Raw genomic sequence first — 115343 nt, forward strand, 5'->3', positions numbered from 1 at the left:
GGCAGCCCCGCGCGGGTGCTCGCCCTCGTCGAGAGGTCCGCGGCGTGACCGGCACGGTCGCCCACCTCGTGGGCCGCACGCTCGCGGAGCTGGGAGTGGGCCACGTCTTCGGCGTGGTGGGCAGCGGGAACTTCCACCTGACCAACGCGCTGATCGCGGCGGGCGTGCCCTACACGGCCGCCCGGCACGAGAACGGCGCCGCGACCATGGCCGATGCCTGGGCCCGCACCAGCGGGCGGGTGGCCGTGGTCACCACGCACCAGGGCTGCGGGCTCACCAACGCGGCCACCGGCATCGGGGAGGCCGCCAAGTCCCGCACCCCGCTGATCGTGCTCACCGCCGACACCCCGGCCGCGGCCGTGCACTCCAACTTCCGGATCGACCAGGACGCCCTGGCCCGTTCGGTGGGTGCCGTGGCCGAGCGGGTGCACTCCCCCGCGAGCGCCGCGGCGGACGTGGCCCGGACCGTGCGCCGCGCCCGCAACGACCGCCGCACCGTGGTGCTCAGCGTCCCGCTCGACGTCCAGGCCGCGCCGGCGCCCGAGGGCGTCGTGGTGCCGGCGCTCCCGCCGGCGCCCCGGGTGCGCCCCGAGGCCGCCGCCGCGGCACGACTGGCCGAGATGCTGGCCGCCGCCCGCCGGCCGGTGTTCGTGGCAGGACGCGGCGCGCGGGGCGCCCGCGCCGACCTGGTGGCCCTGGCGGAGCGCTCCGGCGCGCTGCTGGCGACGTCGGCCGTGGCCACGGGGCTGTTCGCCGGGGAGGAGTTCGACCTCGGCGTCTCCGGGGGCTTCTCCTCCCCGGTGACCGCGGAGCTGATCGGGGCGGCGGACCTCGTCGTGGGCTGGGGGTGCGCCCTGACCGGGTGGACCACCCGCCACGGACGTCTCCTGGACCCGGCGGCCGCGGTCGTGCAGGTGGACCTCGAGGAGTCCGCGCTGGGGGCGCACCGGCCGGCGGACCGGCCGCTGGCCCTCGGGGTCGTGGGCGACTGCGCGCTCACCGCGCGGGACGTCCTCGCCGCGCTGGAGGGCGGCGGGACGGGCCCCGGTGCGGGGGCCGCCGCCCCGTCGTCGTCCTGGCGCACGCCGGGCCTGGCCGCACGGATCGCCCGGGAGGCCCGGTGGCGGGACGTCCCCTTCGAGGACCTGTCCACGGCGGAGCGGATCGACCCGCGGGTTCTCTCCCGCGAGCTGGACGCGATGCTGCCCGCGGAGCGCGTCGTGGCCGTGGACAGCGGCAATTTCATGGGCTACCCCAGCCAGTACCTCTCCGTGCCGGACGAGCGCGGATTCTGCTTCACGCAGGCCTTCCAGTCGATCGGCCTGGGCCTGGCAACCGCCATCGGTGCCGCGCTCGCGCAGCCGCACCGGCTGCCGGTGCTCGGCACCGGGGACGGCGGCTTCCTCATGGGGGTCGCCGAGCTCGAGACCGCGGTGCGGCTGGGGCTGCCGCTGGTGTGCGTCGTCTACGACGATGCCGCCTACGGCGCGGAGGTGCACCACTTCGCCGGTCCCGGCCGGGAGGACGTCCCGCTGGGGACCGTGGTCTTCCCGGACGTCGACATCGCCGCGATCGGCCGGGGCTTCGGCGCCGACGGCGTGGTGGTGCGCTCGGTGGAGGACCTGGCCGCCGTGCGGGAGCACCTGGCCGGCCCGATGGACCGGCCGCTCGTGATCGACGCCAAGGTCGCCTCCGACGGCGGGGCGTGGTGGCTCGCGGAGGCGTTCCGCGGGCACTGACGCAGCCCGGTCCTGCGCGCCGCACCGGTCCCGCGCGGGCGCCGCGCCGGTCCTGCGCCGCGGGGGATGCGCCGGTGGTGGCGGTCCGGGCCCCCGGGGATCCCGGTCAGGACCCCGACGGCTCCTCGCCGGCGCTCTCCCGGCGCGCCCGGGTGATCCGGACCCGCTCGATCCGGCTGCGGTCCACGGACAGGACCTCGAACCGGTGCTCGTCCAGTTCCACGACGTCGCCCGGGCGCGCCACCCGCCCCAGCCGGTCCATCACGAATCCGCCCACGGTCTCGTAGTGGCCCTCGGGGATGACGAGCCCGGCCTCGTCGGGGACCTCCTGGATGATCAGCCCGCCGTCCACGAGCACGGACCCGCCCCGCCGCAGCACCGTGTCCTCGTGCTCCCGGATCCCGGCGTCGAACTCGTCGTAGATCTCCCCCACCAGCTCCTCCACCAGGTCCTCGAGGGTCACGATGCCCGCGGTCCCGCCGTACTCGTCGACCACCAGCCCGATGTGGTGACCGCCCTTGCGCATGGCCTGCAGGGTGCGCAGCACGTGGTTGGTCTCCGGCAGGAAGGGGATGGGCCGCACCACGTCCCGCAGGGTCCGGGGCGGGGCGTCGATGACCCCGTCCCCGTCCGCGTCAGCGACCACGAGGTCGCGGATGTGCACGAAGCCCAGGACATCGTCCACGCTCGCCCCCAGCACGGGATAGCGGGAGTGCGGCAGGGTCAGCGCCGTGCGGTACGCCTCCGTGACGGGCAGGGTCCCGTCCAGGAAGTGGACGTCGGGGCGGGGCCGCATGACCTCGGCCAGGCGGCGCTCGCCCGCCTCGAAGACGTCCGTGAGGATCGAGCGGGACACGGGGCCGATGCCCCGGTTGTCCACGACCATCTCCCGCACCTCCTCCGCCGAGACCTCCTCGGCCGTGGCGTGCGGGTCCCCGCCCAGGAGCCGCACCACGAAGTTCGTGGACACCGACAGCAGCCAGATGACCGGACGCATGAGCCTGGCGAAGAGGTTCAGCGGCGGGGCCAGCACCTTCGTGAAGCCCACCGAGCGCTGCATGGCCAGCCGCTTGGGCACGAGCTCCCCGAGGACGAGGGAGAGGTAGGCGATGGCCAGGGTCATGCCGATCAGGGCCGTGGTCCCCGCCGCGGCGGCGGACAGCCCGGCCCGCTCGAGCAGGGGGGCCACGTCCGGGGCGAGCGTGGAGGCGCCGTAGGCCGAGGAGAAGAACCCGGCGACGGTCACGCCGATCTGCACGGCCGAGAGGAAGAGGTTGGGGTCCCGGACGAGGGCGGCGGTCCGGGCGCCCTTCCGGCCCGAGCGCTCGATCCTGCGGACCTGGCTCTCCCGCAGGCTCACGATCGCCATCTCGGTGCCGGCGAAGACACCCCCGATCGCCACGAACAGCAGGACCAGGAGGACGTTCACGAGGGTGCTGGAGTCCATGGGAGCCACGCTACCGGCCCGCTGCCGGACGCGGGGAGATCGTGCGTCCCGGCGGCGCCGCGGAGGACGCCCACGGCGGCGGCGGGGACGCCGCCGTGCTCGGCGGCGGGCCCGCGGCCCCCGTCAGCGACGTCGGCCGGGTGCCGGTGGTCGTCGCCGGCCGCCGGGGTCCTGCCCGCGCCGGGCCGTCCGCTGCCGGACCCGGCGCGGACCCTCCGGGCTCACCAGAGGTGGCGGCACTGCTCGTTCTGGCAGGCGAACTCGGGGGCCCGGCCGTCGGGCAGCATCATCGACGGGGACGCCAGCTCGACGTCGCGGGCCTGGTCCCAGTCGTCGGGCATGATCTGCACGTAGACCAGCTCGAAGCCGGTGGCGCCGCAGCGCGGGCACGGGGCGGTGGTGCCGCGCAGACCGCCGGAGGGGGTGGTGCTCATCGCGTGCCTCCTGGGGACAGGACGGTTCCGGGGCGTTCCCGAGCCGGTGCGCCCAGTGTAGTGGGCGCGGCCGGGGACGCACCGGTGCCGCCCGGTGGTCCCGGCCGGCGCACCGGCACCACCGGGTCAGGCGCGCGTGCCCGCCTCCCGCTTGGCCCGCTGGATCTCCTCGTAGACGTGGCCCCGCAGCTCGGTGAACCGCGGCAGCCCGCGGGTGGTGAGCTGGTCGCGCTCGTCGGGCAGGTCGATCGGCAGGTCCTCCTGCACCACGGTGGGCGAGCTCGAGAGGATGATGACGCGCTCGCCGAGGTAGACGGACTCGTCGATGTCGTGGGTCACGAACAGCACGGTCACGCCCATCCGGTGCCACACGTCCCGGATGAGGTCCTCGAGGTCGGCGCGGGTCTGGGCGTCCACCGCGGCGAAGGGCTCGTCCATGAGCAGGATCTTCGGCTGGTAGGCCACCGCCCGGGCGATCGCGACCCGCTGCTGCATGCCGCCCGAGAGCTGCCACGGGTACTTCTTGTCCGCCCCGCGCAGGTCGACGGCGGCGATCGCCTCCCCCACGAGCCGGTTCCGCTCGTCCCGGGCCAGCTTGGCGTTCTTCAGGGGCAGCTCCACGTTCTCCCGGACCGTCATCCAGGGGAAGAGGCTGCGGCCGTACTCCTGGAAGACCACCGCCATGTCCTTGGGCGGGCCGGTCACCTGCTCGCCGCCCAGCAGGACCTCGCCGGAGGTCGGTGCCATGAGCCCCGAGATGCACTTGAGCAACGTGGTCTTGCCGGACCCGGAGGGCCCCACGAGGCACGCCAGCTCGCCGCGGCCCAGGTCGAACGTGAGGTTGCGCACCGCCTCCACGTCGCCGTGGTCGCTCTGGTAGATCTTCTGCAGCCCGCGCACGGACAGCAGCACGTCCTTGCCGCCGGTGCGCCCGGCGCCGGCGTCCGAGACCCCGGCGGCGGTCCCGTCCGGGCCGCGGGCGTCCGTGCCGGTCCCGTCCGTGGCGGTCCCGTCCGTGCCGGGCCGGGGAGCGGCCGTGCCGCCGCCCGCTGCCGAGCTTCCAGTGTCAGCCTGCATTCTCCACCTCTTTCAGCCCCCGGTACCAGGCGAGGACCTTGCGTTCAACACGTTGGAAGACGAACGCCAGCACCACGCCGATGAGACCCAGGACGGCGATGCCGCTCCACATCTCGGGGATGGCGAACGAGCGCTGGAACTGCACGATGGTGAAACCGAGCCCCGACGAGGAGGCGAACATCTCCGAGATCACCATCAGGATCAGCCCGATGGACAGGGCCTGGCGGATGCCGGCCATCATCTGCGGGCTGGCGGCGGGGACCACCAGGTGCACGATCCTCGACCACCCGTGGATCCCGTACGAGCGCGCCGTCTCGTTCATCACGGAGTCGACCGAGCGCACGCCCTCGATGGTGTTCAGCAGCACGGGCCACACGGACCCGAGCACGATCACCACGACCTTCATCTGGTCGTTGACGCCGATGAGCAGCATCAGCACGGGCACCAGCACCGGCGGCGGGACGGCCCGGAAGAACTCGAGCACGGGCTCGAGCAGGTTCCGCAGCCGGCGCACCGAGCCGATGACGAGACCGGCCACGACGCCGAGCAGGATCGACAGCGCCAGGCCCACCAGCAGCCGGCCGATGCTCGGCAGCACGTCCTCGAAGAACCGCTCCCCGAACCAGACGTCCACGAACGTCGTGGCGAACTCGCCCGGTTCCGGGACGTAGAAGCTGGTCTCCACCAGCGTGTAGACCCACCAGACGAGGACCAGCAGGAACGGCAGCGCCAGGGCGTAGCCCAGGGTCGTGAGGACTCTCACACCGACACCTCCCCGCGGACGGACGAGTGCCAGGACAGCGCCCGGCGCTCCAGCGCCCGCATCGCCAGGTTGATCAGCACGCCCAGCAGCCCGGCCGTGACGATGAACGCGTACATGGCCGTGACGGCGCCGCCGGACTGGGCCAGGGAGATCTCCCGGCCCAGCCCGGGCGTGCCGATCACGAGCTGGGCCGTCACCGCCAGGATCAGGGCCACGGCGGCCCCGAGCCGCAGCCCGGTGATCACGTAGGGCAGGGACGTGGGCCACGTGACGTACCGGACGCGCGCCAGCGGGCCCAGCCCGTAGCTCTTGGCCGTGTCCTGCGCCACGGTGTCCACGTCCCCGACCCCGTAGAGGACCTGGATGAGGATCTGCCAGAAGGAGGCGTAGACCACCAGCAGCAGCGTGGACTCGATCTGCACCCCGAACAGCAGCACGGCCAGCGGGATGAGCGCCACCGACGGGATGGGCCGGAGGAACTCGATGGTGCTGTGGGTGGCCCGGCGCAGGAACGTGCTGCTGCCGATGACCAGCCCCAGGACGATCGCGGCGGCCGCGGCGATGAGCAGCCCGAGGAACCAGGCCCGGACGGTCTGCCACACCGCCAGCCAGAAGCCCGCCGAGCCGAGCTGCTCCCCGAGCTCCAGCAGGACCTCGCTGGCCGGGGGCAGGTACCGCGGGTTGACGACCCCCGTCAGGGGCAGCAGCTCCCAGGTGAGCAGGAATCCGAGGATCCCCAGCACCCCGAGGGCCGCCGGCTCCCAGGGCCGCCCCGTTCGTGTTCGTGCCATGTCGCGCTCCGTCCTCCGGTCGGCCCGTGCTTCCGTGCTACGGCAGCAGCGTGTCGAGGTCGGGCTCGTTGTCCAGCGAGCCGTACTTCACGGCCGCGCTGCCCAGCTCCTGGAGGGACTCCCGGTCGAACTCGGTGCGGAAGCGCGGCAGCGCCATCTTCTCGCGCAGCTCGTCGCTGATCTCCGTGTAGGTCCCCACGATCTCGCGCACCTCCTCCGGGTTCTCGTCCGCGTACTCGAGGGACTTGTTCATGGCGTTCTGGAAGCTCTCGACGAGCTCCGGGTCCTCCTCGATCTTCTGCGCGGTCGTGAAGTAGCCGGCGATGTCGAGCTCCGGGTCGAACTCCACGAAGTTGTAGGACACCGCACGGGCGCCGTCGTCGAGGACCTGGGTCAGGAACGGGTCGAGGATCCAGGCCGCGTCCACCTGACCGCGGTCGAGGGCGGCCGGGGCGTCCGGGAAGCCCACCTCCACGAACTCGATGGAGTCGGGATCGCCGCCGGCCTGCTCCACGACGTGGCGGATGGTGGTGTCGCCGATGTTGTTGAGGTTGTTCACCGACACCGTCTTGCCCTCCAGGTCCGCCGGGCCCTGGATGTCCGAGTCGGCGGGAACGACCACGGCGCTGAAGTCGCGCTCGGCGTTGCCGGAGGTCGTCGTGCCGTTGGTGACGAACCGGATGTCCAGCCCCTCGTCCTGGGCGACCATCACGGAGAGAGTGTTCCCGAAGGCGAAGTCGAAGTCCCCGCTGACCACGCCGGGCACGGCGGCGGCCCCGCCGGTGGTGGTCTGGATGTCGAGGTCGATGCCCTCCTCCTCGAAGAAGCCCTGCTCCTCGCCCAGCCAGATGGCGGCCGTGTCCACGATGGGGATGACGCCCACGGTGACGGCCTGCATGTCACCCTCGGCGCCGCCGCCGCTGTCACCGCCGCACGCGGCCAGTGCCAGTACGGATCCTGCTGCTCCCAAGCCGATGAGCTGACGACGCATCGTGCCTCCCCTGTCGTGGTCGGTGGTTCCTGCCGGGTGGTGCGTGTCCGGTGGTGCGTGTCCGGTGGTGCGTGTCCGGTGGTGCGTGTCCGGCAGTGACGCCCGGCGCCCCCGGCCGCACTGCCCCGTGCGACCCGGTGCCCGCGGTCTGTGATGGGGATCACTCTAGTGGCGTAGCATTCACAAACCAGTACACGTTGTCGATGGACCGATACATGACGTCTATGCGTCGCTGACCGAGGAGCGCCCCTGTGGACCTGGACCTGAACCTGATGCGCGTGTTCTGCACGGTCTACGAGCAGGGCAGCGTCACCGGGGCGGCCGCCGAGCTGCACCTCACCCAGCCCACCGTGAGCCACGCCCTGAAGAACCTGCGCCGCCAGTGCAGCGACCAGCTGTTCGTCCGGGAGGGGCGGGGGCTGGTCCCCACCCCCTTCGCGGAGAGCATCTTCCCGCAGGTCAAGGCCGGGATCGCCCAGGTGACCGCGGCCGTCTCCTCGGGCGGCCGGTTCGACCCGGCGAGCGCGCACGAGCGCTTCACCCTGGCGCTGACGGACCTGGGCGAGCTGGCGTTCCTGCCGTCCGTGATGACGGCGCTGCGGCGGCGGGCGCCGGGCGCGGAGCTGACCGTGCTGCCCCTGGACGTGGAGCACGTCCCCGAGGACCTGCTGCGCAGCCGGGTGGACGCCGCGATCTGCGCGCCCTACATCGGCGGGCCCGGCATCGTCAGGACGGTCATCGGCACGGACGTGTACGTGGTGATCGCCGCCCGCGACCATCCGCGGGTCCGGGAGGAGCTCACGCTCGAGCAGTTCGCGCAGGAGCCGCGGATCCGGCTCGCCCCCGCGATGGGCCACGAGGTCGCCGAGGTCGCCGCGGAGCGGGCGGGCGCCCCCGGCCGCACGGCCCTGCGGCTGTCCCACTTCACGGGGCTGGTCTCCGTCGTGGAGCGCACCGACTGCCTCGCGGTGCTCCCGCGCTACCTCGCGGAGACGCTCGAGGAGGCGTCGGGGATCCGGGTCTTCCCGCACCCCGTCGAGATGCCGCTGCTGCAGCTGGCCGTCTACACCCGGGAGTCCGACCACCAGCGCCCCGCGCAGCGGTGGTTCGCGCAGCTGCTCGTCGACACGATGCGGGAGTCGGTCTCCCCGGACCCGTCCGCGCCCCTGCTGCCCGGACCCTCCCGCCGCGGCCGGCGCCCGCACCGTCCGTGAGGCTCAGGGGCGGCTCAGGGGCAGGAGACCGCGAACAGCCGGGCGTCGCCGGTGAGCTCCACGGCGGCGGCACCGCCGCGGTGCAGCAGCGACTCCCCGCCGCCGAGCTCCCACTCCCGGTCCGCGCCGCGCACCACCGCCCGCTCCCCGGCGCACAGCAGGACCGTGGTGCCCCGCAGCTCGACCGGGACGGCACGTCCGGGCACGAGCTCGTAGGCGGTCAGCGACAGCCGCTCGTCCCAGAGGGGGTAGACGCGGCGGCCGAGCTCGTCCGCGGCGGGCTCGACGACCTCCGGCTCCGCCTGCTCCTCGGCCAGCACGCCGAGCAGCTCGGCCACGTCCACGTGCTTGCCCGTCAGCCCGGCGCGCAGCACGTTGTCCGAGGAGCTCATCACCTCGATCGCGGTCCCCGACAGGTAGGCGTGCAGCTGCCCGGCCGGGGTGTGCAGGGACTGTCCCGGGGTCAGGCGGACGTGCTGCATGCACACCGCGACCAGCAACCCGCGGTCCTCCGGGTGCCGCTCGTGCACGTAGCGCACCAGCCCGGCCACCGGGTCCTCCGGGTCCGCGCCGCGGGCCGCGGCGACGGTCGCCGCCACGGCGGCCCGGGCGTCGTCGTCGTCCATCCCGAGCACGGCGGGCAGGACGGGACCCTGCCCGCCGGCGACCTCGCGCAGCCAGTCCAGCCGCAGCCGCCCGGCCGTGGCGCGCAGCCGCTCGGCCGGCTGCACCCCCGTGAGCAGGTCCACGCCGGTGAGCGCCACCACGGTCTCGGGCTTGGCGGAGCGGTCCTTGTAGTTGCGCCGCGGGTCGTCGAGCGGGATCCCGGCCCGCTGCTCGCGCTCGAAGCCCGCCTCCGCCTGCTCCGGCGAGGGGTGGACCTGGATGGACAACGGGGCGTCGATGGCCAGGATCTTGAGCAGGAACGGGAGGCCCTCCAGCGGCTCCTCCCGGCCGTCCCGCTCCAGCACGGACGGGGCGGAGGGGTGCCCGCCGACCCACAGCTCGGCCTCGGGCTCGGGGCTCGGCACCGGCCTGCCCTGGAGGCGGGCCAGCACCTCGCGGGAGCCCCACGCATAGTGCTGGACGGGGTTGCGCATGCGGAGGATCTCGACCATGCTCGTCATCCAATCACAGGACCGCCCGCGCCCGGCGGCGCCACGGAGCGGCCGTGGCCTAAGATCACCCCTTGTGACTATCGATCTCTCAGCTTCCTTCAAGGCCTACGACGTGCGCGGCATCGTGGGCGAGACCATCACCGCGGAGACGGTCCGGGCCACCGGCGCCGCGTTCGTGGACGTCCTGGGTCTCGCCGGCTCCACGGTCCTGGTCGGCGGGGACATGCGCCCCTCCTCGCCGGAGTTCGTGGACGCCTTCGCGGAGGGCGCCGTCCGCCGCGGCGCGGACGTGGTGAAGATCGGGCTGATCTCCACGGACGAGCTGTACTTCGCGTGCGGGACGTTCGACGCCGCCGGGGTGACCTTCACCGCGAGTCACAACCCCGCCGAGTACAACGGCATGAAGATGTCGAAGGCCGGGGCCGTCCCCGTCTCCTCCGAGACGGGGCTCTACGACATCCGCGACCTCGCCCAGCGCTACCTCGACGAGGGCGCCGTCCCGCAGGCGCCGGCCCCCGGTGCCGTCACCGAGCGGGACGTCCTGGCCGGCTACGCGCAGTACCTGCGCTCCCTCGTGGACCTGTCCGGCACCCGGCCGCTGCGGGTGGTGGTCGACGCCGGCAACGGGATGGCCGGGCTGACCACGCCCGCCGTGCTCGGCGACGCCGTGCTGGAACCGCTGCCGCTGGAGATCGTGCCCCTGTACTTCGAGCTGGACGGCACGTTCCCGAACCACCCCGCGAACCCGCTCGAGCCCGAGAACCTGGTGGACCTCCAGCGCGCCGTCCTCGAGCACGGCGCGGACCTGGGCATCGCGTTCGACGGCGACGCCGACCGCTGCTTCGTGGTCGACGAGCAGGGCGCGGCCGTCTCGCCGTCCGCCGTCACCGCGCTGGTCGCCGAGCGCGAGATCGACCGTGCCCGCGCGGAGGGCGTCGAGCAGCCGGTGATCATCCACAACCTCATCACGTCCCGGGCGGTCCCCGAGCTGGTCACCGCCCGCGGCGGGCGCCCCGTCCGGACCCGGGTGGGGCACTCGTTCATCAAGGCCGTGATGGCCGAGGAGGGCGCCGTGTTCGGCGGCGAGCACTCCGCCCACTACTACTTCAAGGACTTCTTCAACGCGGACACCGGGATGCTGGCCGCGATGCACCTGCTGGCCGCCCTGGGCGAGCAGGACCGGCCGCTCAGCGAGCTGATGCACCAGTACGACCCGTACGCGGCGTCCGGGGAGATCAACTCCACGGTCGAGGACAAGGCCGGCGCGGTCCGCCGGGTGGTCGAGGCCCTGGCCGGCCGGGACGTGACCGTGGAGGAGCTCGACGGCACCACGCTCAGCCGCCCTGACGAGGGCTGGTGGTTCAACCTGCGCCCCTCCAACACCGAGCCGTTCCTGCGGCTCAACGTCGAGGCGAAGGACCGGGAGACCATGGAGCGGGTCCGGGACCGGGTGCTGGAGCTCGTGCGCTCCTGACGCCCCGCAGCACAGGGCCCCGCCGGACGTGACCGGCGGGGCCCTGTGCGGTCCGGGCGCCTCAGACCGCGGCGGTCTCGCGCGCCTCGTCGTGGAGCATCCACTGGTCCGGGCCCAGGATCTCGTAGGACACGTGCCGGCCCGGGACGCCCTGGGCGATCACGGCGGAGCGGACGGCCTTCATGAAGGGCAGCGGACCGCACAGCACCACCTGGGCGTCGGCGGGGACCCGCACGGCGTCGAGGTCCATGAACCCGTCGTGGTCGCCCTCCCCCGGGGTCTCCATCCAGGTCTCGAGGCGGGCGTGGGGCAGCTCGGCCACGAGCATCTCGTGCAGCTCGCGCAGCGGCCAGGTCGCGGCCGAGCGGTCGGCGTGCAGGACGAGGACCTCGCGCCGCGACTCCTCGCGGACGAGCCGGTCCAGGAACGCGAGCATGGGCGTGACGCCGATCCCGGCGGAGGCCAGCACGAGAGGGCCCTCGCCCTCGGGGAGCACCACGTCCCCGTAGGGGTGGGAGACCCGCAGCACGTCGCCCGCCTGCACGTCGTGGGAGAGCACCGGGGTGACCTCGCCGCGCTCGTCGAGGCGGACGGCGATGCGGCGGGTGCCCTCGGGGCCGGGCACCAGCGTGAACTGCCGCGGCTGCTCCACGCCGTCGGGCATCCGGACCTGGACGGTCACGTACTGGCCGGGCACCGCGGGGGTCAACGGGGTGTCGTCGGCGGGCTCGAGGGTGATCGCCGTGGTGGTGGTCCCGGTCGTCTCCTTGACCGCGACCCGGAACGGGACGAACACCCCGGTGCCGGCCCGGCCGGCGTAGAGGCCCTCCTCGATCTTGATCAGGGCGTCGGCCATCAGCCAGTACACCTCGTCCCAGGCGGCCACGACCTCGGGCGTCGCGGCGTCGCCGAGGTCCCGGGCGATCGCGCCGAAGAGGTGCTCGTGGACGATCGGGTAGTGCTCGGGGAGCACGCCCAGGGACGCGTGCTTGTGCGCCACGCGGGAGAGCAGCTCGTCCGGGTAGCCCTCGGGGTGGGAGAGCAGCCAGGAGGCGAACATCGCGATGGAGCCGGCGAGGGCCTGCGCCTGGGTCCCGTTCTTCTGGTTGGAGCGGCTGAACATGCCGTCCAGCAGATCGGGGCGCGCCGCGAACATGGACCGGTAGAACTCGGGCGTGATGAACGGGATGCGCTCGGCGACGACGCCGATGGTCTGCTCGATGACGGGACGGGACTGGTCGGACAGCACGGTTGCCTCCTGGGGAGCCGGTGGATGACTCCCTCAAACTAGCATCTCAAATGCTTTATTGCGTCATCGGGGTCCGTCCGGCGCGCCGGGCCCCGGAGCACCGGGCGGGCGCAGCCCGATGGAGACCAGCACGGGGCCGACCTGGCGCTCGCTCAGCAGGTCCCGCACGCGCACGTCGTCGAGCGCGCCGTAGAAGGCCTCGCGCGCGTCCGCGAGGGCGCGGCGCAGCCGGCAGCCGTGGTCCAGGGGGCAGCTCCCGCCGTCCGACTCGCACTCGACCATCGCGGAGCCGGCCTCGAGCTCGCGCAGGAGCGAGCCGACGGTGGCGTCCAGGCCCGCGGCGGTGATCGACACCCCGCCGGTGCGGCCGCGGCTGGAGGCGAGCAGGCCGAGCCCGCTGAGCCGGCCCACGGTCTTGGTCACGTGGTGGTACGGGGCCCCCACGCCCTCGGCGATGGCGCGGGTGGTGAGCCGCTCCCCCGCGGGGACGGCTCCGGTCAGCAGCAGCACGCGCAGGGCGATGTCCGAGAAGGCGGTCAGGCGCACGGCCGGCTCCTGTCCTCGCTCATGGCGGCTCCTTCCGAGACCTGGCGCGTCCCGGCCGTCCGCGGGAGCACCCCCATTGTCCCACGCCGCGCCCGGGCACGGACGAGGGGCCTCCCCGGCGGGAAGGCCCCTCGTCCGGCACCGGCTCCGGTGCTCACGCCTGGTTCAGGCGGTCCTCCAGGCCGGCGCGCTGCTCCATGATGGGCTCGGGCACGTGGCCGAGCCGGTGGAACCACTCGTCGATGCTCGGCAGCTCGGCCTTCCACTCCTCGACGTCGACCGCGAGGGCGGCCTCGAGCTCGTCGTCGGAGATGTCCAGGCCCGTCAGGTCGAGGTCCTCCTTCGTGGGCACGATGCCGATCGGGGTCTCCCGGCCGCCCGCCGTGCCCTCGAGGCGGTCGAAGATCCACTTGACCACGCGGGAGTTCTCGCCGAAGCCCGGCCAGGCGAAGCCGCCGCTCGGGGTGCGGCGGAACCAGTTGACGTAGAAGACCTTCGGCATCTCGTCCTCGCCGATGCGCTCACCGACCTCCACCCAGTGCTCGAGGTAGTCGTTGGCGTTGTAGCCGATGAACGGGAGCATGGCCATGGGGTCGCGCCGGACGACGCCGACGGCGCCCTTCGCGGCGGCCGTGGTCTCCGAGGACAGCGTGGCGCCCTGGAAGACCCCGTGCTCCCAGCCGAAGGACTGGGACACGAGGGGGACGGTGGTCTTGCGGCGGCCGCCGAAGATGATCGCCGACAGCGGCACGCCCTCGGGGTCGTCGTACTCGGGGGCGAGGATGTCCGCCTGCTTGATGGGGGTGCAGAAGCGGGAGTTCGGGTGCGCGGCCGGACGGCCGCTGTCCGGGGTCCAGTCGCGGCCCTTCCAGTCGGTCAGGTGCGCCGGCGTCTCGTCCGTCATGCCCTCCCACCAGACGCCGCCGTCGTCGGTCAGCGCCACGTTGGTGAAGATGGTGTTGCCCCGGGCGATGGCGCGCATCGCGTTGGGGTTCGTGGGCCACCCCGTGCCGGGGGCCACGCCGAAGAGGCCGGCCTCCGGGTTGGTGACCCGGGCCTGCCCGTCCTTGCCGAAGCGGATCCAGGAGATGTCGTCGCCGACCATCTCGGCCTTCCAGCCGTCGAGGGTGGGCTCGAGCATCGCGAAGTTGGTCTTGCCGCAGGCCGAGGGGAAGGCCGCGGAGAAGAACCGGCTCCTGCCCTCGGGGTTGGTGACCTTGAGGATGAGCATGTGCTCGGCCAGCCAGCCCTCGTCGTGGGCGATGGCGGAGGCGATGCGCAGGGCGTAGCACTTCTTGCCGAGCAGGGCGTTGCCCCCGTAGCCGGAGCCGAAGGACCAGATGGCCCGGTCCTCGGGGAAGTGGACGATGTACTTCGCCGGGTTGCAGGGCCAGGGCACGTCCTGCTCCCCCGGGGCCAGCGGGGCGCCGAGCGAGTGCAGGCACTCCACGAAGAAGGCGTCCTGCTGGGTCATCTTCTCCAGGACGGCGGTGCCGATGGTCGCCATGATCCGCATGGAGCACACCACGTACGCGGAGTCGGTGATCTCCACGCCGTAGCTGGGCCGGGAGGCCTCGAGGTGGCCCATCACGAACGGGATGACGTACATCGTGCGCCCGCGCATGGCGCCGCGGAACTTCTTGCGCAGCCCGTCCCGCATCACCTGCGGGTCCTCCCAGTTGTTGGTGGGACCCGCGCCCTTCTCGGTCTTGGTGCAGATGAACGTCCGCTCCTCGACCCGGGCGACATCGTCCGGGTCGGAGAACGCGGCGAAGGAGTTGGGGAACTTGTCCTCGTCCAGCCGGACGAAGGTGCCGGCGTCCACGAGCTCGTCGGTGAGCCGGGTCCACTCGGCCTCCGAGCCGTCGACCCAGTGGATGCGGTCCGGCTGGGTCAGCTCCGCCATCTCCCGCACCCACGACAGGAGGTGTGCGTGGGTCGTGGGCGCGTTGTCCAGTGCGCCCTTCACAGCCTCGTTCAGCCCGGTGGTCTCCGTCGTTGCAGTGGGGTTGTCAGCCATTGACATGTCTCCTCGTTGAGGCCGTCCGCCGGCCGCCCGGGGCTCTCGTGGTGGTGCTCGTCGTCGAACACTCGACCCGTGTCGCCGGGCCCACAGTGAGCGGCGTGGAGGTGGGCGGCCGGTCTCTACTGTGATGTGGCTCCATCCTATCGTCCCGGCGCCGCCCCGCCGCAGAAGGGTTACGCGCGCCGCGGCCCGCCGCGCCGTGTGCCGGACGGGGCGCCGGCGGATTTTGCGCAGCCGGGGCCCGGATGTACAGTTGTGTCCGGCTCGAACGGCGGTGACGCCGGGACGCCGATGCGCCTGTAGCTCAACGGATAGAGCATCTGACTACGGATCAGAAGGTTGGGGGTTCGAATCCCTTCGGGCGCACCCACCGAGGAAGCCCCTCACCTGCGGAGACGCCGGTGAGGGGCTTTTTCGTGCCCGTCCTGGGCCACGCCCGCGCCGACGCCGGGGCGCGGTTCAGGCCTCGGCGAGGGCGTGGATGTCGCCCCCGGCCCGGCCCACGATCCCGCGCGTCACCACGGCGTCGAGACCCGGCAGCGCGGCCAGCCGCAGCGCCAGGCGCCGCGTCAGCCGGCGGGTCCGGGTCGAGGGCAGGAACCACGGCGCGCCGTCACGGGCGACGCGCTGCTTCTCCTCGACGACCGGCCGCCAGACCCGCTCCCAGCCGGCCAGGGCCTCCTCGACCGTCGCCGCGCGGGCGAGCCGCTCGGCGAGCAGCCAGGCACCGGCCACCGCCAGCGAGGCGCCCTGCCCGCCGAGCAGGGACACCGCCTGGCCCGAGTCGCCGAGCAGCGCCACCCGGCCGGTGCTCCACCGCGGCACCTCGATCTGCACCACCTGGTCGTAGTAGAGCCGGTCCGCCGCGGGGCAGGCGGCCAGGGCCCGGGGCACGATCCAGCCGAGGGAGCCGTGGACGGAGCGCAGGGCGGCGCGGGGGTCGGCGGGCAGGGACGGGCCGGCCGCCCGGTGCACGGCGAAGGCGGCCACGCGCCCGTCCCGCAGCCCGTAGAAGCCCATGGCCCGGTCGAGGCTGTCCGTGAGGCAGAAGCGGCTGCCGATCTCCCGGAGGGCCTCCGGGTCCTCGAACACCCAGGCCGCGGTGTGCAGGCCCAGCCAGCGGCGGTAGCGCTCCTCGGGACCGAACGCCGAGCGGCGCACGGCCGAGTGCACCCCGTCGGCGCCGACGACCAGGTCCGCGTCGAGCACCGTGCCGTCGTCGAGCACGGCGCCCGCGCCGCCGGGCCGCGGGCGGACGGCCACGACGTGCCGTCCGAAGCGCAGCTGCGCGAGGCCCTCGGCGTGCTCGCGCAGCACCCGCTCGAGGTCCGGGCGCATGACGCTGACCAGACGGCCGTCGACCGCGTGCGCGAAGCGGGCGAACGGCAGGCCGGCCCGGTCGCGGCCGCGGTCGTCCACGTAGCTGAGCCGATCCACCGTGTAGCCGGCCGCGAGGAGCGCGGGCAGCACGCCCATCGCCTCCGCGGCGTCCCAGCCGGGGCCGAAGTAGTCCATCATGTAGCCCTGCTCCCGCGGGCGCGGCGCCCGTTCCAGGACGACGACGTCCCAGCCGTGGCGGCCCAGGCACCCCGCCAGGGCCAGCCCCGCGATGCCCGCCCCGCAGACGACCGCGCGCACGGCCCGGGCCCTCAGTAGCGGTCGCCGACGGCGGCGACGCCGTCCAGCAGCTCGAGGTCGCCGGGGGTGAGGCGCAGCTCCGCGGCCGCCGCGTCCTCCCTCAGGTGGGCGGGGTCGGTGGTGCCGGGGATGGGCAGCACGTGCTCGCCGGGCACCGTGGTCCAGGCGATCGCGACCGCCGCGGGCGAGGTCCCGTGCCGGCGGGCGACCTCGCGCAGGGGGGCGAGCACGGCGTCCTCGTTGGCGGCCATGGCCTCCGGCGTGAACCGGGGGTTGCGGGAGCGGAAGTCGGAGTCGGAGAAGACCCGGCCGGCGAGGGTCCCGGCGAGGTAGCCGCGGCCCAGCGGCGAGAAGGGGACGAACACGGCCCCGTGCTCGGCGCACCACCCGATGACGTCCCCGGACGGGTCCCCGTCGGCGGTAGGCCCGGACCCGTCGGGGTTGCGGGTCCACAGCGAGTACTCCGACTGGACCGCCGCGACCGGGTGGACCGCGTGCGCCCGCTCCGCCTGCTCCGTGCTGACCTCGGAGAGCCCCAGGTGGCGCACCTTGCCCTCGGCCACGAGCTCGCCCATCGCGCCCCACGTCTCCTCGAGGGGCACGTCCGGGTCCACCCGGTGCAGGTAGTAGAGGTCCACGACGTCGGTGCGCAGCCGGCGGAGGCTGTCCTCGATCGAGCGGCGCACCTCGTCCGGGTGCCCGCAGCGCTCCGTCCGGGGCGGGTCGAGGGAGGCCGCGCGCAGCCCGGTCTTGGAGCAGAGGAACACCTCGTCGCGGCGCCCGCCCAGGGCGGCGCCGATGAGCTCCTCGTTCGCTCCCCCGCCGTAGAGCACAGCCGTGTCCACGACGTTCATGCCGAGGTCCACCGCCAGCCCGAGCACCTCGTGCTTGCGCCGCTCGGTCAGCCCGTGCCGGTCGTAGACCCAGCTCAGGCCCATGGCCCCGAACCCGATCACGCCCACGCGGTCCCCGGACGGGGTGAATTCGATCTGTCGCATCCCAGCTCCTTCGTCGCTCCGGCCGCCCGCGCCCCCGGTCAGCGGTTCCCGGCGGAGGCCCGCGGCACCGTGAAGTCCACCAGGCGGGCGTCGGCCCCGTCCAGTGCTGCCCAGGAACCCGCGACCTCCAGGACGGCCAGCCCGGAGGTCGGGCAGCCGTCGGCGAGGGCCATGACGGCGTCGTAGTCCGAGTCCGGGGTGGCCAGGCGCAGGGCGGCGTCGCGCAAGCCGGGCAGGTGCCCGATGACCAGCAGCGACCCCACGGTCTCCGGCACGTGGTTGACCACGGCGATGATCCGGCTGTCCGGGGCGGCGTAGAGGGACTCGTCGAGCCGGGCGGTCGGCGCGAGGTCGCCGAGCTCGCTGCACACCCAGGTGCAGGTCTGGCGTGCGCGCAGGGCGCTCGAGCACAGGATCATGTCCGGGACGTGCCCCTGGCCCAGCAACCAGCGGCCCGCGGCGACGGCGTCCGAGGCCCCGCCCCGGTCCAGGGGGCGGTCGTGGTCGGCCACGCCCCAGGGGTGCTCGGCCTCCGCGTGGCGCATGAGGACGAGCTTCTTCCGGTCGTGACGGGTCATCGGTTCATGATGCCACGCGCCCGCCGGGCACGGGACGGCCCCGGCTCCTCCGCGTCGCGGGAGGCCGCCGGGGCCGGCACGGGCCGGGCGCGGCCCGGTGCGCGGATCAGATGGAGTACTCGGGGGCCGCCCACACGACGACTTCGGGGTGCTCGTAGAAGCGGTAGCCCTGGCCGCGGACGGTGCGCACGGTGTTGGCGAGCCGGCCGAGCTTGGAGCGCAGGCGCCGGATGTGCACGTCGATGGTGCGCTCGTTGGGCACCTCCTCGGAGTCCCGCCAGAGGCTGTGCAGCAGCTCGTGGCGCCCGACGGTCCGGCTGCCGTTCTCCACGAGGTAGTTGAGCAGCTCGAACTCCTTGAACGTGAGGTTCAGGAGACCGCCGTCGAGGAAGACCTCCCGGCGGGAGAGGTCGATGAGCACCCCGGTGGACTGGCTGGTCTTCGTCTCGGGCGCGGGCGCCGGTGCGGCGGGCACGCTCGGCCGGGCCGCCCCCGAGGTGGGGTCCCCCAGGGCGTTGCGGACGACCTCGAGGTCGGTGCCGGCGGTGTCGGCGGGAGCCAGGGCCACGGCGGCGTAGGAGTCGGCCTGCGGGACGAGCTGCTGGGCGTAGGCCCGGATGCTCTGGACCATCTTGACCAGCGAGGTGCCGTTGGCCGCGGCCGTCTCCTCGTTGAGGCCCACGTAGATGACGAACCCGCGGGCCTCGTTCTCCTGGGCCGGCGGCCGGGGAGCCGTGTCCCGCTGCAGACGAGTGGGGAGCGGGGCCTCCCCCGGGGCGGCCGGCATGGGGCCGAGCGTGTTCCGGAGGCTGCGGTAGTCGGCGGGGCCCGCCTGCCCCCGCTCGGGAGCCGCTGCCGGCCCGCGTGCGGCACGAGCCTCGTTCGTGCGGTTGCGCTGGGAGATGTGCACGTATCCCGGTGTGCCTGGCATCTGGTGCCCCTCGTCTTTCCGTCGTGCGGCGGACGAGTTTCCGTCCGCCTGAGTCGATCCGCCCCTCGGAACGGCCTCACCACGGTCAGCCTGCGGACCACCGGCTCCGTGGTGGTTCGGGGAGGGTCCCCGCGAAGCTGGCAAATCCCTGACAGTGGCGTTGCTCTCATCGTCCACCAGCCCCCACGATCCCGCAAGTAACATTCAGGACGCTATCTCACGATGTGAGATTAGAACGACTGCTGTCCGGATCCTCCGACAAAATGAACCCCCTTCATCAGCCGCCCACTGCCCCTGGTGGGGCAGTTTCCGCGGAATATCAGATGTCTGGGCGGCTCCAGCCCCTGATCCGGACCCAGAACAAACTTTCATTGACTTGTCAAGACACCTCCGGCCAGCCGGGCGCCGTCTCACGATGTGGACATTTCACGTGTCCGGGACGCATCAGGCCCGCCGGGCGTGTCGGCGGGCCTGATGCGCGCATGGTCTGGGGATTCTCCGGAGCGGCCGTCAGTCGACCACCCCGTAGAGCCGGTCCCCGGCGTCCCCGAGGCCCGGGACGATGTAGGCGTTCTCGTCGAGCCGCTCGTCCCTCGCGGCCAGGACGATGTTGACCTCCGAGTCCCCCAGCTCCTCCTCGAGGGCGGCCAGGCCCTCGGGCGCGGCCAGGAGGCACACGCACGTGATCTGCTCCGCCCCGCGGCGGTAGAGGAACTTGATCGCCTCGCGCAGGGTCCCCCCGGTGGCCAGCATCGGGTCGAGGACGAAGACCTGGCGCCCGGTGAGGTCGTCGGGCAGGCGCTCGGCGTAGGTGATGATGTCGAGGGTGTCCTCGTTGCGGGCCATGCCCAGGAAGCCCACCTCCGCCGTGGGGACCAGCCGGGTCATGCCCTCGAGCATGCCCAGGCCGGCGCGGAGGATCGGCACCACCAGCGGCCGGGGCTTCGACAGGCCCACCCCGGTGGTGCGCGTGACCGGGGTGTCGATCTCCACCGGTTCCACGCGGACCCCCCGGGTGGCCTCGTAGGCGAGCAGCGTCACGAGCTCCTCGACGAGCAGGCGGAACACCGGGGACGTGGTGTTCTTGTCCCGGAGCACGGTCAGTTTGTGGGCCACCAGTGGGTGGTCGAGAACGGTCACTCGCATGGACCAAAATTACCACCGGGCCACCGGGGCGCCCTGCCCCCTCGCCGGGCCCCGCCCCGCGAGGGGACGCGCCCAGGAGGAGACCCGCATGGCACTGCCCCCGCGCACCCGTTCCGAGGCCCGGGCCGAGGAGTGGATGCGGCTGGCCCTCGCCGAGGCCCGGGCCGCGCTCGGGACGGGTGACGTGCCGATCGGCGCCGTCGTCGTCGGCCCGGACGGGACGGTGCTCGGCCGGGGCCGCAACCGCCGGGAGGCCGACGGCGACCCCACGGCCCACGCCGAGATCCTCGCGCTGCGCGAGGCCTCCCGCGCCCTGGGCTCCTGGCGGCTCGACGGCTGCACGCTGGTCGTGACCCTCGAGCCCTGCGCCATGTGCGCGGGCGGGATCGTCCTGGCCCGCGTGCCGCGGGTGGTGCTCGGCGCGTGGGACGACAAGGCCGGCGCGGCCGGCTCCGTCCTGGACGTGCTGCGGGAGCGGCGGCTCAACCACTGGGTGGAGGTGACCGGCGGCGTGCTGCAGGAGGAGTGCTCCCGGGTGCTCCTCGACTTCTTCGCGGCGCACCGGCGCGGCGGGGACGGCGGTGCGGGCCCCGGGCCCGCCGGAGCCGCGGGTTTTGGCGGTTGAGCACGCCAGCCGGTACAGTACTGCGAGCTGGTGACGTGTCCGAGCGGCCGAAGGTGCATCACTCGAAATGATGTTTGGTGTGAAAGCCAACGAGGGTTCAAATCCCTCCGTCACCGCCGAACCGGAAGGCCCCGGGTCCTGAGGGACCCGGGGCCTTCCGCATGCCCGACCGCACCGCCCCCCGCGCCGTCCCCCGCGCCGTCCCCCGCGCCGCCGGGCGTCCGCGGCGACCGTCCCGGCCGGGACGCCGGAGCGGATCGCGGGCCGCCGTTGGATACCGTGGTGGCGACCACCACGCCCGCCGAGCGGCGGGCCCGGACGGAGGAGGCGGCGCATGACCACGTCGGCGCGGACAGCAGGACACCTGGGGACGGACGGGGAGGAGTACCCGGACGCGTACTTCGTGCGGCTGGACGGGACCCGGTTCCGCTCGACGCTGCACGCGCAGGGCGCCTGGAACGAGGCGGAGCAGCACATGGGCGCGGCGTCGGGGCTGCTCGCCCACGCCGTGGAGGTCGACCACCCCCGCGAGGACCTCCTGCCCGCGCGCTTCTCCTACGACATCCTCGGGTTCATCCCCGGTGGCGAGGTGGAGGTGAGCACGCGCGTGGTGCGCCCGGGGCGCACCATCGAGCTGGTCGAGGCGACGATGAGCCACGCGGGGCGCTCGTGCATCCGGCTCAGCGTGTGGCGGCTGCTCCGGGGCGAGACCGCGGGCTCGGCCGGGACGCACCGGGAGGCGCTGCCGCCCGTGACCGACGCGCTGCCCACCACGATGACCGGGCGCTGGCCGGGCGGGTACATCGCGTCCCTCGAGGGCCGGACGGTGCGCGAGCACCGGCCGGGCCGGGCGGCCATGTGGCTGCGGGCGCCGCACGCCGTCGTCGCCGGGGAGGAGTCCTCGACCACGGCCCGGTTCCTGGCCGCGGTGGACGCCGCCAACGGCATCGCCGTGCGGGTCGGGCCGGACGAGATGGCCTTCCCCAACGTGGACCTGGGCGTGCACCTCGTCCGGGAGCCGGTCTCCCCGTGGGTGGGCCTCGACACGCACGTGAGCTTCGGCGACACCGGCGTGGGCCTGACCGAGTCCGCGCTGTACGACGAGGCCGGCTACCTGGGCCAGGTGGCGCAGTCCCTGACGATCCGGCCGCTGCCGGTCGCCGGCTGAGCCGGCCCGGGCACGGTGGGCCCGGGCCGTCCGGGACGCCCGCCGCGCGACCGTACAATGGGGCGGGATTCCCGACGTCGAGACCAGGGGCGGCCGCGCCCCGAGGAGGCCATCGAAGTGAGCAGCATCAACATCACCGTGATCGACCGCGAGGGCAACCGCACCGAGGGCGTGGAGTGGAAGGACTACGAGAGCCTCATGGAGGCCCTCACCCGCCACAAGTACCCGATCCTGGCGACCTGCGGCGGCAACGCGTCCTGCTCCACCTGCCACTCCTACCTGGACCAGGGATCGTTCTCGAAGGCCAACGAGATCAACGACGAGGAGGAGGACCTCCTCGACATGCTCGACGACACCCGGCACGAGACCTCCCGGCTCAGCTGCCAGGTCGAGTGGTCCGAGGAGCTCGACGGCGCCGAGGTCACCATCGCCCCCGAGTGGTGATCCGCTCGTCCCCGCGGGGACGACCCCACCAGCCCTGACCGGACCGCCCCGGCCGGCCGGCTGTGAACCCGACCCCGGACGGACCGGCGCTGCCGGCGGCGCGCAGGAAGTGGACCATGACCGACATCCGTGACGATCTCACGACCCGTGCCGCCTACGTCTCGGACGCGTCGATCTACCGCCGGCTGCCCGAGGCGGTGGCGGAGCCGCGCAGCGTGGAGGAGGTCCGCGAGCTGCTGGCGCTGGCGCGGGAGCGGGGCTGGCCGGTGGTCTCCCGCGGCGGCGGGACGTCGGTGGCGGGCAACGCGATCGGCGACGGCCTGGTCATCGACACGTCCCGGCACTTCAACCGGATCCTCGCGATCGATCCGGAGGCGAGGACCGCCACGATCGAGCCCGGGGTGATCTGCGACCAGCTGCGCTCCGCGGCCGCCGAGTTCGGCCTCACCTACGGCCCGGACCCCTCGACGCACTCGCGGTGCACGATCGGGGGGATGGTCGCCAACAACGCGTGCGGCTCCCACTCGGTGGCGTGGGGCACGTCGGCGGACAACCTGGTCTCCCTGAAGGTGATGCTCGCCGACGGCCGGATCGTGGAGCTGGGCGAGGGGGGGACCTCCGAGCCGGGGATCGACCGTGCGCTGACGGGTATCCGGGACCGGCACCTGGCGATGCTGCGCACGGAGCTCGGCCAGTTCCCGCGCCAGGTCTCCGGCTACGGGCTGCACTACCTGCTGGGCGAGAAGGGCTTCGACACCGCCAAGGCCTTCGCCGGCACGGAGGGCACCTGCGGGATCATCACCGAGCTCACGGTGCGCCTGGTGGCCAGGCCGGCCCACACGGCCCTGGCCGTGCTGGGCTTCGCCGACGCCTTCGAGGCCGCCACGGCGGCGCCGAGGCTGCGGGTGCCCGGGGTGTACACGATCGAGGGCATGGGCTCGGACCTGCTCGAGGCCCTGCGCACCCGCCCCGGCCAGGAGCACGCCGGTGCGGAGCTGCCCGCCGGTGGGGGCTGGCTGTACTGCGAGGTCGGCGCGGACTCCCTCGAGGAGGCCGAGGCGGCCGCCCGCACGCTGCCGGGGCTGGTGCCCGAGAACGTCGTGGACTCCGTGATCGTCTCCGACGCGGGGCAGGCGCGGGCCCTGTGGCGGATCCGCGAGGCCGGGGCGGGCATCGTGACCCGCCTGCCCGAGGGCGGGGAGGCCTGGCCCGGCTGGGAGGACTCCGCGGTCCCGCCGGCACGGCTGGGCGAGTACCTGCGCGACCTCTACGACCTGCTGCACGAGCTGGGCCTGACCGGCATCCCCTTCGGGCACTTCGGGGAGGGCTGCGTGCACATCCGCATCTCCTTCGACTTCTCCGACGACGCCGGGGTCGCGGCCTACCGCACGTTCATCGAGCGCGCCGCCGAGCTCGTGCACCGCTACGGCGGCTCGGTCTCCGGCGAGCACGGCGACGGCCGCGCCCGTTCCGAGCTGCTGGCCACCATCTACTCCCCCGAGGCCCTGTCCTCCTTCGCCGAGTTCAAGGCCGTCTTCGACCCGGACGGGTTCTTCAACCCGGGCGTGCTCGTGGACCCCGAGCCCATCGACCGGGGCATCCGCCCCGGGCCCGGTGCGCGGACCTTCGACCTCACGCCGGTGCACGCGTTCTCCCGCGACGGCGGCTCGTTCGCCGGTGCGGTCAACCGGTGCGTGGGCGTGGGCGCGTGCCGCTCCGACGCCGGCGCCATGTGCCCGTCCTTCCAGGCCACCCACGACGAGGTGCACTCCACCCGCGGCCGCGCCCGGTCCCTGGCCGAGATGCTGCGCGGGGAGTCCATCACGACGGGGTGGAAGTCGAAGGAGACCCTCGAGGCCCTGGACCTGTGCCTGTCCTGCAAGGCCTGCGCCACGGAGTGCCCGGTGAACGTGGACATGGCCACCTACAAGGCCGAGTTCCTGCACCACCACTACCGGTACGGCCTCACCTCCTTCCTGGGCCGGAACCGGCGGCCGATGGCGCACTTCACGATGGGCTGGATGCCGCTGCTGATGCGGGTCGTCGAGAAGGTGCCCTTCGCCTTCCGGCTGATCAACCTGCTGGAGTCCCACCGCGCCGTCGAGGAGCTGACCAAGCGGCTCGGCGGGATCGAGCCGAGGCGGCGGATGATCTCCTTCGCCGCCACCCCGCTCACCCGGTGGTTCCGGGACCGCCCCGCCCGCCGCCCCGGGGACGACGCCGAGGGCCGGCCCACCGTGGTGCTGTGGCCGGACACGTTCACGAACTTCTCCGCCGACGCCCCCGGCAAGGCCGCCGTGGAGGTGCTCGAGGCCATGGGGTACCGGGTGCTGCTGCCCATGGGCAACGTCTGCTGCGGGCTGACCTGGCACTCCACCGGCCAGCTGGACATGACGCAGAAGGTCCTCCGGGACACCCTCGACGTGATGGAGCCGCTGCTGGCGGCCGGGTACCCGATCATCGGCCTGGAGCCCTCCTGCACGGTCATGCTCCAGGAGGAGATCACCGAGCTGCTCCCCGACGACCCCCGGGCGGAACGGGTGTCCGAGCTGACGACCACGATCGGCGCGTTCGCGGCCCGCCACCTGGCCGAGGGCGGCCCCTGGCCGTTCCGGCAGCTGACCACCGCGACCGGTCCCGCCGGTGCCGTGTGCCAGGTGCACTGCCACCAGCAGTCGATGGGCGGCTACGGCCCGGAGCTGGAGGTCCTGCAGAAGCTGGGCGTGGACACCGCCGTGGTCGGCGGCGGCTGCTGCGGCCTCGCCGGCAACTGGGGCTTCGAGCCCGGCCACTACGAGGTCTCGCAGACCCTCGGCGAGCGCGAGCTGTTCCCCGCGATCCGCGCCGCCGCCGAGGGCACGATCGTGCTCGCCGACGGCTTCTCCTGCCGCACCCAGATCGCCCAGGGCACCGGCGCCGACGGCGTCCACCTCGCCGAGGTCATGCGCGCCGCGCTGCCCCCGGCCGAGCCCGGGCGGTAGCCCGGCGGGCGCGGCGCCGCCGGGGCGGCTCCCCGGCCGGGACGGCGCCGCCTCCGGCCGCCGTGTCGGTGGCCCTGCCTAGAATGAGGCACCCGGGGCGGACCGTGTCCCGGGACGTGGCCCGCCGCGTCGCCCGCACGAGGAGGATGTCCCCCCATGTCTTCGCTCTCCCCCGCGTCCCGCCCCGCCCTGGGCGCCCTCGCCCTCGCCTCCGCCCTGCTCCTGAGCGCCTGCGCGGGCGAGGACCCGGCCGGGAACGGCGCGGCCACGGCCACCGGGGCGGCACCGTCCGCGGCCGTCTCCTCCGCGGCCGCGCCGGCCACCGGGACCGGGGACGCCACGGAGCCGGCCGAGGACGGAGCGGCACCGCGGGCCGGCGCGCCGACCGGTGCGCCGGCCACCGCCGAGCCGGCCGACGACCCGGCCGACGACCCGGCGGCGGGTTCCGCCCCGGACGGCTCCGGGACGGACGGCGGCGGAGCGGCCGGCAGCGGGTCGGACGGTGCCGGGACGGAGGACTCCGGAACGAGCGGCGCCGGGACGGACGGTGCCGGGGCGGAGGGCAGCGGCGCCGCGGCCGGCCGTGCCGCGGGCGGGCGCACCGGCGCCGGCTCCCCCCTGTGCAGCACGTCCCAGCTCGAGGCCTCGGCCGCCCCGGTGGGCGGTGCCGCCGGTTCCGTCCACGTGGACCTCGTCCTCACCAACGCGGGCGGGGAGCCGTGCACGATCGCCGGCTACGCCGGGGTGTCCTTCGTGGACGCCGCGGGCACCATGATCGGCTCCCCCGCGGTGCGCGACGCCACCGTCCCGGGCACCGGCAGGGTCGTGGCGCCTGGGGAGTCCGTCAGCGCCGGCCTGCGCGTCAGCCAGGCCGCCAACCACCCGGCCTGCGACGCCCGGACCGCCGCCGGGCTGCGCGTCTACCCGCCCGAGAACACGGAGTCCGTCGTGATCCCCTTCCCCGCGCAGGCCTGCGGCGACCCGCAGGTCCATCAGCTCGAGATCCAGGGCTTTGGCGCCTGACCCCGCCCTGAACCTGTTCACCGAGCACACCCGGGCCTGGTTCTCGGGTGCGTTCGCCGCGCCCACCGCCGCCCAGGAGGGCGCGTGGCGGGCGATCGCCGCGCGGCACCACGCCCTGATCGTGGCGCCCACCGGCTCCGGCAAGACCCTGGCCGCGTTCCTGTGGGCGCTCGACCGGTTCGTGGCGGAGGCCGCGGACGTCCCGGCGGCCGGCGCCCCCTCCGCTCCGCAGGCCGGCGCACCGGCCGGGCCGCCGGCCCGGGTGCCGGACGGCGCGGCGGCCGGCGGGACGCTGCGGGCGAAGGCGCGCTCGGCGAGCGCCGCGGGGGCGCGGCGCGGGACCCGGGTGCTCTACATCTCCCCGCTCAAGGCCCTGGGCGTGGACGTGGAGCGCAACCTGCGCGCTCCGCTGATCGGCATCTCCCAGACGGCGCGGCACGCCGGGATCGAGCCGCCGGAGATCAGCGTGGGCGTCCGCTCGGGGGACACCCCGCAGGCGATCCGCCGGGCCCTGCTCACGAACCCGCCGGACATCCTCATCACCACCCCCGAGTCCCTGTACCTGATGCTGACGTCCAAGGCGCGGGAGACCCTCACGGACGTCCGGACCGTGATCGTGGACGAGGTGCACGCCGTGGCCGGCACCAAGCGCGGGGCGCACCTGGCCCTCACGCTCGAGCGGCTGGACGCCCTGCTGGAGCAGCCCGTGCAGCGCATCGGGCTCTCCGCGACCGTCGAGCCGATCGAGTCGGTCGCCCGGTTCCTGGGCGGGCGGGAGCCGGTCACCGTCGTCGCGCCCCGGGCGGAGAAGACGTGGGACCTCACGGTCTCGGTGCCCGTCCCGGACATGACGGTGCTGGGCGGGCCGAGCGCCTCGCCGTCCCTGGCCGGCTCCGCCTTCGGGGACGACGACCTCGACGCCCTCGCCCCCACGGCCACCGCGTCGATCTGGCCGCACGTCGAGGAGCGGGTCGTGGACCTCGTGCTCGAGAACCGGTCGACCATCGTCTTCGCGAACTCCCGCGGCCTCGCCGAGAAGCTCACGGCGCGGCTCAACGAGATCTACGCCTTCCGGGTGGAGCACACCGACCCGGACGACGCCGCCCCAGGCGACGCCGACCCGGAGGGCGCGGTCCCGGCCGGGGGCGCCCCCCGCGGCACCGGCGCCCACGACGACGGCGGCGCGTCCGGGCCCCAGCCGGTCGGGGACGTGCTGCGCTCCGCCCTGGCGGGGCCGTCCGCGGCCGGCGCGGCGGCGGCCCCCGAGCCCGCGGAGCTGCGCCGGCAGACGGGCCGCTACGAGGGGGCGGCACCGGTGCTGGCCCGGGCCCACCACGGATCGGTCTCCAAGGACCAGCGGGCCGTGATCGAGGACGACCTGAAGACCGGGCGGCTGCGCTGCGTGGTGGCCACGTCCTCCCTCGAGCTCGGCATCGACATGGGTGCGGTGGACCTCGTGGTCCAGATCGAGGCCCCGCCCTCGGCGGCCTCGGGGCTGCAGCGCGTGGGCCGTGCCGGGCACCAGGTGGGCGAGGTGTCCCGCGGCTGGTTCTACCCCAAGCACCGCGGCGACCTGCTGGACGCCGCGGTCACGGTGGAGCGGATGCTGCAGGGCCGGATCGAGCCGCTCGCGGTCCCGCTCAACCCCCTGGACGTCCTGGCCCAGCAGACGGTCGCGGCGACCGCGCTGGGGCCGGTCGACGTCGAGGAGTGGTTCGACACCGTCCGCCGGTCCTGCCCGTTCCTGACCCTGCCCCGCTCCGCCTACGACGCCACCCTGGACCTGCTCGCGGGCCGCTACCCGTCCGACGAGTTCGCCGAGCTGCGGCCGCGGATCGTGTGGGACCGGGAGACCGGGACCATCGAGGGCCGGCCCGGAGCGCAGCGCCTGGCCGTGACCTCCGGCGGCACGATCCCGGACCGCGGCCTGTTCGCGGTGTACCTGGTGGGCGAGCAGGACGGGAAGAACTCCAAGCGGGTCGGCGAGCTCGACGAGGAGATGGTCTACGAGTCCCGGGTGGGGGACGTGATCGCCCTGGGCGCCTCCAGCTGGCGGATCGAGGAGATCACCCACGACCGCGTCATCGTCTCCCCCGCCCCCGGCGTCCCGGGCAAGCTCCCGTTCTGGCACGGCGACGGACCCGGCCGGCCGGTGGAGCTGGGCCGCGCGGTGGGCCGGTTCAACCGCGAGCTCGCCGGGGCCTCCGAGGAGGACGCCCGCGCCCGGCTGCGCTCGAGCGGTCTCGACGAGTGGGCCGCCGACAACCTGCTCGCCTACGTGGGCGAGCAGAAGGAGGCCGTGGGGCAGGTCCCCTCGGACCGGCTGTTCGTCGTCGAGCGCTTCCACGACGAGCTCGGCGACTGGCGCGTGGTGCTGCACTCGCCGTTCGGGATGCCCGTGCACGCCCCGTGGGCGCTGGCCGTGGGGGCGCGCCTGCACGAGCGGTACGGGCTGGACGGCTCCGCGCAGGCCGCCGACGACGGCATCGTGCTGCGGGTGCCCGCCATGGAGGACGAGCCCCCGGGGGCGGAGCTGTTCCTCTTCGACGCCGACGAGCTCGACCGCATCGTCACCGAGGAGGTGGGCGGCTCGGCGCTGTTCGCCTCCCGGTTCCGGGAGTGCGCCGCCCGGGCGCTGCTGCTGCCCCGGCGCGACCCCGGCCGGCGCTCCCCGCTGTGGCAGCAGCGCCAGCGCTCGGCGCAGCTGCTGGACGTGGCCCGGAAGTACCCGCAGTTCCCGATCATCCTGGAGACGATCCGGGAGTGTCTCCAGGACGTCTACGACCTGCCCGCGCTCAAGGAGCTCCACCGGGCGGTCGAGCGGCGCACGATCCGGGTGGTCGAGATCACCACGGAGCAGCCGTCCCCGTTCGCCCGCACCCTGCTCTTCGGCTACGTGGCCCAGTTCCTCTACGAGGGGGACTCGCCCCTGGCCGAGCGCAGGGCCGCGGTCCTGTCCCTGGACTCCGCCCTGCTCGACGAGCTCCTGGGGCGCGCCGAGCTGAGGGAGCTGCTGGACCCGGACGTCATCGAGCGCACGGAGGCGGAGCTGCAGCGCCTGGCCCCGGACCGGCGGCTGCGCGGGGCGGAGGGCGCCGCCGACCTGCTGCGCCTGCTGGGCCCGCTGACCACGGCCGAGGCCGCCCGCCGGCTCCAGGACCCCGGGGACCCGGCGTCCCCCTGCCCCGGGGACGTCGCCACGGGGTGGCTCGAGCAGCTCGCGTCCGCCAACCGTGCCCTGCGGGTGCACCTGCGCGGGGTCGAGCACTGGGCCGCGATCGAGGACGCCGCCCGGCTGCGGGACGCCCTGGGCGTGCCCCTGCCCATGGGGGTGCCGCTGGCGTTCGTGGAGCCGGTGGAGGACCCGCTGGCCGACCTCGTCTCCCGCTACGCCCGTACCCACGGGCCCTTCACCGTGGACGAGGCCGCGGCGCGGCTCGGCCTGGGCCCGGCCGTGGTGCGCACCACGCTGGAGCGGCTGGCCGCGGACCGGCGCGTGGTCGAGGGCGAGTTCCGGCCGGTGCGCCCCGAGGGCGGCGGGGCCGGGCCGGCGGCCTCCGAGTGGTGCGAGTCCGAGGTGCTGCGCCGGATCCGCCGCCGCTCGCTGGCCGCCCTGCGCCGGGACGTGGAGCCGGTCCCCGGGCAGGTCTACGCCCGGTTCCTGCCGGCCTGGCAGCACGTGGGCCGCGGCCACCAGCTGCGCGGCGAGGACGGGGTGCTGACGGTGGTGGACCAGCTCGCGGGCGTGGCCGTGCCCGCCTCGGCCTGGGAGCCGCTCGTGCTCGCGTCCCGGGTGGCCGACTACCGGCCCGAGCTGCTGGACGAGCTGACCGCCTCGGGGGAGGTCGTCTGGTCCGGGGCCGGTTCCCTGGCGGGCGACGACGGGTGGGTGTCGCTGCACCTGAGCGAGGCCGCCCAGCTCACCCTGCCTCCGGCCGAGACCCTCGCGCTCGCGGCGGCGGCCCTGGACTCCGCCTTGGAGCGCCGGGTCCTCGACGTCCTGGCGCCGGGTGGGGCGTGGTTCTTCCCCCAGCTGCTGGGCCTGCTCGACGCCGGCGGGGAGCCCGTCCCCGCCGCGGAGCTGACCACCGCGCTGTGGAACCTGGTCTGGGCCGGGCTGATCACCAACGACACCTTCCTGCCCGTGCGCTCCCTGCTCTCCGGCGGTCAGGCCGCCCACCGGCACCGGGCCCAGGCCCCGCGGGGCCGCACCACGTCCCGCCGGGGCGCCGCCCGGCTGCGGCCCGGCGGGACCTCCCGCCCGGGGATCGCCGGGGCGCTGCGCGCCCCGGCGCGGACGGGCACCCTGGAGCGCCACGACTCCCCGCTCGTGGCCGGCCGCTGGTCGATGCTGCGCCCCGATCCGCTCGACCCCACGCTGCGGGCCTCGGCCACCGCCGAGCTGCTCATGGACCGCTACGGCGTGGTGACCAAGGGCCCCGTCGCGGTCGAGGAGCTCCCCGGCGGCTTCGCCACGGTGTACAAGGTGCTCTCCACGCTCGAGGACACGGGCCGGGCCCGCCGCGGCTACTTCATCGAGGGCCTGGGCGCCGCCCAGTTCGCGCAGGCCGCCACGGTGGACCACCTGCGCACGTTCAGCACCGACGACCAGGTCCGCGCCGAGGACCCCGTGGCGCTGGCGCTCGCCGCGACCGACCCCGCCAACCCCTACGGGGCGGCGCTCGAGTGGCCGGAGCCGGTGTCCGTGCCCGCCCCGGACGGCGGGGACGCGCCCGCCGGACGGCACCGGCCCGGGCGGAAGGCGGGCGCCGTCGTCGTGCTCGTGGACGGCGCCCTGGCCCTGTACGTCGAGCGCGGCGGGCGGACCGTCCTCGCGTTCACCGACGACGCGGCCGCCCTGGCCGCCGCCGGGCCCGCGGTGGCCGAGACCGTCCGCCGGGGCGCGGTGGACAAGCTGACCGTCGAGAAGGTCAACGGCACCGGGGTCCTGGGGCACGGCCCGGTCGAGACCGCGGTGCGGGAGTCCCTGCTGGTCGGCGGGTTCTACTCGACGCCGCGCGGCCTGAGGATGCGCCGATGAGCGCGGACCCGGTCCCCGGGGGCGACCGTGCCCGAGGGTGACACCGTCTACCGCCAGGCCGCCCTGCTGCGCCGCGCCCTGGCCGGGAAGATCCTGACCCGCAGCGACCTCCGGTTCCCCTCGATCGCCACCGCGGACCTGGCCGGGCGCACCGTGACCGAGGTGGTGCCGCGGGGCAAGCACCTGCTGATCCGCACCGACGGCGGGCCCGGCGGCCTGCCCCCGCTCACCCTGCACTCCCACCTGCTCATGGAGGGCATGTGGCACGTCTACCCGCGGGGCGCCCGCTGGCGGCGCCCCGGCCACCAGGCCCGGGCGGTGCTCGAGAACGAGAGCGCGCAGGCCGTGGGGTTCGACCTGGGCATGCTGGACCTCGTGGCCACCGCCGACGAGGACGACGTGGTGGGCCACCTCGGCCCGGACCTGCTGGGGCCCGACTGGGACCGGGCCGAGGCCCTGGCCCGGCTCGCCCGGCATCCGCACCGGGCCGTGGGGGCCGCGCTCATGGACCAGCGCAACCTCGCCGGGATCGGCAACGTCTACCGCAACGAGGTGCTGTTCCTCCAGCGGCTGCACCCCTTCACCCCGGTGGCCGAGGTCCCCGACCTCGGCGCGGTCGTGGACCTCTCCCACCGGCTGCTGCACGTCAACCGGGACCGCTCGCAGCGCTCCACGGTGGGCGGCCCGGCCCGCCGCGGGGAGCAGTTCTGGGTCTACGGCCGCGGCCGGCAGCCGTGCCGCCGGTGCGGGGCCCCGATCCGGGAGGCGCGGATCGACGACGCCGAGCTCGTGCCGGGCGAGCCCTACCCCGGGCCCCCGCGGGACCGCGCGGTGTGGTTCTGCGAGCGCTGCCAGCCCCTGCCCCGCTGAGTCGGGTCGGCGCGGCTTATCATGAGAGCGCCGCCACGGCGGCCCGACACCATGAGGAGGCACCATCAACACGACCCTGCTCGGCGCAGAGTACTTCGCGGCACCCGAGGACGGCGCGGACGGCGAGGAGTTCCGCTCGGCGTCCCGTGCCTCCGCCGCGGCCCTGGACCAGCGCCAGGACGTGGTCCGCTACAAGGACCGCTTCGCCCTGCGGATCACGGACCAGACCCCGCACGACGTCATGGTCCAGAACCTGCTGTTCCTGCGCGGGGTCCTGGACTCGGCGGGCGTCGACTACCTGCTGGTGCGGGGCAACGACGAGCGTCCCGTCATCGCGGTGGACCTCAAGGACCGGCCCCGGCTCCGGCAGGCGCTGGTGGACGCGGCCGTGGGCGAGCCGTACTACGTCAAGCCGATGGACACGAAGAAGAAGACCGTCCAGCTGCTGGCCGACGGCGAGCTGTCCTCGCGCCGCAACGCGCGGGTCCTGCGGCTGTTCCGGCCCTACTACTCCGCCGAGGCCGAGCTCTACTACGGCGCCGGCACCGGAGTGCAGGTGGAGCTGTGGGAGTTCGGCGAGGAGGAGATCCGGCTGCCCATCGAGAACTCGCTGACCCGGCGCACCGTCCCGGTGGCCGAGGCCGTGCGCGGCACCGTGGAGCGCTTCGGCCTCACCTGGCCCACGATCGAGAACATGTTCGCCGACCACGCCATCGACATCGACTTCGCGGTCGACATGATCTTCTCGTGGGTGGACGGCTCCGACGAGGAGTACCGCAGGGTCCGGGCCTCCTACATGGCCGACGCCGTGGTGGGCGAGGGCGACGCGCACGAGGCCCGCTTCCGGCAGGTCGACGAGCTCAAGTACGCCCTGCGCTCGGTGCACATGTTCGCCCCGTGGGTGCGCAACATCTACATCGCCACCGACTCCCGGCCGCCGGCGTGGCTGGCGGAGCACCCGCGCGTGCGGGTCGTGCGCAGCGAGGAGTTCTTCGCGGACACCTCGGCGCTGCCGATCTACAACTCCCAGGCCGTGGAGGCGCAGCTGCACCGCATCGAGGGCCTCTCGGAGCACTACCTGTACTCCAACGACGACATGTTCTTCGGCCGCCCGATCGGCCCGGCGCTGTTCTTCTCGCCGGGCGGGATCACGAAGTTCGTGGAGAACGAGACCCGCATCGGCCTGGGCGAGAACTCCGCCGAGCGCTCCGGCTTCGAGAACGCCGCCCGCGTCAACCGCCGGCTGCTGTGGGAGCGCTTCGGCCGGATCACGACCCGTCACCTGCAGCACTGCGCCGCGCCCCTGCGGCGCAGCGTGGTGGCCGAGATGGAGCGGGAGTTCCCGGCGGAGTTCGCCCGCACCGCGTCCAGCCGCTTCCGCGCGGCGGACAACATCTCGGTGACGAACTCGCTCTACCACTACTACGCGCTGCTGACCGGCCGGGCCGTGACCCAGGAGACGGCCCGCACGCAGTACGTGGACACCACCACCCGCTCCGGGCTGCGGCAGATGGAGAAGCTGCTCGGCCGGCGCAACCTGGACATGTTCTGCCTCAACGACGGCAGCTTCCCGGAGGTGCCCGGTCCTGAGCGCGCGGAGCGGATGACGCAGTTCCTCGAGCGCTACTACCCCATCAAGGCGCCCTGGGAGAAGTGACCGCGGGACCGGGCGGGGCCGGCGCCCGATCCCCCGCGCCGGCCCCGCCCGTCACCGGGGCTCAGACCCGCGGACGGTCCCCGGTCCCCGTGTCGCCCTCGGCGCGGGCGCGCCCGTCCGTCCCGGCGTCGCCGTCGGTCCAGTCGTGCCCGTCCGTCCCCGTGTCCCGGCCGAACCGGTCACGATCGTCCGTCCCCGTCTCACGGCCGAGCCCGGAGTCACCGGGGGTCCTGTCCCGCCGGTCCGTTCCGGCCTGATCCGCCGGGCCGTCCTGCCAGGGCGCCCCGTCGGAGCGGTCGCCGGGGCCGGTGGCGTCGTCGTGGTGCCCCTGCGGCGTGCTGCCGCCGGTGGGGTCGTCCTCCCGGTGCTCGTGCGGCGTGCCGCGACGGGCTGAGTCGTCCCCGTCCTGCTCGTGGGGTGCGCCGCCGAGGGCGGCGTCGTCCCCGTCCGGGGCGAGCGCCGCGGCGTCCCGGCGGTGGGTCTCCGCCTCCCGGCGCACCTTCTCGGCGTCCTCGGCACGGCGCTGGGCGTCCTGGTCGAGGCGGTCGGCCTCGATCCGGGCCCGATCGGCCTCGGCGCGGGCGGCGTCGGCGTCCGCCTTGCGCTCGCGGGCGGAGAGCTCCTCCTCCTCGCTGCGGGCGCGCAGCTCGGCGGCGCGCTGCTGGTTCTCCCGCCGCTCCACGGCCTCGTGCTCCTTCTTCCGGCGGCTGCCGGCCAGCACGGCCACGACGACCACGGCCAGCACGACCACGGCCAGCACGATCCAGATCCAGGTTTCCATCGGATGTTCCTCCTCGGTAGGGCCCCACGTGCCTCCATGGAAGCAGAGCCGGACCGGAGCGGCCAGCAGCCGCGGCGTCGTGGCCGGGAGCGATCCGCGCGACCGTGCCGCACCCGCGTCGCCGGGGCCCCGTGCACGGCGCCCGGACGGGTGCGCACGGTGGGTCCCCGCCACGGCCTTCCGCCCCCGTCCGGGCACGGGGCCCGGAGTCCCCCCAGGTCAGGGCGGGAACCTGCCGTGCGCTGCGGACCCGCCGCCGCGGCGTGCCGGTGCGCCCGGGACGTCCCCGGGGGTGGGCGGGGCGCCGGGACCGGTCCCGGCGCCCGCCGCCCCGGTGCGCTCATGACCGAACATGACTCGATGCGGGGCGGCGGAGCACCGCCGCCCCGCCTCGACCACCCGTCCCGCGGCCAGGGCGCGTCCCCCATGATCGAGCATGGATTTGCTTTACTTAACGCATTCGCGCTCCATCCGCCCTCCCGAGAGGACCCGCCATGCGCCTCAACCCCGCCGGCCCCCTGATCACCATCGCCGTCGGCCTGATCCTCTGGCTGGCGCTGCCGTCCGTCGTGGGCCCCGTCAATCTCGCCCTGGCGGGCCAGATCATCGTCTGGGTGGGCGTCGCCTACCTGGCGCTGGTCCTGATCGGCGCCGCGGTGCCCTCCCGGCGCCGCTCCACCCGGCGCACCGTGGCGGACCCCGGCACCGGGGAGCGCATCGAGCGCTCCGAGACCGACCTCACCTGACCGGTCCCCGCCCTTTCCGCCGCACGCACCGGTTCCGCCCGAGATGCCCGGAGGTGCACCGGCTTCTCGGGCCGAACCGGTGAGTTCGGAAGAGGGCGCCGGGCGCGGAGCGGCCGGCGGGAGGGGCGAGGGCGGTCACACCGGGGCGGGGACCTTCCGCAGCGCCTCCTGCAGGGCGCCCAGGACGAGGGCCACCGAGCCGGGGTTCGCGTTGGGGCCCATCAGGCCGATCCGCCACACCGTGTTCGCGTACTCCTTCACCCCCGCCCCGATCTCCACGGAGAAGTGCTCCAGCAGGTAGGACCGCACCCGGGCGGAGTCCACGCCCTCGGGCACCCTGACCGTGGTCAGCTCGGGCAGGCGGTGCCCCTCGGCGGCGAACAGCTCCAGCCCCATGTCCTGCAGTCCGGCCTGGAGGGCGTCGCCGGCGGCCTGGTGGCGGGCCCAGACGTTCTCCAGGCCCTCCTCGGCGATCCGGCGCAGCGCGGCGTCCAGGGACGCGATCATCGCCGTCGGCGCGGTGTGGTGGTACGTCCGGGCGCTCCCCCGGGCCTCCCCCACGTAGCCGCCGAGCATGCCGAGATCGAGGTACCAGGAGCGGGGGTGCTGCACGCGGCGCTCGAACGCGGCGTCCGAGATCGTGAACGGCGCCAGCCCCGGGGCCACCCCGAGGCACTTCTGGGTGCCCGCGTAGCCGAGGTCCACGCCCCAGTCGTCCGCGCGCAGCTCGATGCCGCCGATGGACGTCACGGCGTCCACGAGCAGCAGGGCATCACCCTTGAGCGCCCCCAGGGCGGCGATGTCGGAGCGCACGCCGGTGGAGGTCTCCGCGTGCACCGCCGCGATGATCTTCGGCGCCGGGTGCGCCTCCGCGACGCGCTGCGGGTCGACCGGCTGCCCGTAGGGGAAGTCCACGCGGACCACCTCGGCGCCGCACCGGGCCGCGACGTCGCACATGCGCTCGCCGAAGAGTCCGTTGACGGCCACGACGACGACGTCGCCCTCCTCCACGGTGTTGACGAACGCCGCCTCCATGCCGGCGGAGCCGGTGGCGCTCAGCGGCAGGGTGCGCCGGTTCTCCGTGCCCCAGACCGCGCGCAGGCCGTCGCAGGCGCTGTCCATGACCTCGAGGAAGGCGGGGTCCAGGTGCCCGAGCAGCGGGTGGCCCAGGGCCGCCGTGGCCTCCGGATAGGGATTGGACGGGCCGGGACCGAACAGGTGTCGCTGGATCAGGGGCACGGTGCACTCCTCGGGGAACGGGTGGACAGGTCCGCCGTCCAGCCTATGGCCTGCCCGCACCGCACGCGGCCGGGTCGCCTCCCCGGCAGGTCGCCGCCGGCGTCACCGGAGGCCGAGGCGGTGCAGCAGCGCCCGGACACCTCGCCCCGGCGCACCCCGCGGTGCCGGGCGGACGCCCGGGACGCCGTCCGGGGCCGGCCGGCGGGGCGGCCGGGCGAGCCGGGCCCAGGCGGCGAACATCGCGCTGCCCTCGGTGGCCGCCACGCGGTTCTGGAGCGTGCGGCGCCCCGCGGGTCCCTGCACCACGCCGGTGCGCTTGTCGTAGGTGAAGCCGTCGTCGAGGACGATGTGGTCCTCGGTCTCGGCGACCACGGTGTACAGCACGACGTGCTCGCCGGGATCGGCGCCGGGGTGGACGGCGGCGCGGGCGCCCGGGTGCGTGGCGCCGCCGTGGTTGAAGTCGAACAGGTCGGCCATGGGAGGGGGGCCCTCCTGGTGGGCTCGGGATCCGGGTCGCCGGTGCGGCGACCGGCCGGTCCGGGCCCGGTGGGGCGGCAGCCCGGCGCGGCGGGTGGGTGTCTCCCACTCTAGCGACCGGCCGCCCCGCGGCCGAGGCCGCCCGCCCCGCGGGAGCTCCTCCGGTCCCGCCCGACCGGCAGCACGGTGGCGTCGCGGACGGGGTCGTTCCCGGCCCACCCCGGGCGGTGGTCTCAGTGCCGCGGCACGGCCGGCCGACGGGTCTCGTACATCCGCACCGCCACGACCACGGCGGAGACGGCGCTGATGCCCGCGGCGGTCCAGACGGCCGCATGCAGGCCGAGGAGATCGGCCACGATCCCGCCCAGGACGGCCCCGACCGCGTACCCCAGGTCCCGCCAGACCCTGTAGACGCCCACGGCCCGGCCGCGCCACACCGGATGGGCGACGTCGCCGACGACCGCCAGCAGGGTCGGGTAGACCATTGCGGTGCCGGCCCCCAGCAGGGCCGTGCCGGTGGCCCAGCCGGCGAAGCCGTCGGCCAGGGCGATCACGGCCAGGGCCGCGGCCTGGGTGGCCATCCCTGCGGTGATCAGGTGCTTGCGCCCGAAGCGGTCCGACGCCGCTCCGGTGACCAGCTGCCCGATCCCCCACACCCCGGGGTAGAGGGCGAAGAGCAGACCGATCTGGGCCACGGTGAGCTCGGCCGTGGCGAACAGCAGGGGGAACAGCCCCCAGGACAGCCCGAAGTTCAGGTTGTTGACCAGGCCCGCCTGGCTGGCCGAGGACAGGGCCGGCTCCCGCAGACTGGTCTGCGCCACGATCTGGCGGTCGGTGAGCTGCGCGTGCAGGTGGTCGTGCATCCCGTCGGCGCGCGGGGTGTGCCGGCCGGCGTCGAGCAGCGCGTGGCCGCGGGTCTCCCGCACGAACGCCCCGGACAGCAGCAGGGCCAGGGCGGTGTAGGCCAGCCCGAGCAGGAAGGGGGCCGGGCGCAGCCCGTACTGCTCGGCCAGGTACCCGGCCAGCAGGGAGGTCACGGCCACCGCCCCGTAGCCGGCGGCTTCGTTGAGCCCCATCGCCAGGCCGCGCCGGGCCGGGCCCACGAGGTCGATCTTCATCACCACGGTGGTCGACCAGGTCAGACCCTGGTTGATCCCCAGCAGCACGTTGGCCCCCACGACCCAGCCCCAGTTCGGAGCCCAGATCAGCATCAGTGGCACGGGCACCGCGAAGAGCCACCCGGCCAGCAGCACGGGTTTGCGCCCGTACCGGTCGGAGAGGGTGCCGGCGAACCAGTTGGCGGCCGCCTTGGTAATCCCGAACGCGGCGACGTAGGTGAGGATGACCGTGTAGCCGGTGAGGCCGAACTCCGCCTCGGCCCACCTGCAGGTGCTCCGGCACGCCGGGCTGGTGACCACCCGCCGGGAGGGCACGAGGATCCACTAGGACCTGGCGGGCCTGGACGTGGCACGCCTCTACGAGCAGCTGCGGAGCGTGGCCGGGGACCGGGTGGCCGCGGTGGAGCGGGCCCGCGAGGACTACCTCGGGTCCGTCCCCGTGCCCCGTCACGGAGAGGGGCCCGAGCGGGAGGTGCCTCGCGACGAGCTGCTGGGCCGTGCCTCCCGCGGGGAGGTGGTCGTCCTGGACGTCCGCCCGGCCGAGGAGTACGCCGCCGCCCACATCCCCGGCGCCGTCTCGATCCCGCTCGAGGAGCTCCCGGCACGCCTGGAGGAGCTGCCGGCCGGGCAGGAGGTCGTCGCCTACTGCCGGGGCGCCTGGTGCGTGCTCGCCCACGAGGCCGTGGCGCTCCTGCGGGCCCGGGGCCGGCGGGCCCACCGGCTCGAGGACGGACTGCTGGAGTGGCGTCTGCACGAGCTGCCCCTGGCCACCGACCGCACCCCCTGAGACCGGGCGGGCCGCCGCCCGTCGTCGTTCCCGTTGTGGTCGAGCACACTGCTCGGTAGCCTCTGGAGAAGCCCACGGCGGGCCCGGGCGTCCGGGCCGTCCACCGGGGCGGACCCGCACCTCCGACCCCGCAGCGACCCTCCCCGGCGCGCGCCCCCGCCCGGCCGGGGACGCTCCGCGGCGGTCCGCGCGCCCACCCCGGGAGACCCCCATGGACACAGACCGCACCCCGCCCCCCCGAGACCCGTGAGCTGCTGCTCGAGGCCATCGAGCTGGCGGTCGGCAACGCCGCCGACGACGGCGGCCCCTTCGGGGCGGTCGTCGTCGCCGCCGACGGCCGCCGCTTCACCGGGGTCAACCGGGTGACGGCCGACAACGATCCCACGGCGCACGCGGAGGTCATGGCGATCCGCACGGCCTGCCGCGAGCTCGGCACCTTCGACCTCTCCGGCGCCACCCTGTACAGCAGCTGCGAGCCGTGCCCGATGTGCCTGTCGGCCTCGCTGTGGGCCCGGCTGGACGCGGTCTGGTTCGCCGCCGACCGGCACGACGCCGCGTCCGGCGGCTTCGACGACGCCGAGTTCTACGAGTACTTCGCCCGGCCCGAGCACGAGCGGTCCCTGCCGGTGCTCCCGGTGGCCCTCGACGAGCGCACCGCGCCGTTCGAGGCGTGGGCCCGCAACGCCGCGCGCACCGCCTACTGAGCGGCGGCGCGGGCCCCGGACTGTGAGCTTGCTGACGAAATGAGGGTCGGCGGGTGACCTGTCCGTACCCTGGTTCCGTCGAGTCGCGGCCGGCCGACGGGTCCGATGTGCGCTGCACGTGGGGGGACACCGGAGGACGCCGGCCGGACTCCCAGCGCGCCGCCCCCGTGCCGATCCGCCGGGGGCGGCGCCGTTCGTCACGGCCTGTCGTCACGGCCTGTCGTCACAGCCCGTCGTCGCCGGCCTGCGCGGACCGGAGCAGCCCGCGGCACGGCCGTGCGACCGGCACGGCCGCCGCGGCGCCCCGGCCGCGCACCGCACAGCACGGCGGCCCCGGGCCGCGGACGACGGGTCCGCGGCCCGGGGCCGCCGTGGGTCCGGAGCTAGATCAGCTCGTCCGTGAGGTGGTTCGGGGTGCCGAACCGGTGGGCGGTGATGCTCACCGCCTGCTCGTGCAGGAACGGCAGCATCTCCACGCGGCCCGCCCCGGTGACGGGGTGGGCGTAGACCGCGAGGTCCGGGCGGGAGCCGGTCGCGGCGATGAGCGCGGCGCGGTCCCCGCCGATCAGGCGGACGCGGCCACCGCCGAGGGCCGGGGCCCCCGCCAGCCAGGCGGCGTCGTCCTCCACCGTCACCGGAACGCCGCGGTCGGTCAGCACCGCGCGCACCGTGGCGGGCAGCTCGCGCGCCGAGGAGACGGTCAGCCCGGAGCCCGCCCGCAGCCCCGCGGCGAGCACGCGCAGCAGATCCGCCAGCGGCTCGCCCTCGGACAGGCGCACCGTCACGGGCAGGGACAGGTAGCGGAAGACGTTGCGCTCGGCCTGGAGCCCCGTGACGTCCCGGGCCACGCCGAACTCCTCGGCCCAGGCGGCCTCGTCGTTGCGCAGCGCCCGCTCGAGGCCCTCCGCCTCGGCCGGGTCGAGATCGGCCGTTCCCGAGTGCGCGGCCTGCAGCAGCTCCACGACGGCCTCGTCGGCCACGGGGAGCCCCTCCCCGTGGAGGGGCGCCGGCTCCCACTCGCCCAGGCCCATGAGGTAGCTGGGGCCGCCGGCCTTGGTGCCGGGACCGACCGCGGACTTCTTCCAGCCGCCGAACGGCTGACGCTGCACGATGGCCCCGGTGATGTGCCGGTTGACGTAGAGGTTGCCGGCCTGGACGTGCTCGAGCCAGTAGCCGATCTCGTCGGGGTCCAGGGAGTGCAGCCCGCCCGTGAGCCCGTACTCCACCTCGTTCTGGAGGGCCACGGCCTCCTCCAGGGTCTCGGCGGTCATCACGCCGAGCACCGGGCCGAAGTACTCCACCATGTGGAACTCGGACCCGCGCTGCACCCCGGTGCGCACGCCCGGGGTCCACAGCCGGCCGGACCCATCGAGCTGCTGCGGCTCGATCAGCCAGGACTGCCCCTCCTCGAGGGTGGTGAGGGCCTGGAGCAGCTTGCCCTCGGCGGGTTCCGTGAGGGGTCCCATCTGCGCGGCCGGGTTGGTGGGGTGGTCGACGGTCAGGGAGGTCACGGCGTCCACGAGCTGGTTGCGGAAGCGGTGGGACTGCGCCACGGAGCCGACGAGGATCACCAGGGAGGCGGCCGAGCACTTCTGGCCCGCGTGGCCGAACGCCGAGTAGGCGACGTCCTTGGCGGCGAGGTCGAAGTCCGCGCTCGGGGTGACGATCAGGGCGTTCTTCCCCGAGGTCTCCGCCAGCAGGGGCAGGTCGGAGCGGAACGAGCGGAAGAGCTCGGCGGTCTCGTAGGCGCCGGTGAGGATCAGCCGGTCCACCGCCGGGTGGGAGATCAGCTGGCGGCCGAGGGCCCGCTCCTCGAGGTCCACGAGGGCGAGCACCTCGCGGGGGATCCCGGACGCGTCCAGGGCCTCCCAGATGGCCTCCGCCACCACCGCGCCGCAGCGCTTGGTGGGGCCGGCGGGCTTGAACACCACCGGGGACCCGGCGGCCAGGGCCGCCAGGGCGGAGCCCGCCGGGATGGCCACCGGGAAGTTCCAGGGCGGGGTCACCACGGTGAGCCGGGAGGGCACGAAGGACGCGCCGTCGACCTCGTCCAGCTCCCGGGCGCGCTCGGCGTAGTAGTGCGCGAAGTCGACGGCCTCGCTGATCTCCGGGTCCGACTGGTCGAGGGTCTTGCCGGCCTCGGCCGCGGCGACCTCGAGCAGCTCGGCACGGCGGGCCGCCAGGGCGTCGCCGGCGCGGTGGAGCACCTCGGCGCGCTGGGCACCGGTCAGCGCGGCCCAGCCGCGGCCGGCCTCGAGGGCCGCGTCGATGACGCGGTCGAGCTCCTCCTCCGTGCGCAGCGCGGCGGCGGCGACGGTCCGCACACCGGCCGTCGAGCCGGGCACCCGGTCGAGGATCGCCCGACCCCAGTCCCGGTTGGCGGCGACCGCCGGATCGGTGTCCGGGGTGTTGGCGAACGCGTCGGTCGGGGCGGGAGGCTCGGGCAGCCGGCGGTCCTGGACCCGGTGGGGGGCCGGAACGGTGTCGTCGAGGCCCGCCAGGGACGCGAGGAAGCGCTGCTTCTCGCGCTCGAAGAGCTCCTCGTCGTCGGCGAGCTCGAAGACCGCGGACATGAAGTTCTCCCGGGAGGCCCCCTCCTCGAGACGGCGGATCAGGTAGGCGATGGCCACGTCGAACTCGGCGGGGTGCACCACCGGGGTGTAGAGCAGCAGGGACCCGACGTCGCGCTTGACGGCCTCGGCCTGGCCGGTGGCCATGCCCAGGAGCATCTCGAAGTCCACGGCCCCGGACACGCCGCGCTCGGCGGCCAGCAGCCAGGCGAAGGCGATGTCGAAGAGGTTGTGCCCGGCCACCCCGATGCGCACGGCGTCCGCGTGCTCGGGCTGCAGCGCGTAGTTGAGGACCCGCTTGTAGTGGGTGTCCGAGTCCTGCTTGGTGCCCCAGGTCGCCAGGGGCCAGTCGTGCAGGGAGGCCTCGACCTGCTCCATGGGCAGGTTGGCGCCCTTGACCACGCGCACCTTCACGGGGGCGCCGCCGGCGGCGCGGCGGCCCCGGGCCCACTCCTGGAGGCGGATCATCGCGGCCAGGGCGTCGGGCAGGTAGGTCTGCAGGACGATGCCGGCCTCGAGGTCCCGGAACCGGGGCTGGTCGAGGATCCGGGTGAAGACCTCGAGGGTCATGTCCAGGTCCTTGTACTCCTCCATGTCCAGGTTGATGAACTTGGGGGTGGCGAAGGAGGCGGCCTGCGCGTACAGCGGGGAGAGCTTCTCGACGACCTCGTCCACGGCCTCGTCGAAGGCCCAGGCCGAGTGCGGGGCGACGGTCGAGGACACCTTGATGGACACGTAGTCGACGTCGGGGCGGGCCAGCAGGTCGTGGGTGCCCCGCAGCCGGCGGGCGGCCTCGTGGTCCCCGAGCACGGCCTCGCCCAGGAGGTTCACGTTGAGCCGGACGTCGTCCTTGCGGATCTTCGCGATCGACTTCCCCAGCTTCGCCTCGCTGGCGTCCACGATGAGGTGGCCCACCATCTCGCGCAGCGCCCGCCGGGCCGCCGGGATCACGACCTGCGGGGCGACCGGGGCGAGGGCCCCGCCCGCGCGCACGGCGGAGCGCAGGTACCACGGCAGGAAGGCAGGGACGTTCGGCGCGAGCCGGGCCAGGTTGCGGGCGGCCACCCGGACGTCCTCGGGGCGGATGACGCCGTCGACGAAGCCCACCGTGAAGTCCAGGCCGCTGGGGTCCTGGAGCACCCCGGCCAGCTGCTCGCCCGAGGCGTCCTGGGGGAACTCCTCCGCCTCGGTGAGCCAGCGGCGGACCGTGGCCACGGCCTGTTCGGGCAGCGACGCCGGAATGGCGGCGTGGGGCAGGGTGCGTCCGCTCTCGGGCAGGCCCGCGGCCTGCGCTGCCGGAGGGACGGGGATCGTCGTCATGGGTGGTACTCCCTGGATTGGGTGGAAAGCACTGCGGTAGCTCCACTATGCGGCCCAGCACGATTCGGATAAAGTGATGTTTTCCACAGATCATTCATCAGCTGGACTGACGTATTGGGGGCGGCGCCGTGCTGGACGTGCGCAAGCTGCGGCTGCTGCGGGAACTCGCGCTGAGGGGCACCCTCGCAGAGGTCGCCGCGGCCCTGAACTTCAGCCCCTCGGCGGTCTCCCAGCAGCTCTCGGCGCTGGAGAAGGAGGCCGGGGTGGCGCTGCTGTCCAAGTCCGGCCGGCGGGTCCAGCTGACCCCGCAGGCGGAGATCCTGGTGGCGCGCACCACGGAGCTGCTCGACGTCCTGGAGCGCATGGAGGCGGACCTCGCGGCGTCCCTGAGCACGGTCACCGGCACCGTGCGGGTCGCCGTGTTCCAGTCCGCGGCCCTGGCGCTGCTCCCGGAGGTGCTCGGCACCATGCGCCGCGCGCACCCCGAGGTGCGGATCGAAATGGTGCAGGCGGAGCCGGAGCGCGCCCTCTACGAGACCTGGACCCGGGAGTTCGACGTCGTCGTCGCGGAGCAGTACCCCAGCCACGCCGCCGCCCACCACCCCGACCTGGACCGGCGCCGGCTGATCACGGACGCCATCCGGCTGGCCGTGCCGCCCGGCCCCGAGCACGCGTCCGTCACCTCCCTGCGGGAGGCCCGCGAGCTGCCGTGGGTCATGGAACCGCGCGGAGCCGCCTCGCGGCACTGGGGTGAGCAGCTGTGCCGGCGGGCGGGCTTCGAGCCGGACGTCCGGTTCTCGACGGCGGACCTGCAGGCCCAGACCCGGCTCGTGGAGTCCGGCAACGCCGTGGCCCTGATGCCGGACCTCATGTGGGCGGGCGGGCCCTCGCCCTGCCGGCTGGTGGACCTGCCCACCGGGCCGCGGCGGACGGTGTTCACCTCCATCCGCGGGTCGAGCGCGCACCGGCCGGCGATCCTGGCGCTGCGCACCGCCCTCGAGACGGTGGCCGCCGAGCTGGCCGAGCGGATGGAGCAGGAGGACGGACCGGCCGCTACGGGCGGCGGGCCGCCGGTCCCGTGAGCGCCGCGCGCAGCCGCTCGTCCGCGACCTGCTCGAGCAGCCAGGGGCTGAGCAGGAACGGCGCGGCCTCCGCCGCGGTGAACAGCTCCTCCGGGGCGATCCAGGCGACCTCCGCGACCTCCGCGGGCAGCGGCCGCGGCTGGCCGGTGGCCCGGGCCACGTAGACGGGGCAGAACTCGTTCTCCACGATCCCCGAGGCGTCCACCGCGCGGTAGCGGAAGTCCGGCAGCACCGCCGTCATCCCCGTCACCGCGAAGCCCAGCTCCTGGCCCGCCCGGCGGGCGATGGCCTCCACGAACCCCTCGCCGGGGCCCGGGTGGCCGCAGAAGCTGTTGGTCCACACCCCCGGCCAGGTCTTCTTCGCGAGTGCCCGGCGGGTGAGCAGCAGCCGGCCGTCGTCGTCGAGGACGTAGCACGAGACCGCCAGGTGCAGAGGGGTGTCCGTGGTGTGCACCCCGGACTTGGGGGCGGTCCCGATGGGACGGTGCGCGTCGTCCAGGAGGACGACCTCTTCGGTGGCCATGGGCCTCGTTCCGGTCGGCGGTCGGGTGGGCTGCCCGTCCATTCTGGCAGGCCCGGCGGGCCCGCGGAACGGCCGCCCGCCGAGTGGACAACGGGGCGCGGGCGGAGCACGATCAACAATCATGCGACGACGTCGGCACTCCTCCGCCCCCCTGCCCCTACGGGACGGGGTGGACCCGGTCCGGGTGCGGCTGCCGGCCACCGCGGGGGAGCCCGCCGGGACCGTGCTCGGCTACCTGCTGAGCCGGTTCCCCGCGGCCGCCCCGGAGCTCGAGGCGCTCCTCGCCGAGGGCGGGATCGTCGACGACGCCGGGCGGCCCCTCGCCCGCGACACCCCCCTCCGCCCCGGCGGCTCCGTCTGGTACCACCGCGCCCTGCCCGTGGAGCCGGAGCTGCCCGGTGACCTGCCGGTGCTGCACGAGGACCGGTGGCTGCTGGCGGTCGACAAGCCCCACGGGCTGCCCACCACACCGCGCGGCGGCTTCGTGGCGCAGAGCGCGCTCGTGAAGCTGCGCCGCTCCCGCGGGGAGGACCGGCTCTCCCCGCTGCACCGGCTCGACCGCGGCACCGCCGGGGTGCTGCTGCTCTCGCGGGACCCCGGCACCCGCGCCCGGTTCCAGGTCCTCTTCCAGGAGCGGGCGGTGGCCAAGGAGTACGAGGCCGTGGCCGGGCACCGGCCCGGGCTGCGCCTCCCGCGCCTCGTCGAGTCCCGCATCGTCAAGGACGGCACGAGCCTGCAGGCGCGGGAGGTCCCGGGTCCCGTCAACGCGCGGACCACGGTCGAGCAGGTGGGACGGCCGTTCACGGACGCGGAGGGCACGTGGGCCCGCTACGCCGTGCGGCCCGAGACCGGGCGCACCCACCAGATCCGGGTGCACCTGGCCGGGCTGGGCATCCCCGTGCGCCACGACCCCCTCTACCCGCACGTGCGCCCGGCCGGCGCCGAGGACCCCGGGCGGCCCCTGCAGCTGCTGGCCCGCCGGATCGCCCTCGTCCACCCCGTGACCGGCGAGCCGCTCGTGCTCGAGAGCCGGCGCGCCCTGACGGCCGGGGACCCCGCGTGAGGCCTCCGCGCGGTCCCCGCCCCGGGCAGCGCGTGCCGGCGCCGGACGTGGCCCGGGGGCTCATGCTCTGGGTCATCGCGGTCGCCAACATCACCGTGTGGATCTGGGCGGCGGGGCCCACCGACGGCCCCCGGGAGCGCACCCTCGGCACCGGGGCGGACACCGCGGCCTGGACGGCCGACGACGTGGTCAACATGGCCATGTCGATGCTCGTGGACGGCCGCGGCTTCCCGCTGTTCTCGTTCCTGGTCGGCTACGGCGTGGGCCAGATCGCGGCCCGGGAGGCCGCCCGCGGCACGCCCCTGCCCGGGGCGCGCCGGCTGCTGCTGCGCCGCTACGGGTGGCTGCTGCTCGTGGGCGCCGTGCACGCGTGCCTGCTCTTCCCGGGCGACATCATCACCGCCTACGCGTTCGGCGGGCTGCTGCTCGCCGTGCTGATCGCCGAGAGCACGCTCACCCTGGTGGTCCTCGCGGCCCTCGGCTCCGTGCTCATGGTCCTCTACGGCGCGGCCAGCTGGGCGGTGCGCACACCGGGCACCCCCTCCTTCCCCAGCCTGGTGGCGGACTCCCTCCCGGAGCGGCTGGCGCTCGGGCTCGCCGAGGGGCTGAGCGTGGTGACCCTGGCCCCGCTCCAGCTGCTGGGCCTGCTGCCCATGCTGCTGCTCGGCCTGGCGCTGAGCCGCTACCGGGTGCTCGAGGACCCCGGGCCCCGCCGCGCCCGGCTGCTCGCCACCGCCCTGACCGGCATCGGCCTCGGGCTGCTCACCGGCGCCGGCACCGGGCTCCTGACCACGGACCGGCTCGACCCCTCCCCGGTCGCCGGGGCCGTGCTCACCGGAGCGGACGCGGTGACGGGGGCCGCGCAGGGGATCGGCTACGCGCTCCTGGTGGCGCTGGTCTGCGAGCGGGTGCTGCGCCCCGCCCCCGGCGCCGCGCCCGGCCCGCTCCGGGCGCGGGAGCACCCCGCGCTGTGGTCGCTGCAGGCGCTCGGCCGCCGGTCGATGAGCGGCTATCTCGCCCAGTCCGTGCTGTTCACCGTGCTGCTGCCCCCGTTCGCCCTGGGGCTCGGCCGCTCCCTGACCCCCACCGCGGCCCTGCTCCTCGGCTCCGCCGTGTGGCTGGTCACGCTGCTCGGCGCGGCCGCGCTGGCGGGCCGCGGCGTGCCCGGACCGGCCGAGACCCTGCACCGGCGGCTGTTCCTCGGCCCGGCGCGCGAGCGCGGCGGGCCGCAGTCCCCCGCGAGCGCCTAGGCTCGGTCGCAGCACCTCACCCCACCAGCACAGGAGTCCCCGCATGCCCACGACCACCGGCGCGAGCGCCGCGCCCCGCACCGCGACCGACGACGCCGCCGGCCCGGCCGGTGCCGCAGGCGTCCCCGGACGGGCCGCCGCGCGCGCCGACCTGGCCGCCCGCTCGGTCCGGGAGCTGTTCACCGGGCGGGCGCTGGGGGTGCCCGGCACGCTGCTCGGCGCCCCGGCCCACCCCCGGCCCGCGTCGCCGGGCGCCCCCTGGCACTACTGGTGGCAGGCGCACCTGCTCGACGCCCTGGTGGACGCGGGGCTGCGGCACCGGGACGACCCCGCCCGGGCCCGGGAGTTCCGCCGGGACGGGCACCGGCTGCTGCGCGGCATCACCCTGCGCAGCGGTGGCCGGGTGACCCGCAACTCCTACTACGACGACATGGCGTGGCTGCTGCTGGCCGTGGGCCGTCTCGCCGGGCTGGACCGGGCCCTGACGGGCCGGGCGGACGTCGCGTGCCTCGACGCGGGCAGCGCCCTGCTCGCCCGGCTCGAGCAGGGCCACACCGGGGACCTCGGCGGCGGCGTCTTCTGGAACACCCGCCACGACGTCAAGAACACGGCGTCCTCGGCGCCCACGGCGCTGGGCTTCGTGCGCACGCACCGTCCGGAGCAGGCCCGCGCGGTGCTCGACTGGCTGCGGGACGTGCTCTGGGACCCGCAGCGGAAGGTCTTCCGCGACGGTCTGCGCCTGGTCGCCGCCGGCTCCGGCGCCGAGGTGACACGCCTGGACGAGAGGCTGTTCAGCTACAACTCCGGCCCCGTGCTCGGCGCGCTGCTCGAGCTGGCGGACGCCCCGGGCACGAGCGCTCCGGACCGGGCGGAGCTGCTGCGCACGGCCGCCGACGTGGTGGCGGGCGCCGCGCAGGAGTACGGCCGTGAGCTGGACGGGCGCCCCGTCCTGCGCACCCACGGCGGCGGGGACGCCGGCCTGTTCAGCGGGATCCTGGCCCGCTATCTCGCCGCCGCCGCCCTGCACCCGGACCTGCCGGTCGCGGCGCGCCGCACCGCGGCCGGGCTCGTGGAGGGCACCGCCGACGCCCTGTGGGCGGGCCGGCGGGAGTTCGACCCGGCGGTGGACTTCAGCGCCCCGGGCGGTGCGGCCGCGGCGGGCGGCGGCCCGACGGTGGCGATCTTCTCCCCGGACCCGGCGCGGCACGCCGACGAGTCGCAGCGCCCCGGGGTGCCGGTCGAGCTCTCCACCCAGGTCCAGGCGTGGACGGTCCTGGAGGCCGCCGCCCGGCTCGCCCGCCCGTGACCGGCGGCCGGGACCCCGGCTCCGCTGTGCGCTGAACCGGCCGCTCGGGGCGGCGGCGACCGTGGCCCCGCCCCGGGTCTTGGGATAGAACAGCAGTATGAACTTCCTCCGCACCCCCGATCCGAACCCCGGTTGGCTCAACGAGGACGATCTGCAGGAGGCCCGCCGCCGCCTGCCGATGGTCTACGTGCAGGCACTGCCCGTCCGGCTCGACCCGCTGGGCTACCTCTCGGAGATCGGGCTGCTGCTGCAGGCCACCCCCCAGGGCGAGATGATGTACACGCTCGTCTCGGGGCGGGTGCTGTACCGGGAGACCATCCGGGCCGCGCTGCTGCGCCACCTGGAGAAGGACCTGGGCGCCATGGCGTTCCCCCAGCTGCCGGTGTCCACCACGCCCTTCGCCGTGGCCGAGTTCTTCCCGTCCCCGTCCGAGACGGGCCTGACCGACGACCGCCAGCACGCCGTGGCGCTGAGCTACATCGTCCCGGTGCGCGGCGAGTGCAGCCCGCGCCAGGACGCCCTGCAGCTGTCCTGGCTGAGCCCGGAGGAGGCGCTCAGCCCCGAGGTCCAGGCCGAGTTCGCGGGAGGACGCGGGGACCTGGTGCGCCAGGCCGTGGCCCACGCGGGCTGGGGCCGCTGAGGACGCCCGCCCACGCCGGCCGGGGACGCTGAGGACGCCGCGGACTCACCGCCGTTCCGGCGCGCCGCCGGCCCGGAGGAGCACGGCCCGCGCGGCCCGGTCCGCCTCCCGCTCCCGGCGGGTGCGCAGGACGAGGACGACCACGAGGCCGCAGGCCGCCCCGATCACCGTCTCCACGGCCCGGGCCTGGAGCAGCGTCCCGGTCGCCACGGGGTGCGCCAGCTGGGTCATGAGCAGGGCGAGCGGCGTGATGAACAGCAGCGCCAGCGAGTAGTTGCGGCCCACGAAGAGTTCGGCCAGGAACTGGAAGAGGATCACGAACACCACCACGTGCCACTGCTGCAGGGACATGGACAGCAGGAACGCGGTCACCGCCACCCCGCCCAGGGTCCCCACCACGCGGTGGACCCCCCGCTGCAGCCGGGCCGTCAGGTCGGGGGCCGCGATCGGGGCGGCGGCGGCGACCATCGCCCAGTAGGTGTACGACAGGCCGCTGGCCGCCCCGAGCGCACCGGCCGCCGAGGTCGCCACGAGGAACCGGGCGCCGTGCACCCACAGCTGACCGGCGCTCGGGCCGGGCGGCGGGGGCACCGCCGCCACAGGGCCGGTGCACCCCTCGCCCACCCAGCGTGCCGCACAGCCGAGCAGCACGGACAGCCCCGCGGAGAGCGCGGCGATCAGCACGGCGAGCCACACCGGCACCGCCCCGGGCAGGGAGTCGATGGCACCGACCGCGAAGACGAAGAACAGGGATCCGGCGGGCCGGAGCCGCCAGAACGCCGCGAGCACCGCCGCGAGCCCGGCCGTGACGGCGGTGACCGCCAGCACCACGGGTTCGGGGGCGGCCGCGTTCGCGAGCAGCGAGCCGACGCCCACGCACGCGCAGGGCATCAGCCCGGCCTGCGACTGGTGCAGGACCCGTTCGCGCAGGGGCTCGTGGCGGGCGTAGATCGCGGTGAACGCGCCGAACGCCGCGTAGATCGTCAGGTCGGCACGGCCCAGCAGCACCAGCAGCACCAGCGGGACGGCGATCGACAGCGCGATGCGCGCCGCCGGGACGTGGTCCCGCTGCGGCGGGTGGAGGGTGAAGAGCTGGCGCACGGGGTTGCTGGGGCTCACTGGGTCGACGACCGCCTGTCTTCCGGGTGGGTGGGGGCTCCTCGCCGGGACCGGTCGGACGGTGCGGGACCGTGCTCCGCCCCGGCCACGCGGGCACCCCTCCATCAAAGCCCGCCGGGCTCCCCGCCCGGCCCGCCCGGCCCGGCCGGGCACGCCGCGGCCATGAGGTCCGTCACCCGCCGGCGCCCCGCCCACCGGGGATGCCCCACAATGGTGGGGTGCCCGCACCGGACCAGACCCGCCCCCACCCCGCCGCCCGCTCCGCCTTCGGCTTCGAGCTGGAGCACCGCCTCGCCGAGACCGCCGCGGTCCCCGGCCGGCGCGTCGAGGCCAACGGCGGCCCGTTCCGGGGCCGCACCGGGACCATCACCACCCCGCACGGGACGATCCGGACCCCCGCCTTCGTACCGGTCGGCACCGCCGCCACCGTCAAGGCCGTGCTGCCCGAGTCCATGGCCGAGCTCGGCGCGCAGGCCCTGCTCGCCAACGCCTACCACCTCTACCTCCAGCCCGGCGCCGACGTCCTGGACGCCGCGGGCGGGCTCGGCGCGTTCATGAACTGGCCCGGCCCCACCTTCACGGACTCCGGGGGCTTCCAGGTCATGTCCCTGGGCTCCGGCTTCCGGAAGGTCATCGACATGTCCACCGCCGGCGGGGCGGGGGACGACGACGTCGCGACCGGCAAGGAGCGCCTGGCGCGCGTCGACGACGACGGGGTCACCTTCACCTCCCACATCAACGGGGACGTGCACCGGTTCACCCCGGAGATCTCGATGCAGGTGCAGCACCGGCTGGGCGCGGACATCATGTTCGCCTTCGACGAGCTGACCACGCTGCACAACTCCCGCGGCTACCAGGAGACCTCCCTGGAGCGGACGCGACGGTGGGCGCAGCGGTGCGTGGCCGAGCACGCCCGGCTCACCGAGGAGCGCGCCGGCCGGCCGTACCAGGCCCTGTTCGGCGTGATCCAGGGCGCCCAGTACGAGGACCTGCGCCGCCGCGCGTGCCGGGACCTCGCCGCGATGGACTTCGACGGCTTCGGGATCGGCGGGGCCCTCGAGAAGCAGAACCTCGGCACGATCGTGCGCTGGTGCACCGAGGAGCTGCCCGAGGACCGCCCACGGCACCTGCTGGGCATCTCGGAGCCGGACGACATCTTCACCGCCCTCGAGAACGGCGCGGACACCTTCGACTGCGTCTCCCCCACCCGGGTGGCCCGCACGGGCGCGGTGTACGCCCCGGACGGCCGCTTCACGGTCAGCAACGCCCGCTTCCGCACGGACCTCGCCCCGATCGACGACGACTGCGACTGCTACACGTGCGCCCACTACACCCGGGCGTACCTGCACCACCTCTTCAAGGCGAAGGAGCGCCTGTCCGCCACGCTCACGTCCATCCACAACGAACGGTTCGTGGTCCGGATGGTGGACGGCGCCCGCGAGGCCATGGCCGACGGGACCTACTTCGAGTACCGGGACGAGGTCCTTGGCCGCTACTACTCCGGCCGGCCCTGAGCCCCCCGCTCCTCGGCCGGGTCCTCGTGGATCACGAGCACCGGGCACGAGGCGTGGGAGACGCACGCGGCGCTGACCGAGCCCAGCAGCAGCCCGCGGAAACCGCCGTGACCGCGCCGTCCGACCACGAGCATCGTGGCGTCCTCGCTCTCGTGCACCAGGACCTTGGACGGGTGGCCGAACACCACGGAGGTGCTGAACCCGGCCGGGAGGTCGTCCCCGAACGCCTCGTGGACGGCCTTGTCGACCCGCTTGCGGGTGACCTCGTCGAAGTTGTCGCTGCCCAGCGGGACGTAGCCCGCGTACTCGGGCGGGTACTCCCACGCCCCGACCGCCCGGATGCCGGCGCCCAGGACGGGCGCCATCCGCGCCGCCCAGCGCAGGGCCTCCACGGACTGCGGGGAGCCGTCGACCCCGACGACGATCGCTGCTGCGGTGGTGTTGTCCATGCCTGGTCCTTTGCTCGAGTGATCACCTTGGCGTGATCAGTATCACAGAGCCCGGGGCGGCACGCCCACAGGTGCGCCGGATCGGCCGGACGGCCCGTGCCGACCACCCGCCCGGCCGCCGCCGGGACCGGACGGCCCGGCCCGATCCGGCCCGGAGGAGGACGTGCTCAGCTCGTCCGTCCGGACACGCCCGCCTGCTCCTGGTGCTCGGCGTCCGCCTCGTGGTCCGGGAGGACGAGCACCGGGCAGGGGGCGTGGGCCACGCAGGCGGAGCTCGTCGAGCCCATCAGCAGACCCTTGAACCCGCCGTGACCCCGGCGCCCCACCACGAGCAGCGTGGCCCCCTCGCAGTGGTGCATCAGCACCTTGGACGGGTGGCCGAACTCCACCACGGTGCTCAGGCCCGCCGGCACGTCCTCGCCGAAGGCCTCCTGGACCGCCCGATCCACCCGCTGGCGGGCCAGCTCGTCGAAGTGGTCGTCCTTGAAGTGGACGAAGTTCACGTACTCGGGCGGGTTCTCCCACGCCCCCACGACCTTGACGACCGCCCCGTACGCCGGCGCGAGGCGCGCGGCCCAGCGCAGCGCCGCCACGGACTGCGGGGACCCGTCGACCCCCACCACGATCACTGCGTCCGTCTGCTGATCCATGTCCCGGCCCTCGCTGTCCTGACGACGATGATGTGCGCCCAGTATCACAGAGCGACGCCCGGTGCGCTCACAGATGCGACAGGATGACCGAGCTCCTCGTGTGGTTGACCCCCTTCCACTCCCGGATCCGGACCATGACGTCCTCGAGGTGGGTGGTGTTCTCGGCGCGGATGAGGAAGATCCCGTCCGCCTCCCCGGTGACCGTGTACGCGGCGGTCACCTCGGGGATCTCCGCGGCCATCGTGCGCATCATCGACGGCGACAGGCCGCCGTCGCAGTGCAGCTCCACGAAGGCCTGGATGTGCCACCCCAGCACGGACGGATCGATCTCCGCCGTGAAGCCCTTGACGGCCCCGGACTGCTGCAGGACGTCGACCCGGCGCTTGACCGCGGGGGCCGACAGACCCACCTTGTGGCCGATGGCCGCGTAGCTCTCCCGACTGTCCTGCATCAGGCACGCAATGATTTGATGGTCAATATCGTCGAGACGCAACGATGTGCTCCTCTCGTGAGCGCAATCACATTGAAAGTCTCACTATCGGTCCGTTAGACTTTAGATGTCAACCGGGGCGCCGCCCCCTGCCGGAGGATCCGGCGGACCGGCCCCGGCCCCACAGATCTTCCCGCCACCGCGCACAGAAAGTTTGAGGTCCCCATGGCTCTCCTCTTCGTCTTCGGACTCCCCGCCCTGCTCTTCACCGCCATCGGCCGGGCCGCCGCCCCCGCCCGCACCGCCTCCGCCGGCAGCGTCCTGCGCCACGCCGGCAGCGACCTGGCGCGCGGCCTGCGCGTGTGCGCCATGACCTCCCCGCAGTTCCTGGCCGGCGGAGCCCGCGCCGGTCGCTGACCTCGCGGCGGGCGGCGCCGACGAAGATGCCGCCCGGCACCACCCGAGGCCCCGGCCCGCACGACGAGACGTCGCCGCGCGGACCGGGGCCTCGGCGTGTGAACATCTCGTTGCCGCGACAAGATCGCACTTTCGAGGACAGGCGTGTCTGTTGCCAACCGGCTGTGCACAGGGTGTAGTGGTGAGATGCAGATCACACAGGCGTTACCCATGACCAACGTCACCGCCGAGGTCGGGTGGCTCGCGGCGATCGACAACGCCATCAACAGTGCGTTCGCCCCGATCACCGAGGTCTTCTCGACCATCGTCTTCTACCCCATCACCATCGCGGGGGTCAGCTTCCCCTTCGTCGTCGCCTGGCTCATCGCCGCCGGTGTGATCTTCACGATCTACTTCGGCTTCATCCAGTTCCGGGGCCTGAAGGTCTCCGCGGACGTGGTGCGGGGCAAGTTCTCCTCGAAGGACGACCCGGGTGAGGTCCCCCACTTCCAGGCCCTCACCTCCGCCCTGTCCGGCACCGTGGGCCTGGGCAACATCGCCGGCGTGGGCGCCGCGATGGCCCTCGGCGGCCCCGGTGCGACGTTCTGGATGATCTGTGCCGGTCTGCTCGGCATGGCCACCAAGTTCGCCGAGTGCACCCTGGGCGTGAAGTACCGCGAGGTCCACGACGACGGCACCGTCAGCGGTGGCCCGTTCCGGTACCTGCCCATCGCCTTCGGCAAGTTCGGGCGCATCCCCGCCAAGATCCTCACCGGCGTCTTCGCCGTGGCGATCCTGTTCTTCGGCGCGGCCGGCGGCAACATGTTCCAGGCCAACCAGACCTTCGCCCAGGTGCAGAACGTGACCGGCGGCGCCGACGGCTTCCTCGGCAGCGCCGGTGCGGCCCTGATTTTCGGCATCGTCCTCGCGCTCCTCGTGGGCCTGGTCATCATCGGCGGCATCAAGTCGATCGGCGCCACCACCAGCCGGCTCGTGCCGGCCATGGGCGCCGTCTACGTCACCGCGTGCCTGATCGTCATCCTCGTCAACATCGGGCAGGTGCCCGCCGCCTTCGCCTCGATCATCGACGGCGCGTTCTCCCCGGAGGGCATGGCCGGCGGCATCCTGGGCGTCATGATCGTGGGCTTCCAGCGCGCCGCGTTCTCCAACGAGGCCGGCCTGGGCTCGGCCGCGATCGCCCACTCGGCCGTGAAGACCCGCCGTCCCGTGAGCGAGGGCTTCGTGGCCCTGTTCGAGCCGCTGGTCGACACGGTCCTGATCTGCACCATGACGGCCCTGGCCATCATCATCGCCGGCGCGCCGAGCCTGCAGGCCGGCATCGACCAGGTGCAGGCCGGCGAGGGCGCCCCCGACGGAGTGATCCTCACCTCGGACGCGTTCGCCACGGTCATCCCCTGGTTCCCGGTCGTGCTGGCCGTCGCGGTGGTGCTGTTCGCCTTCTCGACCCTGATCACGTGGTTCTACTACGGGCTCAAGGCCTGGGAGTACCTCTTCGGGCGCAGCCGGCTCAGTGACAACATCTTCCGCGGCATCTACCTGTTCTTCACCATCGCGGGATGCGTGCTGACCTTCAGCGAGGTCATCTCCTTCGCGGACGCGGCCCTGTTCGTCTGCGGCTTCGTGAACCTGCTGGGCGTCTACCTGCTGCTGCCCGTCATCAAGCGGGACATGAAGGAGTACCTGGCCGACCGCAAGAGCGGCACCCTCCACCTCCTCGGCAACGAGCCGTCGGACGGGTCCACTGCGGTCCGGCCGAAGGGCTAGACAGCAGGAGGCCGCACCCGGCGTCCGCACCCCGAGCGGTGACGCCCGGTCCTCGCCCCGAGGGCCGGGCGTCGCCGTGCCCGAGCCCCCACGGGACCGTCCTGCTCCTGCCCCGGGTGCTGCTCCTGCCCCGGGGCTGGGCCCTGCGCCTGCACCCTGGCCTGGGCCCTGGGCCCTGGGCCCGCTGGCGGGCCTACTCGGCGGTCCCGACGCCGTCGGCGTCCGGCGCGGGCTGGGGCTCGTGCCGGGACCGACGCCAGGCGAGCACCCCCACGACCACCACGACCGCCCAGGACGCGGCGACCACCGCCAGGGCGGGCCACGAGGGCCGGGACGTGAAGGCGCCCACCGCCGCGAAGCTCACCTGGCCCGGCATCCCGCCCAGCAGGGTGGCGCCGAGGTAGTCGCGCTGCGGGATGCGCACGAGACCGGCCCCGTAGCTCAGCGTCCAGTTCGGCACGACGGGCCGGAGCACGAGCACCGTGAGGAAGCCCTTGCCGACGAGCTTGCGCTCGACGGCCTCCACGCGGCCGCCCGCGAGCCGGTACAGGGCGTCGCGGCCGAGAAACCGGGCGAGCCAGTAGCCCAGCCACGCCCCGAGGGTGGTGGCCACGACACCCACCACGCTGCCCTGGGCCATGCCGAAGAGGAAGCCGCCGGACACGGCCATGATCGTCACGGGGACCGGCGTGGCCGCCACCAGGACGAACACCGCCGCGAAGACGAGGGGGCCCCACGCGCCGAATCCCTCGACCAGCGCCCGCACCTGCTCCACGGTCGGCAGCTCGTGGCCGATGAGGTACCAGACGGCCACGGCCAGCAGCGCCAGCAGCGCCCCGGCCTTGAGCACGGTGACCCAGGCCGGCCGCGTGGCGGGCTCGCGGTCCCCCGGCTGCGGCGCAGGTTCGGTGCTCACGTGCGCCACTGTACCGACCGCCGTCCCCGGGACCGAGGGCCGCCCGGCCGGCAGCCCCTCCCCCCGGCTCCGATAGTCTGCCCGCATGACCCAGGACCCCGGCACCCGCACCACCGCACTGACCCGGCGGCTGACCGCCCCCAATCCGGGGCCCATGACCCTGGACGGCACCAACTCCTGGCTGATCGGGGCGCCGGGGCAGCAGGACGTCGTCGTCGTGGACCCGGGACCGGCCCACCGCGGCCACCTCGCGGCCCTTGCCGCGGCGGGCCGGACCGTGCTCACCCTCGTGACGCACCGCCACGCCGACCACACCGAGGCCGTCGACGACTTCCACGAGCTCACCGGCGCCCCCGTGCGCGCCGTCCTCCCGGAGTTCTGCCGCGACGCCGCACCGCTGGCCGACCACGAGACCATCGAGGCCGCCGGGTGCCGGATCCGGGTGCTGCACACCCCCGGGCACACCTCCGACTCCGTGAGCTTCCACCTGCCCGACGACACCCCGGCCGCCGGCGGGGACGCCGCCCGCGGCACGGGCTCGGTGCTCACGGGCGACACGGTGCTGGGGCGGGGGACCACGATGCTCGACCACCCGGACGGGAGCCTGGGCGACTACCTGCGCTCGCTGCAGCGCCTGGCGGTGCTGGGCGACGCCCTGGTGCTCCCGGCGCACGGGGGCGTGCGGGAGGACGTCGAGGCGGTGTGCGAGGAGCTCCTCGAGCACCGCATGGATCGTCTCGCGGAGATCCGGGAGGCACTGCGCGCCCTGGGCCGCGCCGCGACCCTCGAGGCCATCACCGCCCGGATCTACCCCGACGTCCCCGCGCACGTGCTGCCCGCCGCCCGCAGCTCGGTGGGCGCGCAGCTGGCCTACCTCGGCTTCTGAGCCCGGATCGCCTGGGCCGGCCCGTCCTTCGGCGCCTGCCCTCAGCGCCGGGCCGCGAGGGGCTCCCCCGCGACGCCCGTGCCGCCGTAGGTCGGCTCCCTGCGCTTGAGCCAGCCGATCACGGCGTAGGTCACCGGCATGACGAGCACCTCCACGAGGACCTTGTACACGTAGCCCACCACCACGTAGTTGAGGAAGTCGGCCACCGTGGTGATGCCGATGACCGGGGCCGCCACCGTGCAGAAGACCACGGTGTCCACGAGCTCGCCCACCAGGGTGGAGCCGATCAGCCGGGCCCACAGGTGCCGCTCCCGGGTGCGGGCCTTGATCCGGACCATCACGAAGGCGTTGAGCAGCTGCCCCGCGAGGTAGCCCAGCAGGGAGCCCGCCACGATGAGCGGGACGGGGCCCAGGACGGCCTCGAAGGCCGCCTGGCCCTGGTAGAACTCCGCCGGCGGCAGGGCGATGACGAGCCAGAACACGACCGAGGCGAAGAGCCCCGCGGCGAAGGACGTGACGATGGCCCGGCGGGCCGGGCGGAAGCCGTAGACCTCCGCCACCACGTCGCCCAGGACGTAGGCGAGGGGGAAGAGGAAGAAGCCCCCGTCGGTGATGACGGGGCCGAACGCGACCCCCTTGGTCGCGGCCACGTTGGAGAGCACCAGGATCACGCAGTACGCGGCCACGACGAGGTCGAAGTACGTGCGGGGACGGCGGGCGAACCCGGCGGGGGCCGGGCCGGAGGAGGAGGACACGGTCGGTCGCCAATCTGTCGGGACGCGGCGCACGGCCCGCTCGGGGCGGGCGCCGTCGTCCGAACGGTGAGGTGTGCTGGACGGACGCGGGGCGCCCGCCTGCCACCCGGGTGCCCTGTCCCCGCCGCCGCGGCCCCGCGCGGGGACAGCGTGCCGGCCGGAGACCGTCGGCCAGTCTAGCGCCCGCGGTTGGCCCCGGCCCCGGCCGGGAGCGCACAATGGCTCCCATGACCGACACCAGCACCGCCCCCGCCCCCGCCGCCGACCACGCCGCCCAGCCGTCCGTCGCCCTGACGATCGCCGGCTCCGAGGCCACCGGTGGTGCCGGTGCGCAGGCGGACCTCAAGACCTTCCAGGAGCTCGGGGTCTTCGGCTCCCTCGCGCTGACCTGCATCGTGTCCTTCGACCCCGCCGCGGACTGGGGCCACCGCCTGTTCCCCGTGCCGCAGGACGTCCTGCGCGAGCAGCTCGAGGCCATCACCGCGGCCCACGAGCTGGACGCCGTCAAGATCGGCATGCTCGGCAGCCCCGAGACCATCGCCACCACCGCCGAGGTGCTCGCCGCCCTGGCGCCGCGCCACCTCGTGCTGGACCCCGTGCTGATCTGCAAGGGCCAGGAGCCCGGGGCGGCCCTGGACACGGACGAGGCGCTGAAGGCGGAGATCCTGCCGCTGGCCACGTTCGTGACCCCGAACCACTTCGAGTCCCTCTCCCTGTCCGGCATGGAGGAGATCAGCACGGTGGAGCACCTGGAGGAGGCCGCGCGGCGGATCCACGAGAGGTCCGGCGCCGTGGTCCTCGCCAAGGGCGGGGTGCGCCTGTCCGGCCCCGACGCCGTGGACGTCTTCTACGACGGCACCACCCTCGAGGTGCTCTCCGAGCCCAAGGTGGGCGAGGTCCCGGTGGCCGGCGCGGGCTGCACGCTCGCGGCGGCGGTGGCCGCGGAACTGGCGAAGGGGGCCGAGCCCCTGGAGGCGGCCCGCACCGCGAAGGCCTTCGTCTCCGCCGGGATCCGGCAGCGCATCACCTCGCGCGCGCCGTTCGACTCCCTCTGGCAGGGCGGCTCGGCCGCCGAGCGCTGAGCAGGGCGGGCCCGGCCGCCGCTCCGCCCCCAGCCGACCCGCGGCGCCGCTCCCGGGGCGCCGATCCCGGGGCGTGGCTCCCGGGGCGTGGGAGCCGCGCCCCGCTGAGGGTTTCCTGGACGTTTCCCCAGATCTTCTGAGCGGATGGGCCGCATTCCCGGAAACGGTGGTGTCATAGTCAGACATACCGTCACCATGGACCAGTACAGTGTGCACAATTTGGTGACACGCACAGATAAGGTGTCATCATGCCTCGTATTTCGGCGGCCACCAATGCCGCGCAGCGGGAGAACACCAAACGGGCGATCCTCGACTCCTTCGGGCAGCTGCTCTACCAGCAGGGCCTCACCGGTCTGACCATGACCCACGTGGCCAAGAACGCCGCCGTGGGCCGCACCGCGGTCTACAACTACTTCGCGGACATGGGCGAGCTGCTCGTGGCCTACGCCCTGGACGAGACCGAGCGGTTCATGACCGACCTGCGCCGCGACCTGGAGGGCGTGGCCAACCCGGTGGACCGGCTCGCCGTCTACATCCGGGCCCAGATCGAGGACCTCACCCGGCGCCACCTGCCCCCGGGCCCCACCATGCGCACCGTGCTCTCCCCGGAGGACTACCAGAAGCTGGGCGAGCACGTGGGCGAGCTGCAGGGGCTGCTGGCCGCGATCCTGCGGGACGCGATCGGCCAGGCCTACCTGCCGGAGGGCGACATCTCGGAGCTCGCCGCCCTGGTGCACGGCTCCCTGACCGCCGCGGCCGACCGCGGCCAGAACTCCGACCAGGACCGGGCGGCGCAGGAGCGGCACATCCGCTCGACCGTCCGGTTCATCCAGCAGGGCCTGGGGGCCCAGTTCGACGCCGATGGCCACCCGGTGCCGATCACCCCCGAGCGGCCTCCGCTCAGCGCGGCCTCCTGAGCCCGTCCTGCCCGGTCCCGGCGCGCCCGTCCCGCCCGGTCCCGGCGCGTCCGCCCGGCCCGGGGCCGAGTTCCAGCACGCGGGCGTGCATCACAGTGCGGTGGTGCAGCGCCGTGCGCAGCGCCCGGTGCAGCCCGTCCTCCAGGTAGAGCCGGCCCTCCCACCGGACCACGTGGGGGAAGAGGTCGCCGTAGAACGTGGAGTCCGCGTCCAGCAGGGTGGACAGGTCCAGGGTCGTCTTGGTGGTGATCAGCTGGTCCAGGCGCACCTGGCGCGGCGGGATGCCGGACCAGTCGGTCGGCGTCACGAGACCGTGGTCCGGATACGGGCGGGAGTCGCCCACGGCCTGGAAGATCATGCGCCCATCCTAGGGGCGGGCCCTCCGGCGCCCCCGGTCCCCGCGCGGCGCGCTCGCGGGGACCGGGGTGCGTTCCGGCGGTCAGGAGCGGGTCACGGTGACGGCCCGGGTGGTGGCGTTCCACTCGATCCGGCCCCCGGCGTAGTCCTGGGCCATGCCGCGCGGGGTGCTGTACTCGTCGGTGGTCGGGTAGCCGAGGCCGCGCTCGTGGCCGAGCGCCGCCCACTTGCGGCCGATGGCCCCGTACTCCTTGATCGCGTGCGAGCCGGTGCGGGAGGACCAGATGATCTTGGTCCGCTTCCCGGACGCGTCGAAGACCTGGTAGGCACCGCCGTCGGCGAGTCGCTTCTCGGAGGTCAGCGGCGGGCCGTAGCTGCCCGCGTAGCCACCGGCGGCGAACTTCCGGCCGATGGACCCGCCGTAGTCGACCACGCGGGTCCCGGTGGCCCTGGACCAGTAGAGGGCCTTGTCCCGGCCGTCGGCGCCCTCGAAGCGCTGGTAGACGGAGCCGTGCCCGGAGGGGTACTCCGCGCTGACGGGCGTGGCCCATGCCGTGCCGCCCAGCGCGGCCCACGTGCGCCCGATCGCACCGGTGAGCTGGTAGCCGCCGACCACGTCGGTGCCGGTCGGCGCGGCGGTCCCGGGCGCCGGGGCCGCGCCCGGGACCGAGTGGAGCCGGTCGAGGTCGTCGCCGACCAGGTCGGCGAGGTCGTAGGCGGTGTGGTGCAGGCCGGGCAGCACCACACGGTCCGCCTTCGCGAAACCGGCCTTCTGGTACGCCGCCGCGCCCTTGCCGGCCGCGTCCAGCGCGGACCAGGTGGACGGCTGCGTGGCGCCGTAGCTGTCGAGGGAGCCCACGTACCAGGTGGGGTCCGTGGCCCGGAGCGCGGCGTCGGGGGTGCTCTCGAGCCGGCCGTTGTACACGCCGCCGCCGCCGATGAGGGTCGAGCCGCCGCCGCGGATCCAGCCGGCGCGGTCGGAGAGCACCTCCGTGGAGATGAACTCGGCGCCGCCGGAGTACCCGGCCAGGTGGATCCGGGTGGTGTCGGCACGCTGCTCGGCGACGACCCGGGCCGCCAGGGCGCGGAACCAGTCGCCGACCGCCTCGCTGTTCGAGGTCCAGGAGCGGTTGACGGGGGCGACCGGCACCACGAGGACCATGTTCCTGGCCGCGGCCCGCGCGGCCATGGTCCGGAGCATGGACGTGGTGGGACGCTGGGCGTAGTACTGCCCGTCGCCGTCGAAGTAGAAGACCACACCGACGGCCTTGGACCGGTCCACGCCGTCGTCGTAGACGTGGTACTGCGAGGAGACGCCGGCGGCGGTGTGGACCGTACCGGTGCTCGAGGCGTGGGCCGGGGTGCCGACGCCGAGCGTCGCGCCGGCAACCATCGCGCCGACCAGGAGTGCCGCCGGGAGGACGGACGAGGACATGGTGAAGGAAGGCAGCTTCAAGGGGACCTCTTGGGGGGATAGAGGACGGGGGGGGGGGGAGCACAGCCGGGGGGACAGCTGCGGGTGCGGCGGAACAGCCCGTTCCGTCACATGAGCAGGGTATTGCATTAGTGAACGCCTGCGAGGGAACGACGTCACGTTACGATGTGGTCCTGTTCCGCCCTCATCCCCCCGGAGAGACCCCCATGACCCTTCGCCCGCTGGCGCTGGCCGCCCTCCTCGTCCTCGCCCCCGGAGCGGCCCACGCCGCCGAGACCCCGGTGCCCTCCGCGCCGTCCGACGGGTCCGCCGCCGAGGCCACGGCGCCCGCGCCGTCGGACGGCGGGCCCCCGGCCGACCCTGCCGCGCCGGCACCCGGGACCGGCCCCGCCGACGTCCCCACGGCCGCGCCCGGGCCCGGCGGGACCGCCGAGCCCGGCACCGGCGGCACCGCGCCGGACGACGGCGCCGCCCCGGTGCCCGAGGAGCACGCGGCGGCGGACGAGAGCCGCACCGTGCAGTCCGGGACCGAAGAGGAGCGCACCGGAGGAACCCCGGCCGAGCCGGCGACCGCGACCCCGGCGGAACGGGCCGCGGACCCGGCGGACCTGCCCGCCCTGGAGCACGCCTCGCTCGTGACGCCCGGCACGTCCGCGGTCCACCGGCCGGGCGCCGGGGCGCTGCTGCAGCAGGAGCCCACGGCCGGGGGCCGACTCCTGCCCGCCCGGCAGCCGGTGAGCCCCGGCACGCTCACGCGCATCTCCCTGGGCACCGTGACCCGGGTCCCGGCGCAGGACCCGCCCCGGGACCCCTCCGCCACCGGGTGGATCGCGGCCCTCGGGGCGGTGGGGTTCGTGGGAGCCGTCGTCGTGGCCCGCCGGTCCCCGGGGCGCCGCGCCCGATCCTGAGGGCCCGCCCCGGGGCACTCCCCCGGGGCGGCCGATGCAGAGCGCTCGGCGGCAGGGCCGGCACGAGAAAGAGCCCCGCACCGGGAGGATCTCCCGGTGCGGGGCTCTTGCTTCTGCGGAGGATGGGGGATTTGAACCCCCGAGGGCGTGAACCCAACACGCGTTCCAGGCGTGCGCCATAGGCCGCTAGGCGAATCCTCCAGGCGTGCACGTCCCGCCGGCCTGACGGCGCCGGAACATGCGGGGTCCAGCATAGCCGAACCTCCGGGCAATGCCGAATCCACGGGTCCGCCCTCCGGGTTTCGACCCGCCCCGCAGCATCCGCTAGACTCTCCGACAGCCCCTCGCGTGGCGTCATCCTGTTGAACTCCCCCAGGACCGGAAGGTAGCAAGGGTAAATGGGCTCTGGCGGGTGCGCGAGGGGTCTTCTCGTCCCCGCGGCGGCCCGCGTCCCCAGCGCCGATCCGCCCGGCCCGCCTGTCGGATTCCGTCGCTAAGGTGTCATCTGTGACTACCGCCCTGTACCGCCGCTACCGCCCGGAGACCTTCGAGGACGTCATCGGTCAGGAGCACGTGACCGAGCCGCTGATGACGGCGCTGCGCAAGGACAGGGTCAGCCACGCCTACCTCTTCTCCGGCCCCCGCGGGTGCGGCAAGACCACCTCCGCCCGCATCCTGGCCCGCTGCCTCAACTGTGCGGAGGGTCCCACCGCCACTCCGTGCGGGCGCTGCGACAGCTGCCGCGACCTCGCCCGCGACGGCGCGGGCTCCCTCGACGTCATCGAGATGGACGCCGCCAGCCACGGCGGCGTGGACCATGCCCGTGACCTCCGTGAGCGCGCCACGTTCGCGCCCATCCGGGACCGGTACAAGATCTTCATCATCGACGAGGCGCACATGGTCACGCGCGAGGGCTTCAACGCCCTGCTCAAGATCGTCGAGGAGCCGCCGGAGCACATCAAGTTCATCTTCGCGACCACCGAGCCGAGCAAGGTGCTCACGACCATCCGGTCCCGCACCCACCACTACCCCTTCCGGCTGGTCCCCACCGAACCGCTCATGTACTACCTCGAGCAGCTCTGCGCCCAGGAGCACGTGCAGGTGGCCCCGGGGGTGCTCTCCCTGGTGGTGCGCGCCGGCGCCGGCTCCGTCCGCGACACGCTCTCCGTGCTCGACCAGCTCATGGCCGGCTCCGACGAGCAGGGCATCGGCTACGACCTCGCGGTGGCCCTGCTCGGCTACACGCACGGCGCCCTGCTCGACGACGTGGTCGACGCCTTCGCGTCCGGGGACGGCGCCACGGTCTTCCGCGCGGTGGACCGCGTGGTCCAGACGGGACAGGACCCCCGCCGCTTCGTGGAGGACCTGCTGGAGCGGTTCCGGGACCTGATCATCGTCAACGCCGTCCCCGAGTCGGCGGGCAACATCCTGCACGGCATGCCCCAGGACCAGATCGCCCGGCTGCGCAACCAGGCGTCCCAGCTCGGCGCGGCGGAGCTCTCCCGCGCCGCGGACATCACGAACACCGCCCTCACCGAGATGACGGGGGCCACCTCCCCCCAGCTGCACCTCGAGCTGCTGTGCGCACGCATCCTGCTCCCCTCCTCGGAGGACACCACGCGCGGCGTCACGGCCCGCGTGGACCGGCTGGAGCGGCGCCTGAGCATCGGCCGGGGCGCGGCCCCGGCCGCCGGGCAGGACGAGTCCGCCGCGGCCCCGGCGGTCTCCGCGGACACCGCCCCGGAGACCGCCGGGGCCGCTGCCGGTGCGGCCCCCGCGGACCGCGGCGCCCGGCGGACCGCACCCGTCCCCGCGACGCCGCGGGAGGGCACCGCGGAGCACGACACGGCGGTGCCCGGCACCACGACGCCCGGAGCGGACGCCCAGCGCCCGGAGCCGGAGGCGGCCGCCGCCGGTCGGGCCGCCGCATCCGCTGCGCCCCGGCCCAGCGGGGAGCAGCGGCCGGCCGCCGGGCGGGAGCAGCCCCCCGGGCCGCAGCAGTCCCCCCGCCCGGAGCAGTCCGCCGGGCCGGACCGCTCCGGTACCGCGGAGCAGGCCCCGGCCGAGGGCACGCCCCGGACCGGCGAGCCGGGCGGCACCGAGATCGACCTGCTGCGGGCCTCCTGGCCGGAGATCGTCAATGCGCTCGCGGACATCCGCCGGGTCGCCTGGTTCACGGTCCAGCGCGGCACTCCGCAGTCCTTCGACGGCAAGGTGCTGCGCATCATGTTCGACGCCGAGGGCGACCTCATGAACTTCCCGCGCTTCGAGGACGACCTGCGCCAGGCCGTGCAGCAGATCCTGGGCATCGACTGCCGCGCGGAGGCCGTTCCGCCGGGCGGTGGTGGGCACGGCCGGGGCGGTGGCGGCGGAGGAACGCCGCGCGGCCCGGAGCCGTCGGCGCCCTCGACCGGGCACCGGGGCGGAGGCCGTCCCGGCGGCGACAGGGAGCCCGCCGAGCAGCGCGTCCCCGCCGAGCGCCCCGCGGACGGCCGTTCCCAGCGGGCCGCGGAGCGGCGGCCGGCCCCGCAGGACCGATCCGGGGGACCGCTCGGCCACGCGGCGCAGCCGGCCCCGCCCCGGGCGTCGGTCCCGGCAGGGACCTCGGGCGCGGCAGGGACCTCGGGCGCGACGGAGACCTCGGGCACGGCCGTGGCACCGGCGGCGCCGCAGCCGGCCTCGGGCGACCGGCAGGACCCGTGGGACGCCCACGGGATGCCCGCCACGGACACGCCCCCGGAGTGGACCGATCCAGCCTGGGCCGAGGAGCCCGTGCACAGCTGGTCCGTGGCCGCCATCCCCCAGGGCGGCACCGCCGGCGAGGCGGCGGCGCAGCCCGCGGTCCGGCCGCAGAGCCCCGAGCACCCCGCCGGTCCGCGCCCGGCCGGTCCGCGGCCCGCCGACGACCGGCCCGCCTCCGAGCCGGACCGCCAGGCCGGTCCGCCGGACGATGCGCCGGCCGATCCGCCGGCCTCCCCGCAGCGCGGGTCCCGCCCCGGCCACGAGACCACCGGCAACCCGTCCGGGGCGCGGGCCGACGGCTCCCCCGGCCGGGGACACCGGGACGTCCCTCCGCCGGACGACGACGTGCCCCCGCCCGAGGAGCCCCCGTACCCGGACGAGCCGCCCTATCCCGACGACCCGGACGCGGCACCCCCCGAGCAGTGGCGGCCCGCCGCCCCCGCGCAGCAGGCACCGGCGGCCCGGACCCCCGCCCCGCACCGGCCCACGCCGCAGCACCCGGCACCGCGGAACCCCGCGGACGGCGACGGACACCGGCCCGGCGCCGCCTCCGCAGGCGCCGCCTCCGCAGGCGCCGCCTCCGCAGGCGGTGCCGCCCCGGGCGCCGCGCCGCCGAGGGAGCAGCCCGCGCCCCGCCCGGACGGGGCACCGGCCTCGCCGGAGGCCACGGGGACCCCGGGGACAGCCACGGCCGCGCCGCGGCGGACCCCTCCCGCGGCCCCGCCGGCCGATGCCCCCGGGAGCGCACGGCTGAGCTTCCGCGAGCGCCACGCCGCCGCCATCGCCGCGGGACGGAAGACCCCCGGCCCCGCCGCGGCACCGCAGGACGGCGGCGTAGACTGGGACGACTCCTTCGTGCCCAGCTCGGACGACGAGGCGCTCGAGGACTCCACCCTCTACGGCCGCGCCGCGATCGAGCGGATCCTCGGGGGCATGCTGATCGAGGAGCGGGACCTCCACACCGGGGAGTGACCCGGGGCGCCCCACGCACCGGCACCCCGGTGACGTCGTGGCCGAGGACGAACAGCGGGCCGCGCACCGGCCCGGGAATCGAGGAACACCGTGTACGAAGGCGCCGTTCAGGATCTGATCGACGAGCTGGGCCGGCTGCCCGGCGTCGGGCCCAAGTCCGCGCAGCGGATCGCGTTCCACCTCCTCGACGCGGACAAGGAGGAGGTCCGGCGTCTCGCCGACGCCATGACGGCCGTCAAGGACAAGGTGAAGTTCTGCCGCATCTGCGGCAACGTCTCCGAGCTCGACGAGTGCGCCATCTGCCGCGACGCCCGCCGGGACGACAGCGTCATCTGCGTGGTCGAGGAGTCGAAGGACGTCATGGCCATCGAACGCACCCGCAGCTTCCGCGGCCGCTACCACGTGCTCGGCGGGGCGATCAGCCCCATCCAGGGCATCGGCCCCGACCAGCTGCGCATCCGGGAGCTCATGACCCGGCTCTCCGGCGACACGGTGCAGGAGGTCGTGCTGGCGACCGACCCCAACCTGGAGGGCGAGGCCACCGCCACCTACCTCTCCCGCATGCTCAAGACCCTCGGGATCCGCGTGACCCGTCTGGCCTCCGGGCTGCCCGTGGGCGGGGACCTCGAGTACGCCGACGAGGTGACCCTCGGCCGGGCGTTCGAGGGCCGGACGGTCGTCGCCTGAGCACACCGCGATAGGATGTCCCGGTGCCCTGCCGCGGGGAGCGGGCGCACGGACCGGGCCGGCCGTCGGAGCCGGGCCCCCTCGAGCACAGGAGTTGAACCCATGAGCCTGATCGTGCAGAAGTTCGGTGGATCCTCCGTCGCGGACGCCGACGGCATCCGCCGCGTTGCACGGCGGATCGTCGAGACGCGCACCCGGGGCCACGACGTCGTCGTCGTCGTCTCCGCCATGGGCGACACCACGGACGAGCTCCTCGACCTCGCCCACGAGGTCACCCGCAAGCCCCCGGCCCGGGAGCTCGACATGCTGCTCACCGCCGGCGAGCGCATCTCGATGGCGCTGCTGGCCATGGCCGTGTCCGGCATGGGCGCTCCCGCCCAGTCCTTCACCGGCTCGCAGGCCGGGATGGTCACGGACGGCGCCCACGGCGCGGCCCTGCTCGTGGAGGTGAACCCGCAGCGCGTGCGCGAGTCCCTGGACCAGGGCAACATCGCGATCATCGCCGGTTTCCAGGGCGTGCACCGCACCACGAAGGACATCACCACCCTGGGCCGGGGCGGCTCGGACACCACCGCCGTGGCCCTGGCCGCAGCCCTGGACGCCGACGTCTGCGAGATCTACTCCGACGTCGACGGCGTGTTCACCGCAGACCCCCGCATCGCGCCCAAGGCGCGCAAGCTGGACGTGGTCAGCAGCGAGGAGATGCTCGAGCTCGCCGCCAACGGCGCGAAGATCCTGCACCTGCGCTGCGTCGAGTACGCCCGCCGCTTCGGCGTGAAGCTGCACGTCCGCTCGTCCTTCACCCACAACGAGGGCACCTGGGTCATCCCGGGCCCCGAAGACGCCGCCACTTCCCCGAAGGAGATCCCGTTGGAACAGCCGCTGATCGCCGGCATCGCCCACGACCGCACCCAGGCCAAGGTCACCGTGGTCGGGGTCCCGGACAAGCCCGGCATCGCCGCCCGGATCTTCCGCCTGCTCGCCGAGGCGAAGGTCAACGTGGACATGATCGTGCAGAACATCTCGACCGGGGACGACCCCCTGACGGACCTCTCCTTCACGGTGGACGAGTCCCAGGGGGACCTGGCGATGAGCCTGCTGCGCGCCGCCGAGGAGAAGATCGGCTACGCGGGCCTGGAGTACGACGACCAGGTCGGCAAGCTCTCCCTCGTGGGCGCCGGGATGAAGTCCAACCCCGGGGTGACGTTCACGTTCTTCGAGGCGCTGGCCGCCGCGAACATCAACATCGACATGATCTCCACCTCCGAGGTGCGGATCTCCGTGGTCACGGCCGCCGAGCGGCTCGACGAGGCCGTGCGGGTGGTGCACAGCGCGTTCGGCCTGGACTCCGACGAGGAGGCCACGGTCTACGCGGGAACCGGCCGCTGATCCGCGTGCCCCGCAGCACCGGACCGCTCACGGGGCGGACCCCGTGAGCCGCCCCGTGGCCGTCCTGGCCCGCGAGGACTGGGAGGCGCGGGCGCACGCCCACGAGCGGCGCGCCGCGCGCTACGCCGACCCCTTCGTGGCCCGCCGCCACCGCGGGCAGAAGCACCCGGTCGAGGACTTCCTGTTCACCTACTACACGCTCACCCCCGGGCAGCTGAAGCGCTGGCACCCCGGGGCGGGCACGGTGCTGCTGGACGCCGCCGGGCGGGCCGGGGAGAAGTTCTACCGCCCGCTCACCGGCCCCGAGCTCGCCGACCTGGGGCTGTCCCCCCGGGACGGGGCCGTGGCCGTCGACGACGACGCCTTCCGCGCCCGGCGTGCCCCCGCGATCGACTTCGCCCGGGCCGTGCTGGGCGCGCACGCGGCGAACCCCGGCTTCTTCGGCTGCTTCGGTCTCCACGAGTGGGCCATGGCCTACCGCTCGGAGGACAACGATCTCCGCCACGAGCAGCTGGAGCTGCGGCTCGGGGCCGCGGGCACGGACGCCGTGGTGGAGTCCGCCAGGATCCGGTGCACCCACTTCGACGCGTTCCGGTTCTTCCAGCCCCAGGCCGTGCCGCTCAACGAGCTGCGGCCCACCCGGGAGTCCCAGCGCAGGATGGAGCAGCCGGGCTGCCTGCACGCCACCATGGACCTCTACAAGTGGGCGTACAAGCTGGTCCCCGCGGTGCCCTCGGAGCTGCTGCTGGACTGCTTCGAGCTGGCGTGGGACGTGCGGGCCACGGACATGCAGGCCGCGCCCTACGACCTGGCCGGGTGGGGCTACGACCCCGTGCGGATCGAGACCCCGGAGGGCAAGGCCGAGTACGTGCGCCGGCAGCGGGACTTCGCCCGCCGGGCGGAACCGCTGCGCGCCCGGCTGGCCGCGGCGCTCGAGGTCCTGGACCCGGCCCGCGCGACCGACGGCGCCGCGGCGTGAGCGGCCCCGGGGAGCCCACCGGCGGCTGGGAGCGGATCGTGGCGGCCTCCGCCGTGCCGGCGCCGCTGGACTTCGTGACGGCCGCCTCCGGCGCGGGCCCGGTGCTCGTCACCCGGGACGCCGAGGGCGCCCTGCACGTGCTGCGCAACACCTGCCCGCACCAGCAGGCCACGGTGTGCCGGGAGGCCGCCGGGCGCGCCGGGACGTTCGAGTGCCCCAACCACTTCTGGGTCTTCGCCCCCGACGGGCGCTTCGTGGGGTCCCGGCTGGCCCTGGCCGCGGGCCGGGAGGCCCCGCCGGACCCGGCCAAGGACCTCCCGGCCGCGGCGGTCGACGTGGTCGACGGCTGGGTCGTGGCGCGCTTCGTCTGAGCCGCCCCGGCCGCGCGCTCCCCCGGTTCAGGTGCCGCGGTGCGGCCCGCCCTCCAGCACCGTCCGCAGAGCCCGCAGATCCTCGCGATTGGCCCGGCGGATCTGCGCCGCGAGCACGCGCGCGCCGAACCGGGCGAACCCGGCCGGTTCACCGCTGTTGCGCAGGGTCATCCTCGTGCCGCCCGGCACGGGCTCCCACGTGTAGACGGTCTGCATGGGGAACGGCCCCTGCGCCGTCCGCATGACCAGCCGCTCCCCCGGGACGAACTCCACGACCTCGTACTCGTACTCGAGCCGCCGGCCGAGGAAGTGGGCCACGAAGGCCGCTCTCGTCCCCGGCCGCAGCCCGGGACCGGTCCTCAGCTCGACGGAGTCGATGTTCCGGTACCAGTGCGGGGCCCGGGCCGGGTCCGCGGCGTAGGCGGACACCACGTCGACGGGCCGGGCGACGACCACCTCGGTCAGGACGTCCACCCGCCCGCGGCGGGACCGGCCGTGGCCGCTCACGGCTGCTCCGGCGCGGGAGCGTCGTCGTCGCGGCCCCGGGCGGCGAGCCACGCCTCGACGTCCGCGCGCCGGATCCGCCGGTGGCTGCCCCGGTACTGCACGGGGAGGACGCCCTCCGTGGTGAGGTTGCGCAGATACGTGGCCGAGATCCCGGCGAGCGCGGCCGCCTGTGAGGTGGTGAGCAGGTCCTCCGGGGCGGCCCCGTTCTCGCCCTGCCGGGCGAGCCACGCCTCGACGTCCGCGCGCCGGACCCGGCGGTGGCTGCCCCGGTACTGCACGGGGAGGACGCCCTCCGTGGTGAGGTTGCGCAGATACGTGGCCGAGATCCCGGCGAGCGCGGCCGCCTGTGAGGTGGTGAGCAGCTCCTCGGCGCCGCTCGCCGGCCGCGCCGCGGGGGCCGCCGGGGCGGAGCGCACCGTGACGGTCTCTCCGCGGGTCAGCCGCGCCAGGAGATCCAGGACGGCGTCGCGCGCGCCCTCCGGCAGGCGCAGGGAGGTGCCGTCCACGAAGACCGTCACGTCCCGGGCGCCCAGGGCCTCCGCCAGCCGCTCGGCCTCGGGGCCGCTGAGTCCGGGGGTGGTCGCCGGTGGGTGCTGGGTCATGGGCCCATTCTCCCACCCCGTCCCGCGCCACGGACCGCCGGGCACACCGGGCGGGCCCGGGAGGGGGTGTGCAGGCACTGCTCTCGGGCCCACCCGGTGAGCTCGGCGGGAGCGGGGGCAGGGGCCACAGGGGTCAGGGGGCGGCGCGGGTCCAGCGGAGGACGGCCAGCCAGAGCAGCACCCCGGCGAGGCCCATCGTCCCGGGGACGAGGACGGGGGACGGCCCGACCGCCCCGCTGGTCGCCGCCCACAGCTGGGCCGCGCCCGACATCGACTCCCACACCTCGGCGTAGCGGGGGTCCACCGGCCCGGCCCGCAGGTTCGCCAGGACGTGCTCGTAGACGCCGTAGGCGCTGCCCAGCACCGAGACCACCGCGGTGACCCGCACGGCGCGGGCCGTCCCCGCGGTGCGCCGCGCCAGCCACGCCACGGCTCCGGCCAGCAGCACGGCCAGCACCGCCCAGGGGACCAGCTGGGCGGGTCCCTGCCAGTGCCGCAGCATCGCCAGCTCGGTCAGTGCGCCGAGGACCGTGCCGATCCCCAGCAGGGTCAGGACCCGGCGGTAGACCGAGACCAGGCGTGCGTCGTCGGTGCGGGCCCCTGCGGTCTGCGGTGCGGTGCTCATGGCACCACGGTCTACCGGACACGCCTTGGAGAATCCCGGGGGTCCACGCCCCGGGTGGCCTGCCGGCGGTGACCCCTACCACACCGCGGCGTCCCGGTCCCGCGCGGCGCGACCGCCGTGCCCGAACCGATAGAATGGCTGACGTTCGCCGGATCCCGGCCCGCTGCTCGACCCTCAGGAGTTCCCCGATGGCCCGCATTGTTGTCGACGTCATGCCCAAGCCCGAGATCCTTGACCCGCAGGGCAAGGCGATCGCCAACGAACTGCCCCGCATCGGCCTGGACGGCTTCGCCGGTGTCCGGCAGGGCAAGCGCTTCGAGCTGACCGTCGACGGCGAGGCCACCGAGGACGCGCTGGCCCAGGCCCGGGAGGCCGCCGAGAAGCTGCTCTCCAACCCCGTCATCGAGGACGTCGTGCGCGTGGCCGTGCTCGACGAGACCGAGGAGAACTGAGCATGGCCGGTCTCGAGACCCCCCTCGTCGCGGACCTCTCCGGTCCGGCGCCGGACGCCGCGCTCGCCGGGGCCCGCGTCGGCGTGGTGACCTTCCCGGGCACCCTCGACGACCGCGACGCCGCCCGCGCCGTGACGCTGGCCGGCGGCACCCCCGTCCCCCTCTGGTACGCCGACGAGGACCTGCAGGGCGTCGACGCCGTGATCCTGCCCGGCGGCTTCTCCTACGGCGACTACCTGCGCGCCGGCGCCATCGCCCGGTTCGCCCCGCTCATGGACCGCATCATCGCGGGCGCGAACGCCGCGGGCACCTCGGGTTCCGCCCCGCTGCCGGTCCTCGGGATCTGCAACGGCTTCCAGATGCTCACCGAGGCGCACCTGCTGCCGGGCTCGATGATCAAGAACGAGCACCTGAAGTTCCTCTGCCGGGACCAGCGCCTGCGCGTGGAGAACACCGCGACCGTGTGGACCACCGAGTTCGAGCAGGGCCAGGAGATCGTGGTCCCGCTCAAGAACCAGGACGGCCAGTACGTGGCGGACGAGCCGACCCTCGACGCCCTCGAGGCCGAGGGCCGCGTGGTGTTCCGCTACGTGGGGGGCAACCCCAACGGCTCCCGGCGGGACATCGCCGGGATCTGCAACGCCGGCGGCAACGTGGTGGGCCTCATGCCGCACCCCGAGCACGCCGTGGAGCCGGGCTTCGGCGCGGACTCCTCGGCCTCCGGCGAGGTCGGCATGCGCGACGGCACGGACGGGCTGGGCCTGTTCGTCTCCGCCCTCAAGGCACTGGTCAAGTAAGGGACACCGAACACTCCATGAGCGAGAAGCACTTCAACCTGGACACCGTCGAGCACGCGACGACCACCCCCGACACCGAGCTGCCCTGGGCCGAGCTGGGCCTCAAGGACAACGAGTTCGAGGAGATCCGCACGATCCTCGGCCGCCGGCCCACCGCCGCGGAGCTCGCGATGTACTCCGTCATGTGGTCCGAGCACTGCTCCTACAAGTCCTCCAAGGTCCACCTGCGCCAGTTCGGCGAGAAGGTCACCGAGGAGATGACGAAGGACCTGATGGTCGGCATCGGCGAGAACGCCGGGGTCACCGACCTCGGGGACGGCTGGGCCGTGACCTTCAAGATCGAGTCCCACAACCACCCCTCCTACGTGGAGCCCTACCAGGGCGCCGCCACGGGCGTGGGCGGGATCGTGCGCGACATCATCTCGATGGGCGCCCGGCCCGTGGCCGTGATGGACCCGCTGCGCTTCGGGGCGATCGACCACCCGGACACCGCGCGCGTGGTCCACGGCGTGGTGGCCGGCGTGGGCGGCTACGGCAACTCCCTGGGCCTGCCCAACATCGGCGGGGAGGTCGTCTTCGACTCCTGCTACCAGGGCAACCCCCTGGTCAACGCGCTCGCGGTGGGCGTGATGCGCCACGAGGACATCCGCCTCGCCAACGCCTCGGGCGTGGGCAACAAGGTGGTGCTCTTCGGCGCCCGGACGGGCGGCGACGGCATCGGCGGGGCCTCCGTGCTCGCCTCCGAGTCCTTCGACGACGCCAAGCCGTCCAAGCGCCCCGCCGTGCAGGTCGGCGACCCGTTCGCCGAGAAGGTGCTCATCGAGTGCTGCCTCGAGCTGTTCAAGAACTCGCTGGTGGAGGGCATCCAGGACCTCGGGGCGGCGGGCATCTCGTGCGCCACCTCGGAGCTGGCGTCCAACGGCGAGGGCGGCATGCACGTGGACCTCACCCGCGTGCTCCTGCGCGACCCGACCCTGACCCCGGGCGAGATCCTCATGTCGGAGTCCCAGGAGCGCATGATGGCGGTCGTGACCCCGGAGAAGGTCGAGGCCTTCGAGGCGGTCATGGCGAAGTGGGACGTGGAGCACTCCTGGATCGGTGAGGTCACCGACACCGGCCGGCTCGTGATCGAGTGGGACGACGAGGTGATCGTCGACGTCGACCCCCGCACCGTCGCCCACGAGGGGCCGGTCTACGACCGCCCGTACACCCGGCCCGCGGACCAGGACCGGCTCCAGGCCGACCACTTCTCCGGCTCGCCCGCCGACGCCTCCCGCCCCTCCGGCGCGGAGCTGAAGAACGCGGTCCTCGAGCTCATGGCCTCCCCCAACCTGTGCGCCAAGGACTGGGTCACCGACCAGTACGACCGCTACGTCCAGGGCAACACCGCCATGGCCATGCCCGACGACGCCGGGGTGGTCCGCGTGGACGAGGAGACCGGCCTCGGCGTGGCCCTGTCCACCGACTGCAACGGCCGCTACGCCTACCTCGACCCGTACGCCGGCGCGCAGCTCGCCCTGGCCGAGGCCTACCGCAACGTGGCGACCTCCGGTGCCCGCCCGGCGGCGGTCTCCGACTGCCTGAACTTCGGCTCGCCCGAGGACCCGGAGACCATGTGGCAGTTCGCCGAGGCCGTGCGCGGGCTCGCCGACGGCTGCCGGGAGCTGGGGGTGCCCGTGACGGGCGGCAACGTCTCGCTCTACAACCAGACCGGCGGCGTGGCCATCCACCCGACCCCCGTGGTGGCGATGCTGGGCGTGCTCGACGACGTGCGCCGCCGCACCCCCTCGGGCTGGCGCGAGGACGGGCAGGCGATCTACCTGCTCGGGACCACCCGGGACGAGCTGGACGGCTCCGAGTGGGCGAACCTGCGCGGGCACCTGGGCGGGCTCCCCCCGGCCGTGGACCTCGCCCGGGAGAAGCTGCTCGGCGACCTGCTGATCAACATGTCCCGCGACGGCATGATCGACGCCGCGCACGACGTCGCCGAGGGCGGCCTGGCCGCGACCCTCGCCGAGATGGCGCTGCGCTTCGACACCGGCGCGCGCATCGGGCTCGGCGAGGTGTGCGAGCGGGACGGCGTGGACCTGTTCACCATGCTCTTCTCCGAGACCCAGGGACGGGCCGTGGTGGCCGTGCCGCGCAGCGAGGAAGTACGGTTCAAGGACATGTGCACCATGCGCGCCTATCCGCACACGCGGATCGGCGTGGTGGACACGGAGAACCGCGCGCTGGACGTGCAGAGCGAGTTCGGCATCGGCCTGGACGAGCTGCGCACCGCGCACGAGGGCACCCTGCCGACGTACTTCGGCTGATCCAGCGAGGGGGCGGCGGGGGCCGCCCCCTCGCTCCTCCGGGTCCCCATCCGTCCATCGCCGGCACCGCGCCTCCCGCGCACGCAGAAAGCAGCACCAGCATGACCGAGGACCTCGAGGCCCTGCGCCCCGCACCCGTTCTGGAGACGGAACGACTCCTGCTCCGCCCCTTCACCGCCGAGGAGCTCGACGCCGTGGCGGCCGGGGAGCACGAGCCCCTCTTCGCCCACGGCTTCCCGAGCGCCGAGGACATGGACTTCGCCCGCGAGTCCCTCATGGCCGGGGGCTACTTCTTCACCGAGTCCGTGTACGCGAGGATGGCCGTGGTGGAGAAGTCCACCGGGCAGGTCATCGGCACGGCCGGCTTCGTGGGGCCCCCGATCGACCACGAGCTCGAGATCGTGGGCTCCCTCGCCGCGGACCGACGCAACCGCGGCTACGCGCAGGAGGGGTTCGCGGCGCTGCTCGGCGTCGCGTTCGCGGACCCCTCCGTGACGGGAGTCCGCGCCAGCGTGCCGGAGGACAACGCCCCGGCCGAGCAGGTGCTCCTCGCCGCGGGCTTCGTGCGCCGGGAGACCCCGGGCCCGGAGACCGACTACTTCCTGCCGCGCCCCGCGTAGCCGGGACCGTTCCACCGCGCCGCTAGGCTGGGCCCGTGCACGCGCTCCTGTTCCCCTACGACCTGCTGCCGCTCGACGGTGCGCCCGAGTGGATCCTCGTGGCCCTCGTGGTGGCGGACTGGGTCGTGCGGCTGGTGGCGCTGGGCTGGATCCCCCACAACCGGCGGCCGTCGGTCGCCCTCGCGTGGCTGCTGGCCATCGCGCTGGTGCCGGTCGTCGGCATCGTGCTGTTCCTCGTCATCGGCTCCGCCCGGCTGCCCCGGAAGCGGATGGCGATGCAGGCGACGATGAACGACGTCATCCGCGAGAACACCCCGGACTCCCACATCCTCGGCAACGCCCAGGAGGAGCTGCCGGAGTGGATCAAGTCCACGGCCGCGCTCAACTACCGTCTCGGGGCGCTGCCCATGGTCGGCGGGAACTCCTTCGAGATCCTCACCGACAACCACGAGTCCCTGCGGATCATGGCGGAGGCGGTGGACCGGGCCGTGGACTACGTCCACTTCGAGTTCTACATCGTGGCCATCGACGACACCTCCCGCGTCCTGCTGGACGCCCTGGTGCGCGCGCACGAGCGGGGGGTCCGGGTCCGCGTGCTCATCGACCACCTCGGCTCGGTCGGCTATCCCGGCTACGCCGAGATGGTCCGGGAGTTCGACCGGGTCGGCTTCCCGTGGCGGCGCATGCTCCCCGTCCGCCCCTGGAAGGGCGAGTGGCAGCGGCCCGACCTGCGCAACCACCGCAAGATCCTCGTGATCGACGGCGCCCTCGCCTTCACCGGCTCGCAGAACATCATCCACCGCTCCTACAACAAGCGGAAGAACCTGCGGAAGGGCCTCGAGTGGAAGGACCTGATGATCCGGTGCACGGGCCCCGTGGTCGCCGAGCTCAACGCCCTGTTCACGAGCGACTGGTACTCGGAGACGGGCGACCTCCTGCTCGACGAGGCCACCCGGGAGCTGCCGGACGTGGAGGGAGCCGTGTTCGCCCAGGTGCTGCCGTCCGGGCCCGGGTTCGACACGGAGAACAACCTCCGGCTGTTCAACCACCTGATCTACAACGCCAACGAGCGGATCGTCATCTCCAGCCCGTACTTCGTCCCGGACGAGTCGCTGATGCACGCGCTGACCACCGAGGCGCAGTCCGGGGTGGACGTGCAGCTGTTCGTGGGCGAGACCTCGGACCACTTCCTCGCCTACCACGCCCAGAACTCCTACTACCAGGAGCTCGTCGCGGCCGGGGTGAAGATCTACCGGTACCGCTCCCCCACCGTGCTGCACGCGAAGTTCGTGCTCGTGGACGACTACGTCTCCGTGATCGGCTCCTCCAACATGGACGAACGCTCCTTCGCCCTGGACCTGGAGGTCTCGGTCTACATCGTGGACCGGGACTTCCGGCGGCGGATGGACGCGGTGGTCGCCGAGTTCCACGAGGCCAGCACCCTGCTGGACATCGAGGAGTGGAACCGCAGGCCCCTGTGGCACAAGTACGCCGACAACGTGGCCCGGCTGACCTCGGCGCTGCTCTGACCTCGGCGCCGCACTGACGCCGGCCGGCGCTCAGGCCTCCAGGACGCCGCGCACGATCGAGTCCCCGGAGTGCGTGGGGTCGCCGTCGATCGGCTCGTTGGAGACGTCGACCACCGGGAACTCCCCCACGTCCAGGTTCTCGGGCAGCACGAACACGGCCTCGTCCCCGGCCATCACCCCGAGACTGACCATGCGCTGCGCGTCCGGGGCGAGCAGCCAGACCTCTTTGAACCCGTCCACGGCGGCGGGATCGGTCCGCACCACCAGCTGCCGGGTCCCGTCCGGGCGCTCGTCGACCTCGGCCGAGCCACGGGCGCTGTAGCCCTCCAGCGGCTCCAGCTCGGCGGTCGCCAGCACCGTGGGGTCGGGCTCCAGGCCCACCCGCTGGGCGCCCCACACGGAGAGCCCGCCCACGAACAGCGCCGCCGCAGCGGCGGCCGCGGCCAGCGGGTACGGCACCCCGCGCCGGGGCCTGCGCCGGCGCGCGTCCAGGTCGACGACGCCCGCCCCGCCGCGGCTCCCCCCGCCCTCGGACGGGGACGGGCGGTCGGACGGTGAAGCGTCGTCGACCGGTGCCGCGAGGCCGGACGACGGGCCCACGGCCGCACGGCCCTGGGCGCCGGTCCGGGAGCCGGCGAGCGGGTCGTCGGCGACGTCGGCGGACAGACCCAGCTCGGCGTGGATGGCGGCCCAGACCTCGGGACCGGGTGCCGCCAGGGCCGGCTCCGGGGCCCGTCCGGCGCGCACGACACGCTCCAGGGACGCGAGTTCCGCCGCGCAGTCGGGGCAGGCGTCGAGATGCTGCTGGTTCCGGGGGTCTCGGGTCTCACCCAGAGCCAGGAGCGTCAGCGACTCCTCACTCAGGTGTTCCATGACCGTCTCCCAATCGTGTTCGTAGGTTCGTGAGGCCGCGCCTCAGATGACTCTTGACCGTGCCCAGGGGCAGGTCCAGGTGCTGGGCGATCTGCTGGTGCGTGAGCTCCTCGTAGAAGGCCAGCGCCATGATCGTCGAGCGGGGCGGCCCGAGCCGTTCGACCTCCGCGCGCACCACCAGCCGGTCCACCAGCACGTCCGACTCCTCGTGCCGCGGCTCCCGGTCGGTGCGCACCGCGTCCGCCTGCCGCCGCTCCGCCTCGCGGCCGGCGTTCCTCGCCGCGTCGGCGATGCAGTTGCGGGCGATGCCGATGAGCCAGGCCGGGGCCGAGGAGTGCTCGGGCCGGTACCCGGAGCGGTACTTCCACGCCCGGATGAAGACCTCCTGCACCACGTCGTCGGCGCCCGCGTCGTCGCGCAGGGCCCGGACGGCGAGCCCCCGGATGACCCCGGCGCAGTGCCGGTACGCGGCACTGAGCGCCTGCTCGTCCCCCGCGGCGAACGCGGTGTCGAGCTCGGGTCCCCAGTCCGGGGGCGGCGTCGGCATCGTGGGCGGGCTCCTCGTGGGCCGGAGGTCGTGGTGGCGGGCGAGCGCGCGGGGTGCGCGCGTCCGTCTCGTGTCCAGCCTAGTGGACACCGGCCAAGCGGTCATGCGCCTCTCGCCTCCGTCAGCCGCTCAGGGCACCGGGACCGCCCGCAGCACCACGTTGTCCTCGTAGTCCCCGATGTCCTCGAGCCACTCCCCGCCGCACGTCACGAGGTGGAGCACGGGCTCGCCGGTGCGGCGGAACAGGTCCGCCTCGGCGAGGGACGTCTTGTGCACGTGCCGGACGGACTCGGTGCGGTAGCGCTGGACGCTGCCGTCCGCGCGCTCCACCCTGATCTCCGCCCCGACCGGCACGTCCTTCAGCTGGGCCATCGGGGTGATCTCGGTGAGGGTGTCGACGTGGCCGGCGACGACCGCGGCTCCCTCGTCCGCCCCGGGGGCCGGACCGTACCGGTACCAGCCCAGCTCCACGTGGTTGTCCGGGATGGTCATGGCGCCGTTGTCCTCCACTCCCACGGGGACCACCGGCATGTCGATCGGCGACCCGTCCACGACCACCCGCACCGGGGCGGGGATCCTCTCGACGGGGGCCTGGGTCGCGGGGGCCACCGGGATCTCCGCGGGGGCGACGGCGACCTGCGCCGCGCCCTCCGCGGGGACCGGACGGTCGGGGCCGGCCAGTGCCGGCACCGCCTCCTCGCCCGGGTATGGTCCCGCCGCCAGGGAGTACGCGGTCGGCGACCCCCCGTCCTCCGGGAGGGCGGTGACGGCCGCTGCCGCGAGCAGGGACACCGAGGCGACCGCCCCGGCACCCACCGCCGCCAGACGACGACGACGGGTGCCGGGAACTGCCGGTCCGGGTGCGCGGTGGGCCCCAGCCTGCCGCGCACCCGGACCGAGCCTGTCGGAACCGCTCACTACCGGCGGTTGCCCGCGAGCACCCGGCGGGCGCCGAACGCCGCGCCGATCAGCCCGAGCGCACCGGCGGCCGCGAGGCCGGCGGTCAGCATCGTGCGCTGCTCCTGGGCCGCGAGACCGGACTGGCCGCCCGGCACGGCCTCGGGCGCCTGCTCCATGCCCTCCAGGGTCTGGACGGCGAGAGCCAGGTTCCCGGCCTCGAGGGAGCCCCACGCGTACACGATGTTGTGGGTGCCCTCGGCCAGCTCCAGATCCGCCGGGCCGATGACGGGCTCGGTGGTGCCCGCGGCGGCCACGGACGCCGAGACGGTGCCGGCGTCGACCGGCAGGGTCTCCTCGTTCGGGTTCTCGAGGCCCTGGATGATCGGCTGGCCGCCGGCCAGGACGTCGACGGCCGGGGCCGCCGCCACGTGCCGGACGGTCAGGTGCGACTTCCCGGCCTCGATCTCCGACATGTCGTTGGTGAACAGGGCGGCGGTCGGGTTGCCCTCGACGTCGAGGTGCGCGGCGGCCGTGTAGCTCATGCCGGACTGCAGGTCCGCCGTGACGGGCCCGATGATCGGCTCCGAGGCGTCGGCGGCGTCGGGGGCCGTGATGGCCAGGTCGTAGCTGCCAGCGGGCAGCTCCAGCGGGCCGGCCAGCGTGCCCGGCGCGAAGTCGTCGAGGGTGAGCTCACCGTTGACGTAGACGTCCACGACGGTGTCGGGGACACCGTGGAGCACGGACAGCTCCGCGTGCTCGGCGGCGAACGCCGGGCTCATGCTGAGGGCACCGGCACCGAGGCCGAGGACTGCTGCGGCGGAAAGGGTCTTGCGCATGGTAACTGCTCCTTGAACGGGCTCCCTGGCGGAAGCGGAATCGACCTTGCACCCGTACTACCGCCGCCGACCCCTCCGTGGATGCAGCAGGTCACATTTTTTTTCGAGACCTTCCTGCCGGCCCGTTCACGCACCGCCGGGAGGGGGCACGGGCCACGGCTCCCGGGGCACTCCGCCGGGCCGCTCCACCCGGACCGCTCCACCCGGACCGCTTCGCCCGGACCGCTTCGCCCGGACCGCTCCGGCCGGACCGCCCCCGCCGGGTGAGGACCGCGCGGGGGCTGACCTCCCCGCGCGGCCCCCGGGTCACTCCATCTCGAGAGAGGAGGCCTCCTCCGGCTCCTCGAGCACGACCTCCTGGTCCTGCTCCTCGAGGTCGGCCGGGTTGGCCTCCAGGGAGGACGCCTCCGAGCGCTCGTGCTCGTGCACCGGCGCCTCGTCGTCCTGGCCGGCCGACTCCGGCGGCTCGGCCTCGATCGACTGCTCGAGCCGGTCGGCCTCGTCGTACTCGGGTACGTCGCTCATGCGTGCCTCCTGCGTCGTGGGACCACGGGACCACCGGTCGGGCGACCGGCCGTGTGCCTCCGACCCTACTCGCCGGGACCTCTGTTCCCAGTCCCCGAAGGGTCGGATAACGTGGTCTGCACCACAGGAAGCACCGCTCGAGAGCAGGAGTTGTCCACCATGACGAGCCGATTCCACCGCTACGCCGAACTGTTCAGGAGCAAGGGGCCCTGGTGCACCGTCTACACGGACATCAGCACCGGAACCGTCGACTCGTTGCACGCCATCGACGTCCTGCCCGAGAACATCTGCCGGGAGCTGGAGCGCCAGGGCGCGAGCAAGGCCGATCTCGCCGCGGTGGAGGCCGCCGTGCGGCCGGCCGAGGGCGTGCCGGACCCGGTGTGCCGATACCTGCTGGTGCGCGACGGCACCGTGGAGATCGACGAGGTCCTCCCCGGCCCCCGCGCCGGCCGCGGCGTCATCCAGGTGGAGCAGGTCCCGGACCTCACTCCCCTGTTCCGGCACCGCCCGGACGACTTCCCCTACGTGGTCGCCGAGGTCGGCCGGGACGGCGGCGAGATCTGCCTGCAGTACGCCAGCCGTGTCCGCGCCACGGACGAGCAGCAGATCGAGGGAGAGACCGAGCACCTGAAGAAGTTCCCGGGGGGCGGCTGGTCCCAGGGACGCTGGCAGCGGCACACCGAGGACGTGTGGCGGCGCAACACGGAGCAGGTGGCCGGGCAGATCGACAAGGTCGTGGCCGAGAGCGGGGCGCAGCTCGTGGTGCTGGCCGGCGACATGCGGGCCCGGGGCCTGGTCGAAGAGCAGCTGTCCAAGGCGAGCCGCGCGATGCTGAGCGTCGTGGACGCCAACACCCGCGCGGGGGGCAGCCAGTCCGCCGACTTCGACCACCAGGTCGAGGAGCGCGTGGCGGAGGTCGTCGCCCACCGTCAGCAGGAGCTGCTCGAGCGGCTCGCGGAGCAGCAGGGGCGGTCCGGTGCCACCGCCGTCTCCGGCATGGGGCCGGTGGTCTCGGCCCTGCAGCAGGCGCAGGCGGAGACGCTGCTCATCGACGACACCCACCTGGACACCGAGCAAGAGCTCATCGCCCTGGACGCCGAGCCCTGGATCGCCCTCCAGGAGTCGGACTCCGTGGGCGCCGGCGTCCTCGGCCGGGTCTCCGCCGACGCCGCCCTGGTGCGCGCCGCGGTGCTGACCGACGGCCGCCCCGTCTTCGTGCCGCCCGGGGCGCTGCCCGACGGCACGGACGTGGCGGCCCTGCTGCGCTGGGCCGCCGCACCGGCCTCCTGACCGGTCCACAGCACGAGGGGCCCCGCGCCGGCGCGGGGCCCCTCGTGCGTCCTGCTCCCGGGACCACGGCGCGGACCGGGCTCGTGGCGCGAGCGTCTCGCTCCGGACCCCGGGGCGGGGAGCCGGCTCGTGGCCGGGGCCCCGCGACCGGGGATCACGGGCGGGGAGCAGGCCCACGACCGGGGACCACGGGGCGGGGAGCCCCGCTCAGGAGATCAGCGCACGGGCGGGAGTGTCCGCGGCGGAGGGCTTGCCCGCGTAGGCGCCGCGCTGGGCGGCGGCCGGGTGGGTGTCGAGCACCTTGGTCCGGCCCTTGCCGTAGAGGTTCTCGCGCAGCGTGGTGCCCTCGTAGCCGGTCCGGTACCGGCCGCGCTTCTGCAGCTCCGGCACGACCCACTCCACGAAGTCCTCGAAGGAGCCCGGGGAGACGTGGTAGGCGAGGTTGATGCCGTCCAGCCCGCCGTCGTCGATCCACCGCTCGAGCTCGTCGGCGACGGTCTGCGGGGAGCCCACGATCGGCACGCCCATGCCGCCCATCGAGATGTGCTTGGCGACCTCCTTCACGGTCCACTTCTTGTGCGGGTCGGCGGTGGTGAACGGGGTCAGGAAGGACTGGATGGACTCGGTCTTGATGTACTCCAGGACGTCGTTCTCGTCGTAGCGGCCCAGGTCCACCCCGGACCAGCCGCCCACGAGGCCCAGCGCGCCGTCGGTGTCCGCGTACCGCTCGTAGTCCCGGCGCTTCTGCTCGGCCTTCGCGTCGGTCTCGTCGACGATCACGTGCAGCATCGCGAAGATCTTGAGGTCGTCCCGGCCCCGGCCGCTGGCCTCCGCCTCGTCGCGGAGCTTGTCGGTGACCACGCGGGTCAGGTCCGGGCGGATGCCGCCCACGAAGACGGCCTCCGCGTGGCGGCCGGCGAACGCGCGCCCGCGGGAGGAGGCCCCGGCCTGGAAGATCAGCGGCGTGCGCTGCGGCGACGGCTCGGTCAGCCCGATGCCCGGCACGTCGAAGTACGTGCCGTGGTGCTGGATCGGGTGCACGAGCGCCGGGTCGGCGAAGATCCCGTTCGCCCGGTCGCGCTTGACCGCCCCGTCCTCCCAGGAGCCCTCCCAGAGCTTGTAGCAGACCTCCATGAACTCCTCGGCGATCTCGTAGCGCTCGTCGTGCGAGATCTGCTCCGTGAGCCCGTGGTTCTCCGCCGCGGACTTCAGGTAGGACGTCACCACGTTGAAGCCCATCCGGCCCTTCGTCAGGTGGTCCAGGGTCGCGAACTTCCGGGCCAGCGGGTACGGCTGCTCGTAGGTGATCGCGCTGGTCACGCCGAAGCCGAGGTGCTTCGTGACGGCCGCCATCGCCGAGATCTGCATGAACGGGTCGTTGACCGGGATCTGGGTGGCGTCCCGGATCACCGGGGCCGCCGAGTTCTGGTAGACGTCGTAGTAGCCGACCACGTCGGCGAGGAACAGCGCGTCGAACAGGCCCTTCTCCAGCAGCTGGGCCACGTCCGTCCAGTACTCGATGGTGTTGTACTCGTCCGCCCGGGAGCGGGGGTGCTTCCACAGGCCGGGGGCCTGGTGACCCACGCAGGTCATGTCGAAGGCGTTCAGGGCGATGCGCTTGCTCATGGGTGGTCCTCCCGGATCGATGCCGACCCGCGCCCGTGCGTCGTGGAGACCTGCTCGCGGGTCCGACGCACTGCTGGGCGCCGTACTTGCCGCGGAGCGTTGTGCACCACGGCCCGATGTTCATCTGGGGCACCCCGCTACGGGAGAGGGTTGCCGTCCGACCAGCCAGAGCTTCGCGTCGGATCTCGTCATCGTCGTCGGGGAACAGCTTAGCCGGTCGTCCCGGACCCGGCGCAAGCCTGTCCGCGCGGATCGGTGCCGGCTCAGACGGGCGGAGCGAGCGGCGGTGTCCGGGACGGGTCCAGGGTCCAGCCCCGCCGGAGCCGGGCGCGGACCTCGATCAGGGGGCAGGTGTCCACCACCACGTCGAGCCCGGCCCGTTCCGCCCGCGCGACCGCGGCCTCGTCCACCACGCCGAGCTGCAGCCACACCGCCGCCGCACCGGCGGCGACGGCCTGGTCCACGACAGCGCCGACACGGCGGGAGTTGACGAAGCAGTCCACGACGTCGATCGGCCCCGGCACCTCGGCGAGGGTGCGGAAGCCCGGCTCGCCGTGCACCGGTTCGCCCTTCGGGTTCACCGGGACGATGGTCATGCCGAGCTCGTTCCGGATCCGCCGTGCGACCGAGTGCGCGGGGCGGGTCGTGGTGCCGGTCAGCCCCACCACGGCCCACCGGCCGGGCCGGCTCAGGAGACGGTCGATGACGGCGGGATCGTTGCGGCTCATGCCCCCACCCTTCCACGCCCCTCCGCCTTTCCCGCGAGATGGCAGCTGGCGGCCACCGGGGCGCGGTGCTCGGTCGCCGTCAGCTGCCATCTCGCGGGAAGGGCGGGAGGGTGGTGGGATTTGCCAGGGGGGACGCCGAGGACGTTCAATGAAGGCGTCACCATCCGGAGCGGCTGAGAGACCTGGCTCGTCGACGTCGCAGCAACCGGCACGGATCCCTTCTGATCCTCCGCGCGAGGTGCTAATGCCAGGACCGATGGAGTTGATCATGAGCACTTCTCTGCGCAGTCCTGCGCCGCCCACCGCCCCGAGCACCCCCAAACGCGCGTTCCCCGTGGTGTTCGAGCACGTCGGCAAGGTCTTCCCGGCAGGTCACGAGACGCACCACGTCCTGCGGGACGTGGACGTCTCGGTGCGCCCCGGTGAGGTCCTGGCGATCCTGGGGCCCTCGGGCTGCGGCAAGTCCACCCTGCTGCGGGCCGCGGCCGGTCTCGACACCGCCTCGAGCGGCCGGGTGCTCATCGACGGCACCCCCGTGTCCGGCATCGACCCCCGCTGCGCGGTCGCCTTCCAGGAGCCCCGCCTGCTGCCCTGGCGCTCCGTGCGCGAGAACGTCCGCCTGGGCCTGCCCCGCGGGCTGCCCCGGGACGAGGGCGACGCCGTGATCGACGACCTCCTGCGCCTGGTCGGGCTCACGGCGCACGCGGGCCACCGCCCGCGGGCGATCTCCGGCGGCATGGCCCAGCGCGCGTCCCTGGCCCGGGCCCTGGCCCGCGACCCCGGGGTCCTGCTGCTCGACGAGCCCTTCGGCGCGCTCGACGCCCTGACCCGCCTGCAGATGCAGGACCTGCTGCTCACGGTCCACGCGGCCCGGCCCACCACCGTCCTGCTGGTCACCCACGACGTCGACGAGGCCCTGCAGCTCGCCGACCGGATCGTGGTCCTGGGCCGGAGCGGGCCCACCGCTCCCGCCTCGATCAGCACGGTGCTCGCCGTCCCCGGCGAGCGCCCCCGGGACCGGGCCTCCGAGGTCCTCGCCGAGCTGCGCGTGCAGCTGCTGGGCCACCTGGGTGTCGACGCCCACCACTCCGCGACCCGCTGACCCGGCCCGCCTGCTCCGCCCCTGATCCGCGCGCGGCACCCGCCCGCACCGGCCGGCCCGTCCGCTCCGCACCGCACCGCTCCGCTCGAAACGCACCGCACCGCACCGACTCACCCCGCACCGCACCGCCCCGCCCCGCCCCGTTCGAAAGGCTCCGCCATGCCCCTCTCCCCGCGCTCCGCCCGCACGATCCCCGCCCTCGCCGCCGTCCTGGCCCTCGGACTGACCGGCTGCATGGCCGGTGAGGGCTCCGGAGAGGAGCCCGCCGAGGCCGCCGGGGGCGGCACCGTCCGCGTGGACTGGGCCACCTACAACCCGCTGTCCGTGGTGATCAAGGAGAAGGGCTGGCTCGAGGCCGCGTTCGCCGAGGAGGGCACCGAGGTGGAGTGGGTGCAGTCCGCCGGGTCGAACAAGGCCAACGAGGCGCTGCGCGCGGAAGCCGTGGACGTCGGCTCCACCGCGGGCTCCGCGGCGCTGCTGGCCCGCAGCAACGGCACCCCGATCAAGGTGATCGACCTGTACTCGCAGCCGGAGTGGTCCGCCCTGGTCACCGCGCCCGGCACCGGGGTGCAGGAGGTCACGGACCTCGCGGGCCGGACCGTGGCCGCGACCAAGGGCACCGACCCGTACTTCTTCCTGCTCCAGGCCCTCGATGAGGCCGGGGTGGCCGCCGAGGACGTGACGATCCAGAACCTGCAGCACGCCGACGGCCGTGCCGCCCTGGAGAACGGCCAGGTGGACGCCTGGGCCGGGCTCGACCCGATCATGGCCGCCGCGGAGGAGAACGGCGCGGAGCTGTTCTACCGCAACGTCGACTTCAACACCTACGGCTTCCTCAACGCCCACGAGAACTTCCTCGAGGAGCGGCCCGAGGCCGCCCAGACCGTGGTGGACGTGTACGCCCACGCCCGGCAGTGGGCGCAGGAGAACCCCGCCGAGACCGCGCAGCTGCTGTCCGAGGCGGCCGGGATCGAGCTGTCCGTGGCCGAGGCCGTGCTCGAGCGCACCAATCTGGACATCGACCACGTGCCCGGCGAGGAGCAGCTGGCCGTGCTCGAGAAGGTCGGACCGATCTTCGTCGAGTCGGACGACGTCGCCGACCAGGAGCAGATCGACGAGGCCCTCGGGAGCATCGTGGAGAGCTCCTACGCCGAGAACGCCGACGCCTCCCGCGCCGCCGAGCTGATCGAGGGCGGGCAGTGACGTCGCCGCAGGCGCCCGCCGAGGAGACCGGACGCGCCGAGGACGCCCCTGTCACGCCGACCCGCCGGCGTGGGCCGCTGCTGCGCACCGGGCTGGGCCTGCTGCTGCCCGTGGCGCTGCTGGCGCTGTGGCACCTGCTGTCCACCGCCGGGGTGTTCAGCCCCGTGCAGCTGCCGGCCCCGCTCGCGGTGCTCGAGGCCGGGATCGGCCTGCTGTCCGGCGGGGACCTCTGGACCCACGTGGGCATCTCGACCCAGCGGGTGCTGATCGGGTTCCTGGTGGGCGCCGGGCTCGGGCTCGTGGCCGGGTCCTTCATCGGCCTCTCCCGCTGGGGCTCCACGCTGGTGGGGCCCACGATCGGGGCGTTCCGCGCGGTGCCGTCCCTGGCGTGGGTGCCGCTGCTGCTGCTGTGGATCGGTCTGGGCGAGGACTCGAAGGTCACGCTGGTGGCGATCGGGGCGTTCTTCCCCGTCTACACCACCGTCTCCGCGGCACTGCAGCACGTGGACCGCAACCTCATCGAGGCGGCGCGGGCCTTCGGGCTCCACGGACTGCGCCTGCTGACCACGGTGCAGCTGCCCGCCGTCATGCCGTCGGTCATCTCGGGCCTGCGCCTGGCCCTGGCCCAGGCGTGGCTGTTCCTGGTGGCCGCCGAGCTGCTGGGGGCCTCGATGGGACTGGGCTGGCTGCTCACCGACTCGCAGAACAACGGGCGCACCGACCGCCTGCTGCTGGCCATCGTCCTGCTCGCGGTGCTCGGCAAGCTCTCCGACGCGCTGCTGGGAGTGTTCGAGCGGTGGGCCGTCCAGAAGTGGGCCTGAGGCAGCACCCGTGACACACCCATCTGCGACGGTGGAGACCACCCCGCACGACGACGAAGGACCCGACACCGTGAGCTTCAGCTGGAGCGACCCGCTCTCCCCCACCCCCAACCCCGCCCTGGTCTCCGAGGAGGCCCGGACCGCCTTCTGGGAGGGCCAGGCCTCCCGCCTGGACTGGGCCGAGCCGTGGACCACGGCGCACCGCTTCGAGCGGCCGCGGCGGATCGGCGAGGACGAGGACGGCGCCCCCACCTGGTCGGTGCCGGAGATCGCGTGGTTCGAGGGCGGGAAGCTCAACGTGGCCCACAACTGCGTGGACCGCCACGTCGAGGCCGGCCGCGGCGCCCACGTGGCCCTGTACTTCGAGGGCGAGCCCGGGGACCGGCTGGTCTACACCTACGCCGACCTGCAGCGCGAGGTCTCCCGCGCCGCCAACGCCCTGCTGGCGCTGGGCGTGGAGCAGGGCGACCGGGTGGTGATCTACCTTCCCGTCATCCCGGAGACCGTCATCATCACCCTGGCCTGCGCCCGCATCGGCGCGGTGCACTCGCTGGTCTTCGGCGGGTTCTCCGCCGAGGCGCTGCGGTTCCGGGTGGAGGACACGGGCGCGAAGGTCCTCGTGACCACGGACGGGCAGCACCGGCGCGGGGCCGTGGTGCCCGTGAAGGCCGACGCCGACGAGGCCTGCAGCGGCGACAACGCGATCGAGCACGTCGTCGTCGTGCGCCGCACCTCCCGCCCCGGCCGTACGGACCTGCCCCGGGGCACCCGGGGGACGCACTCCAAGGACGAGGACGCGGTCCCGTGGACCCGCGGGCGGGACGTGTGGTGGCACGAGCTGGTCGCCGAGCAGTCCGACGTGCACGTGCCCCAGGCGTTCGACGCCGAGACGCCGCTGTTCATCATCTACACCTCCGGCACCACCGGCAGGCCCAAGGGCCTGGTGCACACGATGGGCGGCTACCTCGTCCAGGCCGCGTACACGCACGCCCTGCTGTTCGACCTGCTGCCCGACGTCGAGGACGCCGGGGGCGAGCTGCGCCCCGACGAGCTGGCCACCGTCAACGACCCCGCCAAGGTCGACTCGACCGTCCACTGGTGCACGGCCGACCTCGCGTGGGTCACCGCGCACACCTACGAGATCTACGGCCCCCTGGTCAACGGCGTGTCCGAGGTGATCTACGAGGGCACCCCGAACACCCCGCACTGGGGCCGGCACCTCGAGGTGATCGAGCGCTACGGCGTCACGACCTACTACACGGCGCCCACGCTGGTCCGCTCCCTCATGGGCGCGTTCCCGAAGGGCGTGCCACCGCTCTACAACCTCAACTCCATCCGACTGCTCGGCTCCGTGGGCGAGTCGATCAACCCCGAGGCCTGGCGCTGGCTGCGCGCGCAGCTGGGCCGGGACGAGGTCCCGTTCGTGGACACGTGGTGGCAGTCCGAGACCGGCGCCACCGTGATGTCCCCCCGTCCGCACGACCCGCAGTTCGCGCCCCCGGGGACGTTCGACGACGGGGCGCCGCGCACCGCCCCGAAGCCCGGCTGCGCCACACGGGCGGTCCCGGGGATCTCCACCCGCGTGGTGGACGAGGACGGGCAGACCGTGCCGCCGGGGGTGCAGGGCTTCGTGGTGGTGGACCGGACCGGGCCGTCGATGGCCCGCACCGTGTGGGGCGACCCGCAGCGCTACCTCTCCTCCTACTGGCAGGCCTACGCCGAGCAGGGCTGGTTCCTGGCCGGGGACGGGGCCCGCTACGACGAGGAGGGCGACATCTACATCCTCGGCCGGGTGGACGACGTCATCAACGTCTCCGGGCACCGGCTGTCCACCATCGAGATCGAGTCGGCGCTCGTCACCCACCCCTGGGTCCTGGAGGCCGGCGCGGCGCCGGTGCGCGACGAGCTGACCGGGCACGCGGTGCTCGCCTGCGTGGTGCTCGCCCCCGAGGCCGTGCGGGTCCCGGCGGACGAGCTGACCGCCGTGCTGCGGGAGCACGTGGCGCACGAGATCGGCCCCGTCGCCAAGCCCCGGGCGGTCGTGGCCGTCCCCGACCTGCCGAAGACCCGCTCCGGGAAGATCACCCGCCGCCTGCTCGCGCAGCTGTGGGAGGGGGCGCCGCTGGGCGACCGGTCCTCGCTGCAGAACGAGGAGTCGCTGGACCGGATCGCCGAGGTCCTCGCCGCCCGGCGGTAGCACCCCCGCGAGGGGTCGCCTCCGGTGCTCCTCACGCGCGAGGGGTCGCTTCCGGCGCCCCTCACGCGCGAGGGGTCGCTTCCGGCGCCCCTCACGCGCGAGGGGTCACTTCCGCTGCTCATTACGGGTGAGGGGTCGCTTTCTGTCGGAACGAGCCACTCGCACCGGCAGGAAGCGACCCCTCGCGCCGGGGCGGAGGCCGCCGCGGGGGTCGGTGCGGAGGCCGGCGCAGGGACCTGCGCGAGGCGGAGAACGATCCCTCCGCGACGGTCCGTGACGCCCAGCGCAAGCACGTTGAGACTTGTGACGTCTCAGCCCGCACCGCCCCTAGGATGAATGCCGTGAACGTGTCCCCCCGCTCCGCACGCACCGACCGCTCCGCGCCGGCCGGGCCGCTGCCCGCCCTGCCGACCCCCGAGCTCAAGCTCGCGATGGCCGGCTCCGGCGCGCTGTTCTCGGCCTACGTGCTGGTGCACATGCTGGGGAACCTGAAGGTCTACCAGGGCGAGGAGAAGTTCAACGCCTACGCCGCGTTCCTGCGCACCGCCGGCGCCCCCGTGCTCCCCCGCGGCACCGTGCTCTGGGCGGCGCGCTCCGTCCTCGCCGCCGGGCTGGTCGTGCACGCGGGCGGCGCCGCGGTGCTCACCGCGCGGTCCTGGGCGGCGAACGGGACGCTGCTGCCGCGCCCGGGCCGGCGCCCGCGGGGGCGCCGGCGCTCCCCGTGGGCGGTGGCGAAGCGCTCGATGCGCAGCACGGGCGGCGTGCTGGGGCTCTTCACGGTCTTCCACGTCCTCGACCTGACCCTCGGCGCCCGGCCCGCCGCGGCCCGGGGCTTCGAGCACGGCAGCGCCTACGCCAACCTCGTGGCCAGCCTGTCCCGCCCGCCCGTGGCCGCGGCCTACGCCGTCTCGATGGCCGCGCTGGCCGCGCACCTGGTGCACGGCATCCCGGAGATCGCCAACGACGTGGGCGTGGCCGGCGACCACCGGTTCCAGCGACGGCTGCGGATCGCCGCGAACGCCTTCGGCGCCGCGGTGGCCGCCGGCAACACCACGATCCCGGTCGCCGTGCTGACCCGCGCCGTGCGCTGAGCGCGGGAGCCGCCGCCCGGCACCGGCGGGACGGACCCGCCGGCACGGCCTCCCCGGCGCGATCCTCCCCCGCACGGATCCCCCGGCACCACTTCCGCCGACGACATCCCCGACGACATTCCCCGACGACATTTCCCGAGACGACAAGGACCCGAGCGAGTGAGCACCTTCTCCCTGACCGTGGACGTGTGGCGCCAGCCCTCCCCGGAGGAGCCCGGGGACTTCACGGCCTACGACGTCCCGGACGCGAGCCCGGAGATGACCGTGCTCGAGCTGCTCGACCGCATCAACGCCCGGCTGGAGGCCGCCGGCGAGGACCCCGTGGTCTTCGACGACGGCTGCCGCGAGGGGGTCTGCGGCAAGTGCGGGGTGACCGTCGACGGCGTGGCGCACGGGCCCGAGCGCAACGCCGCGAGCTGCATGCAGCACCTGGGCGCCTACCGGGACGGGGACCGGGTCCGCATCGAACCGCTGCGGGCGTCCTCCTTCCCGGTCAAGCGGGACCTCTCCGTGGACAAGAAGGCGCTGCGCCTGGTGGCCAAGGCGGGGAAGTTCCCCGTGGCGATGAAGGCCCTCGCCAACGGCGGCTGCATCAGCTGCGGGGCGTGCGTGGCGTCCTGCCCCAACGGCTCCGGCCAGCTCTTCGTGGGGACGATGCTCAAGGAGCTCCCTCCGCTGGCCACGGACGACGCCGAGCGCCGCGAGCGCTCCGCCAAGGTGATCGACGCGGCGGAGCAGGAGTTCGGCCCCTGCTCCCTCCTCGGCGACTGCGTGGAGGTCTGCCCGGCCGGGCTGCCGATCGAGAACCTCTCCGCGGTGGCGCGGGAGAACCTGCGCAACCGCTTCCCGCGCCGGGGCGGGGACACGCCGCACCCGGGCTGACCCCGCGCGGCGGACCTTGCCGCCCGGGTGCGTGACTGCTACTTTTCGGGCACGTCACCACAACCCGTGAGGTGGGTCACATGAGCGAGCGCTCCGGCAACATCGTTCCCGAGCAGGGCGAGTTCGACTACGAGCCGGAGGACCGCGATCCCGCCCGCGCTCCCGGCAGGACCTGGCTCTACCGGGGGCTGGGCGTGCTCCTGGCCCTGGTCGTCTGGTTCCTGCTGGGCGGGGCGGAGGTCTCGGCCGACGCCCGGGTGGTGGGGGCGGTGGCCACGCTGATGGCGGTGTGGTGGATGACCGAGGCGGTGCCGCTGTCCATCACCTCGCTGCTGCCGATCGTGCTGTTCCCGGTGCTCACCGCCCTGGAGGTCTCGGCGGTCACGGCCCCGTACGCGAACCCGATCGTGTTCCTGTTCCTGGGCGGGTTCCTGATCGCGATCGCGATGCAGAAGTGGAACCTGCACCGCCGGATCGCGCTGCTGACCCTGCGCCGTGTGGGCACGCATCCGCGCCAGATCATCCTGGGCCTGATGATCTCCACCGCGTTCCTGTCGATGTGGGTGTCCAACACCGCGACCACGCTCATGATGCTGCCGATCGGGCTGTCCGTGCTGACCCTGGTGGTGGAGAACAGCCGCAACGCCGGCAGCCGGGCCCAGACCGCGGCCATGGGCGAGGAGATCCGCTCGGGCAGGGCCATCAGCGACGTCGTCGACGACCGCGACGTGCGCCTGTTCGGGGTGGCCCTGGTTCTGGCCATCGCCTGGGCCGCGACCATCGGCGGGCTGGGGACGCTGCTGGGCTCCCCGCCCAACGCCATCGTGGCCGGCTACATCAGCGAGGAACTGGGCCGCACCGTGGGCTTCGCCCAGTGGATGATGCTCGGGGTGCCCATCGTGGTCGTGTTCATCGGGCTGGCCTGGCTGCTGCTGACCCGGGTGATCTTCCGCTTCCACCTGGACGAGGTGCCCGGGGGCAAGGAGCTGATCAACGAGGAGATCGCCGCCCTGGGCCCGATGAGCAAGGGCGAGAAGACCGTTCTGGCCGTGTTCGTCACCGCGGCGTTCTTCTGGATCGTGCCGGGGCTGCTCTCCGGGATCGGGGACCTCGGCGAGCAGCTGCCCTGGCTGGCGCTCTTCGACGACACGGTCGTGGCCATCGGCGCCGGCGTGCTGCTGTTCCTGCTGCCCGGCGACAAGCAGGGCAACATGACCCTGGAGTGGAACGACGCCGAGGAGGGCCTGCCCTGGGGCGTGCTGCTGCTCTTCGGCGGCGGGCTGTCGCTGGCCGCGGCCGTGGCCGGCACCGGTCTGGACGCCTGGTTCGGCGAGCAGGTCTCCGGGCTCGGGGCGCTGCCGATCGTGCTGCTGCTGGCGGCGGTGGTCACGATCGTGCTGCTGCTGACCGAGATCACCTCCAACACCGCCACCGCGGCCACGTTCATCCCGATCCTCGGCGGGGTCGCCGTCGGCATCGGGGTGGACCCGATGACCCTGCTGATCCCGGCCGCGCTGGCGGCGACCTGCGCGTTCATGCTCCCGGTCGGCACCCCGCCCAACGCCATCGTCTTCGCCACCGGCCAGGTCAAGATCGCCGAGATGGTCCGCGGCGGCATCGTGCTCAACATCGTGGGCGTCATCCTGATCACCGTCTTCACCGTCCTCATCGGCCCCGTCGCCCTGGGCCTGATCATCTGACCCCGCACAGCCCGCGGGAGCCCCGGCCGTGGCAGGGCCGGGGCTCCCGCACGCCACGCCGTGCGCCCGCACCGTGCCCAGGCCCCCACCAGGAGCGAGCCCCGCACCGTGACCCGGCCCCGCACCGAGGCCGGGGCGGACCCCGCGCTGCGCGCCGCCCCCGGTTGGCGCCGGACGGCCCGGGGCAGCACAATGGGAGGCAGCCATCCCGAGCGGCCGAGAGACCTGGATCGCCGACGCCGCAGCAACCGGGGTCGTCGTCGCCGACCGCCCGGTGCTACCGCCAGGACCGATGGAGCAGCGCACCCCCGGCCCGCCCGCACGGGTCCGCCTCCGCCCGGGACCGTCCGGCGGCACCACTCGCACGAGGAGTTCTCCCCATGGCCGACCACCAGTTCGGGTTCCGCACCCGCGCCCTGCACGCCGGGGGCACCCCCGACGCCGAGCACGGCGCCCGCGCGGTGCCGATCTACCAGACCACCTCGTTCGTCTTCAAGGACGCCGACGACGCCGCCAACCTCTTCGCCCTGCAGAAGTACGGCAACATCTACTCCCGCATCGGCAACCCGACCGTCGCGGCCTTCGAGGAGCGCATCGCCTCCCTCGAAGGCGGGATCGGCGCCGTGGCCACCGCCTCCGGGATGTCCGCCGAGTTCCTCGTGTTCGCCGCGCTCGCCCAGGCCGGGGACCACATCGTGGCCTCGGCCCAGCTCTACGGGGGGACGGTCACCCAGCTGGACGTCACCCTCCGCCGCTTCGGGATCGAGACCACGTTCGTGCCCGGCACCGACCCCGCCGACTACCGGGCCGCGCTGCGCCCGGGCACCAAGGCCGTCTACACGGAGGTCGTGGCCAACCCCTCCGGGGAGATCGCCGACCTCGCCGGCCTCGCCGCGGTCGCGCACGAGGCCGGTGTCCCGCTGGTCGTCGACTCGACGATGACCCCGCCGTACCTGATCCGCCCGTTCGAGCACGGGGCGGACATCGTGATCCACTCCGCCACCAAGTTCCTGGGCGGCCACGGCACCACGCTGGGCGGCGTCGTCGTCGAGTCCGGCCGCTTCGACTGGGCCAACGGCAACTTCCCGTCCATGACGGAGCCGGTGCCGACGTACAACGACGTCACCTGGTGGGGGAACTTCGGGGAGTACGGGTTCCTGACCAAGCTGCGCACCGAGCAGCTGCGGGACATCGGCCCGGCGCTGGCACCCCAGTCCGCGTGGAACCTGCTGCAGGGCGTCGAGACGCTGCCGCAGCGCATGGACGCGCACCTGGCCAACGCCCGGGTCGTCGCGCGGTGGCTCGAGGCGGACCCGCGCGTCGCCTACGTCAACTGGGCCGGGCTGCCGAGCCACCCCCACCACGAGCGGGCGCAGAGGTACCTGCCCCTCGGCCCGGGCTCCGTCTTCGCCTTCGGCGTCGCCCCCACGGACCGGCTCGGCGGGCGGGAGGTCGGTGCGCGCTTCATCGAGAACCTGCAGCTGGCCAGCCACCTCGCCAACATCGGCGACTCCCGCACCCTCGTCCTGCACCCGGCCTCGACCACCCACCAGCAGCTGACGGCCGAGCAGCTGCTCGGGGCCGGGGTGCGGGAGGACCTCATCCGCCTGTCGGTGGGCCTCGAGGACGCCGAGGACACCCTCTGGGACCTGGACCAGGCCCTCACCGCGGCCACCGGGCTGACCCGGGAGGCCTCCGGCCCCGCAGCCGGTGCTCCCGCCGGCGTCCCTGCCGGCACCGCCACGGCGACCACGACCGAAGGAGCGCTCCGATGACCGCCGAGAACCGCACCTGGCAGGGGCCGAGCGCGCCCGAGCGGCTGGCCATCCTGCACGGCACCGAGTCGATCGCCGTGGTGGGCGCGTCCGACAAGCCGTCCCGCGCCTCCTACTTCGTCTCGACCTACCTGCTGTCCTCGTCGCCGTACCGCGTGTACTTCGTCAACCCGCTGCTGGACGAGATCATGGGCCGGCCGGTCTACCCGTCCCTCGCCGACCTGCCCGAGGTCCCCGACATGGTCGACGCGTTCCGCCGCCACGACGACCTCCCCGGGGTGGCCCGCGAGGCCGTGGACGTCGGGGCGCAGACGCTCTGGATGCAGCTGGGCTCCTGGCACGAGGAGGCCGCCAGGATCGCCGAGGAGGGCGGGCTCGACGTCGTCATGGACCGCTGCGTGAAGATCGAGCACGCCCGCTTCCACGGCGGGCTGCACCTGGCCGGCTTCAACACCGGGGTCATCTCGGCGAAGCGGCAGGCCCTGGCCTGAGGCCGTCCCGCAGCACGCCCCGGATCCGCCCCGGAACGCCGGACGACCCCGGAAGCCTGGAGCTTCCGGGGTCGTCCGGCGTTCCGGGGCGGGCGGCTACGCGCGCTCGAGCACGAAGCGCACGTCGGCCTTCAGGCTCTGGCTGACCACGCAGTACCGCTCCGTGGCCCGCGCGAGGCGCTCCAGGCCGGTGTCGTCGAGATCCGCGTCCACCCGGGCGGTCACCACGACGTCCTGGACCCCGACGGGAACGCTCCGGTCGACGCCCAGGGTGCCGCGGGCGTCGAACATCCCGTCGGCGGTCAGCTCGGCCGAGCGCACCTCCACGCCCATCGCCGTGGCGACGCTGCGCAGGGTCACCCCGGCGCAGGCCAGGAGCGCGTCGAGGAGCATGTCCCCGGAGCAGGCGTCGCTGCCGTCGCCGCCGGTGGCGGCGTGCGGACCGCCCCGCACGGGGCCGGCCCACGTGTCCACCGTGCAGCTCAGCCCGGGGTCGCGGAAGTCGCCGCGGGAGTGCAGGGGTGTGCGGGCCGCCGCGGGGTCCTCCCGGTAGCGGTCCTTGAGGGGCGCCTGGAGCTGCCGGAGCTCCGCAGCGGTGATCTGGGTTCGAGATTCCATGCTGTCACTGTAGAGCGTCCGGCGCGGACGGCACCACGCGGGGCGTCCGCGCCGGACGGGCTCAGCGGGTGCGCTCGGCGACCTGCTCCTCCCAGTAGGCCCGGGTGGTCACCACGTCCGTGCCGTCCCACGCGCCGAGCCCGGACAGGCCCGGGACGTCGCCGCTGTGGAAGATCGGCTCCACGCCCTGCTTGCGCTGGGCCTCGTAGTTCTTGAGCACCCGCACGGCCACGCCGGCGAGCAGGACCAGGGCCACCAGGTTGATGGTGGCCATGACGGCCATGAACAGATCGGCCAGGGACCAGACGAGGTCCAGGGCCAGCACGGCGCCGCCGAAGACGAACACCAGCACGAGCACGCGGTAGGCGGTCATCGCCGCGGCCGAACCGGTGAGGAAGCGGATGTTGGACTCGCCGTAGTAGTAGTTGCCGATCACGGAGGTGAACGCGAACAGGAAGATCGCCACGGTCAGGAAGTGCACCGCCCAGCCGCCCAGCTGCAGGGCCAGCGCGGACTGGGTCAGGGACGCGCCCTCCCGGCCGCCGAACTCGGGGTCCGAGAGGAGCACGATGAACGCGGTGATCGAGCAGATCAGCCAGGTGTCGAAGTACACGCCCAGCGCCTGCAGGAAGCCCTGCTTCGCGGGGTGGGACACGGACGCGGTGGCCCCGGCGTTGGGGGCCGAGCCCATCCCGGCCTCGTTGGAGAACAGGCCGCGCTTCATGCCCTGGATGATCACGCCGATCAGCCCGCCGGTGACGAACTCACGGATCCCGAAGGCCCCCTCGAGGATCCGGCCGAGCACCGCGGGGACCTCGCCGAGGTTCAGGACGACCACGAGCAGGCCGAGCAGGACGTAGAGCACCGCCATGATCGGCACGACGACCTCGGAGACCGCGGAGATCCGCCGGATGCCCCCGAAGATGATCGCCGCGGTCAGCCCCACGAGCACGGCGCCGACCAGGATCCGGAACCACAGGGCCTCCGCGGCGGCGATGTCGATGCTCAGGGAGCCGCCCAGGGCGTCCACGATCGAGTTGGACTGCACGGAGTTGAAGACGAACCCGTAGGTGAGGGTGATGACGACCGCGAAGAGCAGTCCCATCCAGCGCGCGCCGAGGCCGCGCTCCATGTAGTAGGCGGGCCCGCCCACGTACCCGGTGGGGGCCTTGATCTTGTAGAGCTGGCCCAGCAGGGACTCGGTGAACGCGCTCGCCGCGCCGATGCCGGCGATCACCCACATCCAGAACACGGCTCCCGGCCCGCCCAGGCTGATCGCGATCGCGACGCCCGCGATGTTGCCGGTGCCCACCCGGGACGCGGCGGAGACGGTGAAGGCCCGGAACGCGGAGATCCCCTTCTTCCCGTCCTCGGCGAGGCCGGGCTTGTCGCCCAGCACCCGGAACATCTCGGGGACCAGCCGCAGCTGCACCACCCCGGTACGGACGGTCAGGTAGAGGCCCACCCCGATGAGGATGGCGAAGACCACGTTCCACACCCAGCCGCCGAGGGTGCCGACGAGATCGGTGACGAGTTCCATTGCAGCTCCGAACTGTAGACGGACGCGGGCCCGGGGCAGGGGATCTCTGCGGGGCCCGCGTGGACGTTCGGGCGCGCCGGTCGCGCACCCCGACGGAACTCTAGTGGACGTGACGCCCCTCTCACCTCACCCCCTTGCCCGCCGAGGTGGCAGCGGACGGCGACCGAGGGGTGCTCGGTCGCCGTCAGCTGCCACCTCGGCGGGAGGGGGAGGAGGGAAGGGGGAGGGTCAGATCACGCGGACGGCGCCCTTGTCCGCGGAGGTGACCATCGAGGCGTAGGCCCGCAGCGCCTTGGAGACCTGGCGCTCGCGCGGCTTCGTGGGGTACCAGGGCGCCGGGCCCTTCGCCCGGCGCCGGGCGGCCAGCGTCGCGTCGTCCACGTTGACGCGCAGCACGCGGTGCGCGACGTCGATCTCGATCTCGTCGCCGGTCTCGATGAGGCCCACGGCCCCGCCGGCGGCGGCCTCCGGGGAGATGTGCCCGATCGACAGGCCGGAGGTGCCGCCGGAGAACCGGCCGTCGGTGATGAGGGCGCACTCGCGGCCGAGGCCGAGACCCTTGAGGTAGGAGGTCGGGTAGAGCATCTCCTGCATGCCCGGCCCGCCCTTGGGGCCCTCGTGGGTGATGACCACGATGTCGCCGGGCTGGACGTTCTTGGACAGGATCTCGAACACGGCCTCGTCCTGGGACTCCACCACGAAGGCCTTGCCGACGAAGTGGAACAGCTCCTCGTCGATGCCGGCCGTCTTGATGACCGCCCCGTCCTCGGCGATGTTGCCGTAGAGGATCGCCAGGCCGCCGTCCTGCGTGTAGGCGTGCGCCACGGAGCGGATGCAGCCGTCCTCGGCGTCGAGGTCGAGGGACTCGAACCTGTTGGCCGTGGAGAACGCCTGGGTGGTCCGCACGCCGCCGGGGGCGGCGAGGAACAGCTCCTGCGCCCGTGCGGAGGCCCTGCCGCTGCGGATGTCCCACTCGTCCAACCAGGTGGCCAGGTCCGGGGCGTGCACCGTGTGCACGTCCTCGTTGAGCAGCCCCGCCCGGCGCAGTTCCCCGAGGATCGCGGGAATGCCCCCGGCACGGTGCACGTGCTCGATGTGGAAGCGCGTGGAGTTCGGCGCGACCTTGCACAGGCAGGGCACCCGCCGGGACAGGGCGTCGATGTCCGGGAGCGTGAAGTCGATCTCGCCCTCCTGGGCGGCGGCGAGGATGTGCAGGATCGTGTTGGTGGACCCGCCCATGGCGATGTCGAGGGCCATGGCGTTCTCGAAGGCAGCCTTCGTGGCGATGTTGCGCGGCAGCACGGACTCGTCGTCCTGCTCGTAGTAGCGGCAGCACAGGTCCACCACCCGGCGGCCGGCCTCCAGGAAGAGCTCCTTGCGGGCCACCTGGGTGGCCAGCGTGGTGCCGTTGCCGGGCAGGGACAGCCCGAGGGCCTCGGTGAGGCAGTTCATGGAGTTGGCGGTGAACATCCCGGAGCAGGACCCGCAGGTGGGGCAGGCGTTGCGCTCGATCTGGCCCAGCTGCTCGTCGGTCACGGACTCGTCCACGGCCATGGACATGGCGTCCACGAGGTCCAGGCGGTGCTCGACGACGCCCTCGACGGCCTCGCCGGACTCCATGGGCCCGCCGGAGACGAAGACCACGGGGATGTTGAGCCGCAGCGCGGCCAGCAGCATGCCCGGCGTGATCTTGTCGCAGTTGGAGATGCAGACCAGGCCGTCGGCCCGGTGGGCGTTGACCATGTACTCCACGGAGTCCGCGATGATGTCGCGGGAGGGCAGGGAGTAGAGCATGCCGTCGTGGCCCATCGCGATGCCGTCGTCGACCGCGATGGTGTTGAACTCCTTCGCGACGCCGCCCGCCTCCTTGACCGCGGAGGCCACGAGATCACCCATGTCCTTCAGGTGCACGTGGCCGGGAACGAACTGCGTGTACGAGTTCGCGATCGCGACGATCGGTTTCCCGAAGTCGTCGTCGCCCATGCCGGTGGCACGCCACAGGGCGCGGGCGCCGGCCATGTTGCGGCCGTGGGTCGAGGTGCGGGAGCGGAGGTGGGGCATGACGGAGCTGCGTCTCCTTGGTCGAGGATGTCCGGAGGGTCCTGCGGCGATGTCCGGGGCGGAGCGGGCGGTCCCCGTGGGGGCGGAGCGCCCGGGCCGGCCGCCGGCGGCCCGCCGTCCAGAATACGCTTCGCCACCGCAACTTTCTGAGGGGCGGACGGCCGTCTCACCATGTGGTCCCCGGCACAGGGTGTCCTCCTACACTGGGGCCAGCCGCGCAGCCCCCAGGAGGAGCCCACCATGAGCCACCACCCGAGGCCCCCGCGGCCGGACGACGGCGCCGACTTCAGCGTGGAGCTGGACGAGGCGGTCGACCCGCTCGTCATGGCGCTCGACGTCGGCTCCACGGGCAGCCGGGGCGGTCTGCACGACGCCACGGGGACCCCGGTGCTCGGCTACCGGCACAAGATCGAGCACGAGTTCCGCACGGCGTCCGACGGCACCTCCGTGATCGACCCCGACCAGGTCGTGGAGGAACTGGCCGCGATCCTCGACCTCGTCCTCGCCGGTCCCGAACTGGCGGGGCGGGTGGCCGGGGTGGCCCTGGACACCTTCGCGTCCTCGCTCGTGGGGGTCGGGGACGACGACGAGGCCCTCACCCCCTGCTTCACCTACGCCGACTCCCGGTGCGGCGCGGAGCTGGCCGGGCTGCGCGAGGAGCTCGACGAACCCGCCACCCTGCAGCGCACCGGAGCCCGGCTGCACACCTCCTACCTGGCCCCGCGGCTGCGCTGGATCCGGGAGACGGACCCGCGGACGTGGGAGCGGGCGCGGCGGTGGATGTCGCTGGGCGAGTACGTGCACCTGCGCCTGCTGGGCACCGCATGCGCCGGGACCGCCACGGCCGCCTGGACCGGCCTGCTGGACCGGCGCACGGGCCGGTGGGACGAGCCGCTGCTGCTCGCCTGCGGCCTGGACGCCGGGCAGCTCAGCCCGGTCCTGGACCCGCACGAGCCGATCCCGGACGTCGCGGCGTCCGTGGCCGAACGGTGGCCGGTCCTCGAGGGGGCGCACTGGTTCGCACCGGTGGCCGACGGGCTGAGCGCCAACCTCGGATCGGGGGGCGCCGACGCCTCGACGCTGGTCGTCTCGGCCGCCACCTCCGGGGCCGCGCGCGTGCTGCTGCACCGGATCCCGGAACGGGTGCCGAGCGGGCTGTGGTGCTACCGCATCGACGCGCAGCGGTGCCTGCTGGGCGGGGCCCTCAACGACGTCGGCCGGGCGATCAGCTGGCTCGAGGACACCCTCGCCCTGCCGGAGGACACCACGCTGGAGGACGTCGCCGCGGCGGAGGTCACGGAGGGCACCCCGGTGGTGCTGCCCTTCTTCACCGGCGAGCGCTCGACCGGCTGGGCCGGCGGCGCCCGGGCGGTGCTGGCCGACGTGACCGCCGCGTCCACCGGCGCGGACCTGGCGCGGGGCGTGCTGGAGGGCGTGGCGGCCTCCTACGCGCGGGTGGCCGAGCAGCTCGAGGACGTCGCCGGCGGCGTGGAGCGCGTCGTCGCCTCGGGCAGCGCGTCCCAGGACGTGCCCGGGCTGATGCAGATCCTGGCCGACACCCTGGGCAAGCCGGTGGCGCGCGCCGAGTTCAAGCGCGCGACCCTGCGCGGCACAGCCCTGCTCGCCCTCGAGACGCTGGCCCCGGACGTCGAGCGGGCCCGCCCGCCCTACGGCCCGGCGCACGAGCCGGAGCCGGACCGCGCGGAGCACTACCGTGCGGTCCGCGCCCGCTTCGAGGAGCTCTACGGCGCCGTCGTCGCCTCCTGACCCGGCTCCTGCCCCGTCTCCCGACCCGCCGGCCGGCCCGCCTCCCGACCCGCCGGACTCACCAGCTCCGCCCGAGACCGGGGGTCTCTTCCGCGCCTCTCGGGCCGGACCGGTGCGCTCGGCGGACGTGACGGGCGGGGCCGGGGCGGCGACGCGGGGCCGGGCGGGGCGGGCTGGCGGGGGCGGGGTGGGCTCTGCGTCGGCTGGGAGCGAGCCGGACGTTTCCTCACACGGGGACACAATGGTGTACCTCCGCGAATACCGTGGCCCCGGCACCACCCCTTTCCTACGGTGGAACCCGTGGACGGATGCACCAGCCTCCCGCCCCGCACCCCCCGCACCGTACGGAAGGAACCGCGATGGACGACTCCCTGGGCATGGAACAGGCCGTCAGACTGCACCAGGCGCTCGAGCGCGCGTCGATCCCGCACCGCCGGCTCTGGGTCCGCTACCTCGGCCTCGGCGGGAGCGCCGACGAGCTCGAGGTCGGGGCGTACCTGCACCGGTGCCTGGAGCTGCCGCCCCGCGAGCGGGACCTGCTGGCCTGGGCGGCCAACACGCTGCTGGACCGCCGGTACCACCCGCGCGTCCCCACGAGCGCCGATCTCCTGCGCCCGGCGAGCGCCCGGGAGCGCACCGCGTGAGCCGGCGGCTCCCGTGCGCCCACCCCGGGAGCCGCCCCCACTCCCCGGGCCGCGGCGAGGCGGCCCCCTGACCGCCGTGGACGCCGACCCGGCCGCCACGGCCCCGGAGACCCACAGAGGGCCCGGAGGACCACGGAGGACGGTGGTCATCCGGGCCCGGGGCCGGACGGACGAGGGTCAGTCGCGGTGGAGCAGCAGCGCCTCGCCCTGGCCGCCGCCGCCGCACAGGGACACGGCGGCGCGGCCGGACCCGCGGCGGGCGAGCTCGAACGCCGCGTGCAGCGCCAGGCGCGCCCCGGAGGCGCCGATGGGGTGGCCGACGGCCACGGCCCCGCCGTGGATGTTGGCCCGCTCCAGCGGGTAGTCGAGGTCCCGCAGCGACTGGATCAGCACGGACGCGAACGCCTCGTTGATCTCGATGAAGTCCAGGTCCTGCACGGACCAGCCGGCCCTCCCGAGCGCGGCCTCGATCGCCCGGGACGGCTGGGAGTGCAGCGAGGTGTCGGGCCCGGCCACCTGTCCGGCGGCCCCGACCACGGCCAGGTACTCGAGGCCGTGGCGCTCGGCGTACTCCCGGCTGGTCAGCACCACGGCGGCCGCGCCGTCCGACAGGGGCGAGGAGTTGCCGGCCGTGATCGTGCCGTCCTGCGCGAAGGCCGGGCGCAGCCGCGCCATGGACTCCGCCGTGGAGTCCGGCCGGACGCCCTGGTCGGTGTCGACGACCAGCGGCTCGCCCTTGCGCTGCGGCACGGACACGGGGGCGATCTCGTCGCGGAAGACGCCCTCCTCCGCGGCGCGGGCCGCGCGCTGGTGGCTCCGGGCGGCGACCTCGTCCTGCTCCTCGCGGGAGATCGAGCGCTCGCCGTTGCCGGACTCGGTGAGCGAGCCCATGGACACGCACGCGGCGACGTCCACGAGCCCGTCCTTGGCCACCGCGTCCTCGAGCTTGAGGTCGCCGTAGCTCTTGCCCTGCCGCACGCCCATCGCGAGGTGCGGGGCGTTGGTCATGGACTCCTGGCCGCCGGCCACCACGATCTCGGCCTCGCCCGCGCGGATCATCCGGGCGCCGTTGGTGATGGCCACGAGCCCGGAGAGGCAGACCTTGTTGACGGTCTCGGCGGGCACGCTCAGCGGGATGCCCGCCGTGACGGCCGCCTGGCGGGCCGGGTTCTGCCCGGCGCCGGCCTGCAGGACGTGGCCCATGAGGACGTAGTCCACCTGCTCGGGGGTGATCCCGCCGCGCTCGAGCGCGGCCCGGATGGCGTGGGCGCCCAGCTCGGCCGCGGTGAGGGAGGCCAGGTGGCCCAGGATCTTGCCCTGGGGCGTGCGGGCGCCGGACAGGACGACGACGTCGGTGGCGGTGCTCATCGGTTCTCCTCAGCGCCGCCGGGAGCGGCGGCGGTCTCGGTGGGGACGGTGTCGGGGGTGACGTCCTGCAGGTCGGTGCGGAAGGACGCCTCGGTCTTCTCGCGGATCTCGTCCTCGCTGACGCCGGGGGCGAGGCTGCGCAGCACGAGCCCGCCGTCCTCGACGTCGAACACGCACAGGTCCGTGACGATGCGGTCGACCACGCGCACGCCGGTGAGGGGGAGGTCGCACTCGGTCCTGATCTTGGCGGAGCCGTCCTTGGTCACGTGCTCGGTGAGCACGACGACGCGGGGGGTGCCCGCCACGAGGTCCATGGCCCCGCCCATGCCCTTGACCATCTTGCCGGGGATCATCCAGTTGGCGAGGTCGCCGCTGCCGGAGACCTGCATGGCGCCGAGGATCGCGATCTTGACGTGGCCGCCGCGGATCATCCCGAAGGAGGTGGCGGAGTCGAAGACGGACGCCCCGGGCAGCAGGGTGATGGTCTGCTTGCCGGCGTTGATGAGGTCCGGGTCCTCGTCGCCGTCGTACGGGAACGGGCCCATGCCGAGCACGCCGTTCTCGGACTGCAGCACCACGTTCACACCCTCGGGCAGGTTGTTGGCCACGAGGGTGGGGATGCCGATGCCGAGGTTGACGTAGTCGCCGTCGGAGAGCTCCACGGCGGCGATCGCCGCCATCTCGTCGCGGGTCCAGCTCATGCCTGGTCTCCGTTCTGCTGGTCGGCCCGCCCGGTCGGGCGGGGACGGACGGTGCGCTGCTCGATGTCCTTGGGGGCGCCGCTGTAGCGCGCGACGTGCTGGACGTAGACGCCCGGGGTCACCACGTGGTCCGGGTGGATCCCGCCGACGTCCACCAGGTGCTCCACCTCGGCGAAGGTGACCTTCCCGGCGGTCGCGACGACCGGGTTGAAGTTGCGCGCGGTGTAGCGGTAGACGAGGTTGCCGTCGGGGTCGCCGGTGTGGGCGTGCACGAGGGCGATGTCGGCGACGATGCCGCGCTCCTGCACGTAGGTCTCGCCGTCGAACTCGGCGTGCGGCTTGCCCTCGGCCACGAGGGTGCCGACCCCGGTCTTCGTGTAGAAGGCGGGGATGCCCGCGCCGCCGGCCCGGAGCCGCTCGGCGAGGGTCCCCTGGGGGTTGAACTCGACCTCGAGCTCGCCGTCCAGGTACTGCTGGGCGAACAGCTTGTTCTCGCCCACGTAGGAGGCGAGGACCTTCCGCACCTGGCGGTTCTCAAGCAGCACCCCGAGTCCCTTGCCGTCCACGCCCATGTTGTTGGAGACCACCGTGAGGTCCGTGACCCCGGAGTCCCGCACCGCCTCGATGAGATCCCGGGGGATCCCGCTCAACCCGAAGCCGCCCACGGCGAGCGTCATGCCGTCCTGCAGGCTCTCCGCCAGCAGCTCGGCGGCGTTGTCCCTGACCTTGGACACCTGGTCCCTCCCTCTCGTCCGACTGTGACTCAGCACTCAATCTAGGGAGCCTCCACATACCGGTCAACAGAATCGGCGGAATGACAGCCCTTCTCCTCAGCATCCGGCCATTCACGGGCACGGTGTCCATATAGTGGAGCCATGGGAGCGGAGCGGGAGACGGGATCGGGGACCCAGGTGGTCCACCGGGTGGGGCGGCTGCTGCGGGCCGTGGCCGGCCGGGAGCAGGGCAGCACGGTGGCGGAGCTCGCGGCGCAGACCGGGCTGACCCGGCCCACCGTGCACCGGCTGCTCACGGGGCTGGCCGAGGAGGGCCTCGTGGACCGGGACGCGGGGACGGGGACCTGGCAGCTGGGTCCGGAGCTGTACGTGCTGGGCGCCGTGGCGGCCCACCGCTACCCGATCCGGGAACTGGCCGGGCCCTCGCTGCGCCGGCTCGCGGAGGCCACCGGCGAGAGCGCGTTCCTCTCGGCCCGCCGCGGGCTGGAGACGGTCTGCCTCGCCCGGGTCGAGGGCGCGTTCCCCATCCGCTCGCACGTCCTCTACGAGGGCCTGCGGCTGCCCCTGGGCGTCGCCTCGGCGGGGCTCGCGATCCTGGCCCACCTCCCGGACCCGGAGGTGGAGCGGGTCCTCGCGGCCACCGCCGGGGCACGCGCCGGGTGGGGGCCGCTGCACACGCCCGAGCGGATCCGCGAGCTGCTCGCGGACGTGCGGCGGGAGGGCTTTGCGGTGAACCCCGGGCTGATCGTGGAGGGCAGCTGGGGCATGGCCGCCGCGGTCTTCGACGCCACGGGGGCCCCGGTCTACGCCCTGAGCCTCACGGGCATCGAGCCGCGGTTCACCGGTGAGCGCCGTCAGCCCCTGGGACGGGCCCTGCTCACGGAGGCCCACCGGCTCTCCCGGGAGCTGGGCCACCGCTGAACGTCCCGGTCCGGCCGGGCCGCCGGGAGTGCCCGGGATTCCGGGGCCTGCGGACCGGCGGGACCGGCGAGACCGGCGGAACCGGGCCGATTGCCGCCCGGATGCCGGCCCGCCCGGATGCCGCCCGGGCCAGGCACGGCGGCCCGCCGCCGGGCGGGGCGGGGCTCAGCGGGCGGTCCAGCCGCCGTCCATCGTGTAGGACGCCCCGGTGACCATGGACGCGTGCGGCCCGGCCAGCCAGGCCACGAGGCTGCCGACGTCCTCGGGCTCCACGAGCTTCTTGACCGGCGTCTCGCCGAGCATGATCCGCTCCACCACCTCGGACTCCGGGATCCCGTGCACCGCGGCCTGGTCCGCGACCTGCTTCTCCACCAGCGGGGTGCGGACGTAGCCGGGGTTGACGCAGTTGCTCGTCACCCCGTGCGCCGCCCCCTCCAGGGCGATGGTCTTCGAGAGCCCCTCGAGACCGTGCTTGGCGGAGACGTAGGCGCTCTTGTACGGCGAGGCGCGCAGGCCGTGGACGGACGAGACGTTGACGACCCGCCCCCACCCCTGCTCGTACATGTGCGGCAGCGCGGCGCGGACCAGCAGGAACGGGGACTCCAGCATCAGGACCAGGATCCGGTGGAAGTCCGCCGGGTCGAACTCGTGCAGGGGGGAGACCTTCTGGATGCCGGCGTTGTTGACCAGCACGTCCACCTCGAGGCTCAGGTCCGCGAGCGCCGCGGTGTCGAGCAGGTCGACCGACCAGGCGCGGCCGCCGAGCTCCTCGGCGACGCGCTGCGCGCCGGCCTCGTCGACGTCGGCCACGACCACGTGCGCGCCGGAGCCGGCGAGGGCCCTGGCCGCCGCCAGGCCGATGCCGCTCGCGCCGCCCGTGACGAGCGCCGTGCGGCCCTCGAGGTCCTGCTGCTGGGGCGTCTGGGACATGGGAGTCCTTCCTCTGGTCCGCCGTGCCCGCGGGGTGAGGGGCACGGATCATCGCCACGGTATGTGATCCGGGCCATGTTCGCGAAGGGCATCGCCGCACGGGAGCGGGCGCCGGACGGCGTCACACGGCGTCATGTCCGTCATCCGGGCCCCGAATGGCGCCGGGCGCACGCGTGCGGTTGGATGACAGGGTCACCATCCAGAGCGGCCGAGAGATCTGGCTCGACGACGCCGCAGCAACCCGGGCGACGGCCCCCGTCCCCTCCGGTGCTACCGCCAGGACCGATGGAAAGGACCGACGCCCCATGCTGCGCAGCACGGACCGCATCCGCACGACCCACGCCGGGTCCCTCCCGCGCACCCCGGCGCTGCTCGAGGCCAACCGGGCGAAGGGCGGCGCCCCGGGGCCCGAGCACGAGGCCCTGCTCCACGACTCCGTGCTGGACGTGGTCCGCCGGCAGCGCGAGGCCGGGATCGACGTGGTCAACGACGGCGAGTACGGCCACGCCATGGCCGCGGACGTCGACTACGGCGCGTGGTGGCACTACGTCTTCGCCCGGATCTCGGGCCTCACCCCGGGGGAGGTGGGACTGTGGGAGCAGGAGCCGCAGCGCTCCTCCCCCGGCCGCGTGGTCCTGACCAGCTTCGGGGACCGCCGGGACCGCCAGGCCTTCCACGACGCCTACACGGACCCCGCCTCGGGGATCACCACGGGCACGCAGGCGCCGTTCCCGAGGATCACCGGGAAGCTGGAGTACACGGGTCACGCGGCCGTGGAGGCCGACATCCGCCACCTCCGGGCCGCCCTGCGGGCCACGGGCGCGAGCGAGGGCTATCTCGCCGCGCTGTCCCCGGGCTCCTGCGCCCGGCTGGAGAACACCCACTACGCGGACGAGGACGAGGTGCTCGCCGCGTGCGCCGAGGTCATGCGCGAGGAGTACAGGGCCATCACCGACGCCGGGCTGATCGTGCAGATCGACGACCCCTCCATCGCGGAGAACTGGGACCAGGTCAACCCCGAGCCCGGCGTGGAGGACTACCTCGCGTTCACCCGCAAGCGCGTCGAGGCCCTCAACTACGCCCTGGAGGGGATCCCGGAGGAGCAGGTCCGCTTCCACCTGTGCTGGGGCTCCTGGCACGGCCCGCACACCACCGACCTCGGCTTCGAGCACCTGGTGGAGCTCGTGCTCTCCATCCGGGCGGGCGGCTACAGCTTCGAGGCCGCCAACGCCCGGCACGAGCACGAGTGGAGGGTCTGGCAGGACCACCGGCTGCCCGAGGGCAAGGTCCTCGTCCCGGGCGTCGTCTCCCACGCGACCAACGTGGTGGAGCACCCCGAGCTGGTGGCCGACCGGATCGAGCGCTTCGCCCGCCTGGTGGGGCGTGAGAACGTCATCGCCTCGACCGACTGCGGGCTGGGCGGGCGGATCCACCCGCAGATCGCCTGGGCCAAGCTCGAGTCGCTCGGCCGGGGCGCCGAGCTCGCCTCCCGCCGGCTCTGGTCCTGACCGGCACCGCCGCCGGCCGGTCCCCGCGACCGCCCGCCGCTCGCGGCCGGCCCCCAGCCGCCCGCCGCTCCCCCTGCTGTCCGCGGCTGCCCGCCGCTCCCGCCGCCCGCCGCTCCCGCCGCCCGTCGTTCCCGCCGCAAGTCGTTCCCGCCGCAAGTCGTTCCCCGAGGAGGACACGCATGACCATGCAGAACACCGACCACGTGCAGACCACGCACGTGGGCTCCCTGCCGCGCACCCCGCGGCTGCTGGAGGCCAACCGGCAGCACGCCGAGGGCACCATCACGTTCGAGCAGCTCACCGAGGAGCTCGCCGTCGGCGTCGAGGACGTGGTCCGCCGGCAGCGCGAGATCGGCCTGGACGTCGTCAACGACGGCGAGTACGGGCACACCATGTCCAGCGCGGTCGACTACGGCGCGTGGTGGAACTACTCCTTCTCCCGCCTCGGCGGGCTCACGCCGTCCGACGAGGACCGGTGGGCGTCCACGGAGAAGAGGCGCTCCTCGCCCGGGCACATCGTGCTCACGAGCTTCCCGGACCGCCGGGACCGCGAGCGGTTCCGGGAGGCGTACGAGGACCCGGCGTCGGGCATCCTCACGGGACGCTCCTCGACCACGCAGCCCAAGATCACCGGGCCGCTGAGCTACACCGGGCAGGAGGCGGTGGCCTCGGACGTGCGCCACCTCCGGGCCGCCATGACGGCCGCCGGGGCGGGGACCGGGTTCGTCGCCGCCCTCTCCCCCGGCTCCGCCGCGCGCGTGACGAACGAGTACTACCGGACCGACGAGGAGCTCGTCTACGCGTGCGCCGACGCGATGCGCGAGGAGTACCTGGCGATCACGGACGCGGGGCTGACCGTGCAGATCGACGACCCCTCCATCGCGGAGTCCTGGGACCAGGTCAACCCGGAGCCCACGGTGGAGGACTACCTGGCCTTCACGCAGCTGCGCGTCGAGGCGCTCAACCACGCGCTGCGGGGGATCCCCGAGGAGCAGGTCCGCTTCCACCTGTGCTGGGGCTCCTGGCACGGCCCGCACACCACGGACCTCGAGCTGAAGCACCTCGTGGACCTGATGCTGACCATCAACGCCGGCGGCTACACCTTCGAGGGCGCCTCCGCCCGCCACGCCCACGAGTGGAAGGTCTGGCGGGACCACCCGCTGCCCGAGGGCCGGGTCATCATCCCCGGAGTGGTCTCGCACTCGACGAACGTCGTGGAGCACCCGGAGCTGGTGGCCGACCGGATCGAGCAGTTCGCCTCCGTGGTGGGCCGCGAGAACGTCGTGGCCTCGACCGACTGCGGTCTGGGCGGACGGCTGCACCCCCAGATCGCCTGGGCCAAGCTCGAGTCCCTCGTCGAGGGCGCCCGCCTGGCCACGGAGCGCCTCTACCGCTGAACCGCCGCGGACACCCCGCCCCCGGGCCCGGTCCTCCCCCAGGACCGGGCCCGGGGGCGTTGCCGTGCCCGGCCGAGCCGGGGCCCGCACGGGATCCGCGTCACAGTCGTGACAGGAGCGCGGACGGTGTGCCGCACAGGGTGACAGGCGTCACGTCGAGCCGTAGTATCTCCCATAACTACCGAACGTTCGGTCACATTGCGTTCGGTTCCGCCGAGGACCTCGTCGTCCCCGATTTTCCTGGAGATCCCATGGCGCACACTTCATCCGCCCCGGCCGGGCGGCACGAGATGTCGCGCGAGGAGCGCAAGGTCCTCGCCGGCACCCTCGTGGGCACCACCATCGAGTGGTACGACTTCTTCATCTACGCCCAGGCGGCGGCCTTCGTCCTGGCCCCGCTGTACTTCGCCCCGCTGTCCGAGGAGAACGCCGGTCTCGCCCAGGTGGTCGCGTGGGCCTCCCTCGGCATCAGCTTCCTGTTCCGCCCGCTCGGCGCGGTGGTCGCCGGGCACCTCGGCGACAAGTACGGCCGCAAGCTCGTCCTGGTCCTCACCCTCGTGGGCATGGGCGCGGCGACGATGCTGATCGGCCTGCTGCCCACCTACGCCACCATCGGCGTCTGGGCGCCGATCCTCCTGGTGCTCCTGCGCGTCATGCAGGGCTTCTCCGCCGGCGGCGAGTGGGGCGGCGCGGCCCTGATGTCCGTGGAGCACGCCCCGCGCAACAAGCGCGGGCTCTTCGGCGCCTACCCGCAGATCGGCGTGCCGCTGGGCATGCTGCTCGCCACGGGCTTCATGTTCGCCGTCACCTCGGCGATGTCCCCCGAGGCCTTCCAGGCCTGGGGCTGGCGCATCCCGTTCATCTCCTCCGTGGTGCTCATCGTGGTCGGCTACCTGATCCGCAAGACCGTGGACGAGTCCCCGGTGTTCAAGGAGATGCAGCTGCGCAAGAAGGAGTCCTCCGCTCCCCTGGGCCAGCTGTTCAAGCACAACTCCAAGCAGGTCACCCTCGCGGCCCTGATCTTCGCCGCCAACAACGCCGCCGGCTACCTGGTCATCGCGTTCTTCGCCTCCTACGGCGCCAACGTGCTGGGCATGCCGCGCTCGCAGACCCTCATCGCGTCCCTGATCGGCGGCGTGGGCTGGCTCGTGTTCACGATGTTCGGCGGCTGGATCTCGGACAAGATCGGGCGCGTGCGCACCTTCCAGATCGGCTACGGGATCATCATCCTGTGGGCCGTGCCGATGTGGTTCCTGCTCGACACCGCGTCCCTGCCGCTGTTCGCCCTGTCCATCGTGATCCTCACCGTGGGCCTGGGCCCGTCCTACGGCCCGCAGTCGGCGCTCTACGCCGAGATGTTCCCCGCCCGGGTGCGCTACTCGGGCGTCTCGATCGGCTACGCCTTCGGCTCCATCATCGGCGGCGCGTTCGCCCCGATGATCGCCCAGCTGCTGCTCAACGAGACCGGGATGTCCTGGACGATCGGCGTCTACATCGCGGGCATCGCGATCGTCTCCTTCATCGCCGTGTCCATGGTCCCCAAGAACATCCAGGAGATCGACCTGCACGTCCAGGACGTGCACGAGGACTACGTCTCCGAGCACCCCGAGGCCGCCGAGATCCTCGCGGCCGCGGAGGCCGCCGAGCGCCGGCGCGACTGACCGCGACGGCAGCCCGGCACGGGCGGAGCCGCCCGCCGGCACCCACGGGTGCGGGCGGGCGGCTCCGCCCGTGCCGGCACCACCCCGAGCACACCCAGCTCCCGCCCCGGGCCCCGCCCCGAGCACACCCCGCTCACACCCAGGACCCCGCTCCGCCGGAAGGACTTCTCCATGACCACCCACACGACGCCCGATCCGCTGCTCCCCACGGTCTCCACGGCGGTGGCGGACGTGCTGGCCGAGCGCACCGACCACCTGTTCGGGCTGATGGGCAACGGCAACGCGCACCTGATCAGCTCGCTGACCTCCCGCGGCTTCGGCTTCACCTCCGCCCGGCACGAGGCCGCCACCGTGGCGATGGCCGATGCCTACCACCGGGCCACCGGGCGCGTCGGGGCGGCCACGACCACCTACGGGGCCGGGTTCACCAACACCTACACCGCCCTGGCCGAGGCCCGGATGGCCCGGATCCCGCTGGTCCTCGTCGTGGGCGACGCCCCCACCACGGGCGCCCGTGCCTTCGACATCGACCAGACCGGCGCGGCCGCCGCCGCCGGGGTCACCACCCTGACCGCCACCCCGTCCAACGCCACCGCGCTCACCCACCGCGCCTTCGACCTCGCCGCCCGCACCGTGCAGCCGGTGGTGCTGGCCATCCCCTACGACCACGCCACCGCCGCCCTCACCGAGCAGGTGGACCTGGAGCCGCTGCCGGCCAAGCCCGCCCACACCGCTGCGGCCGAGGAGCTCAACCGGATCGCCGGGCTGCTGCGGGGCGCGGAGCGGCCCCTGATCCTGGCCGGGCGCGGGGTGCTGCTGGCCGGAGCCAGCACCGCGCTCACCGAGCTCGGGGACCGCCTCGGAGCCCTGTTCATGACCTCCGTGATGGCCACCGGGGTCTTCGACTCCCCCTGGGACCTGGGCATCGCCGGGGGCTTCACCCGCGACCACCGCCTGGCCACGGCCCGCCAGGCCGACCTCGTCCTGGTCGCCGGGGCCTCGCTGAACGCCTTCCAGTCCCGCTACGGCACCCTCTTCGCCGAAGGCACCCCGATGATCCGCATCGACAACGAACCCGAGGCCGCGGTGGCCCACCCGGCCGTGACCGACTACCTGCGCGCGGACCTGGACGTGGCCCTGGCCGGGCTGCTGGCCCGCACCCCCGCCGTCGACCCGGCCCGCACCTGGCGCGCCGCGGCCCCCGAGGTCGCCGGGGACGCCTTCCGCTCCTCGGCCCCCACCGAGGACCCGGCCGAGTTCGGCCCCGACGGCCGGCTCAACCCCCGCGCCGTGGTCGCGGCCCTCGAGCACATCCTCCCCGCGGAGCGCTCGGTGGTGATGGACGGAGGCCACTTCATCGGCTGGGCCCCGATGTACCTCACCGTCCCCGACCCCCAGGCCATGGTCCTGGTCGGCACCGCCTTCCAGTCCATCGGCCTGGGCTTCGGCGCCGCCGCCGGGGTCTCGATCGCACGCCCCGAGCGCACCACCGTCTTCGTCACCGGCGACGGCGGCGGTCTGATGGGCCTGGCCGACCTCGAGACCTTCCTGCGCGCCACCCGCCGCGGGGTGATCGTGGTCCTCAACGACTCCGCCTACGGCGCCGAGCTGCACCAGTACGCCTCCAAGGGCCTGGACCCCACCGCGATGCTCATCGACGAGGTCGACTTCGCCGCCCTGGGCCGGGCGATGGGCGCGGCCGGGACCAAGGCCACCACCCTGGCCGACCTCCAGCACCTGCAGGACTGGCTGGACACCCACCAGGACGGGGTGTTCGTCCTGGACGTGGCCATCTCCCAGCAGGTCGTCGCCGAGTTCATGACCGCCTCCCTCACCGCCGGCCGCCGGCTCTGAGTCCCGCCCGGCCCCGCCCGGGTCAGCCGGCCGCCCCGGCCCGGCGCTCCACCGCCCGGACGAAGTCCGCGCACCGCAGCGGCCACCCGGCCAGCTCCTCGGGGCTGCCGGCCACGTGCAGGCCGTCCCCGGGCAGGACCTCGCGCAGCGCCTCGGCCGTGGACAGCGGGTGGGCGTCGTCGCCGGCCCAGGCCAGCACCAGGGCGGGCACGCCGATCCGGGCCAGCTCCCCGGCCGGAGGGAGGTCGGTCGCGGCGGCGCCGCGCAGCACGGCGGGGAGCAGCCGGGGGTCGACGCGCGGCGGGTGCGGCGCACGGTCCGCGACCGCCGGAGGCCGGACCGCGGCCCGCCCGGCCCGGAGGTAGGCCTCCAGGCCGTGGCGTTCCACGAGCGCCGCGCTCCCCCGGTACGTCCGGGCCTGGGCGCGGCGCGTCCCCCAGGCCGTCGAGGGCACGCACAGTGTGAGCGAGCGGAACCGTCCGGGGCGGGCCAGGGCCGCGTGCAGCAGCGTGGCCGCGCCCATGGACGGGCCGATGCCGTGCACCGGCTCCCCGGGAGCCACGGCGTCCAGCAGCTCCAGCAGGTCCTCGGCCAGCCGCGGCCAGGCCCAGTCCGCGGCCACCGGCTCCGCCGCGGAGCGGCCGTGCCCCCGGGCGTCGTAGCGCACGGTCCGGTGCCCGGTCAGCCCGGACGCCAGGTCGAGGCCACCGGCCGCGCTGGCCTCCCGGTCGGAGAGCAGCCCGTGCAGTTGGACCACCGGCGGGCCGGAACCGGTCACGTCGTAGGACAGTCGGCAGCGGGGCAGGTCGAGCGTCGGCATGCCGTCACGGTACGCGTAGATTGTGACCACCGGTGGACCGGGGTGTCCCGGGCGGCCGGACCGCTCCCGCCCGACCAGGAAGGTGCGCATGCGGCTGACCAGCATCTCGCAGGCCCGGCTGCCCGAGGGGCGTCTCTCCAGCTGCACGGTCCCCGTCACCGGCACCGGCCGTCCGCTGCCGGTGTCCTTCGACCAGGGCATGCACGTGGGCACCGGCCCCCGCCCAGGGTCCTGGATGGCGGTGTCCCTGGAGCTCGCTGCCCCCGTGAGCCGCGCGGAGCTCGGGGCGGCCTGGGCCGGGGTCGTGCAGCGGCACCACACGCTGCGCACCGTGTTCTCCGCCGACGACGACGGCCGGGTCCGGCTGCACGAGATCGCCGACGCCGTGCGGCCGGTGTGGACCGGCCACGACGTCGGCGCCTCCGGCACCCGGGCCGCTCTGCAGGCGGTGGCCGACAGCGCGTGCTCCCC

At 74.1% G+C, this 115343-nt stretch carries 101 protein-coding genes, 3 tRNA genes, 1 other RNA gene, 1 pseudogene and 3 riboswitches (2 of these 109 cut by a window edge); of the genes and pseudogenes, 58 read left to right on the forward strand and 48 right to left on the reverse strand.

The annotated features are described in order from the left end of the window. Positions 1–48, forward strand: the end of a protein-coding gene (locus QYM41_RS00785; protein ID WP_368797832.1) for a cyclase family protein. The gene continues 735 nt to the left of window position 1, outside the view; only the last 48 of its 783 coding nucleotides appear in the window; the start codon falls outside the window, past its left edge; it ends in the stop codon at positions 46–48. Further along, complete coding sequence (locus tag QYM41_RS00790) at positions 45–1739, forward strand: thiamine pyrophosphate-binding protein (RefSeq protein ID WP_368797833.1); 1695 nt, start codon at positions 45–47, stop codon at positions 1737–1739. Before QYM41_RS00785 ends, QYM41_RS00790 begins: the two co-directional genes overlap by 4 nt. Before the next feature lie 106 nt (positions 1740–1845). Here the strand turns inward: QYM41_RS00790 and QYM41_RS00795 are convergent, their stop codons facing one another. The 6 genes from QYM41_RS00795 to QYM41_RS00820 form a co-directional block, all read right to left on the reverse strand. After that, positions 1846–3186 (reverse strand): hemolysin family protein, encoded by a 1341-nt coding sequence (locus QYM41_RS00795; RefSeq protein ID WP_368797834.1) that lies wholly within the window; start codon positions 3184–3186, stop codon positions 1846–1848. Positions 3187–3407: 221 nt separating this feature from the next. Further along, positions 3408–3620 carry a hypothetical protein gene (locus QYM41_RS00800; protein ID WP_368797835.1) on the reverse strand — a complete coding sequence of 71 codons (213 nt, stop codon included), beginning with the start codon at positions 3618–3620 and terminating at the stop codon, positions 3408–3410. 126 nt (positions 3621–3746) lie between these two features. After that, positions 3747–4697, reverse strand: coding sequence for an ABC transporter ATP-binding protein (locus tag QYM41_RS00805; RefSeq protein WP_368797836.1), 951 nt, complete (start codon positions 4695–4697; stop codon positions 3747–3749). Continuing rightward, positions 4687–5460 (reverse strand): ABC transporter permease, encoded by a 774-nt coding sequence (locus QYM41_RS00810; RefSeq protein ID WP_368797837.1) that lies wholly within the window; start codon positions 5458–5460, stop codon positions 4687–4689. Before QYM41_RS00810 ends, QYM41_RS00805 begins: the two co-directional genes overlap by 11 nt. Further along, positions 5457–6251 carry an ABC transporter permease gene (locus QYM41_RS00815; RefSeq protein ID WP_368797838.1) on the reverse strand — a complete coding sequence of 265 codons (795 nt, stop codon included), beginning with the start codon at positions 6249–6251 and terminating at the stop codon, positions 5457–5459. The genes QYM41_RS00810 and QYM41_RS00815 overlap by 4 nt, the downstream gene beginning before the upstream one ends. Before the next feature lie 37 nt (positions 6252–6288). Next, positions 6289–7242, reverse strand: a complete 954-nt coding sequence (locus tag QYM41_RS00820) for an ABC transporter substrate-binding protein (RefSeq protein ID WP_368797839.1) — start codon at positions 7240–7242, stop codon at positions 6289–6291. 251 nt (positions 7243–7493) lie between these two features. Here QYM41_RS00820 and QYM41_RS00825 point away from each other — a divergent pair, with 251 nt between their 5' ends. Next, positions 7494–8456, forward strand: coding sequence for a LysR family transcriptional regulator (locus QYM41_RS00825; RefSeq protein ID WP_368797840.1), 963 nt, complete (start codon positions 7494–7496; stop codon positions 8454–8456). Between the two features lie 14 nt (positions 8457–8470). Here the strand turns inward: QYM41_RS00825 and manA are convergent, their stop codons facing one another. After that, positions 8471–9574 (reverse strand): mannose-6-phosphate isomerase, class I, encoded by a 1104-nt coding sequence (manA, locus tag QYM41_RS00830; RefSeq protein ID WP_368797841.1) that lies wholly within the window; start codon positions 9572–9574, stop codon positions 8471–8473. Positions 9575–9647: 73 nt separating this feature from the next. Between manA and QYM41_RS00835 the strand changes: the two genes are divergently transcribed. Beyond that, positions 9648–11048 carry a phosphomannomutase/phosphoglucomutase gene (locus tag QYM41_RS00835; protein ID WP_368797842.1) on the forward strand — a complete coding sequence of 467 codons (1401 nt, stop codon included), beginning with the start codon at positions 9648–9650 and terminating at the stop codon, positions 11046–11048. 61 nt (positions 11049–11109) lie between these two features. Here the strand turns inward: QYM41_RS00835 and QYM41_RS00840 are convergent, their stop codons facing one another. From QYM41_RS00840 to QYM41_RS00850, 3 genes are all read right to left on the reverse strand, one after another. Continuing rightward, a complete protein-coding gene (locus QYM41_RS00840; protein ID WP_368797843.1) occupies positions 11110–12297 on the reverse strand; it encodes a globin domain-containing protein in 1188 nt (395 codons plus the stop codon). A 63-nt stretch (positions 12298–12360) separates the two neighbouring features. After that, positions 12361–12843 carry an RrF2 family transcriptional regulator gene (locus QYM41_RS00845; RefSeq protein ID WP_368797844.1) on the reverse strand — a complete coding sequence of 161 codons (483 nt, stop codon included), beginning with the start codon at positions 12841–12843 and terminating at the stop codon, positions 12361–12363. 154 nt (positions 12844–12997) lie between these two features. Beyond that, positions 12998–14863, reverse strand: coding sequence for a phosphoenolpyruvate carboxykinase (GTP) (locus QYM41_RS00850; protein WP_368797845.1), 1866 nt, complete (start codon positions 14861–14863; stop codon positions 12998–13000). A 299-nt stretch (positions 14864–15162) separates the two neighbouring features. Here QYM41_RS00850 and QYM41_RS00855 point away from each other — a divergent pair. Next, positions 15163–15235 (forward strand) — tRNA-Arg (locus QYM41_RS00855). A gap of 93 nt (positions 15236–15328) precedes the next feature. On the opposite strand, the gene QYM41_RS00860 is transcribed toward QYM41_RS00855, so the two are convergent. The 5 genes from QYM41_RS00860 to upp all read right to left on the reverse strand — a co-directional run bounded on the left by QYM41_RS00860 (position 15329) and on the right by upp (position 20160). Beyond that, positions 15329–16507 (reverse strand): FAD-dependent monooxygenase, encoded by a 1179-nt coding sequence (locus QYM41_RS00860; RefSeq protein ID WP_368797846.1) that lies wholly within the window; start codon positions 16505–16507, stop codon positions 15329–15331. An 11-nt stretch (positions 16508–16518) separates the two neighbouring features. Continuing rightward, complete coding sequence (locus QYM41_RS00865) at positions 16519–17505, reverse strand: aldo/keto reductase (RefSeq protein ID WP_368797847.1); 987 nt, start codon at positions 17503–17505, stop codon at positions 16519–16521. 38 nt (positions 17506–17543) lie between these two features. Further along, on the reverse strand, positions 17544–18083 hold the full coding sequence (locus QYM41_RS00870; RefSeq protein ID WP_368797848.1) for a SixA phosphatase family protein: 540 nt from the start codon (positions 18081–18083) through the stop codon (positions 17544–17546). 106 nt (positions 18084–18189) lie between these two features. Beyond that, positions 18190–19014 (reverse strand): winged helix-turn-helix domain-containing protein, encoded by an 825-nt coding sequence (locus QYM41_RS00875; protein ID WP_368797849.1) that lies wholly within the window; start codon positions 19012–19014, stop codon positions 18190–18192. A gap of 510 nt (positions 19015–19524) precedes the next feature. Further along, the gene (gene upp, locus QYM41_RS00880) at positions 19525–20160 is read right to left on the reverse strand and encodes a uracil phosphoribosyltransferase (protein ID WP_058873911.1); all 636 of its coding nucleotides are present in this window, start codon (positions 20158–20160) and stop codon (positions 19525–19527) included. Between the two features lie 88 nt (positions 20161–20248). On the opposite strand from upp, the gene tadA reads away from it, so the two are divergent. The 9 genes from tadA (at position 20249) to QYM41_RS00925 (ending at position 33969) form a co-directional block, all read left to right on the forward strand. Further along, complete coding sequence (gene tadA / locus QYM41_RS00885) at positions 20249–20785, forward strand: tRNA adenosine(34) deaminase TadA (RefSeq protein WP_368797850.1); 537 nt, start codon at positions 20249–20251, stop codon at positions 20783–20785. 29 nt (positions 20786–20814) lie between these two features. Beyond that, positions 20815–20901, forward strand: a tRNA-Ser gene (locus QYM41_RS00890). 218 nt (positions 20902–21119) lie between these two features. Beyond that, a complete protein-coding gene (locus tag QYM41_RS00895) occupies positions 21120–21953 on the forward strand; it encodes a thioesterase family protein (protein ID WP_368797851.1) in 834 nt (277 codons plus the stop codon). Between the two features lie 117 nt (positions 21954–22070). Next, a complete protein-coding gene (locus QYM41_RS00900) occupies positions 22071–22397 on the forward strand; it encodes a 2Fe-2S iron-sulfur cluster-binding protein (protein WP_368797852.1) in 327 nt (108 codons plus the stop codon). Positions 22398–22513: 116 nt separating this feature from the next. Further along, positions 22514–25378 carry an FAD-binding and (Fe-S)-binding domain-containing protein gene (locus QYM41_RS00905; protein WP_368797853.1) on the forward strand — a complete coding sequence of 955 codons (2865 nt, stop codon included), beginning with the start codon at positions 22514–22516 and terminating at the stop codon, positions 25376–25378. Positions 25379–25534: 156 nt separating this feature from the next. Beyond that, on the forward strand, positions 25535–26401 hold the full coding sequence (locus QYM41_RS00910; RefSeq protein ID WP_368797854.1) for a DUF4232 domain-containing protein: 867 nt from the start codon (positions 25535–25537) through the stop codon (positions 26399–26401). Further along, the gene (locus QYM41_RS00915; protein ID WP_368797855.1) at positions 26391–31442 is read left to right on the forward strand and encodes an Lhr family ATP-dependent helicase; all 5052 of its coding nucleotides are present in this window, start codon (positions 26391–26393) and stop codon (positions 31440–31442) included. The genes QYM41_RS00910 and QYM41_RS00915 overlap by 11 nt, the downstream gene beginning before the upstream one ends. Positions 31443–31469: 27 nt before the next feature. Beyond that, entirely contained in the window at positions 31470–32312 is an 843-nt protein-coding gene (locus QYM41_RS00920) for a DNA-formamidopyrimidine glycosylase family protein (protein WP_368797856.1), read from the forward strand. 76 nt (positions 32313–32388) lie between these two features. Next, complete coding sequence (locus QYM41_RS00925) at positions 32389–33969, forward strand: stealth family protein (RefSeq protein WP_438612534.1); 1581 nt, start codon at positions 32389–32391, stop codon at positions 33967–33969. A 61-nt stretch (positions 33970–34030) separates the two neighbouring features. Here QYM41_RS00925 and QYM41_RS00930 read toward each other — a convergent pair whose 3' ends face one another. Beyond that, positions 34031–34750, reverse strand: coding sequence for a hypothetical protein (locus QYM41_RS00930; RefSeq protein WP_368797857.1), 720 nt, complete (start codon positions 34748–34750; stop codon positions 34031–34033). Positions 34751–35244: 494 nt separating this feature from the next. Between QYM41_RS00930 and QYM41_RS00935 the strand changes: the two genes are divergently transcribed. Further along, the gene (locus QYM41_RS00935) at positions 35245–35496 is read left to right on the forward strand and encodes a DUF6458 family protein (protein WP_368797858.1); all 252 of its coding nucleotides are present in this window, start codon (positions 35245–35247) and stop codon (positions 35494–35496) included. 135 nt (positions 35497–35631) lie between these two features. Here QYM41_RS00935 and QYM41_RS00940 read toward each other — a convergent pair whose 3' ends face one another. From QYM41_RS00940 to QYM41_RS00950, 3 genes are all read right to left on the reverse strand, one after another. Next, positions 35632–36735, reverse strand: a complete 1104-nt coding sequence (locus QYM41_RS00940) for a pyridoxal-phosphate-dependent aminotransferase family protein (protein WP_368797859.1) — start codon at positions 36733–36735, stop codon at positions 35632–35634. A gap of 102 nt (positions 36736–36837) precedes the next feature. Beyond that, a complete protein-coding gene (locus QYM41_RS00945) occupies positions 36838–37212 on the reverse strand; it encodes a hypothetical protein (RefSeq protein ID WP_368797860.1) in 375 nt (124 codons plus the stop codon). A 233-nt stretch (positions 37213–37445) separates the two neighbouring features. Beyond that, the gene (locus QYM41_RS00950) at positions 37446–38645 is read right to left on the reverse strand and encodes an MFS transporter (protein ID WP_368797861.1); all 1200 of its coding nucleotides are present in this window, start codon (positions 38643–38645) and stop codon (positions 37446–37448) included. Positions 38646–38676: 31 nt separating this feature from the next. Between QYM41_RS00950 and QYM41_RS00955 the strand changes: the two genes are divergently transcribed. Together QYM41_RS00955 and QYM41_RS00960 are read left to right on the forward strand one after the other, a co-directional pair. Further along, positions 38677–39117, forward strand: coding sequence for a rhodanese-like domain-containing protein (locus QYM41_RS00955; protein ID WP_368797862.1), 441 nt, complete (start codon positions 38677–38679; stop codon positions 39115–39117). Between the two features lie 251 nt (positions 39118–39368). Then, complete coding sequence (locus QYM41_RS00960) at positions 39369–39821, forward strand: nucleoside deaminase (RefSeq protein ID WP_368798137.1); 453 nt, start codon at positions 39369–39371, stop codon at positions 39819–39821. A gap of 383 nt (positions 39822–40204) precedes the next feature. Here QYM41_RS00960 and QYM41_RS00965 read toward each other — a convergent pair whose 3' ends face one another. After that, the gene (locus QYM41_RS00965) at positions 40205–43711 is read right to left on the reverse strand and encodes a proline dehydrogenase family protein (protein ID WP_368797863.1); all 3507 of its coding nucleotides are present in this window, start codon (positions 43709–43711) and stop codon (positions 40205–40207) included. Between the two features lie 128 nt (positions 43712–43839). On the opposite strand from QYM41_RS00965, the gene QYM41_RS00970 reads away from it, so the two are divergent. Beyond that, positions 43840–44793 (forward strand): LysR substrate-binding domain-containing protein, encoded by a 954-nt coding sequence (locus tag QYM41_RS00970; protein WP_368797864.1) that lies wholly within the window; start codon positions 43840–43842, stop codon positions 44791–44793. Here QYM41_RS00970 and idi read toward each other — a convergent pair. Continuing rightward, positions 44765–45316 (reverse strand): isopentenyl-diphosphate Delta-isomerase, encoded by a 552-nt coding sequence (idi, locus tag QYM41_RS00975; protein ID WP_368797865.1) that lies wholly within the window; start codon positions 45314–45316, stop codon positions 44765–44767. The genes QYM41_RS00970 and idi overlap by 29 nt on opposite strands. Before the next feature lie 121 nt (positions 45317–45437). On the opposite strand from idi, the gene QYM41_RS00980 reads away from it, so the two are divergent. From QYM41_RS00980 to QYM41_RS00995, 4 genes are all read left to right on the forward strand, one after another. Beyond that, a complete protein-coding gene (locus QYM41_RS00980; protein WP_368797866.1) occupies positions 45438–46379 on the forward strand; it encodes a pseudouridine synthase in 942 nt (313 codons plus the stop codon). Next, on the forward strand, positions 46376–47629 hold the full coding sequence (locus QYM41_RS00985) for a DUF418 domain-containing protein (protein ID WP_368797867.1): 1254 nt from the start codon (positions 46376–46378) through the stop codon (positions 47627–47629). The genes QYM41_RS00980 and QYM41_RS00985 overlap by 4 nt, the downstream gene beginning before the upstream one ends. Positions 47630–47672: 43 nt before the next feature. Then, positions 47673–48935, forward strand: coding sequence for a glycoside hydrolase family 76 protein (locus QYM41_RS00990; protein ID WP_368797868.1), 1263 nt, complete (start codon positions 47673–47675; stop codon positions 48933–48935). Between the two features lie 97 nt (positions 48936–49032). Beyond that, positions 49033–49575 carry an NUDIX hydrolase family protein gene (locus QYM41_RS00995; protein WP_368797869.1) on the forward strand — a complete coding sequence of 181 codons (543 nt, stop codon included), beginning with the start codon at positions 49033–49035 and terminating at the stop codon, positions 49573–49575. Positions 49576–49620: 45 nt separating this feature from the next. Here the strand turns inward: QYM41_RS00995 and QYM41_RS01000 are convergent, their stop codons facing one another. Continuing rightward, a complete protein-coding gene (locus QYM41_RS01000) occupies positions 49621–50694 on the reverse strand; it encodes an FUSC family protein (protein WP_368797870.1) in 1074 nt (357 codons plus the stop codon). Between the two features lie 200 nt (positions 50695–50894). Between QYM41_RS01000 and tgt the strand changes: the two genes are divergently transcribed. Then, positions 50895–52208 (forward strand): tRNA guanosine(34) transglycosylase Tgt, encoded by a 1314-nt coding sequence (tgt, locus tag QYM41_RS01005; protein WP_438612529.1) that lies wholly within the window; start codon positions 50895–50897, stop codon positions 52206–52208. On the opposite strand, the gene QYM41_RS01010 is transcribed toward tgt, so the two are convergent. From QYM41_RS01010 to QYM41_RS01020, 3 genes are all read right to left on the reverse strand, one after another. Beyond that, positions 52190–52657, reverse strand: coding sequence for a universal stress protein (locus QYM41_RS01010; RefSeq protein ID WP_368797872.1), 468 nt, complete (start codon positions 52655–52657; stop codon positions 52190–52192). The genes tgt and QYM41_RS01010 overlap by 19 nt on opposite strands. Before the next feature lie 167 nt (positions 52658–52824). Then, a complete protein-coding gene (locus QYM41_RS01015) occupies positions 52825–53307 on the reverse strand; it encodes a universal stress protein (RefSeq protein ID WP_368797873.1) in 483 nt (160 codons plus the stop codon). Between the two features lie 67 nt (positions 53308–53374). Further along, positions 53375–53800: an Lrp/AsnC family transcriptional regulator gene (locus QYM41_RS01020; protein WP_368797874.1), complete on the reverse strand. Its 426-nt coding sequence runs from the start codon at positions 53798–53800 to the stop codon at positions 53375–53377. Positions 53801–53962: 162 nt separating this feature from the next. On the opposite strand from QYM41_RS01020, the gene QYM41_RS01025 reads away from it, so the two are divergent. Then, complete coding sequence (locus QYM41_RS01025; protein ID WP_368797875.1) at positions 53963–54154, forward strand: hypothetical protein; 192 nt, start codon at positions 53963–53965, stop codon at positions 54152–54154. Between the two features lie 210 nt (positions 54155–54364). Next, positions 54365–55918 (forward strand): alanine/glycine:cation symporter family protein, encoded by a 1554-nt coding sequence (locus QYM41_RS01030; protein ID WP_368797876.1) that lies wholly within the window; start codon positions 54365–54367, stop codon positions 55916–55918. 193 nt (positions 55919–56111) lie between these two features. Here the strand turns inward: QYM41_RS01030 and QYM41_RS01035 are convergent, their stop codons facing one another. Continuing rightward, complete coding sequence (locus QYM41_RS01035) at positions 56112–56834, reverse strand: TVP38/TMEM64 family protein (RefSeq protein ID WP_368797877.1); 723 nt, start codon at positions 56832–56834, stop codon at positions 56112–56114. Positions 56835–56919: 85 nt separating this feature from the next. On the opposite strand from QYM41_RS01035, the gene QYM41_RS01040 reads away from it, so the two are divergent. Further along, entirely contained in the window at positions 56920–57720 is an 801-nt protein-coding gene (locus tag QYM41_RS01040; protein WP_368797878.1) for an MBL fold metallo-hydrolase, read from the forward strand. A gap of 41 nt (positions 57721–57761) precedes the next feature. On the opposite strand, the gene QYM41_RS01045 is transcribed toward QYM41_RS01040, so the two are convergent. Then, positions 57762–58475 (reverse strand): queuosine precursor transporter, encoded by a 714-nt coding sequence (locus QYM41_RS01045; RefSeq protein ID WP_368797879.1) that lies wholly within the window; start codon positions 58473–58475, stop codon positions 57762–57764. Between the two features lie 227 nt (positions 58476–58702). Here QYM41_RS01045 and QYM41_RS01050 point away from each other — a divergent pair, with 227 nt between their 5' ends. Both QYM41_RS01050 and QYM41_RS01055 read left to right on the forward strand, forming a co-directional pair. Further along, a complete protein-coding gene (locus QYM41_RS01050) occupies positions 58703–59557 on the forward strand; it encodes a hydroxymethylpyrimidine/phosphomethylpyrimidine kinase (RefSeq protein WP_368797880.1) in 855 nt (284 codons plus the stop codon). Between the two features lie 248 nt (positions 59558–59805). Then, on the forward strand, positions 59806–60474 hold the full coding sequence (locus QYM41_RS01055) for a TetR/AcrR family transcriptional regulator (RefSeq protein ID WP_368797881.1): 669 nt from the start codon (positions 59806–59808) through the stop codon (positions 60472–60474). A 67-nt stretch (positions 60475–60541) separates the two neighbouring features. Here the strand turns inward: QYM41_RS01055 and QYM41_RS01060 are convergent. Together QYM41_RS01060 and QYM41_RS01065 are read right to left on the reverse strand one after the other, a co-directional pair. Then, positions 60542–60832 (reverse strand): annotated as a pseudogene (locus QYM41_RS01060) (type II toxin-antitoxin system VapB family antitoxin); the annotation flags it as partial. 81 nt (positions 60833–60913) lie between these two features. Then, complete coding sequence (locus QYM41_RS01065) at positions 60914–62287, reverse strand: LGFP repeat-containing protein (RefSeq protein WP_368797883.1); 1374 nt, start codon at positions 62285–62287, stop codon at positions 60914–60916. Positions 62288–62472: 185 nt separating this feature from the next. On the opposite strand from QYM41_RS01065, the gene QYM41_RS01070 reads away from it, so the two are divergent. After that, entirely contained in the window at positions 62473–63174 is a 702-nt protein-coding gene (locus QYM41_RS01070) for a hypothetical protein (protein WP_368797884.1), read from the forward strand. Between the two features lie 116 nt (positions 63175–63290). Here the strand turns inward: QYM41_RS01070 and QYM41_RS01075 are convergent. Continuing rightward, a tRNA-Ser gene (locus QYM41_RS01075) sits at positions 63291–63375 on the reverse strand. 134 nt (positions 63376–63509) lie between these two features. On the opposite strand from QYM41_RS01075, the gene ffs reads away from it, so the two are divergent. The 6 genes from ffs to QYM41_RS01105 all read left to right on the forward strand — a co-directional run bounded on the left by ffs (position 63510) and on the right by QYM41_RS01105 (position 70314). After that, positions 63510–63606, forward strand: an RNA gene (gene ffs / locus QYM41_RS01080) — signal recognition particle sRNA small type. 75 nt (positions 63607–63681) lie between these two features. Next, a complete protein-coding gene (locus tag QYM41_RS01085) occupies positions 63682–66888 on the forward strand; it encodes a DNA polymerase III subunit gamma and tau (RefSeq protein ID WP_368797885.1) in 3207 nt (1068 codons plus the stop codon). 90 nt (positions 66889–66978) lie between these two features. Further along, positions 66979–67575: a recombination mediator RecR gene (gene recR / locus QYM41_RS01090; RefSeq protein WP_298589693.1), complete on the forward strand. Its 597-nt coding sequence runs from the start codon at positions 66979–66981 to the stop codon at positions 67573–67575. 102 nt (positions 67576–67677) lie between these two features. After that, a complete protein-coding gene (locus QYM41_RS01095) occupies positions 67678–68964 on the forward strand; it encodes an aspartate kinase (protein ID WP_368797886.1) in 1287 nt (428 codons plus the stop codon). A gap of 43 nt (positions 68965–69007) precedes the next feature. Further along, the gene (locus tag QYM41_RS01100; protein ID WP_368797887.1) at positions 69008–69943 is read left to right on the forward strand and encodes a 3-methyladenine DNA glycosylase; all 936 of its coding nucleotides are present in this window, start codon (positions 69008–69010) and stop codon (positions 69941–69943) included. Next, positions 69940–70314 (forward strand): Rieske 2Fe-2S domain-containing protein, encoded by a 375-nt coding sequence (locus QYM41_RS01105; protein WP_368797888.1) that lies wholly within the window; start codon positions 69940–69942, stop codon positions 70312–70314. The genes QYM41_RS01100 and QYM41_RS01105 overlap by 4 nt, the downstream gene beginning before the upstream one ends. Before the next feature lie 27 nt (positions 70315–70341). Here QYM41_RS01105 and QYM41_RS01110 read toward each other — a convergent pair whose 3' ends face one another. The 3 genes from QYM41_RS01110 to QYM41_RS01125 all read right to left on the reverse strand — a co-directional run bounded on the left by QYM41_RS01110 (position 70342) and on the right by QYM41_RS01125 (position 72048). Continuing rightward, complete coding sequence (locus tag QYM41_RS01110) at positions 70342–70821, reverse strand: SRPBCC family protein (protein WP_368797889.1); 480 nt, start codon at positions 70819–70821, stop codon at positions 70342–70344. Then, positions 70818–71423, reverse strand: coding sequence for a helix-turn-helix domain-containing protein (locus tag QYM41_RS17930; protein ID WP_438612530.1), 606 nt, complete (start codon positions 71421–71423; stop codon positions 70818–70820). Before QYM41_RS17930 ends, QYM41_RS01110 begins: the two co-directional genes overlap by 4 nt. Positions 71424–71556: 133 nt before the next feature. Then, positions 71557–72048, reverse strand: coding sequence for a hypothetical protein (locus QYM41_RS01125; protein WP_368797890.1), 492 nt, complete (start codon positions 72046–72048; stop codon positions 71557–71559). A gap of 188 nt (positions 72049–72236) precedes the next feature. Here QYM41_RS01125 and purS point away from each other — a divergent pair, with 188 nt between their 5' ends. The 5 genes from purS (at position 72237) to cls (ending at position 77761) form a co-directional block, all read left to right on the forward strand. Then, positions 72237–72500 (forward strand): phosphoribosylformylglycinamidine synthase subunit PurS, encoded by a 264-nt coding sequence (purS, locus tag QYM41_RS01130; protein WP_031283211.1) that lies wholly within the window; start codon positions 72237–72239, stop codon positions 72498–72500. A gap of 2 nt (positions 72501–72502) precedes the next feature. Further along, positions 72503–73297 (forward strand): phosphoribosylformylglycinamidine synthase subunit PurQ, encoded by a 795-nt coding sequence (gene purQ / locus QYM41_RS01135; protein WP_368797891.1) that lies wholly within the window; start codon positions 72503–72505, stop codon positions 73295–73297. A gap of 17 nt (positions 73298–73314) precedes the next feature. Beyond that, positions 73315–75612, forward strand: a complete 2298-nt coding sequence (purL, locus tag QYM41_RS01140) for a phosphoribosylformylglycinamidine synthase subunit PurL (protein ID WP_368797892.1) — start codon at positions 73315–73317, stop codon at positions 75610–75612. A 101-nt stretch (positions 75613–75713) separates the two neighbouring features. Continuing rightward, positions 75714–76232, forward strand: coding sequence for a GNAT family N-acetyltransferase (locus QYM41_RS01145; RefSeq protein ID WP_368797893.1), 519 nt, complete (start codon positions 75714–75716; stop codon positions 76230–76232). A gap of 35 nt (positions 76233–76267) precedes the next feature. Then, positions 76268–77761 carry a cardiolipin synthase gene (gene cls / locus QYM41_RS01150; RefSeq protein WP_368797894.1) on the forward strand — a complete coding sequence of 498 codons (1494 nt, stop codon included), beginning with the start codon at positions 76268–76270 and terminating at the stop codon, positions 77759–77761. A gap of 30 nt (positions 77762–77791) precedes the next feature. Here the strand turns inward: cls and QYM41_RS01155 are convergent, their stop codons facing one another. The 5 genes from QYM41_RS01155 to QYM41_RS01175 form a co-directional block, all read right to left on the reverse strand. Next, positions 77792–78634, reverse strand: a complete 843-nt coding sequence (locus QYM41_RS01155) for an anti-sigma factor (RefSeq protein ID WP_368797895.1) — start codon at positions 78632–78634, stop codon at positions 77792–77794. Continuing rightward, positions 78618–79181 carry an RNA polymerase sigma factor gene (locus QYM41_RS01160; RefSeq protein ID WP_368797896.1) on the reverse strand — a complete coding sequence of 188 codons (564 nt, stop codon included), beginning with the start codon at positions 79179–79181 and terminating at the stop codon, positions 78618–78620. Before QYM41_RS01160 ends, QYM41_RS01155 begins: the two co-directional genes overlap by 17 nt. A gap of 129 nt (positions 79182–79310) precedes the next feature. After that, a complete protein-coding gene (locus QYM41_RS01165) occupies positions 79311–79997 on the reverse strand; it encodes a class F sortase (RefSeq protein ID WP_368797897.1) in 687 nt (228 codons plus the stop codon). Positions 79998–80098: 101 nt separating this feature from the next. Beyond that, positions 80099–80917 carry a DUF4397 domain-containing protein gene (locus QYM41_RS01170; protein WP_368797898.1) on the reverse strand — a complete coding sequence of 273 codons (819 nt, stop codon included), beginning with the start codon at positions 80915–80917 and terminating at the stop codon, positions 80099–80101. A 306-nt stretch (positions 80918–81223) separates the two neighbouring features. After that, positions 81224–81442, reverse strand: a complete 219-nt coding sequence (locus QYM41_RS01175; protein WP_368797899.1) for a hypothetical protein — start codon at positions 81440–81442, stop codon at positions 81224–81226. Between the two features lie 159 nt (positions 81443–81601). On the opposite strand from QYM41_RS01175, the gene QYM41_RS01180 reads away from it, so the two are divergent. Beyond that, on the forward strand, positions 81602–82732 hold the full coding sequence (locus tag QYM41_RS01180) for a baeRF2 domain-containing protein (RefSeq protein ID WP_368797900.1): 1131 nt from the start codon (positions 81602–81604) through the stop codon (positions 82730–82732). 207 nt (positions 82733–82939) lie between these two features. On the opposite strand, the gene QYM41_RS01185 is transcribed toward QYM41_RS01180, so the two are convergent. Together QYM41_RS01185 and QYM41_RS01190 are read right to left on the reverse strand one after the other, a co-directional pair. After that, positions 82940–84358: an LLM class flavin-dependent oxidoreductase gene (locus QYM41_RS01185; RefSeq protein WP_368797901.1), complete on the reverse strand. Its 1419-nt coding sequence runs from the start codon at positions 84356–84358 to the stop codon at positions 82940–82942. Between the two features lie 77 nt (positions 84359–84435). Beyond that, positions 84436–84551: riboswitch (SAM riboswitch) on the reverse strand. A 70-nt stretch (positions 84552–84621) separates the two neighbouring features. Beyond that, entirely contained in the window at positions 84622–85086 is a 465-nt protein-coding gene (locus QYM41_RS01190; RefSeq protein ID WP_368797902.1) for a CoA-binding protein, read from the reverse strand. 157 nt (positions 85087–85243) lie between these two features. Further along, a riboswitch (SAM riboswitch) is annotated at positions 85244–85349 on the forward strand. Positions 85350–85354: 5 nt separating this feature from the next. Here QYM41_RS01190 and QYM41_RS01195 point away from each other — a divergent pair. The 9 genes from QYM41_RS01195 (at position 85355) to QYM41_RS01235 (ending at position 96348) form a co-directional block, all read left to right on the forward strand. Then, positions 85355–86188, forward strand: a complete 834-nt coding sequence (locus tag QYM41_RS01195; protein WP_368797903.1) for an ABC transporter ATP-binding protein — start codon at positions 85355–85357, stop codon at positions 86186–86188. Between the two features lie 159 nt (positions 86189–86347). Beyond that, positions 86348–87391, forward strand: coding sequence for an aliphatic sulfonate ABC transporter substrate-binding protein (locus tag QYM41_RS01200; protein ID WP_368797904.1), 1044 nt, complete (start codon positions 86348–86350; stop codon positions 87389–87391). Then, complete coding sequence (locus tag QYM41_RS01205; RefSeq protein ID WP_368797905.1) at positions 87388–88212, forward strand: ABC transporter permease; 825 nt, start codon at positions 87388–87390, stop codon at positions 88210–88212. The genes QYM41_RS01200 and QYM41_RS01205 overlap by 4 nt, the downstream gene beginning before the upstream one ends. 70 nt (positions 88213–88282) lie before the next feature. Further along, entirely contained in the window at positions 88283–90409 is a 2127-nt protein-coding gene (locus tag QYM41_RS01210) for an AMP-binding protein (RefSeq protein ID WP_368798139.1), read from the forward strand. A 332-nt stretch (positions 90410–90741) separates the two neighbouring features. Beyond that, positions 90742–91500: a succinate dehydrogenase/fumarate reductase transmembrane subunit gene (locus QYM41_RS01215; RefSeq protein ID WP_368797906.1), complete on the forward strand. Its 759-nt coding sequence runs from the start codon at positions 90742–90744 to the stop codon at positions 91498–91500. Positions 91501–91659: 159 nt separating this feature from the next. Continuing rightward, a complete protein-coding gene (locus QYM41_RS01220) occupies positions 91660–92382 on the forward strand; it encodes a succinate dehydrogenase/fumarate reductase iron-sulfur subunit (RefSeq protein WP_368797907.1) in 723 nt (240 codons plus the stop codon). 80 nt (positions 92383–92462) lie between these two features. Further along, entirely contained in the window at positions 92463–94082 is a 1620-nt protein-coding gene (locus QYM41_RS01225; RefSeq protein ID WP_368797908.1) for an SLC13 family permease, read from the forward strand. A 380-nt stretch (positions 94083–94462) separates the two neighbouring features. Continuing rightward, positions 94463–95857: an O-acetylhomoserine aminocarboxypropyltransferase/cysteine synthase family protein gene (locus QYM41_RS01230; RefSeq protein ID WP_368797909.1), complete on the forward strand. Its 1395-nt coding sequence runs from the start codon at positions 94463–94465 to the stop codon at positions 95855–95857. Then, the gene (locus QYM41_RS01235; protein ID WP_368797910.1) at positions 95854–96348 is read left to right on the forward strand and encodes a CoA-binding protein; all 495 of its coding nucleotides are present in this window, start codon (positions 95854–95856) and stop codon (positions 96346–96348) included. The genes QYM41_RS01230 and QYM41_RS01235 overlap by 4 nt, the downstream gene beginning before the upstream one ends. Before the next feature lie 96 nt (positions 96349–96444). Here the strand turns inward: QYM41_RS01235 and QYM41_RS01240 are convergent, their stop codons facing one another. The 3 genes from QYM41_RS01240 to ilvD form a co-directional block, all read right to left on the reverse strand. After that, positions 96445–96966: an OsmC family protein gene (locus QYM41_RS01240; protein ID WP_368797911.1), complete on the reverse strand. Its 522-nt coding sequence runs from the start codon at positions 96964–96966 to the stop codon at positions 96445–96447. Positions 96967–97027: 61 nt separating this feature from the next. Continuing rightward, entirely contained in the window at positions 97028–98506 is a 1479-nt protein-coding gene (locus QYM41_RS01245; protein WP_368797912.1) for an alanine/glycine:cation symporter family protein, read from the reverse strand. Between the two features lie 228 nt (positions 98507–98734). Then, entirely contained in the window at positions 98735–100567 is a 1833-nt protein-coding gene (gene ilvD / locus QYM41_RS01250) for a dihydroxy-acid dehydratase (protein WP_368797913.1), read from the reverse strand. 240 nt (positions 100568–100807) lie between these two features. Here ilvD and QYM41_RS01255 point away from each other — a divergent pair, with 240 nt between their 5' ends. Further along, a complete protein-coding gene (locus QYM41_RS01255; RefSeq protein ID WP_368797914.1) occupies positions 100808–102334 on the forward strand; it encodes a gluconokinase in 1527 nt (508 codons plus the stop codon). 359 nt (positions 102335–102693) lie between these two features. Then, the gene (locus QYM41_RS01260; RefSeq protein WP_368797915.1) at positions 102694–102978 is read left to right on the forward strand and encodes a hypothetical protein; all 285 of its coding nucleotides are present in this window, start codon (positions 102694–102696) and stop codon (positions 102976–102978) included. 177 nt (positions 102979–103155) lie between these two features. Here QYM41_RS01260 and QYM41_RS01265 read toward each other — a convergent pair whose 3' ends face one another. Genes QYM41_RS01265 through QYM41_RS01275 form a run of 3 tightly spaced genes read right to left on the reverse strand, consistent with a single transcriptional unit; the run spans position 103156 to position 105781 of the window. Further along, positions 103156–104346 carry an acetyl-CoA C-acetyltransferase gene (locus tag QYM41_RS01265; RefSeq protein ID WP_368797916.1) on the reverse strand — a complete coding sequence of 397 codons (1191 nt, stop codon included), beginning with the start codon at positions 104344–104346 and terminating at the stop codon, positions 103156–103158. Next, positions 104343–105047, reverse strand: a complete 705-nt coding sequence (locus QYM41_RS01270) for a CoA transferase subunit B (RefSeq protein ID WP_368797917.1) — start codon at positions 105045–105047, stop codon at positions 104343–104345. Before QYM41_RS01270 ends, QYM41_RS01265 begins: the two co-directional genes overlap by 4 nt. Further along, on the reverse strand, positions 105044–105781 hold the full coding sequence (locus QYM41_RS01275; RefSeq protein WP_368797918.1) for a CoA transferase subunit A: 738 nt from the start codon (positions 105779–105781) through the stop codon (positions 105044–105046). Before QYM41_RS01275 ends, QYM41_RS01270 begins: the two co-directional genes overlap by 4 nt. 141 nt (positions 105782–105922) lie before the next feature. Between QYM41_RS01275 and QYM41_RS01280 the strand changes: the two genes are divergently transcribed. Continuing rightward, a complete protein-coding gene (locus tag QYM41_RS01280; protein ID WP_368797919.1) occupies positions 105923–106702 on the forward strand; it encodes an IclR family transcriptional regulator in 780 nt (259 codons plus the stop codon). A gap of 165 nt (positions 106703–106867) precedes the next feature. On the opposite strand, the gene QYM41_RS01285 is transcribed toward QYM41_RS01280, so the two are convergent. Beyond that, entirely contained in the window at positions 106868–107632 is a 765-nt protein-coding gene (locus QYM41_RS01285; RefSeq protein ID WP_368797920.1) for a 3-hydroxybutyrate dehydrogenase, read from the reverse strand. A 192-nt stretch (positions 107633–107824) separates the two neighbouring features. Beyond that, positions 107825–107924: riboswitch (SAM riboswitch) on the forward strand. Between the two features lie 13 nt (positions 107925–107937). Here QYM41_RS01285 and QYM41_RS01290 point away from each other — a divergent pair. From QYM41_RS01290 to QYM41_RS01305, 4 genes are all read left to right on the forward strand, one after another. Next, positions 107938–109140, forward strand: a complete 1203-nt coding sequence (locus tag QYM41_RS01290; protein WP_368797921.1) for a cobalamin-independent methionine synthase II family protein — start codon at positions 107938–107940, stop codon at positions 109138–109140. 179 nt (positions 109141–109319) lie between these two features. Next, entirely contained in the window at positions 109320–110537 is a 1218-nt protein-coding gene (locus tag QYM41_RS01295; protein WP_368797922.1) for a cobalamin-independent methionine synthase II family protein, read from the forward strand. Positions 110538–110788: 251 nt separating this feature from the next. Next, complete coding sequence (locus QYM41_RS01300; protein ID WP_368797923.1) at positions 110789–112198, forward strand: MFS transporter; 1410 nt, start codon at positions 110789–110791, stop codon at positions 112196–112198. A 171-nt stretch (positions 112199–112369) separates the two neighbouring features. Beyond that, positions 112370–114052, forward strand: coding sequence for a thiamine pyrophosphate-binding protein (locus QYM41_RS01305; protein WP_368797924.1), 1683 nt, complete (start codon positions 112370–112372; stop codon positions 114050–114052). Positions 114053–114074: 22 nt separating this feature from the next. On the opposite strand, the gene QYM41_RS01310 is transcribed toward QYM41_RS01305, so the two are convergent. After that, the gene (locus tag QYM41_RS01310; protein WP_368797925.1) at positions 114075–114872 is read right to left on the reverse strand and encodes an alpha/beta fold hydrolase; all 798 of its coding nucleotides are present in this window, start codon (positions 114870–114872) and stop codon (positions 114075–114077) included. An 88-nt stretch (positions 114873–114960) separates the two neighbouring features. On the opposite strand from QYM41_RS01310, the gene QYM41_RS01315 reads away from it, so the two are divergent. Further along, positions 114961–115343: the beginning of a condensation domain-containing protein gene (locus QYM41_RS01315; RefSeq protein WP_368797926.1), read on the forward strand. Its footprint extends 916 nt past the window's final position; the window shows 383 of its 1299 coding nt (coding positions 1–383); the start codon lies at positions 114961–114963; its stop codon lies off the right edge, out of view.

It is taken from the genome of Kocuria oxytropis, from assembly GCF_040981195.1.
Lineage (GTDB): Bacteria > Actinomycetota > Actinomycetes > Actinomycetales > Micrococcaceae > Kocuria > Kocuria oxytropis.

Coding starts and splice junctions, on each gene's coding strand:
- QYM41_RS00795 (WP_368797834.1), bottom strand. CDS start 3,186: ATGGACTCCAGCACCCTCGTGAACGTCCTCCTGGTCCTGCTGTTCGTG.
- QYM41_RS00800 (WP_368797835.1), bottom strand. CDS start 3,620: ATGAGCACCACCCCCTCCGGCGGTCTGCGCGGCACCACCGCCCCGTGC.
- QYM41_RS00805 (WP_368797836.1), bottom strand. CDS start 4,697: ATGCAGGCTGACACTGGAAGCTCGGCAGCGGGCGGCGGCACGGCCGCT.
- QYM41_RS00815 (WP_368797838.1), bottom strand. CDS start 6,251: ATGGCACGAACACGAACGGGGCGGCCCTGGGAGCCGGCGGCCCTCGGG.
- QYM41_RS00820 (WP_368797839.1), bottom strand. CDS start 7,242: ATGCGTCGTCAGCTCATCGGCTTGGGAGCAGCAGGATCCGTACTGGCA.
- manA (WP_368797841.1), bottom strand. CDS start 9,574: ATGGTCGAGATCCTCCGCATGCGCAACCCCGTCCAGCACTATGCGTGG.
- QYM41_RS00850 (WP_368797845.1), bottom strand. CDS start 14,863: ATGGCTGACAACCCCACTGCAACGACGGAGACCACCGGGCTGAACGAG.
- QYM41_RS00865 (WP_368797847.1), bottom strand. CDS start 17,505: ATGCGACAGATCGAATTCACCCCGTCCGGGGACCGCGTGGGCGTGATC.
- QYM41_RS00870 (WP_368797848.1), bottom strand. CDS start 18,083: ATGACCCGTCACGACCGGAAGAAGCTCGTCCTCATGCGCCACGCGGAG.
- QYM41_RS00875 (WP_368797849.1), bottom strand. CDS start 19,014: ATGCCAGGCACACCGGGATACGTGCACATCTCCCAGCGCAACCGCACG.
- upp (WP_058873911.1), bottom strand. CDS start 20,160: ATGCGAGTGACCGTTCTCGACCACCCACTGGTGGCCCACAAACTGACC.
- tadA (WP_368797850.1), top strand. CDS start 20,249: ATGGCACTGCCCCCGCGCACCCGTTCCGAGGCCCGGGCCGAGGAGTGG.
- QYM41_RS00895 (WP_368797851.1), top strand. CDS start 21,120: ATGACCACGTCGGCGCGGACAGCAGGACACCTGGGGACGGACGGGGAG.
- QYM41_RS00905 (WP_368797853.1), top strand. CDS start 22,514: ATGACCGACATCCGTGACGATCTCACGACCCGTGCCGCCTACGTCTCG.
- QYM41_RS00910 (WP_368797854.1), top strand. CDS start 25,535: ATGTCTTCGCTCTCCCCCGCGTCCCGCCCCGCCCTGGGCGCCCTCGCC.
- QYM41_RS00930 (WP_368797857.1), bottom strand. CDS start 34,750: ATGGAAACCTGGATCTGGATCGTGCTGGCCGTGGTCGTGCTGGCCGTG.
- QYM41_RS00935 (WP_368797858.1), top strand. CDS start 35,245: ATGCGCCTCAACCCCGCCGGCCCCCTGATCACCATCGCCGTCGGCCTG.
- QYM41_RS00945 (WP_368797860.1), bottom strand. CDS start 37,212: ATGGCCGACCTGTTCGACTTCAACCACGGCGGCGCCACGCACCCGGGC.
- QYM41_RS00965 (WP_368797863.1), bottom strand. CDS start 43,711: ATGACGACGATCCCCGTCCCTCCGGCAGCGCAGGCCGCGGGCCTGCCC.
- idi (WP_368797865.1), bottom strand. CDS start 45,316: ATGGCCACCGAAGAGGTCGTCCTCCTGGACGACGCGCACCGTCCCATC.
- QYM41_RS00980 (WP_368797866.1), top strand. CDS start 45,438: ATGCGACGACGTCGGCACTCCTCCGCCCCCCTGCCCCTACGGGACGGG.
- QYM41_RS00990 (WP_368797868.1), top strand. CDS start 47,673: ATGCCCACGACCACCGGCGCGAGCGCCGCGCCCCGCACCGCGACCGAC.
- QYM41_RS00995 (WP_368797869.1), top strand. CDS start 49,033: ATGAACTTCCTCCGCACCCCCGATCCGAACCCCGGTTGGCTCAACGAG.
- tgt (WP_438612529.1), top strand. CDS start 50,895: ATGCCCCACAATGGTGGGGTGCCCGCACCGGACCAGACCCGCCCCCAC.
- QYM41_RS01010 (WP_368797872.1), bottom strand. CDS start 52,657: ATGGACAACACCACCGCAGCAGCGATCGTCGTCGGGGTCGACGGCTCC.
- QYM41_RS01015 (WP_368797873.1), bottom strand. CDS start 53,307: ATGGATCAGCAGACGGACGCAGTGATCGTGGTGGGGGTCGACGGGTCC.
- QYM41_RS01025 (WP_368797875.1), top strand. CDS start 53,963: ATGGCTCTCCTCTTCGTCTTCGGACTCCCCGCCCTGCTCTTCACCGCC.
- QYM41_RS01030 (WP_368797876.1), top strand. CDS start 54,365: ATGACCAACGTCACCGCCGAGGTCGGGTGGCTCGCGGCGATCGACAAC.
- QYM41_RS01040 (WP_368797878.1), top strand. CDS start 56,920: ATGACCCAGGACCCCGGCACCCGCACCACCGCACTGACCCGGCGGCTG.
- QYM41_RS01050 (WP_368797880.1), top strand. CDS start 58,703: ATGACCGACACCAGCACCGCCCCCGCCCCCGCCGCCGACCACGCCGCC.
- QYM41_RS01055 (WP_368797881.1), top strand. CDS start 59,806: ATGCCTCGTATTTCGGCGGCCACCAATGCCGCGCAGCGGGAGAACACC.
- QYM41_RS01070 (WP_368797884.1), top strand. CDS start 62,473: ATGACCCTTCGCCCGCTGGCGCTGGCCGCCCTCCTCGTCCTCGCCCCC.
- QYM41_RS01095 (WP_368797886.1), top strand. CDS start 67,678: ATGAGCCTGATCGTGCAGAAGTTCGGTGGATCCTCCGTCGCGGACGCC.
- QYM41_RS17930 (WP_438612530.1), bottom strand. CDS start 71,423: ATGACCCAGCACCCACCGGCGACCACCCCCGGACTCAGCGGCCCCGAG.
- QYM41_RS01125 (WP_368797890.1), bottom strand. CDS start 72,048: ATGAGCACCGCACCGCAGACCGCAGGGGCCCGCACCGACGACGCACGC.
- purS (WP_031283211.1), top strand. CDS start 72,237: ATGGCCCGCATTGTTGTCGACGTCATGCCCAAGCCCGAGATCCTTGAC.
- purQ (WP_368797891.1), top strand. CDS start 72,503: ATGGCCGGTCTCGAGACCCCCCTCGTCGCGGACCTCTCCGGTCCGGCG.
- purL (WP_368797892.1), top strand. CDS start 73,315: ATGAGCGAGAAGCACTTCAACCTGGACACCGTCGAGCACGCGACGACC.
- QYM41_RS01145 (WP_368797893.1), top strand. CDS start 75,714: ATGACCGAGGACCTCGAGGCCCTGCGCCCCGCACCCGTTCTGGAGACG.
- QYM41_RS01155 (WP_368797895.1), bottom strand. CDS start 78,634: ATGGAACACCTGAGTGAGGAGTCGCTGACGCTCCTGGCTCTGGGTGAG.
- QYM41_RS01160 (WP_368797896.1), bottom strand. CDS start 79,181: ATGCCGACGCCGCCCCCGGACTGGGGACCCGAGCTCGACACCGCGTTC.
- QYM41_RS01170 (WP_368797898.1), bottom strand. CDS start 80,917: ATGCGCAAGACCCTTTCCGCCGCAGCAGTCCTCGGCCTCGGTGCCGGT.
- QYM41_RS01175 (WP_368797899.1), bottom strand. CDS start 81,442: ATGAGCGACGTACCCGAGTACGACGAGGCCGACCGGCTCGAGCAGTCG.
- QYM41_RS01180 (WP_368797900.1), top strand. CDS start 81,602: ATGACGAGCCGATTCCACCGCTACGCCGAACTGTTCAGGAGCAAGGGG.
- QYM41_RS01185 (WP_368797901.1), bottom strand. CDS start 84,358: ATGAGCAAGCGCATCGCCCTGAACGCCTTCGACATGACCTGCGTGGGT.
- QYM41_RS01190 (WP_368797902.1), bottom strand. CDS start 85,086: ATGAGCCGCAACGATCCCGCCGTCATCGACCGTCTCCTGAGCCGGCCC.
- QYM41_RS01195 (WP_368797903.1), top strand. CDS start 85,355: ATGAGCACTTCTCTGCGCAGTCCTGCGCCGCCCACCGCCCCGAGCACC.
- QYM41_RS01200 (WP_368797904.1), top strand. CDS start 86,348: ATGCCCCTCTCCCCGCGCTCCGCCCGCACGATCCCCGCCCTCGCCGCC.
- QYM41_RS01215 (WP_368797906.1), top strand. CDS start 90,742: ATGAATGCCGTGAACGTGTCCCCCCGCTCCGCACGCACCGACCGCTCC.
- QYM41_RS01225 (WP_368797908.1), top strand. CDS start 92,463: ATGAGCGAGCGCTCCGGCAACATCGTTCCCGAGCAGGGCGAGTTCGAC.
- QYM41_RS01230 (WP_368797909.1), top strand. CDS start 94,463: ATGGCCGACCACCAGTTCGGGTTCCGCACCCGCGCCCTGCACGCCGGG.
- QYM41_RS01235 (WP_368797910.1), top strand. CDS start 95,854: ATGACCGCCGAGAACCGCACCTGGCAGGGGCCGAGCGCGCCCGAGCGG.
- QYM41_RS01240 (WP_368797911.1), bottom strand. CDS start 96,966: ATGGAATCTCGAACCCAGATCACCGCTGCGGAGCTCCGGCAGCTCCAG.
- QYM41_RS01245 (WP_368797912.1), bottom strand. CDS start 98,506: ATGGAACTCGTCACCGATCTCGTCGGCACCCTCGGCGGCTGGGTGTGG.
- ilvD (WP_368797913.1), bottom strand. CDS start 100,567: ATGCCCCACCTCCGCTCCCGCACCTCGACCCACGGCCGCAACATGGCC.
- QYM41_RS01255 (WP_368797914.1), top strand. CDS start 100,808: ATGAGCCACCACCCGAGGCCCCCGCGGCCGGACGACGGCGCCGACTTC.
- QYM41_RS01260 (WP_368797915.1), top strand. CDS start 102,694: ATGGACGACTCCCTGGGCATGGAACAGGCCGTCAGACTGCACCAGGCG.
- QYM41_RS01265 (WP_368797916.1), bottom strand. CDS start 104,346: ATGAGCACCGCCACCGACGTCGTCGTCCTGTCCGGCGCCCGCACGCCC.
- QYM41_RS01270 (WP_368797917.1), bottom strand. CDS start 105,047: ATGAGCTGGACCCGCGACGAGATGGCGGCGATCGCCGCCGTGGAGCTC.
- QYM41_RS01280 (WP_368797919.1), top strand. CDS start 105,923: ATGGGAGCGGAGCGGGAGACGGGATCGGGGACCCAGGTGGTCCACCGG.
- QYM41_RS01285 (WP_368797920.1), bottom strand. CDS start 107,632: ATGTCCCAGACGCCCCAGCAGCAGGACCTCGAGGGCCGCACGGCGCTC.
- QYM41_RS01290 (WP_368797921.1), top strand. CDS start 107,938: ATGCTGCGCAGCACGGACCGCATCCGCACGACCCACGCCGGGTCCCTC.
- QYM41_RS01295 (WP_368797922.1), top strand. CDS start 109,320: ATGACCATGCAGAACACCGACCACGTGCAGACCACGCACGTGGGCTCC.
- QYM41_RS01300 (WP_368797923.1), top strand. CDS start 110,789: ATGGCGCACACTTCATCCGCCCCGGCCGGGCGGCACGAGATGTCGCGC.
- QYM41_RS01305 (WP_368797924.1), top strand. CDS start 112,370: ATGACCACCCACACGACGCCCGATCCGCTGCTCCCCACGGTCTCCACG.
- QYM41_RS01310 (WP_368797925.1), bottom strand. CDS start 114,872: ATGCCGACGCTCGACCTGCCCCGCTGCCGACTGTCCTACGACGTGACC.